At 56.3% G+C, this 81431-nt stretch carries 96 protein-coding genes, 2 tRNA genes and 1 pseudogene; 62 read left to right on the plus strand and 37 right to left on the minus strand.

The window, feature by feature from the left end; genetic code table 11:
* Positions 1 to 297: 297 nt before the first annotated feature.
* Positions 298 to 909, minus strand: coding sequence for a DJ-1/PfpI family protein (locus K5Q35_RS20590; RefSeq protein ID WP_220801187.1), 612 nt, complete (start codon positions 907 to 909; stop codon positions 298 to 300).
* A gap of 364 nt (positions 910 to 1273) precedes the next feature.
* Here K5Q35_RS20590 and rpsJ point away from each other — a divergent pair, with 364 nt between their 5' ends.
* The 11 genes from rpsJ to rplP all read left to right on the plus strand — a co-directional run bounded on the left by rpsJ (position 1274) and on the right by rplP (position 8725).
* Positions 1274 to 1591, plus strand: coding sequence for a 30S ribosomal protein S10 (rpsJ, locus tag K5Q35_RS20595; protein ID WP_220801188.1), 318 nt, complete (start codon positions 1274 to 1276; stop codon positions 1589 to 1591).
* Positions 1592 to 1611: 20 nt separating this feature from the next.
* A complete protein-coding gene (rplC, locus tag K5Q35_RS20600; protein ID WP_013963225.1) occupies positions 1612 to 2472 on the plus strand; it encodes a 50S ribosomal protein L3 in 861 nt (286 codons plus the stop codon).
* Entirely contained in the window at positions 2469 to 3086 is a 618-nt protein-coding gene (gene rplD / locus K5Q35_RS20605; protein WP_013963224.1) for a 50S ribosomal protein L4, read from the plus strand. The genes rplC and rplD overlap by 4 nt, the downstream gene beginning before the upstream one ends.
* On the plus strand, positions 3083 to 3379 hold the full coding sequence (locus K5Q35_RS20610) for a 50S ribosomal protein L23 (protein WP_011567661.1): 297 nt from the start codon (positions 3083 to 3085) through the stop codon (positions 3377 to 3379). Before rplD ends, K5Q35_RS20610 begins: the two co-directional genes overlap by 4 nt.
* Before the next feature lie 268 nt (positions 3380 to 3647).
* The gene (locus tag K5Q35_RS20615; RefSeq protein WP_013963223.1) at positions 3648 to 3854 is read left to right on the plus strand and encodes a cold-shock protein; all 207 of its coding nucleotides are present in this window, start codon (positions 3648 to 3650) and stop codon (positions 3852 to 3854) included.
* Positions 3855 to 4135: 281 nt separating this feature from the next.
* A complete protein-coding gene (locus tag K5Q35_RS20620) occupies positions 4136 to 5056 on the plus strand; it encodes a hypothetical protein (protein WP_259650616.1) in 921 nt (306 codons plus the stop codon).
* A 1033-nt stretch (positions 5057 to 6089) separates the two neighbouring features.
* Positions 6090 to 6932 (plus strand): 50S ribosomal protein L2, encoded by an 843-nt coding sequence (gene rplB / locus K5Q35_RS20625; RefSeq protein WP_011567665.1) that lies wholly within the window; start codon positions 6090 to 6092, stop codon positions 6930 to 6932.
* A gap of 3 nt (positions 6933 to 6935) precedes the next feature.
* Entirely contained in the window at positions 6936 to 7214 is a 279-nt protein-coding gene (rpsS, locus tag K5Q35_RS20630; RefSeq protein WP_011567666.1) for a 30S ribosomal protein S19, read from the plus strand.
* Positions 7211 to 7591 carry a 50S ribosomal protein L22 gene (gene rplV / locus K5Q35_RS20635; RefSeq protein ID WP_011567667.1) on the plus strand — a complete coding sequence of 127 codons (381 nt, stop codon included), beginning with the start codon at positions 7211 to 7213 and terminating at the stop codon, positions 7589 to 7591. Before rpsS ends, rplV begins: the two co-directional genes overlap by 4 nt.
* Positions 7591 to 8298 carry a 30S ribosomal protein S3 gene (gene rpsC, locus K5Q35_RS20640; protein ID WP_013963220.1) on the plus strand — a complete coding sequence of 236 codons (708 nt, stop codon included), beginning with the start codon at positions 7591 to 7593 and terminating at the stop codon, positions 8296 to 8298. The genes rplV and rpsC overlap by 1 nt, the downstream gene beginning before the upstream one ends.
* A 13-nt stretch (positions 8299 to 8311) precedes the next feature.
* Positions 8312 to 8725 carry a 50S ribosomal protein L16 gene (gene rplP / locus K5Q35_RS20645; protein WP_013963219.1) on the plus strand — a complete coding sequence of 138 codons (414 nt, stop codon included), beginning with the start codon at positions 8312 to 8314 and terminating at the stop codon, positions 8723 to 8725.
* 192 nt (positions 8726 to 8917) lie between these two features.
* Here rplP and K5Q35_RS20650 read toward each other — a convergent pair whose 3' ends face one another.
* The 8 genes from K5Q35_RS20650 to K5Q35_RS20685 form a co-directional block, all read right to left on the minus strand.
* Positions 8918 to 9367, minus strand: coding sequence for a hypothetical protein (locus K5Q35_RS20650; RefSeq protein WP_044025400.1), 450 nt, complete (start codon positions 9365 to 9367; stop codon positions 8918 to 8920).
* Between the two features lie 150 nt (positions 9368 to 9517).
* A complete protein-coding gene (locus K5Q35_RS20655; protein WP_013963217.1) occupies positions 9518 to 10135 on the minus strand; it encodes a 2OG-Fe(II) oxygenase family protein in 618 nt (205 codons plus the stop codon).
* A gap of 447 nt (positions 10136 to 10582) precedes the next feature.
* On the minus strand, positions 10583 to 11635 hold the full coding sequence (locus K5Q35_RS20660) for an ornithine cyclodeaminase (RefSeq protein WP_220801189.1): 1053 nt from the start codon (positions 11633 to 11635) through the stop codon (positions 10583 to 10585).
* Positions 11636 to 11643: 8 nt separating this feature from the next.
* Positions 11644 to 12570: an arginase gene (gene rocF, locus K5Q35_RS20665; RefSeq protein WP_220801190.1), complete on the minus strand. Its 927-nt coding sequence runs from the start codon at positions 12568 to 12570 to the stop codon at positions 11644 to 11646.
* Positions 12567 to 12713: a hypothetical protein gene (locus K5Q35_RS22775; protein WP_259650617.1), complete on the minus strand. Its 147-nt coding sequence runs from the start codon at positions 12711 to 12713 to the stop codon at positions 12567 to 12569. Before K5Q35_RS22775 ends, rocF begins: the two co-directional genes overlap by 4 nt.
* 385 nt (positions 12714 to 13098) lie before the next feature.
* A complete protein-coding gene (locus K5Q35_RS20675; protein ID WP_220801191.1) occupies positions 13099 to 14490 on the minus strand; it encodes an NAD(P)/FAD-dependent oxidoreductase in 1392 nt (463 codons plus the stop codon).
* Positions 14477 to 14800: a (2Fe-2S)-binding protein gene (locus tag K5Q35_RS20680; protein ID WP_220801192.1), complete on the minus strand. Its 324-nt coding sequence runs from the start codon at positions 14798 to 14800 to the stop codon at positions 14477 to 14479. Before K5Q35_RS20680 ends, K5Q35_RS20675 begins: the two co-directional genes overlap by 14 nt.
* Positions 14766 to 15890: an FAD-binding oxidoreductase gene (locus tag K5Q35_RS20685; protein WP_220801193.1), complete on the minus strand. Its 1125-nt coding sequence runs from the start codon at positions 15888 to 15890 to the stop codon at positions 14766 to 14768. The genes K5Q35_RS20680 and K5Q35_RS20685 overlap by 35 nt, the downstream gene beginning before the upstream one ends.
* Before the next feature lie 91 nt (positions 15891 to 15981).
* Between K5Q35_RS20685 and K5Q35_RS20690 the strand changes: the two genes are divergently transcribed.
* The 13 genes from K5Q35_RS20690 to K5Q35_RS20750 all read left to right on the plus strand — a co-directional run bounded on the left by K5Q35_RS20690 (position 15982) and on the right by K5Q35_RS20750 (position 21983).
* Complete coding sequence (locus K5Q35_RS20690) at positions 15982 to 16890, plus strand: LysR substrate-binding domain-containing protein (RefSeq protein WP_013963209.1); 909 nt, start codon at positions 15982 to 15984, stop codon at positions 16888 to 16890.
* A gap of 381 nt (positions 16891 to 17271) precedes the next feature.
* Entirely contained in the window at positions 17272 to 17478 is a 207-nt protein-coding gene (rpmC, locus tag K5Q35_RS20695; RefSeq protein WP_011567677.1) for a 50S ribosomal protein L29, read from the plus strand.
* 11 nt (positions 17479 to 17489) lie between these two features.
* Positions 17490 to 17729, plus strand: coding sequence for a 30S ribosomal protein S17 (gene rpsQ, locus K5Q35_RS20700; protein WP_013963208.1), 240 nt, complete (start codon positions 17490 to 17492; stop codon positions 17727 to 17729).
* Between the two features lie 73 nt (positions 17730 to 17802).
* Entirely contained in the window at positions 17803 to 18171 is a 369-nt protein-coding gene (gene rplN / locus K5Q35_RS20705) for a 50S ribosomal protein L14 (protein WP_013963207.1), read from the plus strand.
* A 2-nt stretch (positions 18172 to 18173) separates the two neighbouring features.
* Complete coding sequence (rplX, locus tag K5Q35_RS20710; protein WP_013963206.1) at positions 18174 to 18485, plus strand: 50S ribosomal protein L24; 312 nt, start codon at positions 18174 to 18176, stop codon at positions 18483 to 18485.
* Positions 18478 to 19041, plus strand: coding sequence for a 50S ribosomal protein L5 (gene rplE / locus K5Q35_RS20715; protein WP_013963205.1), 564 nt, complete (start codon positions 18478 to 18480; stop codon positions 19039 to 19041). The genes rplX and rplE overlap by 8 nt, the downstream gene beginning before the upstream one ends.
* 19 nt (positions 19042 to 19060) lie before the next feature.
* Positions 19061 to 19366: a 30S ribosomal protein S14 gene (gene rpsN / locus K5Q35_RS20720; protein ID WP_013963204.1), complete on the plus strand. Its 306-nt coding sequence runs from the start codon at positions 19061 to 19063 to the stop codon at positions 19364 to 19366.
* Positions 19367 to 19378: 12 nt separating this feature from the next.
* Positions 19379 to 19771, plus strand: a complete 393-nt coding sequence (rpsH, locus tag K5Q35_RS20725; RefSeq protein WP_013963203.1) for a 30S ribosomal protein S8 — start codon at positions 19379 to 19381, stop codon at positions 19769 to 19771.
* Between the two features lie 10 nt (positions 19772 to 19781).
* Positions 19782 to 20315, plus strand: coding sequence for a 50S ribosomal protein L6 (gene rplF / locus K5Q35_RS20730; RefSeq protein ID WP_013963202.1), 534 nt, complete (start codon positions 19782 to 19784; stop codon positions 20313 to 20315).
* An 11-nt stretch (positions 20316 to 20326) separates the two neighbouring features.
* Positions 20327 to 20686 (plus strand): 50S ribosomal protein L18, encoded by a 360-nt coding sequence (gene rplR, locus K5Q35_RS20735; protein WP_013963201.1) that lies wholly within the window; start codon positions 20327 to 20329, stop codon positions 20684 to 20686.
* 105 nt (positions 20687 to 20791) lie between these two features.
* On the plus strand, positions 20792 to 21367 hold the full coding sequence (gene rpsE, locus K5Q35_RS20740) for a 30S ribosomal protein S5 (RefSeq protein WP_013963200.1): 576 nt from the start codon (positions 20792 to 20794) through the stop codon (positions 21365 to 21367).
* 12 nt (positions 21368 to 21379) lie between these two features.
* On the plus strand, positions 21380 to 21568 hold the full coding sequence (rpmD, locus tag K5Q35_RS20745) for a 50S ribosomal protein L30 (protein ID WP_013963199.1): 189 nt from the start codon (positions 21380 to 21382) through the stop codon (positions 21566 to 21568).
* A gap of 133 nt (positions 21569 to 21701) precedes the next feature.
* Positions 21702 to 21983 carry a hypothetical protein gene (locus K5Q35_RS20750; protein WP_220801194.1) on the plus strand — a complete coding sequence of 94 codons (282 nt, stop codon included), beginning with the start codon at positions 21702 to 21704 and terminating at the stop codon, positions 21981 to 21983.
* A gap of 134 nt (positions 21984 to 22117) precedes the next feature.
* On the opposite strand, the gene K5Q35_RS20755 is transcribed toward K5Q35_RS20750, so the two are convergent.
* Positions 22118 to 22867 (minus strand): hypothetical protein, encoded by a 750-nt coding sequence (locus K5Q35_RS20755; RefSeq protein ID WP_220801195.1) that lies wholly within the window; start codon positions 22865 to 22867, stop codon positions 22118 to 22120.
* A gap of 133 nt (positions 22868 to 23000) precedes the next feature.
* Between K5Q35_RS20755 and rplO the strand changes: the two genes are divergently transcribed.
* The 3 genes from rplO to K5Q35_RS20770 all read left to right on the plus strand — a co-directional run bounded on the left by rplO (position 23001) and on the right by K5Q35_RS20770 (position 25611).
* Positions 23001 to 23483: a 50S ribosomal protein L15 gene (gene rplO, locus K5Q35_RS20760; RefSeq protein WP_013963196.1), complete on the plus strand. Its 483-nt coding sequence runs from the start codon at positions 23001 to 23003 to the stop codon at positions 23481 to 23483.
* 119 nt (positions 23484 to 23602) lie between these two features.
* Positions 23603 to 24967: a preprotein translocase subunit SecY gene (gene secY / locus K5Q35_RS20765; protein WP_013963195.1), complete on the plus strand. Its 1365-nt coding sequence runs from the start codon at positions 23603 to 23605 to the stop codon at positions 24965 to 24967.
* Positions 24964 to 25611 (plus strand): adenylate kinase, encoded by a 648-nt coding sequence (locus K5Q35_RS20770; RefSeq protein ID WP_013963194.1) that lies wholly within the window; start codon positions 24964 to 24966, stop codon positions 25609 to 25611. Before secY ends, K5Q35_RS20770 begins: the two co-directional genes overlap by 4 nt.
* Positions 25612 to 25641: 30 nt before the next feature.
* Here the strand turns inward: K5Q35_RS20770 and K5Q35_RS20775 are convergent, their stop codons facing one another.
* On the minus strand, positions 25642 to 26694 hold the full coding sequence (locus tag K5Q35_RS20775) for a hypothetical protein (RefSeq protein ID WP_220801196.1): 1053 nt from the start codon (positions 26692 to 26694) through the stop codon (positions 25642 to 25644).
* Positions 26695 to 26978: 284 nt separating this feature from the next.
* The gene (locus K5Q35_RS20780) at positions 26979 to 27692 is read right to left on the minus strand and encodes a regulator of G-protein signaling domain-containing protein (protein WP_220801197.1); all 714 of its coding nucleotides are present in this window, start codon (positions 27690 to 27692) and stop codon (positions 26979 to 26981) included.
* A 303-nt stretch (positions 27693 to 27995) separates the two neighbouring features.
* Here K5Q35_RS20780 and rpsM point away from each other — a divergent pair, with 303 nt between their 5' ends.
* The 13 genes from rpsM (at position 27996) to K5Q35_RS20845 (ending at position 39599) form a co-directional block, all read left to right on the plus strand.
* Complete coding sequence (gene rpsM / locus K5Q35_RS20785; RefSeq protein WP_013963190.1) at positions 27996 to 28364, plus strand: 30S ribosomal protein S13; 369 nt, start codon at positions 27996 to 27998, stop codon at positions 28362 to 28364.
* 15 nt (positions 28365 to 28379) lie between these two features.
* On the plus strand, positions 28380 to 28769 hold the full coding sequence (rpsK, locus tag K5Q35_RS20790; protein ID WP_013963189.1) for a 30S ribosomal protein S11: 390 nt from the start codon (positions 28380 to 28382) through the stop codon (positions 28767 to 28769).
* Between the two features lie 113 nt (positions 28770 to 28882).
* Positions 28883 to 29899 carry a DNA-directed RNA polymerase subunit alpha gene (locus K5Q35_RS20795; RefSeq protein ID WP_013963188.1) on the plus strand — a complete coding sequence of 339 codons (1017 nt, stop codon included), beginning with the start codon at positions 28883 to 28885 and terminating at the stop codon, positions 29897 to 29899.
* A 156-nt stretch (positions 29900 to 30055) separates the two neighbouring features.
* Entirely contained in the window at positions 30056 to 30478 is a 423-nt protein-coding gene (gene rplQ / locus K5Q35_RS20800) for a 50S ribosomal protein L17 (protein WP_013963187.1), read from the plus strand.
* Between the two features lie 267 nt (positions 30479 to 30745).
* Complete coding sequence (locus K5Q35_RS20805; RefSeq protein WP_220801198.1) at positions 30746 to 32071, plus strand: replication-associated recombination protein A; 1326 nt, start codon at positions 30746 to 30748, stop codon at positions 32069 to 32071.
* Positions 32072 to 32137: 66 nt separating this feature from the next.
* Positions 32138 to 32521 carry a fluoride efflux transporter CrcB gene (gene crcB, locus K5Q35_RS20810; RefSeq protein ID WP_220801199.1) on the plus strand — a complete coding sequence of 128 codons (384 nt, stop codon included), beginning with the start codon at positions 32138 to 32140 and terminating at the stop codon, positions 32519 to 32521.
* Positions 32518 to 33558 (plus strand): RluA family pseudouridine synthase, encoded by a 1041-nt coding sequence (locus K5Q35_RS20815; protein WP_220801200.1) that lies wholly within the window; start codon positions 32518 to 32520, stop codon positions 33556 to 33558. The genes crcB and K5Q35_RS20815 overlap by 4 nt, the downstream gene beginning before the upstream one ends.
* The gene (locus tag K5Q35_RS20820; RefSeq protein WP_220801201.1) at positions 33558 to 34235 is read left to right on the plus strand and encodes an HAD-IA family hydrolase; all 678 of its coding nucleotides are present in this window, start codon (positions 33558 to 33560) and stop codon (positions 34233 to 34235) included. Before K5Q35_RS20815 ends, K5Q35_RS20820 begins: the two co-directional genes overlap by 1 nt.
* A 3-nt stretch (positions 34236 to 34238) precedes the next feature.
* Positions 34239 to 34949 carry an ATP12 family chaperone protein gene (locus tag K5Q35_RS20825; RefSeq protein ID WP_220801202.1) on the plus strand — a complete coding sequence of 237 codons (711 nt, stop codon included), beginning with the start codon at positions 34239 to 34241 and terminating at the stop codon, positions 34947 to 34949.
* Positions 34950 to 35147: 198 nt separating this feature from the next.
* Complete coding sequence (locus K5Q35_RS20830; RefSeq protein ID WP_013963181.1) at positions 35148 to 36164, plus strand: amino acid ABC transporter substrate-binding protein; 1017 nt, start codon at positions 35148 to 35150, stop codon at positions 36162 to 36164.
* Between the two features lie 134 nt (positions 36165 to 36298).
* Positions 36299 to 37513, plus strand: a complete 1215-nt coding sequence (locus K5Q35_RS20835; RefSeq protein WP_220801203.1) for an amino acid ABC transporter permease — start codon at positions 36299 to 36301, stop codon at positions 37511 to 37513.
* Between the two features lie 3 nt (positions 37514 to 37516).
* Positions 37517 to 38815 (plus strand): amino acid ABC transporter permease, encoded by a 1299-nt coding sequence (locus K5Q35_RS20840; protein ID WP_220801204.1) that lies wholly within the window; start codon positions 37517 to 37519, stop codon positions 38813 to 38815.
* 13 nt (positions 38816 to 38828) lie between these two features.
* Positions 38829 to 39599, plus strand: coding sequence for an amino acid ABC transporter ATP-binding protein (locus K5Q35_RS20845; RefSeq protein ID WP_013963178.1), 771 nt, complete (start codon positions 38829 to 38831; stop codon positions 39597 to 39599).
* A 53-nt stretch (positions 39600 to 39652) separates the two neighbouring features.
* Here the strand turns inward: K5Q35_RS20845 and K5Q35_RS20850 are convergent, their stop codons facing one another.
* The 12 genes from K5Q35_RS20850 to rpmH form a co-directional block, all read right to left on the minus strand.
* Entirely contained in the window at positions 39653 to 40150 is a 498-nt protein-coding gene (locus K5Q35_RS20850; protein ID WP_220801205.1) for a histidine phosphatase family protein, read from the minus strand.
* Positions 40151 to 40153: 3 nt separating this feature from the next.
* Positions 40154 to 40804 carry a ferredoxin gene (locus K5Q35_RS20855; RefSeq protein WP_220801206.1) on the minus strand — a complete coding sequence of 217 codons (651 nt, stop codon included), beginning with the start codon at positions 40802 to 40804 and terminating at the stop codon, positions 40154 to 40156.
* The gene (locus K5Q35_RS20860) at positions 40801 to 41595 is read right to left on the minus strand and encodes a sterol desaturase family protein (RefSeq protein WP_220801207.1); all 795 of its coding nucleotides are present in this window, start codon (positions 41593 to 41595) and stop codon (positions 40801 to 40803) included. Before K5Q35_RS20860 ends, K5Q35_RS20855 begins: the two co-directional genes overlap by 4 nt.
* Positions 41596 to 41688: 93 nt before the next feature.
* Positions 41689 to 42552: an acetylglutamate kinase gene (gene argB, locus K5Q35_RS20865; RefSeq protein ID WP_220801208.1), complete on the minus strand. Its 864-nt coding sequence runs from the start codon at positions 42550 to 42552 to the stop codon at positions 41689 to 41691.
* 29 nt (positions 42553 to 42581) lie between these two features.
* Positions 42582 to 43232, minus strand: a complete 651-nt coding sequence (gene yihA / locus K5Q35_RS20870; RefSeq protein ID WP_220801209.1) for a ribosome biogenesis GTP-binding protein YihA/YsxC — start codon at positions 43230 to 43232, stop codon at positions 42582 to 42584.
* Positions 43232 to 43972 (minus strand): MOSC domain-containing protein, encoded by a 741-nt coding sequence (locus K5Q35_RS20875; protein WP_013963172.1) that lies wholly within the window; start codon positions 43970 to 43972, stop codon positions 43232 to 43234. Before K5Q35_RS20875 ends, yihA begins: the two co-directional genes overlap by 1 nt.
* Positions 43969 to 45789, minus strand: coding sequence for a membrane protein insertase YidC (gene yidC / locus K5Q35_RS20880; protein ID WP_013963171.1), 1821 nt, complete (start codon positions 45787 to 45789; stop codon positions 43969 to 43971). The genes K5Q35_RS20875 and yidC overlap by 4 nt, the downstream gene beginning before the upstream one ends.
* 172 nt (positions 45790 to 45961) lie before the next feature.
* Positions 45962 to 47509 (minus strand): bifunctional diguanylate cyclase/phosphodiesterase, encoded by a 1548-nt coding sequence (locus K5Q35_RS20885; protein WP_220801210.1) that lies wholly within the window; start codon positions 47507 to 47509, stop codon positions 45962 to 45964.
* A 119-nt stretch (positions 47510 to 47628) separates the two neighbouring features.
* Positions 47629 to 48453, minus strand: a complete 825-nt coding sequence (gene ttcA, locus K5Q35_RS20890; RefSeq protein ID WP_220801211.1) for a tRNA 2-thiocytidine(32) synthetase TtcA — start codon at positions 48451 to 48453, stop codon at positions 47629 to 47631.
* Between the two features lie 116 nt (positions 48454 to 48569).
* Positions 48570 to 48806, minus strand: coding sequence for a membrane protein insertion efficiency factor YidD (gene yidD / locus K5Q35_RS20895; protein WP_013963168.1), 237 nt, complete (start codon positions 48804 to 48806; stop codon positions 48570 to 48572).
* Entirely contained in the window at positions 48803 to 49216 is a 414-nt protein-coding gene (gene rnpA, locus K5Q35_RS20900; protein ID WP_220801212.1) for a ribonuclease P protein component, read from the minus strand. Before rnpA ends, yidD begins: the two co-directional genes overlap by 4 nt.
* Before the next feature lie 25 nt (positions 49217 to 49241).
* On the minus strand, positions 49242 to 49376 hold the full coding sequence (gene rpmH / locus K5Q35_RS20905) for a 50S ribosomal protein L34 (RefSeq protein WP_013963166.1): 135 nt from the start codon (positions 49374 to 49376) through the stop codon (positions 49242 to 49244).
* Positions 49377 to 49677: 301 nt separating this feature from the next.
* Here rpmH and K5Q35_RS20910 point away from each other — a divergent pair, with 301 nt between their 5' ends.
* The 8 genes from K5Q35_RS20910 (at position 49678) to K5Q35_RS20945 (ending at position 57717) form a co-directional block, all read left to right on the plus strand.
* Positions 49678 to 50409 carry a TVP38/TMEM64 family protein gene (locus tag K5Q35_RS20910; protein ID WP_220801213.1) on the plus strand — a complete coding sequence of 244 codons (732 nt, stop codon included), beginning with the start codon at positions 49678 to 49680 and terminating at the stop codon, positions 50407 to 50409.
* 1 nt (position 50410) lies between these two features.
* A complete protein-coding gene (locus K5Q35_RS20915) occupies positions 50411 to 51829 on the plus strand; it encodes an NAD(P)/FAD-dependent oxidoreductase (protein WP_220801214.1) in 1419 nt (472 codons plus the stop codon).
* Positions 51830 to 51840: 11 nt separating this feature from the next.
* The gene (locus tag K5Q35_RS20920; RefSeq protein WP_220801215.1) at positions 51841 to 53247 is read left to right on the plus strand and encodes a HAMP domain-containing sensor histidine kinase; all 1407 of its coding nucleotides are present in this window, start codon (positions 51841 to 51843) and stop codon (positions 53245 to 53247) included.
* Positions 53248 to 53367: 120 nt separating this feature from the next.
* Positions 53368 to 53444: transfer RNA gene (locus K5Q35_RS20925), tRNA-Arg, on the plus strand.
* 151 nt (positions 53445 to 53595) lie between these two features.
* On the plus strand, positions 53596 to 54789 hold the full coding sequence (locus tag K5Q35_RS20930; RefSeq protein WP_220801216.1) for a site-specific integrase: 1194 nt from the start codon (positions 53596 to 53598) through the stop codon (positions 54787 to 54789).
* Entirely contained in the window at positions 54789 to 55694 is a 906-nt protein-coding gene (locus K5Q35_RS20935) for a hypothetical protein (RefSeq protein ID WP_220801217.1), read from the plus strand. The genes K5Q35_RS20930 and K5Q35_RS20935 overlap by 1 nt, the downstream gene beginning before the upstream one ends.
* Before the next feature lie 168 nt (positions 55695 to 55862).
* A complete protein-coding gene (locus K5Q35_RS20940; protein ID WP_220801218.1) occupies positions 55863 to 56075 on the plus strand; it encodes an AlpA family transcriptional regulator in 213 nt (70 codons plus the stop codon).
* 79 nt (positions 56076 to 56154) lie between these two features.
* On the plus strand, positions 56155 to 57717 hold the full coding sequence (locus tag K5Q35_RS20945) for a site-specific integrase (RefSeq protein WP_220801219.1): 1563 nt from the start codon (positions 56155 to 56157) through the stop codon (positions 57715 to 57717).
* 213 nt (positions 57718 to 57930) lie between these two features.
* On the opposite strand, the gene K5Q35_RS20950 is transcribed toward K5Q35_RS20945, so the two are convergent.
* Both K5Q35_RS20950 and K5Q35_RS20955 read right to left on the minus strand, forming a co-directional pair.
* The gene (locus K5Q35_RS20950) at positions 57931 to 59067 is read right to left on the minus strand and encodes a Fic family protein (RefSeq protein ID WP_220801220.1); all 1137 of its coding nucleotides are present in this window, start codon (positions 59065 to 59067) and stop codon (positions 57931 to 57933) included.
* Between the two features lie 241 nt (positions 59068 to 59308).
* Entirely contained in the window at positions 59309 to 60403 is a 1095-nt protein-coding gene (locus K5Q35_RS20955) for a tyrosine-type recombinase/integrase (protein ID WP_220801221.1), read from the minus strand.
* 253 nt (positions 60404 to 60656) lie between these two features.
* On the opposite strand from K5Q35_RS20955, the gene K5Q35_RS20960 reads away from it, so the two are divergent.
* The 10 genes from K5Q35_RS20960 to K5Q35_RS21005 all read left to right on the plus strand — a co-directional run bounded on the left by K5Q35_RS20960 (position 60657) and on the right by K5Q35_RS21005 (position 67514).
* Positions 60657 to 61193 (plus strand): helix-turn-helix domain-containing protein, encoded by a 537-nt coding sequence (locus K5Q35_RS20960; protein ID WP_259650618.1) that lies wholly within the window; start codon positions 60657 to 60659, stop codon positions 61191 to 61193.
* Between the two features lie 4 nt (positions 61194 to 61197).
* Positions 61198 to 61494, plus strand: coding sequence for a hypothetical protein (locus K5Q35_RS20965; protein ID WP_220801222.1), 297 nt, complete (start codon positions 61198 to 61200; stop codon positions 61492 to 61494).
* Between the two features lie 79 nt (positions 61495 to 61573).
* On the plus strand, positions 61574 to 62473 hold the full coding sequence (locus tag K5Q35_RS20970; RefSeq protein WP_220801223.1) for an HNH endonuclease: 900 nt from the start codon (positions 61574 to 61576) through the stop codon (positions 62471 to 62473).
* Between the two features lie 149 nt (positions 62474 to 62622).
* Positions 62623 to 63750 carry a hypothetical protein gene (locus tag K5Q35_RS20975; protein WP_220801224.1) on the plus strand — a complete coding sequence of 376 codons (1128 nt, stop codon included), beginning with the start codon at positions 62623 to 62625 and terminating at the stop codon, positions 63748 to 63750.
* 307 nt (positions 63751 to 64057) lie between these two features.
* Positions 64058 to 64573, plus strand: coding sequence for a hypothetical protein (locus K5Q35_RS20980; RefSeq protein WP_220801225.1), 516 nt, complete (start codon positions 64058 to 64060; stop codon positions 64571 to 64573).
* 13 nt (positions 64574 to 64586) lie between these two features.
* The gene (locus K5Q35_RS20985; RefSeq protein ID WP_220801226.1) at positions 64587 to 65252 is read left to right on the plus strand and encodes a hypothetical protein; all 666 of its coding nucleotides are present in this window, start codon (positions 64587 to 64589) and stop codon (positions 65250 to 65252) included.
* 112 nt (positions 65253 to 65364) lie between these two features.
* On the plus strand, positions 65365 to 65646 hold the full coding sequence (locus K5Q35_RS20990) for a type II toxin-antitoxin system RelE/ParE family toxin (protein ID WP_220801227.1): 282 nt from the start codon (positions 65365 to 65367) through the stop codon (positions 65644 to 65646).
* A 12-nt stretch (positions 65647 to 65658) separates the two neighbouring features.
* A complete protein-coding gene (locus K5Q35_RS20995; protein WP_220801228.1) occupies positions 65659 to 65949 on the plus strand; it encodes a HigA family addiction module antitoxin in 291 nt (96 codons plus the stop codon).
* 59 nt (positions 65950 to 66008) lie between these two features.
* Entirely contained in the window at positions 66009 to 66740 is a 732-nt protein-coding gene (locus K5Q35_RS21000; protein WP_220801229.1) for a hypothetical protein, read from the plus strand.
* A 15-nt stretch (positions 66741 to 66755) separates the two neighbouring features.
* Complete coding sequence (locus K5Q35_RS21005; RefSeq protein ID WP_220801230.1) at positions 66756 to 67514, plus strand: hypothetical protein; 759 nt, start codon at positions 66756 to 66758, stop codon at positions 67512 to 67514.
* Positions 67515 to 67590: 76 nt separating this feature from the next.
* On the opposite strand, the gene K5Q35_RS21010 is transcribed toward K5Q35_RS21005, so the two are convergent.
* The 9 genes from K5Q35_RS21010 to K5Q35_RS21050 form a co-directional block, all read right to left on the minus strand.
* A complete protein-coding gene (locus K5Q35_RS21010; RefSeq protein WP_220801231.1) occupies positions 67591 to 69144 on the minus strand; it encodes a relaxase/mobilization nuclease domain-containing protein in 1554 nt (517 codons plus the stop codon).
* Positions 69138 to 69611, minus strand: a complete 474-nt coding sequence (locus K5Q35_RS22780) for a MobC family plasmid mobilization relaxosome protein (protein ID WP_259650619.1) — start codon at positions 69609 to 69611, stop codon at positions 69138 to 69140. The genes K5Q35_RS21010 and K5Q35_RS22780 overlap by 7 nt, the downstream gene beginning before the upstream one ends.
* Complete coding sequence (locus K5Q35_RS21020; protein WP_220801232.1) at positions 69608 to 70462, minus strand: hypothetical protein; 855 nt, start codon at positions 70460 to 70462, stop codon at positions 69608 to 69610. Before K5Q35_RS21020 ends, K5Q35_RS22780 begins: the two co-directional genes overlap by 4 nt.
* A 155-nt stretch (positions 70463 to 70617) precedes the next feature.
* Positions 70618 to 70694: transfer RNA gene (locus K5Q35_RS21025), tRNA-Arg, on the minus strand.
* A 200-nt stretch (positions 70695 to 70894) separates the two neighbouring features.
* Positions 70895 to 71623, minus strand: coding sequence for an MBL fold metallo-hydrolase (locus K5Q35_RS21030; protein WP_220801233.1), 729 nt, complete (start codon positions 71621 to 71623; stop codon positions 70895 to 70897).
* 2 nt (positions 71624 to 71625) lie between these two features.
* A complete protein-coding gene (locus K5Q35_RS22985) occupies positions 71626 to 72666 on the minus strand; it encodes an ABC transporter ATP-binding protein (RefSeq protein WP_044025478.1) in 1041 nt (346 codons plus the stop codon).
* A complete protein-coding gene (locus tag K5Q35_RS21040) occupies positions 72663 to 73436 on the minus strand; it encodes an ABC transporter permease (RefSeq protein ID WP_220801234.1) in 774 nt (257 codons plus the stop codon). Before K5Q35_RS21040 ends, K5Q35_RS22985 begins: the two co-directional genes overlap by 4 nt.
* Entirely contained in the window at positions 73433 to 74284 is an 852-nt protein-coding gene (locus tag K5Q35_RS21045; protein ID WP_220801235.1) for an ABC transporter permease, read from the minus strand. The genes K5Q35_RS21040 and K5Q35_RS21045 overlap by 4 nt, the downstream gene beginning before the upstream one ends.
* A gap of 10 nt (positions 74285 to 74294) precedes the next feature.
* Positions 74295 to 75350: an extracellular solute-binding protein gene (locus K5Q35_RS21050; RefSeq protein ID WP_220801236.1), complete on the minus strand. Its 1056-nt coding sequence runs from the start codon at positions 75348 to 75350 to the stop codon at positions 74295 to 74297.
* Between the two features lie 129 nt (positions 75351 to 75479).
* On the opposite strand from K5Q35_RS21050, the gene K5Q35_RS21055 reads away from it, so the two are divergent.
* A complete protein-coding gene (locus tag K5Q35_RS21055; RefSeq protein ID WP_013964163.1) occupies positions 75480 to 76118 on the plus strand; it encodes a TetR/AcrR family transcriptional regulator in 639 nt (212 codons plus the stop codon).
* Positions 76119 to 76567: 449 nt separating this feature from the next.
* The gene (locus K5Q35_RS22990; RefSeq protein ID WP_220801242.1) at positions 76568 to 76687 is read left to right on the plus strand and encodes a DDE-type integrase/transposase/recombinase; all 120 of its coding nucleotides are present in this window, start codon (positions 76568 to 76570) and stop codon (positions 76685 to 76687) included.
* Between the two features lie 9 nt (positions 76688 to 76696).
* Here the strand turns inward: K5Q35_RS22990 and K5Q35_RS22800 are convergent.
* Positions 76697 to 77008, minus strand: a pseudogene (locus tag K5Q35_RS22800) (transposase); the annotation flags it as partial.
* Between the two features lie 609 nt (positions 77009 to 77617).
* Here K5Q35_RS22800 and K5Q35_RS21070 point away from each other — a divergent pair.
* Complete coding sequence (locus K5Q35_RS21070; RefSeq protein ID WP_259650620.1) at positions 77618 to 80578, plus strand: DUF4157 domain-containing protein; 2961 nt, start codon at positions 77618 to 77620, stop codon at positions 80576 to 80578.
* Positions 80579 to 80583: 5 nt separating this feature from the next.
* On the plus strand, positions 80584 to 81072 hold the full coding sequence (locus K5Q35_RS21075) for a YbjN domain-containing protein (RefSeq protein WP_220801238.1): 489 nt from the start codon (positions 80584 to 80586) through the stop codon (positions 81070 to 81072).
* A gap of 143 nt (positions 81073 to 81215) precedes the next feature.
* Here K5Q35_RS21075 and K5Q35_RS21080 read toward each other — a convergent pair whose 3' ends face one another.
* Complete coding sequence (locus K5Q35_RS21080) at positions 81216 to 81353, minus strand: Tn3 family transposase (protein WP_308443358.1); 138 nt, start codon at positions 81351 to 81353, stop codon at positions 81216 to 81218.
* Between the last annotated feature and the right edge of the window lie 78 nt (positions 81354 to 81431).

Below are 81431 nucleotides of genomic sequence, written 5' to 3' on the forward strand. Positions count from 1 at the left end.
GCCGGCGTCGTGTCCAAAATCACCGAGTAATCCCGATACGCGCACAAAAAGGCGTGTCAAAGATTACGGAGTGAAATGGTAACTCAGCCGCCCTGCGCGCCCAAGCCCTTCCCCGCGAAAGGCCCCGCGCATGGCGGAAACCGATAACAACAAAAGCCGCAGTGAAATCACTGCGGCTTTGCGTTTTTTCAAGAGAGCCGCAAGACTGCGGAGCAAACTGGACGTTTGAACTGCGGTTACGTCATTATCGGCTACCAGAAAAATTATTTTATCTGAGTTTCGGCTGTGGCACTGGCCTTACTCCGCTGCTTGCGCGATGTCCTTGTGCACGATCTCCGTTCCCAGCAGCACCAGATACTCGCGGATAAACGCCGCCAGTGCTGTCCAGCCTTCTGCGGTCACAAGATTACCGTCACGCAAGGCGGCCTTGGGGCCGATCTTGACGTAGGTTGCATCCGTCAACGCGACTTCGGGCTCGACCGTGAAGAGACCGGAGACCTTTTTGCCCGCAATGACTTCCGGCACTGCGATCAAAACCTGCAGGCCATGACAGATGGAGGCGATCGGCTTGTCGTCGCGATGGAACTCCCGCACGATTTCGCGCACTCTGGGATAGGTGCGAATGTATTCTGGACCGCGCCCGCCTGCGATATAGACGGAATCGTAAGCAGATGTATCCACACGGTCAAAATCCACATCGACCTCGACAGCATGGCCTTTGTGTTCTGTCCAGGTTATGACGCCCGGCCCGAAGTCATGTACGCTGGTTGTGACGCGATCCCCTTTTTTGGTCTCGGGGCAGATGATGTGAACGGTATGTCCGACAGCTTCCATCGCCTGTTGGACGACAAAAATTTCATATTCTTCTGAGTACTCGCCGATGAGCATCAGGATTTTCTTGCCATTCATTTCGTATCCTCCCCAAGTGTATGAACGCATAGTGTGGTGCTTTCCAAGCTCAGCCTAGCAACCAAACAGACTGCGCACCAGAAGGCGCGTTTATGTTTTTGCGGGCTATGCCTTGGCGGACCGGCCCCCTATACTCTCGCTCTTTCAGTCCCGCTGATGACCGGCTGTATGACAGTGAGAAAACTAATGGCAGAGAATTACGTCATACCCCATTGCCTTTCTCGCCGACTCCGCCTAAACGGCGCTAACCTTTGGAGGGTGCGGCCTACCGTGCCCTGTTCTGGTTTTAAAAAGACGCGATGAGGGTATGCGATGAGCGTATGTCCTCCAATCCGTTAAGATCCCCAATTTAAGGGATATGCATATGGCTCAGAGCCAAAACATCCGTATTCGCCTGAAGGCGTTTGATTACCGGGTGCTGGATACTTCCACACAAGAGATCGTGAATACCGCAAAGCGGACCGGTGCTTCTGTGCGTGGACCCATTCCACTGCCCAACAAGATCGAAAAATTCACCGTTCTGCGTGGCCCCCGCGTTGACAAGAAATCCCGTGATCAGTTCGAAATCCGCACGCACAAGCGTTTGCTGGATATTGTTGATCCGACCCCCCAGACCGTGGACGCGCTGATGAAGCTCGACCTGGCCGCTGGTGTGGACGTCGAGATCAAGCTGCAGTCGTAAGCCTCAGGAGGGTAATTATTATGTTGCGCTCAGGCGTTATTGCAAAAAAGGTCGGGATGACCCGGCTGTTTATGGAAGACGGGAAGCAGATTCCTGTGACCGTTCTTCAACTCGACAAGCTTCAGGTTGTGGCTCAACGGACGTCTGACAAGGATGGCTATTCAGCCGTTCAACTCGGCGCTGGTACGGCCAAAGCCAAGCGGACATCTCAGGCCATGCGTGGGCACTTCGCAGCAGCGAAGGTAGAACCCAAGCGCAAGGTTGCTGAATTCCGCGTGGATGCTGAGAACTTGATCGGTGTCGGTGAAGAGATCACCGCCAACCATTACTTTGAAGGGCAGTTCGTTGACGTTGCGGGCACCTCGATTGGTAAGGGTTTTGCCGGTGCGATGAAGCGCCATAACTTTGGCGGTTTGCGCGCGACGCACGGTGTGTCGATTTCGCACCGTTCGCATGGCTCCACTGGTCAGTGTCAGGATCCGGGTAAGGTTTTCAAAGGCAAGAAAATGGCCGGCCATATGGGGGCTGCCCGTGTGACAACGCAAAACCTTCAGGTTGTGCGCACGGATGCCGATCGTGGACTTATCATGGTCAAAGGCGCTGTGCCTGGTTCCAAAGGTGGATGGGTGACTGTCAAGGATGCGGTGAAAAAGCCGTTTCCTGAAAATGCCATTCTGCCCGCCGCTCTGAAATCCGCAGCCGAAGAAGCTGAGAAAGCCGCAGAAGCTGCAGCCGCAGCCGCAGCCGCCGAAGCAGAAGCCGCTGCAGCCGCCGCAGCCGCAGAAGAGCAGGCCGCGATGGAAGCTGCAGAAGCCGCAGAAGCCAAGACCGACACGGTTGCCGAAGCTGAAGCCGCAGAAAAGAAAGAAGGTGACGCATGAAACTCGATGTCATCAAACTTGACGGCGCAAAAGCCGGGTCCGTAGACCTTGACGAAGCGCTTTTCGGTCTGGAACCACGTGCCGATATCCTGCACCGCGTCGTACGCTGGCAGCGTAACAATGCGCAAGCAGGGACGCACAAGGTCAAGACACGGTCCGAAGTCAACTATTCCACCAAGAAGATCTATCGTCAGAAAGGCACCGGCGGCGCACGCCACGGCGCGCGTTCTGCACCGATCTTTCGCGGTGGTGGTGTGTACAAAGGCCCCAAAGTACGTAGCCACGGTCACGAGCTGACCAAGAAGTTCCGCAAGTTGGGTCTGTGCCATGCTTTGTCTGCAAAGATGAAAGCGGGCGAGCTGGTTATCATTGATGACGTGTCTTCCGATGGGAAAACGTCCGCTCTGGCCAAGCAGGTTGCAAACCTCGGCTGGAAACGTGCGTTGATCATTGATGGCGCGACAGTCAACGAGACTTTTGCACAAGCCGCGCGCAACATTGACGGTCTGGATATCCTGCCGACAATGGGCGCAAACGTATATGACATCCTCAAGCGTGATACTCTGGTGATCACGAAGGCGGGAGTCGAAGCACTGGAGGCCCGTTTGAAATGAGCGCCAAAGCTGAACATTACGATGTGATCCGCAAGCCGATCATTACCGAGAAAGCAACCATGACGTCCGAGAACGGCGCGGTTGTGTTCGAAGTTGCGATCGACAGCAATAAACCCCAGATCAAGGAAGCCGTTGAGGCGCTCTTTGGTGTGAAGGTCAAAGCGGTCAACACCACGATCACCAAAGGCAAAGTAAAACGCTTCCGTGGCCAACTCGGCAAACGCAAAGACGTCAAGAAAGCCTATGTGACTCTGGAAGCTGGCAACACGATTGATGTGTCTACCGGTCTGTAATCAGAGCGACAGCTGAACAAAGAAGGGCCCCTGTTCGTTCAGGGGCCTTTTTTGTGGCTTGTGGGCTTTCCTGCAAGGATCGCGATCAAGGCTAAGTTGCGATCTGTGTTTAAACTTCTTGCTATTCGTTTAATTGCATTGTAAGCGACAGGGGCGACGTTGATCTATCTATCGGAATTTCTGCTCCTAACGGCCCAGTCATACGATCTTTCAGGGACTTAGCCGAGCTGCCGCATAATGTGGGCAGCCTTAATTTAGGAGTACGACGATGGCTACTGGCACCGTCAAATGGTTTAACTCAACTAAAGGTTTTGGTTTTATTGCGCCCGATGGCGGCAGCAAAGACGTGTTTGTACACATCTCTGCAGTCGAGCGGGCAGGCCTTACGGGTCTGAGCGATGACCAGAAAGTAACATTCGACATCGAAGCAGGCCGCGACGGTCGCGAAAGCGCGTCGAACCTCGCACTGGCTTAAGCCTGTGTCCCTTTCGGGGGATGATGTTTGAGAAAATTGAACGGGCGTATCCGAGAGGGTGCGCCCGTTTTGGTTCTGGCAATCTGGTGCTGCCTTTCCAACCCTATGTAGCGAAAGCTCTGACCCCTATGTCGAAGGTCAAGTGAGCCCTGTCCACCAATGTGTTTGCGGTGAACGGTGCGCGCAAGGGAGCGGTCCAATGCCGCAAAGACTGTGATGTTTGTCTGGCGCGATCATTGAATATGGACCACAGGGCGTTAGTTTGCTGAATTAGCCCAAGAATGACGGAGAAATACGTTGTGCGCACAGGTCTTCTTTTGAAATCGATCCTTTGCGCCGTCGTATTCTGCGCCGTTAGCTCCCTGGCCGCTGCGCAAGAGCGCACTGGGTGGAGCACTCAGGTTGACGCACTCACCGTTTTCCAGGGAGATACCGATCTCAGCAAGGGCGGCAGCTTTTCCTCATCCCGGACATTTGTGCGTGGGAGTGCCATTTACGGCTTGGACAACGATGCATCTGTTGGTTTTTCCGCCAGCTTCGGCGTGTTCGATTATGACTTTGGCGATGCCGTGCAACGGCCGTGGGATGATGTTCAGGACATCCGCATTTCAATCCCGACACGTTTTCGTGCGAGTGAAACGGCAACCGTGTTCTTGTCGCCGCAGGTTCGGTGGGATTACGAAAGCGGCGCCGATAAATCAGACAGCACGACCTATGGTATCTTTGGCGGTGTCGCATGGAAAATCAGTGATAGCCTGACAATTGGCCCTGCCTTTGGTGCATATAGCCAGCTGGAGGAAAGCGGTGCGGACTTCTTTCCGGCGCTCTTGGTGGACTGGGACATCAACGAACGCTGGAACCTGAACACGGGCGCGGGCCTTGGTGCAACGGGTGGTCCGGGTTTGACCTTGGGGTACAAACTGAGTGATACGTCCCAGCTTTCCCTGTCTGCGCGGTCCGAAAGCGTTCGTTTCCGGCTCGATGATACGGGCCTTGCCCCCAATGGTGTGGGCGAGGATGAAAGCATCCCTGTCGTGATTTCCTACCAGTACAACCCGAACCCCGGCATCTCGTTCAGTGCATTTGTCGGAGCAGAATTCGACGGGCGGCTCAGGTTGGACGACGCCTCTGGCAACCAAATCAGCAGCCAGTCTTACGACACAGCCCCGCTGGGCGGATTGGCCGTGCGGTTCAGGTTCTGATTGAAAAAAACCGCGATTGTAACTGTAATCTGGCAACACGCTGACACGCTGCGTCGCTTTGTATGCTTGATGACTACGGCGGTTTGCATCTCAAGCGCCGGATAAACAAATATCAAGCGATCCAGTGCGTTTTGACGCTTCTGGGGGAAGCGACCACGAGTGTCCCGCAAGAAGACATACCCGAGATACACGAACACCGCTTCTCTGGCGTTACTTGACCGTCACAGTGATGCAGCCCGATAATGTCTGGCCTTCGAACGCGCTACTTCTATTGACTGTGCAAAACCGGTCTTTCCCTGTGAACCCTGCGTTTGGAGTATAGATGATCCCCGAGGATGAAAGGGATATGGTCCCGGACTTGGGTGCTCGACGCAAGGTGACCTCCTTTGCGGGTGTCCGGCTGTTGCCATTGTTCGAGAAGAAGTTGACGAAAGGAATCTCGCACCGTTTCGCACCGGATGTCATTTCGTAACTGCCTTTGCCATTTCCGCTGGCCCAGCCGCGACCCGAAGCACCGTCACATGCTGCGATCGCAGTTGTCGCACCCAAGAACACGAAGGCGGTTGCGAAAGTGAGTAATTTGAATTTCACCATTAGAAGCACTTCCTTTAAGGACGTTTTTCAATATGTCGCGCGGCGAATTGTGCGCGCTTTAAAATCCGAAGCGCGGCAACGCCCTTGCGCGTCGAATCTGTGAACGATGGTACAAAACTGAAGCATTTTGACAAGCCAGCTTGGTATGGAGACCGCTTTGAACCATTGGCTGTTTGGATCGTGCAATAGGGGTTTGCACAGTAGGTTTTGTATCATCGCGGTGCGATCAAGCCCAATGGCGGAGCTTGCGTGTTGCGTTTTTGCTTAGCGCCTTGACGACGGGGGCGAGGCAACTTATCAGTCGCAACACCATCAGCCCCGGATTCGTCCGGGGTTCGTGTTTTTGGTCGTAAGCGACCTGACTAACTTGGGCACCTACGGGGGCCTTCATACCATCGTCGGGGAGACCCGGCGCATAGCAAAACGGAAGACAGACAACATGGCACTCAAGTCGTATAAACCGACGACGCCGGGCCAGCGTGGGCTGGTACTGATCGACCGTTCGGAGCTCTGGAAAGGCCGCCCGGTCAAAGCCCTCACTGAAGGCTTGTCCAAACATGGCGGACGGAACAACACCGGACGGATCACGATGCGTCGAAAAGGCGGTGGGGCAAAGCGCCTTTACCGTATCGTAGATTTCAAACGGAACAAGATGGATGTGGCGGCCACGGTCGAGCGCATCGAATATGACCCTAACCGCACAGCCTTCATCGCCCTCGTCAAATACGAAGATGGTGAGCAGGCCTACATCCTGGCCCCTCAGCGTCTGGCCGTGGGTGACACTGTGGTTGCGTCGCAAAAAGCGGACATCAAACCCGGTAACGCGATGCCTTTCTCTGGCATGCCGATCGGGACGATCATCCACAACATCGAGATGAAGCCCGGCAAAGGCGGTCAGATTGCCCGTGCTGCGGGGACTTACGCCCAGTTCGTGGGCCGTGATGGCGGCTATGCTCAGATCCGTCTGAGCAGCGGCGAATTGCGTCTCGTACGTCAGGAATGCATGGCCACCGTTGGCGCTGTGTCCAACCCCGACAACTCCAACCAGAACTACGGTAAAGCGGGCCGCATGCGTCACAAGGGCGTTCGCCCGTCTGTACGTGGTGTCGTGATGAACCCGATCGATCACCCACATGGTGGTGGTGAAGGCCGGACCTCTGGTGGTCGTCACCCGGTTACCCCTTGGGGCAAGCCGACAAAGGGTGCAAAAACCCGGAACAAGAAAAAAGCGTCTAGCCAGCTGATCATCCGCTCGCGTCACGCCAAGAAGAAGGGGCGTTAAACTATGTCTCGTTCAGTATGGAAAGGTCCTTTTGTCGACAGTTATGTGTTGAAAAAGGCCGAAGCGTCCCGCGAGAGCGGTCGCAACGAAGTGATCAAGATCTGGTCGCGCCGCTCGACAATCCTGCCCCAGTTCGTGGGCCTGACGTTTGGCGTATACAACGGCCGCAAACATATCCCGGTCAACATCACCGAGGACATGATTGGTCAGAAGTTTGGTGAGTATTCACCGACGCGGACCTACTACGGTCACGCGGCTGACAAGAAGGCGAAACGCAAATGAGCAAGGATAAAAATCCCCGCCGCGTGGCTGATAATGAAGCAATGGCAAAACTGCGCATGCTTCGCACAAGCCCGCAAAAGCTGAACCTTGTTGCTGGTTTGATCCGGGGCAAGAAAGTGGAACAGGCGTTGACGGATCTGACGTTCTCCAAAAAGCGGATCGCACATGACGTGAAGAAATGCCTTCAGTCCGCGATTGCGAATGGCGAAAACAACCACAACCTTGATGTGGACGAGCTGATCGTTGCAGAAGCCTATGTCGGGAAAAACCTGACGATGAAACGTGGCCGCCCGCGGGCACGTGGACGCTTTGGCAAGATCATCAAGCCGTTTTCGGAAATCACGATCGTCGTGCGCCAAGTTGAGGAGCAAGCCTAATGGGTAATAAAGTCAATCCGATTGGCATGCGCCTGCAGGTGAACCGCACGTGGGACAGCCGCTGGTATGCCGACACGAAAGATTACGGGGACCTTCTGCTGGAAGACCTCGCGATCCGTGATTTCATCAAGAAAGAGTGTCATCAGGCCGGTGTGGCCCGTGTGATCATCGAGCGTCCGCACAAAAAGTGCCGCGTCACGATCCACACAGCACGCCCCGGTGTCATCATCGGCAAGAAGGGTGCGGACATTGAAGGTCTGCGCCAGAAGATCGCCAAGATGACCGCAAGCGAGCTGCACCTCAACATCGTTGAAGTGCGCAAGCCTGAGCTGGATGCGGCCCTTGTGGGTGAGAGCATTGCGCAGCAGCTGGAACGCCGGGTGTCTTTCCGTCGTGCCATGAAACGCGCCGTGCAGAACGCCATGCGTATGGGTGCCCTCGGTATCCGTGTGAATGTCGCCGGTCGTCTGGGTGGCGCGGAAATCGCTCGGACCGAGTGGTATCGTGAGGGTCGTGTGCCCTTGCACACACTGCGCGCCGATATCGATTACGCACATGTGGAAGCGAAGACTGCCTATGGCATCATCGGGATCAAAACCTGGATCTTTAAAGGTGAGATCATGGAACATGATCCAGCCGCGCGTGACCGTAAAGCACAGGAACTCCAGGATGGCCCAGCACCTCGCGGTGCAGGCGGTCGTCGCTAGAGGGGAATGACAGATGCTACAACCAAAACGCACTAAATTCCGCAAACAGTTCAAAGGCTCGATCAAGGGTCTTGCAAAGGGCGGGTCTGACCTGAACTTTGGCACCTACGGTCTCAAGGCCACTGAACCTGAGCGGGTCACTGCACGTCAAATCGAAGCGGCACGCCGCGCGATGACACGTCACATGAAACGTCAGGGGCGTGTCTGGATCCGGATTTTCCCGGACGTTCCGGTCACAGCCAAGCCCATCGAGGTTCGGATGGGTAAAGGTAAGGGTTCGGTTGACCGTTGGGCAGCCAAGGTCAAGCCGGGTCGTGTGATGTTCGAGATCGACGGTGTGAACGATGACGTTGCGCGTGAGGCCCTGCGCCTTGCGGCGATGAAACTGCCGATCAAGACGCGTGTTGTCGTCCGCGAGGACTGGTAAACGCCGGATTGATCAGTATCGATCAAAAGCCTTGGTTTATTGACATATTCCGAGGTTAGAGACTCAGAAAGGCCCCGGTGCACAGCGTCGCCGGGGCCTTTTTTGTTGTTGCGCAAAGAGCGACTGCCTTTGGGGCAGCGCGGTCAAACCGTGTCTGGGCGGTCGTGCCCCGGACCAAGCGCTCTGGGACGGTCAGGGCGTTGTGGTTCCGGCGCTCATCAACGCCGCATTGTGATCATCCCGATCCTCGATTGCATAGCTCATGCTCGCGATGCGCCACGCTTTTCCGTCAAATTTCAGGACGGAAAACCCCGGATATGGATCTTGCGTCATGATATCCCCGCCAAGCAGGCGTGTTTCATGGGTGGCAGTAACAGTATGGGGGTCTTTGAACGCGGCTTCCACACAGTGGCGGACGATATCGGTCACGCCGGTTCTTCGGTGATAGGAGCGCACGGCGCGAAAAACCTGATATGTCTCTTCCGGCGACGTGATGAGGCGCTGCCCTGCGAATGTCTCTATTTTCAGAGGCAAAGAGATGCAGGACGAAAAGACATCAAAGTTGTCTCTCAATAATGCTGTGCCGGTACGCTCCAACAGAAATTCGGAGACTTCCCGCGCGGTGGCAAAGGGTTGCTGCATTCAGGTCTATGATCACTTAATTCAAAATTAACCAAGGCTAACCCATTCGCTGAAGCGGTGCTTTCTTTTGATGGTGAAATGGCGTAAGTCAGCGAAAACACGCGCAAAATCCCGCCATGGTAGAAGGGAATTGCCCGGCCTGACCGTGGATTACCAGCTATAATTGAAACTGATGCTGATCCGCTCATCTTCAGACATATTGACCGGAACTTCGTGGCGCAGCCAACTTTCCCACAGCAAGACATCGCCGGGCTGCGGTGCTTTGTAGATAAAGCTGCGCAGGGCGTCACGCGCGGATTTCTGGCGCGGGGGGGCCGCCATCATCATCTGCAGGCGCGGATCTTCGAATTTGATCGCGCTTGCCCCCGTGGGGACAGCCACATAGGTGGTGCCGCTGATGACGGAGTGTGGATGGATGTGAGACGTGTGGACGCCCCCTTGGGGCAGGACGTTGATCCAGATGTCTTCAAGCTTCAGCTTGCGCCCGTCCAGATCAAATTCGAGGTCCTTGGCAAAAGATTTGACGTGTTTGTCCAGCACTTTCACGAGGTCTTTGAAAATCGGAAAGCGATAGGGCAGGTCGGTGAGCGAGGCATAGCTGGTATAGCCCGGATAGCCGTTTTCCTCACACCATTCCTGACCGGCTTCATCGTCTTCGGCGATGGACCAGCAGGAGGCTTCAAGCTCTGATGTGTCAATTGGTTTGCCGTGCTCGGACAGGGCAGCGCGGTAGAGGCGGGTGACGAAGAGGGAATCTATGGTGCTCATGCGCTTTTCTTAGCGCAGCCTGTGCGGCGTGGCGAGAGGGGTTAACGGCGCGCACGCGCAACGGCTGCGAAAGCGTGGGGCAGGGGGGGATGCCTTTGGCTGTTCTGCCTGTGAAACAAGGCGATTTCTCTGTCGGTTTCATGTCGGTGTTGCGTCGGTATCACGTCGGTGCGTGCGCCGGTGTTCTGGCGGTTTCACAGGCCTAAAGCGGCGTGCGGTGCGCGGACCTTAACGCGGTGACTTCACAGCGCACAGTCACGGTGGGCACATAGCGCGTCGTTGCAGGTTTGCATCGCACTGTCTTTTTCAGGCCAGCCATTGGGTCACATCGGGTTGAGCCAATTGCAGGTCGGGTCAGCTGTTGTTTCGGCCAAACCTGCCTGTCATCCGGAACATCAGCCTTTCCTTTTGCGGCTGGCTTGCCTGTCGCAACCCAGCCGCGCGGTTTCACGGTTTGGCGCGCAGCACCATGCCGAAGAGGTCGCGCGGATCATCAGGGTCTGCAATCATGTCAAGTTCCTGATAGAGCCCGGTGCCCTTGAGCTGATCCCGCACGTAGCGCAGGGCGGAGAAGTCTTCGATGGCGAACCCAACCCCGTCAAAGAGCGTGATCTGACGCGCGTCCCGGCGGCCCGGTGCGGTGCCGTTGATCACCTGCCACATTTCGGTGACTGGGAAGTCTTCGGGCATTTGCTGGATCTCGCCCTCTACACGCGTCTGCGGCGGATATTCAACAAAGACGTCTGAGCGGGCCAGAATATCATGGTGCAACTCGGTTTTACCCGGGCAATCGCCGCCGATTGCATTGATATGCACCCCTGCGCCGACCATGTTGTCGGTCAGGATTGTCGCATATTGCTTGTCCGCCGTGCAGGTCGTGATGATCTGCGCGCCCTCGATTGCCGCTTCGGGCGTGGAGCAGGGTTCGAGCGTGAAGCCAAAGCCGTCGAGATTGCGCACAGCCTTTTCCGTCGCGGCGCGGTCAACGTCATACATCCGCAGGGTTTCAATACCGCAGATCACCCGCATCGCGAGGGCCTGAAATTCGGATTGCGCCCCATTGCCGATCATGGCCATCGTATGTGCGCCCTTGGGGGCAAGGTGCTTGGCGACCATCGCAGAGGTCGCTGCCGTGCGCAGGGCCGTCAGCACTGTCATTTCCGAAAACAACACCGGATAGCCTGTATCAACCTTGGCCAGCAGGCCAAAGGCGGTGACAGTCTGCAGCCCCTCCTTGGTGTTTTTCGGGTGGCCGTTCACATATTTGAACCCGTATACATCGCCATCCGATGTGGGCATGAGTTCGATCACGCCCTCTTCGGAATGGCTGGCCACGCGGGGCGTTTTGTCGAACAGATCCCAACGGCGGAAATCATCTTCGATGTAGTCGGCAATACCTTTCAGCATCGTTTCAATACCGATGTGATGGACCAGTTTCATCATGTTTTCGACACTGACGAAGGGCACGTAGGCAAGCTTGGAGGGGGAAGGGTTGGCCATGATATCTCTCAGGAATAGCTGCGGGTTGGGCGGTCAAACACACGGCGGCCCAAAAGCGACGCGGTGAGTTCGACCATGAGCGACGCAGTGCGACCGCGTTCGTCAAGGAATGGGTTGAGTTCGACGAGATCAAGTGAGGTGACAAGCCCGCTGTCGTGCAGCATCTCCATCGCCAGATGCGCCTCGCGCATGGTCGCGCCACCCGGAACGGTGGTGCCAACGGCGGGCGCGATGGCGGGGTCGAGGAAATCGACATCCAGCGAGACATGCAACATGCCGCCCGCCGCCTCCACCCGTTCCAGAAACTTGCGCAAAGGGGCCGCAATGCCGTTTTCGTCAATCGCGCGCATATCGGCGACCTGTATGTCAGTCGCCTGTATCGCCTCACGTTCGGGCGCATCAACAGAGCGCAGGCCGATCATGGCGACGTTTCCGGTGGGCACCTTGACCTCAACCTCGGGGAAGCCGTCAAAGGCGCCGCGCCCGGTCAGATAGCCAAGCGGCGTGCCGTGCAGGTTGCCGGAATCCGTGGTGTCGGGCGTGTGATAATCGGGATGGGCATCGAGCCACAAAACAAACTGCGGTCGGTCTTGCCGGGCGGCGTGGGCCGCGACCCCGGCAACCGTACCGAGCGAGAGCGCATGATCCCCGCCCATGAAAATCGGCAAACCCTCTGCCATGGCGACCTGCGCCGCCTCCTTGAGGTTCCTGGTCCAGGCGATTGTTTCATTCAACGCGTGCAGCTTGCCGTCATTCGTGTCCGGGGCGAATTCACCGGGGTCCACATTCCCGCGATCCTCCGCCGCGTAGCCCAGATCACGGATGGTCGAAGCAAGTCCCGCCGTGCGGTACGCATCCGGCCCCATCAGGCACCCCTGGCGGCGTTTGCCGCAGTCCATGGGCACGCCGATTAAAATGCACTTCTGTTTGGTCATGTCTTGCCCTCTTGAGTGGTCGGTTTATCGGTGGCCGTCGCGATGATCCGGGCCAGCAGATCGGGGTTGGCCAGTCTCGCCTGACCGCAGGTCCGCGCAGGTGCTTGCCGCTCGGGCGCCCATGCACCCCTTATCGCGTTCATGTCCGCAAAACCAGACAAACGCCCGAAGCATTTGATCCTGTTTCATCCAGCAATGGGTCGACAGGTGACAGACAATCGCGTGGGTGTTCAGCGACGTTTGCAGCGTCGCTCAAATGCCCGCACAATTGTGCCATGGTTGCATGACTGACGGCTTTGCCCGTGCGAGCTGCGGTATGGATATGGGTTATCACAATCTTGTCCTTCAGGGGCATTTGTCTTTGGTCTCGCGGGATACCTCTCGCCGCACGCGGGGCGCGCGAACCGGCAGAGCGTTTATGTAATGCACAGAACGATCAGGAAATACAGCAGCGTCGCAATCATGGGGGTCATGTCGTGCCCGCCGAGGCCGTTGTGCGGTGGTCGCGTGGAACTGTGGCGGGATCGCTTATGCGGTTTCCTTCTGATGCGGTGCAAGCGCGGCAAGTTCCCCTAGCGTGACGGGCTTGATCGGGGTGCGGGCCCTTGGGGCCGGGACCTGCGCGGCACCCTTTGCGGTGCTGGCGCAGAGGATGGCGCGCACAGTTGCATCGCACATGCGGCCTTGGCAGGGCCCCATGCCGATGCGCAGCGATGTTTTGATCTGGCGCTGGCCGGATGCGCCCTGGCTGATGCTTTGGCGTATGTCGCCTGCGGTTTTTTCTTCACATCTGCACAGGATGGTTTCATCGGGAGGGGACAGGCAGTCAGCGGGGGGCGCATATGCAGCGTCCAGAAACGGGCGGATGGCGCGGGAGCGGAACAGTTCGCCCCGCGCCTCGGCGGCGCGCTGGGTGCGTGTGTCAGCACTGATGCGCCCGGCCCGGTGCAAGATGTCCAGCGCCGCGATTTCGCCGGATGCCGCTGCCGTTTCGGCCCCGCCGATCCCGGCGCCATCCCCGGCCACATGCAGGCCGGCAACATCCGTATTGCCCCAGATATCCGTCACGGGCTGAAAAGCGGTCTGCGCCTTGTTCCAAGCGTGCGTGATCCCCGCGGACCGGCTCATATGCGTCGACGGGATGACCCCTTGATGGATCAGCAACAGTTGCGTGGCCAAGGTTTTGCGCTGACCTTTGTGGGTGAAGGAAAACGCGATTGCGCCGTTGTTTTCGGTTTGCGCTTCGAAGTGCGCAGCGTTCACGAACCGCCGCACTCCGGCGGCGCGGATTTTCGCGATCAGCCCCAAGCCCTTTGCCAAGGTGGGCAATGCGAAGAGGGCGCGCGGCAGGTGTGGCACTGCGTTCAGCATCATGCGCGGCGTTTGCGTTTCAACCAGCGCTTTGGGCGGGCAGCCCGCGTCGACCATTTGCGCCGCAATCAGATACAGCAGCGGGCCGGACCCCGCCAGCAGCGCATCCTTGGGCAGCATTCCTGCGGTTTTCATGAGGATTTGTGCCGCACCTGCACTCATCACGCCGGGCAGGGTCCAGCCCGGAAAAGGCATGGGCCGTTCTTGCGCGCCCCCTGCCAGCAGAACATGCGGCGCGGATGTGACGTGGCTGACCCCCTCCTGTGACCAGACCACGCGCGGCCCTTTTTCCAACCGCCAAACCGTTGCGCCGAATTGCGTGGTGATGTTGGGCCGATCCAGCGCATCCACGAAACGCATGCCCGAGGCATACTCCTTGCCCAGCCAACGGCGCCGCGCACGGTTTTCGCCCACGTTGCGGTAGATCTGGCCCCCCGCACGCGGTTGTTCATCCAGCAAGAGCACGCGCAACCCGTCCTGTGCAGCAGTGGCGGCAGCCGACATGCCCGCAGGTCCCGCGCCAATGATGATCAGATCAAACGCGGACATCATCACCTCCACCAAGGGGGCGCAGCCCGGTCTGGCGTTTCACCACCATGCCGTCGCGGACGGAAACCATGCAGGCTTGCGTGTTGGGGGTGCCATCAACCTCCACCAGACAGTCAAAACACACGCCCATCATGCAGAACGCGGTGCGCCCCGCGCCACTGGCGGTGTGACGGCTCGCCTCCCCGGAATGGGCGAGCAGGGCCGCGGCGAGGGGTGTTCCCGCGCGCGCTGTCACGGTCTCACCATCAAGGGTGAATTGCACGGAGGCACCTGCCTCAGGCAAGGTTTGAAAGCGAGAAGCGATGTTCATCGAAAGCCTCCAGATCAGGTGCTGCGGGTGTGTTTTCAATCCATTCGACAAGGCTGGATGCATGCATCGAGGCCAGCGTAACGCCGCTGTGGCAGGTCACGAGATAGGCACCGGGATGGTCCTGCGAGCGGGCATAAACCGGATAGCCATCCGGCGACATGACACGCAACGCCCCCCAGGCGCGGATCACACGCACATCGGCCAAGGCGGGAAAAACCTGCACCGCGTGTCGCGCCAGGCCCGCCATGACATCCAGCGTTTCGCTGTCGTCCATGCCCGCATCAGCCTTGGTGCCGCCAATCTGGATGCCGCCCTCATCCACCTGTCGGATCGTGCTAGAGAGGAATGGCAGGCGTTCCCCGAGTTTTTCGGTAATCAGCAGTTCACCGCGTTGCGGGCGGATTTTGGTTTGAAACCCAAGATCGGCTGCAAGTTTCATTGCCCCCAACCCTGCACAGAGCAGAACCCTGTCCGCGCCGGTCTTTTCGCCATGCGCCAGTGTCAGATCAAACCCACCGCTCGGGAGGGGCGCAATGCTGGCAACATGCGCATCAGGTATCACCTCACCACCCAGCGCGGTCACCGCCAAGCGCAGGGCGCGCAGGAAACGCAGGGGGTTCACATGTCCGTCGAGCCGGGAATAGGTCGCGCCGACGACATCCGCGCCGATGCCGGGCACCTCGCGGCGAACTTCATCTCCGCTGAGTACCTCATGGCTGAACCGATTGCCGAGATGCTTTTGTTGCTGGGCCAGCATCGCGGCGAAGTCATCCATTTCGCCAATCTCCGTGAAAAATTCAAAGCCACCGGATTGATCGAGCGCCACGTCAATGCCAGACAGATCGGCCAGTCTGGCGGCGAACTCTGGCCAGGCGGCCAAAGCCTCGCCCGTCCATCGCGCATAAGGCGCGAAATCCCAACCTTTGCCTTGCCCCCAAACCAGACCGAAATTGCCCTGAGAGGCCCGCGCATCACTGTCGGCGCCATCCAGCACGCGCACAGGGTGGCCTGCCTGTAGCAATCCCATCGCCACGCACAGGCCGACAACGCCCCCGCCGATGATTGTGATGTCCGACTGTGCCGCTGGCATATGATTCCCCCGCGGGAACTTTGGCAGATGTTTTCACATATCAATAATCGCCAAATTTGCGTTATGCATTCCCTGAGGGTATGTGATTGTCATGTTGCATCGATTGACCCACCGACAGATTGAGGCGTTTCGCGCCGTGATGGAGACCGGTCAGGTCACCGCAGCCGCCGACGTGTTGGGCACCACGCAACCCTCCGTGAGCAAGATGATCGCTGACCTTGAGCATGTCGCGGGGTTCAGCCTGTTTGAGCGGCGCGCAAGGCAGGTGATCCCGACGGCGGACGCGCATGCGCTTTATGAAGAGGTGGAACGATCCTTTGTCGGCATGTCTGAAATCTCGCGAGTGATTGAGGACATCCGGGATTTTCGCAAGGGCAGTCTGATGATTGCGGGCATGCCCGCGCTGGCGTTGAAATTTCTGCCCGATGTGATCGCCGAGTTCATCGCCGACGAGCCGGGGATCACGGTTTCGCTGCGCGCACGCAGTTCACAAGCCGTTCAGCGGCATCTGATTTCCCAGCAATTCGACCTTGGCTTTGCCACCTTGGATACAGACCACCCCGCCGTGATACGCCAGCCGATCTGCGAAACGCATATGTTGGCGGTCCTGCCGGTTGGTCACGCTTTGGGGCAGAAGGACGTCCTGGAGCCTATGGATTTTGACCAGTGCCCGTTTATCGCTTTGGGGGCTGAGATCGGAACACGGTCCGAAACTGACGCGTTTCTCGCGATAGGGTCAGCACGGCCGCACATCATTGCAGAAGCGCAGCTTTCCAGTTCAATCTGCGAATTGGTATCAGCGGGCACCGGCATTTCAATTGTGGAGCCCGTCACAGCGACATATTTTGCATCGGCGGGGCGTCTCGTGACGCGGCCTTTGCGACCGGTCCAACCGTTCCGCTATGACATCCTGACGCCCGCACTGCGCCAGCCGTCGCGCGCGGCAAGCCGCTTTCTAAAGCTTGTCGAGCACAAGTTCGCAACAGTTCTTGAAGGGTGATGCGGCACGCGCCACCGATTTAGCACGGCAAGCCAGCCTTCGTGCGTCGCGCAACGCCGGAGGTAACGCGCGCGGGATGAGCCACGTGGGTTCCGGGTGGGGTGTGCAGGCAGAGAGGCCCACCAACAGGCAGGTGGCTGCGGGACGTGCGTGTCGTTTCAACATTGGTTTCCGTCTTCTTTGACAACGGCTGGTCCTATTGCGGTGCGCGCCATGTTTGAATGTGGAATTGGTCGTATTTCGGGGGCCGGCGGGTCAGGTGCCAAAAGGGGTTGCGATATGGGGGCGTTGGGCCTATACGGCCCTTTCATCATGGACTCCACGGGAATCAGGGTGACGCATTTGATGCGGCCTTCCCGTGATGTTGAAAGGAATAGGGCGATGAACGCCAAGGAACTACACGACAAAACGCCGGACCAGCTGCGTGAAGAGCTGGCCAATCTGAAAAAGACCTCCTTTAACCTGCGCTTCCAGCAAGCGACAGGCCAGTTGGAGAACCCTGCGCAAATCCGCAAGGCACGCCGCGATGCGGCCCGTGTCAAAACGATTTTGAACCAAAAAGCGGCGTCAGCCGCTGCGTCTGAGTAAGGAGAGCCCTCATGCCAAAGCGTATTCTGTCCGGCGTCGTGACCTCCGATGCAAACGCACAAACAGTTACCGTATCCGTAGAGCGCCGCTTTACCCATCCGGTTCTGAAAAAGACGATCCGTAAGTCCAAGAAATACCGGGCGCACGATGAGAACAACACATTCAAGACGGGCGACGCCGTTCGTATTGTTGAATGTGCACCAAAATCAAAGACCAAACGTTGGGAAGTGCTGCAAGCCGCTGAGGCCTGAAGCACAACCTGCTTAATCGAAACCCTGGGGATATTGGCCACGCATCGGCCCCCCAAAGGTCGGGAGAAACCAAATGATCCAGATGCAGACCAACCTGGATGTTGCTGACAACAGCGGCGCACGCCGTGTTCAGTGCATCAAGGTACTGGGTGGTTCCAAGCGTAAATACGCATCCGTCGGCGACATTATTGTCGTGTCGGTCAAGGAAGCCATTCCGCGCGGTCGTGTGAAAAAAGGCGACGTCCGTAAGGCCGTCGTTGTTCGCACCGCCAAAGAAGTACGTCGCGACGATGGCACCGCCATTCGTTTTGACCGCAACGCAGCGGTCATCCTCAACAACAATAATGAGCCAATCGGTACACGTATCTTTGGCCCGGTCGTGCGTGAGCTGCGCGCGAAAAACTTCATGAAAATCATCTCACTCGCTCCGGAGGTGCTGTAATCATGGCTGCTAAACTGAAAAAAGGTGACAAGGTCATCGTTCTGGCAGGCAAGGACAAGGGCAAGACAGGCAGCATTTCGTCTGTGGACCCGAAATCCGGCAAGGCCATCGTGGACGGCGTGAACATTTCGATCCGCGCCACGCGTCAGTCCCAGACCGAGCAGGGCGGACGTATACCAAAGGCGATGCCAATCGACCTGAGCAACCTCGCCTATGTGGATGCCAACGGTAAAGCCACCCGTGTCGGGTTCAAGATTGAAGGCGACAAGAAAGTGCGTTTCGCCAAGTCAACAGGGGATGTGATCGATGCTTGATTCCGCAAATTATACCCCGCGCCTGAAGGCTGTCTACAAGGACACGATCCGTGCAGCGCTCAAAGAAGAGTTCGGCTATAAGAACGACATGCAGATCCCGCGTCTGGACAAGATCGTCCTGAACATCGGATGTGGTGCCGAAGCCGTACGCGACAGCAAGAAAGCCAAGTCCGCGCAAGCCGACCTGACGCTGATTGCAGGTCAGAAAGCGCTGACAACCATTGCCAAGAAGTCCATCGCGGGTTTCCGGGTGCGTGAAGAAATGCCCTTGGGTGCCAAAGTAACCCTGCGCGGCGATCGCATGTATGAATTCATGGATCGTCTGATCACGATTGCGATGCCTCGTATCCGCGACTTCCGCGGCGTATCGGGCAAGTCTTTCGATGGTCGTGGCAACTATGCCATGGGCCTCAAAGAGCACCTCGTGTTTCCCGAGATCGATTTTGATAAAATCGACGAAAACTGGGGAATGGACATTGTGATCGCCACCACGGCGCATACCGACGCTGAAGCGAAGAGCCTGTTGAAAGCGTTCAACATGCCTTTCAACTCATAAGCGCGGGAAGGAACTAGATATGGCTAAGAAATCCATGATCGCACGCGAAAAGAAGCGTGAAGCACTGGTCGCCAAATACGCGACGAAACGTGCCGAGTTGAAAGCGATTGTAAACGACCAGGAAAAGCCGATGGAAGAGCGTTTCCGCGCCTCCCTGAAGCTGGCGAAACTGCCCCGCAACTCTTCGGCTGTGCGTCTGCACAACCGCTGCCAGCTGACGGGCCGTCCGCACGCGTATTATCGTAAACTGAAAATTTCGCGGATCGCGCTGCGGGACCTTGGCTCAGCAGGCCAGATCCCCGGCATGGTCAAGTCGAGCTGGTAAGGAGCGCATCACATGAACGATCCTATCGCAGATATGCTGACACGCATCCGTAACTCTCAGATGCGCGGCAAATCCACCGTCATGACACCCGGCTCCAAGCTGCGTGCGTGGGTGCTGGATGTGTTGGCGGACGAAGGTTACATCCGTGGCTACGAGAAAACCACGGGCGAAGATGGTCATCCGGCCATCGAAATCAGCCTGAAGTATTACGAAGGCGAACCTGTCATTCGCGAATTGAAGCGGGTCTCCAAGCCCGGTCGTCGCGTTTACATGGGCGTCAATGACATCCCCGTTGTCCGTCAGGGCCTCGGTGTGTCGATTGTCTCCACCCCCAAGGGTGTGATGTCTGACCAAGCAGCACGTAGCGCCAATGTTGGCGGCGAAGTGCTCTGCACCGTCTTCTAAGGAGAGCAGAATGTCTCGTATTGGTAAAAAACCGGTCGATCTGCCTGCCGGTGTCAGCGCATCAGTCAGCGGTCAGACCATCGAAGTCAAAGGCCCCAAGGGCACACGCGCGTTCAAAGCAACGGACGACGTAACCCTGACGGTCGAGGACAATGTTGTCACCATCACGCCTCGCGGCAAATCCAAGCGCGCGCGGCAACAGTGGGGCATGTCCCGCACGATGGTTGAAAACCTTGTCACCGGCGTCACCGATGGTTTCAAGAAAGAGCTTGAAATTCAGGGTGTTGGCTATCGTGCTGCCATGAATGGCAACACACTTCGCCTGAACCTCGGCCTGTCGCATGATGTGGACTATACCCCACCAGAGGGTGTGACCGTCACAGCGCCGAAGCAAACCGAAATCATTGTGGAAGGCATTGACGAACAGCTCGTTGGTCAGGTCGCCGCGAACATCCGCCAGTGGCGTAAACCCGAGCCCTACAAGGGCAAAGGCATCCGCTACAAAGGTGAGTTCGTCTTCCGCAAAGAAGGCAAGAAGAAGTAAGGACGCAAACAATGGCAAACAGTAAAAGACAACTGTTCATCAAACGCCGCCTGCGCGTTCGGAACAAGCTTCGCAAGGTGAATGCAGGGCGCGTGCGCCTGAGTGTACACCGCTCCAACAAGAACATCAGCGTTCAGCTGATCGACGATGTGGCGGGCAAGACGCTTGCTTCGGCGTCGACGTTGGAAAAAGATCTGGGCTGCGTTGGTCAGAACAACATCGAAGCGGCGGCCAAGGTCGGCGCGGCGATTGCTGAACGGGCCAAGAAAGCCGGTGTCAGCGAAGCCTATTTTGACCGGGGCGGTTTCCTCTTTCACGGCAAGGTCAAGGCAGTTGCCGAAGCCGCGCGTGAAGGTGGTTTGAAAATCTAAATCTGCAAGCCGCTCCGCCGGGGCGGCTTCGATGATCCGGGGGCGGTGTGATGCCCACTTGGATTGAAACAACAGGGCGCTTGCCCGGAAAAAAGGATGTTCTCTATGGCAGAACGTGACAACAACCGTCGTGGCAACCGCCGCGATCGTGACGAAGCACCGGAATTCGCAGACCGTCTGGTCGCGATCAACCGCGTGTCCAAGACCGTAAAAGGTGGTAAGCGCTTTGGTTTCGCAGCCCTCGTGGTTGTGGGTGATCAAAAAGGCCGCGTCGGATTCGGCAAAGGGAAAGCGAAAGAGGTCCCCGAGGCCATCCGCAAAGCCACCGAGCAGGCCAAGCGCCAGATGATCCGTGTACAGCTGCGCGAAGGTCGCACGCTGCACCACGACATGGAAGGCCGTCATGGCGCCGGTAAAGTCGTTATGCGCTCGGCACCTGAGGGGACCGGGATCATCGCCGGTGGTCCGATGCGTGCTGTTTTCGAAATGCTGGGCATCAAGGACGTTGTGTCCAAGTCCATCGGTTCGCAGAACCCCTATAACATGATCCGCGCCACCATGGACGGATTGCGCAAAGAGTCCTCGCCCCGTTCGGTCGCACAACGTCGCGGCAAGAAAGTGGCTGACATTCTGCCCAAAGTGGACGCAGCACCCGCGCCTGCTGAAACAGCAGACGCATAAAGGAGCGGTATCATGGCTAAAACTATCGTCGTCAAACAGATCGGCTCCCCGATCCGCCGCCCCGCCAAACAGCGTGCCACGCTGATCGGTCTGGGCCTGAACAAGATGCACAAAACCCGCGAGCTGGAAGACACCCCTTCCGTGCGCGGCATGGTGAACTCGATCTCTCATATGGTCGAAATCATCGAGGAAAAGGGCTAACGCCTTTTCGCATCGTTGAGAATTTGAACCCCTCGCAGAACCCTGCGGGGGGTTTTTCGTTTTGTGGTGCTTTTGCAGTTTAGCTGACTGCGCTTTGGTATTATGGATGCACAAACGTTAAATGGAGAGTCCTATGCGTAAATTCAGCACCCCTGCCATTGCCCTTTTTGGCCTTGTGAGCGTCATGGCGTTTGCGGACCCTGCGGCGGCGAACAGCGATAAAACCTGCACCGAACGCATGCCAGAAGTCCGCGCGATGGTTGATGAGATGACGGATGCCACGGATAAGGCCTTTGCCGAGAAGCAGTTCAAGAAAATTCAACAACTGTTTGCAAGTGGACGTGAGCGCAATTGTATTCTCTATCTGGAAGCCTTGCGCGCGAACATCGAGTCTGGTGATTTCAGCGAAGGTTAGATCGGGTTAGTCGCAACTGCATTGAAAAAATCTGAGGAAGTTTCGAGGCAGGGCCAAGGTGTTTGCGTCGAAATGATAGGTGCGCTTGGCAGAAAAACGTGCAGCGTTTTTTGCAAGCTTCATCGACAAGGATGCTAGTTGAAATGGCACTCTAGGCGGTTATGCATTTCAAAGGCCTCTCTGGCCAAATCATCAATGTTCTTGATACGAGCCACGATGTGCACAGCCATAACGCCGCGAAAAAATTGGTTTTCAAAATCGCTTGCGTGATCGAGTAGTAGTGGTGAGTCTTTGAATCCAGTTAACCGAAAAACAGCTTTTTGGGGATCAAACAGTTCGAGAATCTGCGGTGCGGCTGCATGGACATAACCAGAATACAAACGACTTAAATACGCGGAAGTTGCGATTGCTGAATGATCTACGGCACCATCATTGTTGATGTTCGCAAGGTAGCTCCTTATCTTCCTTCTGGGAACTTGATGACGGTTTTTTTGCTTGCCAGAGAAGGTAGTAAATTCAGGCTCTTCTTCCCAAAATGCATTAAGGTAATTGTCATGATCAGCGCTTTTCTCAAAGCCGAAATGGGGAAGGCTGAGAAAAAAAATGTCCTCATGAATCTCGTCCAGAGTTCGTTGAAGAGAGCAGAGTTCCTGAAGAAACCCATTCGTAAGCAGTAGTTTTCCGGCGTTTAGACCACTTATGTACCTTGCCAATTTTAGAAGTATTGCATCAAAGCCCGATTGATTGGGAAGCCGATATCTGACCTCGTCCAAATGAGAAATAGGTTTTGGCAATTCATGCGTATCAGTAATTTTTTTGAATGACTGGTCAAACCATTCATGGGATGAGACCAAACGACCCTCTTGAGATTGCGATTTTGACATCTGTACGAGTGTTGCACTAAACGTTGATGCCGTCTATACGCCCACGATCACCCTTTTGGTGACATAGAATCGAAACGCCGCGTTTGGTCGCTCCCGTCGCTGGGGACCACATCCGGCAAAAGGAGAAGCGACAATGAAACTGCATGAACTTTCCGACAACGACGGTGCCACCAAGAAACGCAAGCGCGTTGGTCGTGGTCCGGGTTCTGGCACCGGTAAAATGGGTGGCCGGGGTATCAAGGGTCAGAAATCCCGTTCGGGTGTGGCCATCAAGGGCTATGAGGGCGGCCAGATGCCGCTCTATCAACGTCTGCCTAAGCGCGGCTTCAACAAGCCGAACCGCAAGGCCTATGCCGTTGTAAACCTTGGCCTCATCCAGAAATTCGTGGACGCGGGCAAGATCGACGCGAGCGCTGCCATCACCGAAGACGCGCTGATTGCCTCCGGCCTCGTGCGCCGCAAGAAGGACGGCATTCGTGTGCTGGCCAAGGGCGATGTGACGGGCAAACTGAACATCGAAGTCACCGGCGCATCCAAATCTGCGATTGAAGCGGTGTCCAAAGCGGGCGGTTCCCTGACCGTTACGGCGCCCGTCGCGGAAACGTCAGAGGCGTAAGCCCAAGATCAGACTTGTGGGCGGCGGCTGCGCCGCTTACATACGTCTTTAGTTTTCCATGACGCCGCCCAGCCGGAAAACGGCCCGGGCGGCGCATTTGTTACGAAAGAGAGCCCTTCATGGTTTCTGCTGTCGAGAGCATGGCTGCCAATACCAGCTGGTCCGCGCTGGGTAAGGCAACTGACCTGCGCAACCGTATCCTGTTTACGCTTGGACTGCTGATCGTTTACCGCCTCGGGACGTTTATCCCGGTGCCGGGGATTGATGGCGTCGCACTGCGCGAGTTCATGGAGCAGGCGGGGCAGGGCATCGGCGGGATGGTGTCGATGTTTACCGGCGGCGCCTTGGGGCGGATGGGTATTTTTGCCCTCGGCATCATGCCCTATATCTCGGCCTCGATCATCGTGCAGCTTATGACGGCCATGGTGCCGAAGCTGGAAGCCTTGAAGAAAGAGGGCGAGCAGGGCCGCAAGAAGATCAACCAATACACGCGCTATGGTACGGTTTTCCTTGCCACACTGCAGGCCTATGGCCTTGCTGTGAGCCTTGAAGCAGGCGATATCGTTACCGATCCGGGCATGTTTTTCCGGGCGTCCTGCGTGATTACGCTGGTCGGTGGCACCATGTTCCTGATGTGGCTGGGCGAGCAGATCACCGCGCGCGGCATCGGCAACGGTATTTCGCTGATCATCTTTGTAGGCATTATCGCCGAGGTTCCGGCGGCGATGGCACAGTTCTTTGCCTCTGGCCGTTCCGGCGCGATCAGCCCAGCCGTGATCATCGGTGTGATCCTGATGGTCATTCTAACGATCATGTTCGTGGTGTTCATGGAACGCGCCTTGCGCAAGATCCACATACAATACCCGCGCCGTCAGGTGGGTATGAAGGTTTACGACGGTGGCTCAAGCCACTTGCCGGTCAAGGTAAACCCAGCGGGCGTTATCCCTGCGATTTTTGCCTCCTCGCTTTTGCTGCTGCCGGTGACGATCAGCACGTTCTCGGGCAATTCTACCAACCCGATCATGTCGTGGCTTTTGGCGAACTTTGGCCCCGGTCAACCGCTCTATCTGGCGTTTTTCACGACCATGATCGTGTTCTTTACCTATTTCTACACGTTCAATGTCAGCTTTAAGCCCGACGATGTGGCGGACAACCTGAAAAACCAGAACGGCTTTATTCCCGGCATCCGTCCGGGCAAAAAGACCTCGGAGTACCTTGAGTATGTGGTGAACCGCGTGCTGGTTCTGGGGTCGGCCTATCTGGCTGCTGTCTGCCTGTTGCCCGAAATCCTGCGCGGTGAGTTCGCTATACCGTTCTATTTCGGCGGCACCTCCGTTCTCATTGTAGTCTCAGTAACGATGGATACCATTCAGCAAGTGCAAAGCCATTTGCTGGCCCACCAATACGAAGGCCTGCTGGAGAAGTCGCAACTGCGCGGCAAAAGCGGTAAAGGCCGCAAAAAACGGAGCCCTGTGCGTCGATGAATATAATACTGTTGGGGCCACCAGGGGCCGGTAAAGGCACTCAGGCCCGGATGCTCGAACAAGAGCGCGGCATGGTACAGCTCAGCACCGGTGATATGTTGCGCGAAGCCAAGGACAGCGGGACCGAGATGGGCAAGGTTGTCGCGGACGTGATGGCGCGCGGTGCCTTGGTGACCGATGAGATCGTGATCGGCCTGATCAAGGAAAAGCTGGAGACGGTCGAGGCGTCGGGTTTCATCTTTGACGGCTTTCCGCGCACATTGGCGCAGGCCGATGCGTTGGGCGAGTTGATGGACGAAACGGGCCAGACGCTCGACAAAGTGGTTGAGATGCGTGTCGATGACGCAGCCCTTGTGGCGCGGATCACGGCACGGTCGACCTGCGCGGGCTGCGGTGAGGTTTACAACGACCTGACGAAACCAATCCCGGCAGATGGGGTGTGCACCAATTGCGGGCAGGCCAAGGAATTCAAGCGGCGCGCGGACGACAATGAGGAAAGCCTTAAGACGCGCCTGATGGAATACTACAAACAGACATCGCCGCTGATCGGATACTATTACGCCAAGGAAATGCTGTCGCGCGTCGACGGTCTGGGCGCGATTGACGCGGTGCAAGCCGAGATCAAAGACGCGCTGGATACGTAAACACCTGACGAGGTCGTGTCGCGCGGGGCGTTATCCGTAGTCCACTTCGCCTGGTTTGCGGATCAAGGGTGCCAGATGCGGCAGCTTCATCGTTACATATCTGTAGAACGCACCGTTCTGGGCCTGCGGGTCCGGTATACCCTCCAGCGATTTTGCGACCGCCTTCAGCTTCATCAGATCGGCTCGGGTGATCTTAATCTGGGCAGCGGCGCCGCGAGAGGGGTGCGTGCTTTTTACATGCTGGCTGTCTCTCAACATGATCTCAAAGAGTTTGACGCCGGACGTGTCCGGATCTGTCCCCTCGGGCAATGCGTCATCGGGCGTCTTGATGAGGGTTGCCCAGGGCGGCAGTTGATCCGGTGCGGCGCCTGCCATTTTGACAATCTTGAAACGTTTGAACCGTCGGCGCACGGCTTTCGCGTGGATTTCGTTGTTGCGGTCCATATCGGCGACCCATGCGTTGGCCATCACAAAGGCCCGCCAACAGGCGATGGGATCGATGTTGAACTGCAGTGTGAGAGCATGGGGGTGTTCTTCCACAGTGGGGCCGCGTGCATGCGTGGTGCGCACCCGACCGCCGGGAAAATAGATGCTGCCGATTTTTCCGCCCGTCATGCTCGCGATCATCGTGGTCTCTTCCATCAGGAATTCGTGCACCGCCCAGAGTTTTACGCCCTCGGCAGGATCAATTGATTTGCCGTCCCGGTCCGTGCGGGGGGTGGGCCTGAGGTTTCCCGTGATGGAGCTTTTGTCCGGAGCACCGGTTTTGCCTTTGCCTGATCTATAGTCTTCCTGCGCCCAATCTGCGACGCCTGTCCTGTCTTTCTTCTCCCAACCCGCCTTTTCGCCAGCCGCATAGTCGGGCAGGAACGCACTGGTGGAGGTATCGACCTCGCGTTGGGCGACAGGGGTTTCACGACGCTGCAGAGCGCGAAGCTGTTGGACAGGCTGGCTCGCGTTTGCGAGCGCTTGCAGATTGTTCAGTCTCTCGGTCGAAGGGCGGCGTCCGGCCCCCGCGCTGCTGAGCGCGGGGTGCTGTTTGCTCGCTGCGCGTCTTTTTTGTTTGTAAGTACCCAGGGTCACTACCTCGCCGTTGACGATCGTTAACACATTGATACTAATATAGGTTGATATTTGCGTCTACGGCCCTTGAGCTGACGCGCAGCTTTGCACTACTGACTTCTCTGTAAACGCGCATCTTGACGCCTTCCTATCAACCCCATGCCAGCGCAATTTATGCCCGACGCTCCGGCCAGCAGTATAAGTCAGGAATTACGGCATCTGGCTTTCCGGCCTGCCGCCCCTGACCAGATGGAAACTCAGCCGAGACAGCTATTTCGTTGATGTAATAATGGAGGGTGCAGTGTTCACAAGCGCATTTCTCCACGTTTGCGTCGTGGCGCGCCGCATGCAACACGAAAGGCGCGTGTTTTTTTAAAACGGAGGAAAGCGTCAAACTGGAGTATGTTGCAAATCTCAGTGATGATGGGCGACATCGCTCTGTCCACGCGCGCAAACGCTTTTGTAAAATTGACTGCCTTTTTTGCATCTTCACCCTCTGTCATCAGCGGGGCGGCGGCATTGATCAGATTCGCTCGCATAGCGCCGCTGACGTTGACCTGCTGAGGACTGCCGGTGCGAATAAATTCGTCAATGATAATCTTTAAATTACTTTTGTAGTTGTTGCGTTTTGCAAGGTCAAGAAAGTGCAGATTTTCTTGGACGTACTCGCTTTCGCATTGAGCATAGAAGGCTTTGTAGAGGGCCTGATCCTGGAAAATAAGCTCAAAACTGACATCGCTGGGCGCAAGGCGCTTGGCCTGAATAGTTTGCGCCAATTGGACGGTAGGACTTTGGTTTGCATGTCTCTTGGACGAGCCGTGGCTGCTGTCAACTTCGCGCTGGATCACACCATTCGCACGGCGTTGCACGGCATGCAGCTGCTGCGTCGCGGGGCTTTGATCGGCGTCGTGTTGGAACTGCACCAGCCGCCCGCTGCTTGTTGTGCGCCCGGGTACATTTTGATTTTGCAAAGGGGGGTGATTGAGGGTGGCCCCGCGGCGCTGTCTGGTCTTTTCCAAGAGCTAACCTTCTCTGGCAGGCGGATACGGCGATACTATTATAGATTGTTTTTCCAATCCAGCTTTTGCATAAGCTACGGGCAGTTTCCCGCGCAATCTGTGAAGCAGGTCACACGGGTTGACGCGATGTTAAAAACCCCATACGACGCGCTATCTCTGACGAGAATCAATCTGCAGGACGTGTTACTCATGTCTGTGCAGGATCAACTGATCAGCTGATGCCCGGCGCTGTCTATGTTCCGGGTTTCGTTTGTGAAAAAAGGGTCTGGAACAACGGACCCGCAACGAAAAGGAAGATACCACGTGGCACGTATTGCCGGCGTCAATATCCCGACTGCAAAGCGGGTTCCAATCGCCCTCACCTATATCACTGGAATCGGTAACAATTCCGCAAAACAGATTTGCGAAGCTGTTGGCATCGATCCATCCCGCCGCGTTAATGAGCTCAGCGACGCCGAAGTTCTGGCCGTGCGCGAGCATATTGACGCCAACTTCACCGTCGAAGGTGACCTGCGCCGTGAAGTGCAGATGAACGTCAAGCGTCTGATGGACCTTGGGTGCTACCGTGGCCTGCGCCACCGTCGTAACCTGCCGGTTCGTGGTCAGCGTACCCACACCAACGCTCGCACGCGCAAAGGCCCTGCTAAGGCCATTGCCGGTAAGAAGAAATAAGGGAGGGTCTGACCAATGGCACGTGATAAAGTACGCGTTAAGAAAAAGGCCAGCAAGAACATCGCCGCAGGTGTGGCGCATGTGAACAGCTCCTTCAACAACACCAAGATCCTGATTTCGGACGTGCAGGGCAATGCAATCGCATGGTCCTCTGCCGGCACCATGGGCTTTAAAGGCTCGCGGAAATCCACACCCTATGCGGCCCAGATGGCTGCTGAGGATGCGGGCCGCAAGGCACAGGAACACGGCGTGAAGACGTTGGAAGTTGAAGTGCAGGGTCCGGGGTCGGGCCGTGAAAGCGCGCTGCGTGCGCTGGCTGCTGCCGGGTTCAATATCACTTCGATCCGCGATGTGACGCCAATGGCGCACAACGGCTGCCGCCCACCCAAGCGCCGCCGCGTCTAAGACATTTACCAGATTTGGGGCCGTGTGTTTGCGCACGGCCCCCATCCGCTTTTTTGAAACCTCGAGCGTCTGCACCTTACGGACATGGGGCGCAGACAAGAATGGAGGGACGCATGATCCACAAGAACTGGGCTGAATTGATTAAGCCACAACAACTTGACGTCAAACCGGGCAATGATCCGGCACGTCAGGCAACCGTCACGGCCGAACCGCTTGAGCGGGGCTTTGGCCTGACAATGGGCAACGCGCTGCGTCGTGTGCTGATGTCATCGCTGCAAGGTGCGGCGATTACCTCTGTGCAGATCGACAACGTATTGCACGAGTTTTCATCTGTTGCCGGTGTGCGTGAAGACGTCACCGACATCATCCTGAACCTCAAGGGTGTTTCCATCCGTATGGAAGTCGAAGGGCCAAAGCGCCTGTCGATCTCTGCCAAAGGGCCGGGTGTTGTGACTGCTGGTGACATTTCGGACTCCGCAGGCATCGAAATCCTGAATCGGGATCACGTAATCTGTCACCTCGATGATGGTGCGGATGTTTACATGGAACTGACGGTCAATCAGGGCAAAGGCTATGTTTCTGCAGAAAAGAACAAGCCCGAAGATGCGCCCATTGGCCTCATCCCGATTGATGCGATCTATTCGCCGGTCAAAAAGGTCAGCTATGACGTGCAACCGACCCGCGAAGGTCAGGTGCTGGATTATGACAAGCTGACCATGAAGGTTGAAACCGATGGGTCACTGACGCCTGACGATGCCGTAGCTTTCGCCGCGCGCATTCTGCAGGACCAGCTGGGCATCTTCGTCAACTTTGAAGAGCCAGAATCCGCGTCCCGCGCGGATGAGGACGATGGTCTGGAGTTCAACCCTCTGCTGCTTAAGAAAGTGGACGAGTTGGAACTGTCGGTACGCTCTGCCAACTGTCTCAAGAATGACAACATCGTCTACATCGGTGACCTCATTCAGAAGACCGAAGCGGAGATGCTGCGCACGCCGAACTTTGGCCGCAAATCGCTCAACGAGATCAAGGAAGTGCTCTCTGGCATGGGACTGCATCTCGGCATGGACGTCGAGGACTGGCCGCCGGACAACATCGAAGATCTGGCCAAGAAATTCGAAGACTCCTTTTAAGGGGTCTTCGATCAAGACGCTCGCTTCCAGCGAGACAATGCCCGCAGGTGCGGGGACGATCCGGGTTGCAAGGCCCCAAGGAGAACCGGGTGACACGCATCACCCGGTCAGACAAAGCAAAACGGCCCGTAGAGGGCACATTTAGGAGAAGAAACAATGCGTCACGCACGTGGATACCGCCGCCTGAACCGCACACATGAGCACCGCAAGGCGCTCTGGGCCAACATGGCAGGCTCGCTCATCGAACATGAGCAAATCAAGACAACTTTGCCCAAGGCAAAGGAACTGCGCCCGATTATCGAAAAAATGATCACGCTGGCCAAACGCGGTGATTTGCACGCGCGCCGTCAGGCGGCATCAAAGCTCAAGCAGGACGCATATGTTGCAAAACTCTTTGACGTGCTTGGACCGCGGTACAAGGACCGTCAGGGTGGCTATGTGCGCGTTCTGAAAGCCGGGTTTCGCTATGGCGACATGGCACCCATGGCCATCATCGAATTCGTAGACCGCGACCGCGATGCAAAAGGTGCTGCCGACAAAGCACGCCTTGCAGCAGAAGAAAGCGCCGAAGAGGCATAAGTCCTTTGGCAGCTCGTGCTGGAAAAGCCCTTGTCCCATGCGGGATGAGGGCTTTTTTCATGCGCATATCAGGGGCTGCGGGGTGATATCGTGCGGCCTTGCAAATGCGATGGGGAGTGTGCTGAGCAGTTTTGACGTTACCGCAGGGCGATCACAGGGGCATGAGAGAAATGGGAGGCTGCGGGTGCGGTTTGCCCGTTTATAGCCGTGCGAGGACTCGAACCGAGATTCATTTTCCGGTAGCAGGGTAAAAGAATGGAGTAGGGTATGGATCTGTTTGGCCAGTCGGGCGGAAATGATAAAACGCCACAGAACGCAAAGACGCGTCCGCTGGCGGATTTGCTCAGGCCGCAGTCTCTTGACGAGGTCATAGGTCAGGAAAAACTGCTGGCTGAGGACGGTCCTTTGGGGTCCATGCTGGGGGCGGGTCGCGTAACGTCTTTGATCCTTTGGGGGCCACCCGGCGTTGGGAAAACGACGATTGCCCGACTTCTGGCGCATCAGACCGATCTGCATTTCGAACAGATCAGCGCGATTTTCAGCGGCGTGTCCGATCTCAAGAAGGTCTTTCAGGCGGCACGGGACCGCGCGGTGATCGGGCAGGGGACATTCCTTTTCATTGATGAGATTCATCGGTTTAACAAGGCACAGTTGGATTCGCTGCTGCCGGTGATGGAGGACGGCACCGTTACTGTTTGCGGGGCGACCACGGAAAACCCCTCGTTCAGCGTGAATGGTTCTGTGCTCAGCCGCTGTCAGGTGATGGTGCTGGAACGCCTTGATGTCACAGCGCTGGCAGGGTTGCTGGCACGCGCAGAGGCGCAAACCGGACAGGCGCTGCCGCTGACGGATGATGCCAAATCGCTGTTATGCGCAATGGCCGATGGGGACGGTCGTGCCCTGCTTAATCTGGTCGAAAGCGTGCGTGCATGGCCGCTGGATCAGACCTATTCGGCAGAGGATATCGCCGGTCGGCTGACCCGGCGCGCCGCATTGCATGACCGCGCCGGGGACGGTCATTACGCGATCGCCAGTGCGCTCCAGAAATCAATTCGCGGATCTGATCCGGAGGCGGCGATTTACTGGGTGCACAGGGCGCTTGAGGGGGGCGAAGACCCGCGTTTCATTCTGCGGCGCCTGACCATGATCGCCTGGGAGGACGTAGGGCTGGCGGACCCCGAGGCCTCGCGCGTTTGCCTGAGCGCGTGGGACACCTATGAAAGGCTCGGCAGCCCGGAGGGGGATCTGGCCTTGTCGCAGGCGGCAATTTATCTGGCGCTCGCGCCGAAATCGAATGCCGGATATGTGGCGCATAAAGCGTCGCGTGCGGATGCGAAACAGTCCGGCTCGCTACCCCCGCCGATGCATATTCTGAACGGGCCGACAAAGATGATGCAGGACCTTGGTTTCAGGAAGGGCTATCAATATGACCATGATGCGCCGGAAGGCTTCTCGGGGCAGAATTACTTTCCCGACGGTCTGAAAAGGCCGCAGCACTACGCGCCCGTTGAACGCGGCTTCGAGCGGGAGCTTGCAAAGCGCGTGCGCTACTTTGACAAGTTGCGTCAGGAGCGGGACGACAATGCGACGTGATCTGCACGCCATTGCGGCGCGGGCGGGAAACTTGACAACGGGTGCTGGACGCGGGACAGACCGCGCATGATGAAGTCTTTGATCCTTGTGGCCGCCGGGGGCGCGTTTGGTGCGTCTTTGCGCTATTTGCTGGGTGTCGGTGTCTATCGTCTGACCGGGGGTCCTACGGGTTTTCCGGTGGCGATCATGATGGCCAACGTATTGGGGTCGATTGCCATGGGGTTTTTCGTGGTCTGGGCGGCGCATCGCGGCCTGACGCATCTGAGCCCCTTTGTCATGACCGGCGTTCTGGGCGGGTTCACGACGTTTTCCGCGTTTTCGCTGGAAACGGTGACGTTGTTTGAGCGGGGCGAGGTCTGGCAGGCGGGGCTTTATGTTGTGCTCTCGGTCGGGCTGTCGGTATTTGGATTGATGGCGGGCCTCTGGGTCGCGCGTGGAGTATTTTTATGAGCGCAGTGCAAACACTGACCGTCGGCGAAGATGAGGGGGACCAGCGGCTGGACCGGTGGTTCAAAAAGCAGTTTCCCCTGATCAGTCAGGGGCGCGTCGAAAAGATGTGCCGCAAAGGTGAAATTCGCGTGGACGGGGGCCGCGTCAAGGCGGCGACCCGTCTGGAAGTGGGCCAGCAGGTGCGTATTCCGCCCCTGCCGGACACGGCGGCACCGGCGCCTGTCGCGCGCTCTGCGGTGTCGGCGGCGGATGCCAAGCTGATCCAGTCCTGCGTGATTTACCGGGATGATCATATCATTGCGATCAACAAACCTGCGGGCCTGCCGACGCAGGGCGGGTCCGGTCAGACGCGCCATGTCGATGGGCTCTCTGAGGCGTTGAAATTCGGGTTTGAGGACAAACCGCGCCTTGTGCACCGCCTGGACAAAGACACGTCCGGGGTTTTGCTGCTTGCGCGCACGCGGATGGCGGCCAAGGCGTTGACGACCGCGATGCGGCACAAGGAAACGCGCAAGATCTACTGGGCATTGGTGGCCGGGGTGCCGACGCCTTACTTGGGTGAAATCCGCTATGCGCTGGTCAAGGCGCCGGGGCATGGGCGGCGGGGAGAGGGCGAAAAGATGATCGCCCTGCCGCCCCGCGAGGTCGATGAGACGCCGGGTGCGAAACGCGCGCATACGCTTTATGCGACGCTTTACCGGGTGGGGTCACGCGCGTCGTGGGTCGCGATGGAGCCGATCACCGGGCGGACCCATCAATTGCGCGTTCACATGGCCGAAATCGGGCATCCCATTGTCGGTGATGGCAAATATGGCGGTTCGGGTCAGGAAAACATGGGCGATGGATGGGGCGCGCAACTGGGCGGTGTGATTTCCAAGAAGCTGCACCTGCATGCCCGGATGATGCGGTTCGAACACCCCGAAACCCGCAAACCTGTCACGATCACGGCGGATATGCCGGACCATATGAAGCAAAGCTGGGATACCTTTGGCTGGACCGAGGATCTGGCCGTCGAAGACCCGTTCGAGGCGCTTTGATGAGCACGCCGCTGCGATTGGTGATATTCGATGTGGATGGCACTTTGGTGGACAGCCAGGGCGACATTCTGGGCGCGATGCGCCATGCCTTCGGCGCGGTGGACCTTGAAGTGCCCTCGCGAGATGCGGTGCTGGGTATTGTCGGGCTGTCGTTGCCGGTGGCCATGGCGCGTCTGGCGCCGGATGCGGGTCCGGCAGTGCAAGACGAATTGGTTGAGGGGTACAAATCCGCCTATGTCGACATGCGCGCCAAGGTTGGCGCGGCGCAGTCCAGCCCGCTTTATCCCGGTGCGCGTGACAGTCTGGAACAGTTGCATGCTGCGCCCGAGGTCTTGCTGGGCGTGGCGACGGGCAAGTCCAAGCGCGGGCTCGACAGCCTGATCAAGGCGCATGACCTGGGCTCGTTTTTCGTCACACAGCAGGTGGCTGATTTTCACCCCTCAAAACCGCATCCTTCCATGATCCTGCAGGCAATGGCGGACACCGGGGTTGATCCGGAAAACACGGTGATGATTGGTGATACCAGTTTTGATATGGAGATGGCGCAATCTGCGGGCGTGCGCAGCATTGGTGTCAGTTGGGGGTATCACCCGGTTTCCGCGCTCACGGGCGCGGCTGAAATACTGACGGATTTTGCCGCTTTGCCAACCGCCATCTCACGGCTTTGGGAACGATAAAAGATGAGTGAATGGAAGGCAAAGCGCTTCTGGAAAGAGGCGGCCGTTGACGAAACAGCGGAAGGCTTCGGTATCTCTCTGGATGGCCGGCCTGTCAAAACGCCCGCGAAAAGATCCCTAATTGCGCCAACGCGCCAATTCGCGGAAAGAATTGCCAATGAGTGGAATGCGCAGGGCGAGGTTATTGACCCCGGTGAAATGCCGTTCACCCGCAGCGCGAATGCTGCGTTGGACAAGGTTGCGGTGCAACACGATGAGGTTGCGGATATGCTGGCCGCTTACGGGGACAGTGACCTTTTGTGCTACCGTGCTGAATACCCCGAACGGCTCGTGGCACGGCAAAGCGCGCAATGGGACCCTATTTTGGACTGGGCTGCTGGCGTCTTTGGCACGCGGTTGCAGACGCGGGCGGGTGTCATGCACGTGCCTCAAGAGCCTGAAGCCCTTGCAAGGCTGACGGAAAAGACACGTAAGATGTCGGCATTCGAACTTGCGGGTTTTCATGATCTGGTGAGCCTCTCTGGCTCACTGATTCTCGGCTTCGCGGCGACCCATGATTTTCTGTCTCCCAAGGCGATTTGGGACATTTCACGTCTGGACGAAATCTGGCAGGCGGAAGAGTGGGGTTCAGATGAGGAGGCAGAAGCTGCTGCAGCCGTGAAAGAAGCCGCATTTGTTCATGCAAAGCAGGTGTTTGAGCTGTCACGTGACTAAAAGTTGCGCGGGTTGGTCAAGTTGACGTTAGGATAGGTTCTCTTGTGGCGAAATAGGTAATCCTACCCTTGACGTTCACACCCTAAACCGAACAGTATTGCGACCACTCGGAGCACACAAAGTGCTCAAGTGTCACTGCCGGTTTTACGACCGGTCGACCCGCTATTGAAGAAGCGGAAAATCAGGAAGAGGTTTAAAATGAAAAAATCAGTACTTTTAGGTGCGCTGACGATTGCTGGTCTTGCGGCCGGCGCCGCGGCGGCCGGTACTTTGGACGATGTAAAAGCGCGCGGCACGTTGAATTGCGGCGTGACAACCGGTCTTGTCGGCTTTGCCGCGCCTAACGCTGATGGCGAATGGAATGGGTTTGACGTTGCGATCTGCCGGGCCGTTGCAGCTGCCGTTCTGGGCGACGCGACAGCCGTTGAATTCGTGCCGACAACAGGTAAGACACGCTTTACAGCGCTTGCCTCCGGCGAAATCGACATGCTGGCCCGTAACACCACATGGACGTTTTCCCGCGATGTTGACCTGAAATTCACATTCGTCGGCGTCAACTACTATGATGGCCAAGGCTTCATGGTGCCAAAATCGCTGGGCGTGACATCCGCAAAAGAGCTGGATGGCGCAACCGTTTGCATCCAGACGGGCACAACCACAGAGCTGAACCTTGCGGATTTCTTCCGTGCCAACAACATCAGCTATGAGCCCGTTCCAATCGAGACAAACGCCGAAGGCCAGCAACAGTATCTTGCCGGTGCGTGCGACACCTACACGACAGATGCATCCGGTCTGGCCGCGACACGCGCAACGTTTGAAAATCCGACAGAGCACGTGCTGCTGCCCGAAATCATCTCCAAAGAGCCGCTGGGCCCGCTTGTCCGTCACGGCGACGACGAATGGGGTGATGTGGTGCGCTGGACGTTGAACGCGCTGATCACAGCCGAAGAGCTGGGCGTCACATCCGCCAACGTAAGCGAAATGGCGACCGGTTCGAACAACCCTGAAGTCAAGCGCTTGCTCGGCTCTGAGGGCACTCTGGGCGAAATGCTCGGCCTTGAAGCAGACTGGGCGATGAAGGCAATCGCGACACAAGGCAACTACGGTGAAATCTTTGCCAAGAACATTGGCGAAGAAACCCCAATTGCCCTGTCGCGTGGACTGAACGCACAGTGGACAAACGGTGGCCTGATCTACTCGCCGCCGTTCCGCTAAAACCTGAAAAAGCAAGGGCGCAGATTTAATTCTGCGCCCTTCGCAGTTTAGACGACCAAAAACCAATTCCCGGCAGGCCAGAGACGCACAAGCGTCCATAAAAGCGAATAGCCGGAACCACGGGGAAGACAATAATGACAATAGTGACGGACCCACCGAGGGGGTCGTTTCGGCTATCCATGCTGATCAACGACACACGCTACCGGTCGATGACATTTCAAGCGATTGCGCTGCTTGCGCTGATTGTGGCCATTGCCTATCTCGCGAACAATCTGCTGACGAACCTGGCCGCACAGGGTCTCAACATCTCTTATGGGTTCCTTGGCGATCCGGCAGGCTATGACATCAACCAGCGTCTGATTGAGTACGACAGCCAGTCGTCGAATGCGCGCGCGGCAGTTGTCGGTATCCTCAACACGCTGCTGGTGGCCTTTCTTGCCTGTATCATGGCGACCGTGTTTGGTGTGATCGCGGGGGTTTTACGTCTGTCCAACAACTGGCTTGTGGCCAAGTTGATGTCTTTTTACGTCGAGATTTTCCGCAACATTCCTGTTCTGATCTGGATCATCATCATCTTTACGATCATGACCGCCGTCATGCCCGCCCCGCGCGCCTTCAGAGGCGATGAGCCCGAAGCCACGATGCTCTTGGGCGCTTTTGCCTTTACCAACCGCGGTATCTACATTCCCGCCCCGATCTGGGGTGCGGGTTCAATGGTCGTGGTTGCGACCTTCATTGCGTCGATTGTGGGCGTCTTTGCCTACCGGCGCTATGCCACGAACCTGCTCTATGAAACAGGGCGTTTGCTGCCGATGGGATGGCCGAGCCTTGCCATCTTTTTCGTACCGACCATCGTAATGTTTTTCATCATGGAGCGTCCGGTCAGTTTGGACATGCCAGTTCTTGGGGGCTTCAATTTTCAGGGCGGCATCCAGATTGGTGCCCCGCTGATCGCGCTGTGGTTCGCCTTGTCGATCTACACCGGTGCGTTCATCGCTGAAAACGTGCGCGCCGGTATTCAGGCGGTGTCCAAAGGTCAGACTGAAGCGGCATCCGCCTTGGGGCTGCGTCCGGGACGTGTCATGAACCTTGTTGTGCTGCCACAGGCCCTGCGCGTGATCATTCCGCCGCTCATTTCGCAGTACCTCAACATCACCAAAAACTCATCGCTGGCAATTGCTGTGGGGTATGCGGACATCACCGCGACGCTGGGCGGTATCACCCTGAACCAGACCGGTCGCGCGATTGAATGTGTTCTGTTGCTGATGCTGTTCTATCTCGTCATATCGCTGTCGATTTCGGCGATCATGAACGTCTACAACAAAACCGTCACCCTGAAGGAGCGTTGAACAATGACTGATACAAGCCAACACTCCGCTTCGTTCGTTCGCACCGAAACCATCCCTGAGCGCGCGCCGCCGCTTGCGGCATCCGGCCCGGTCAAATGGATGCGTGAGAACCTGTTTGCGACCCCCGCCAACAGCGTTCTTACAATCGTTGCGGCCTATTTCCTCTACCTCATTCTGGCAGGGACGTTACCATGGCTCTTGAATGGTGTCTGGTCCACCGACAGCCTGTCTGAATGCCGTGACGTGCTTGATGGTGCCGTCGGTGCCTGTTTCTCGGTTTTGACCGAGCGCTGGAACCAGCTGCTCTTTGGGTTCCAATACCCGAGCGAGCTTTACTGGCGGCCGGGTCTGGCCCTGATACTGTTGTTTATTGCGGGCGCGCCGGTGCTGTTTTTCGATCTGCCACGCAAGCTGTTGATCTTCACGGCGCTTTATCCCTTCATCGCCTATTACCTCATCTGGGGTGGCGCGCTGGGCGTGCCTGTTCTGGCGCTGGTGGGCTGTGTCGTGGGCTATCTTGTCTACCGTCGCTTTGTGACGGGCAACTTTGCAATAGGCTTTTTCGGCGGGATTGTTGCAGCGGTGTTCGTCTGGATCCTTGGCGGTTTGCTGATCCCCGAGAACGCAAATGAAACCGCGATGATGACGGCGGTGCCAAGCCGTGACCTTGGTGGTTTCATGCTCAACATGATGCTGGGTGTGACCTGTGTGTCGCTATCGGTGCCACTGGGGATCGTGCTGGCGCTTGGGCGTCAGTCGAGCATGCCGCTGATCAAATGGATTTGTGTTATCTTCATCGAATTCATTCGTGGCGTGCCACTGATCACCTTGTTGTTCGTGGCATCGGTGATGCTGGCCTATTTCTTCCCACCGGAATCCACGGTCGATCTGTTCTTGCGTGTGGTGATCATGATCACGATGTTCTCCTCGGCCTACATCGCCGAGGTGATCCGGGGCGGCCTCGCGGCTCTTCCCAAGGGACAGTACGAGGGGGCGGATAGCCTTGGGTTGGATTATACGCAGGCGACCCGTCTGATTATCCTGCCGCAGGCGCTTAAAATCTCGATCCCCGGGATCGTGAATGTCGCCGTCGGTCTGTTCAAGGACACCACACTCGTGTCGGTCATTTCGATGTTTGACCTTGTTGGGATGATCCGTGGACCGATCCTCGCCTCAACGGATTGGGGCGGCGTGTATTGGGAGCTTTATGGCTTTGCTGCGCTGCTGTTTTTCGTCGTGTGTTACGGCATTTCGCAATATTCACAATGGCTCGAGCGTCGTCTCGCGACCGATCACAGATAAGGAGGCCTGACCAATGGCTGAACAAGCAACTCAAATGCAGGTCTCTGACGAGATCGCGATCACCATCAGCAATATGAACAAATGGTATGGCGCGTTTCATGTGCTGCGCGACATTGACCTGACGGTGAACCGGGGCGAACGTATCGTGATCTGCGGGCCGTCGGGGTCGGGCAAATCCACGCTGATCCGTTGCATCAACGCGCTGGAAGAACATCAGCAAGGCTCCATCACCGTGGATGGGACGCTGCTGTCGTCCGACCTCAAGAACATCGACAAGATCAGGTCTGAGGTTGGCATGTGCTTTCAGCACTTCAACCTCTTCCCGCATCTGACGATCCTTGAAAACTGTACGCTGGCGCCGATCTGGGTACGCAAGACACCCAAGAAAGAGGCCGAAGAAACGGCGATGCACTTCCTTGAAAAGGTGAAAATTCCGGATCAGGCGGGCAAATACCCAGGGCAGCTTTCGGGCGGGCAACAGCAGCGGGTGGCCATTGCGCGCTCGCTCTGCATGAAGCCGCGGATCATGCTGTTTGATGAGCCAACCTCTGCGCTGGATCCGGAGATGATCAAAGAGGTGCTCGACACGATGATCGAACTTGCCGAAGAAGGCATGACGATGCTGTGTGTGACCCACGAAATGGGATTTGCGCGTCAGGTTGCCAACCGGGTGATCTTCATGGATGCCGGGCAGATCGTGGAGCAGAACGAACCTGAGGCGTTCTTTAACAACCCGCAATCTCCACGCACGCAGCTGTTCCTGAGCCAGATCCTCGGGCACTAAATCGGTTCACGCTTGGACTGGATGCGCCGCCCTCTTGGGGCGGCGTTTTCCGTTTAGCCCGTCAATTCGCGTGGTACGATGAAATCGATCACCCGGCCTTGATGCCAGCCGACCTCCTGCCAGCTGCCCACATCAAAGTCGCAGACAAGCGTGGCCCCCGTTGGGTAATCCGCAAACCGCTCATGCACAGGGGGTGACTCCACCAACAGGCTGGCAAACTCGCAGATGCCGTGGTTGTGCCCGATCATCAGCACGCAATTGCCTTTGGCCTCGTGCAACGTTTCGATCATGACGCGCGGTTCCGCCAGATAAAGCGCCCTGATGAACCGTGTCTGCGGGGCGGGAGTAATCTGCAGCCCCATCAGCGTCTGGCCCGTCCGCTCGGCGGAGGAGCACATCACCTCATCCGGGACATGCCCTTGCGCGCGCAGCCAATCGCCCAAGGCACTCGCAGCCCTGCGCCCGCGCTTGTTGAGCGGGCGGTCATGATCGGCGGTGCCAATGTGGTTCCAGTCTGATTTCGCATGACGCATCAGGATCAGTCGAAGCATCTGTTACCCTTTGAATGTGGTCATATGATAGGCCGATTGCGCCGGGGTGCGCGGGTATTGCTGTGAGACCGGGCAGATCCGCCGCGCCGCGCAGCCTCGCGCCATGCAGTCCTGCCCCTCGGCTTGATCGAGGAATGTCTTGCAGGCCACCACATCATAGTTTTTCCCGTCCAATGCATCGACGGGGCAGGTGGTGGTGCAGGGCTGATCGACACAGCTCAGACAGGGGTTGGCAGGGGGGGCGGGCAGGTCAATCTTTTCGCGCAGCGCAAGCGCCCCCCGAAAGGACACGAACAGGCCAGCGGTATCATGCACAAGCAGCATGATCGGTGAGGCGTGCACCCGACCGGTTTTGAGCGCCCAAGAGAAAAACGGCTTAAAGGGCGGCCCGCCGAACGGGTAAAGTGCCCGCGCGTCCAGATCTGCGGCCCATGCGCCGATAACGCGCGTCGACCAGCGATTCATCGGGTCAGGCTGGCCGTCGTTCCATTCAGCGCTTTGTGTAAAGCTCGCCCAGAAACCGGGTTCATGCGGGCCGAGCAACAAAAGGGTCTGAAAACCCGGCGGAACATTATCATCAGCTGTGGGATGGAACCCGCCAAGGATGCTCAGGGAACGGGTCAGGGCCGCCGCCTGAAGGGTCTCATATGTCACTTGCGCGCGAAGGGAAGGGAGAGCGACCAACTCAGCTTGCTGGGCCGGTCGTCCTGCCATTCAAGCCCGACCTGCATCTCGTCATGCCCGGCGGCGGGTTGCGCGATGTAGGTGCCGAACAGGCGGTCCCAGATCGACAGCGCAAAACCGTAATTGCTGTCGTGTTCGTGGCGGTGCACGGAATGATGCACCCGGTGCATGTCAGGGGTAACCAGAACCTTGCGGACAAGGCGGTCCACTCCTTTTGGCAAGGCAAGGTTCGAATGATTGAACATCGCGGTGCCGTTCAGAATAATCTCAAAGAGGATCACGGCGATGGCTGCCGGCCCCAGAATATAGACCAGCCCGATCTTGAGGAGCATGGACAGGGCGATTTCCACGGGGTGAAAGCGGATTGCCGTTGTTACGTCCATATCCACATCGGCATGGTGCACGCGGTGCAGGCGCCACAAAAGCGGCACCTTATGCGTAATGAGATGCTGCAGCCAGATCGCGAAATCAAGGATCAGCACAGCACAGAGCACCTCGACCCAAAAGGGCAGCGCAATCAAGTTGAACAGCCCCCAGCCGTTCGCCTCAGCGTCCATGGCAGCACCCACCGCCAGCAGGGGCAGGGCAAAGGCCAAGGCGCGCAGCGTGAGCGTGTTCAGAACGGTCACGCTCCAATTCGTGACCCAGCGTGCACGCCGCGACTGGCTGCGCACGCGGCGTGGCGCGAGCGCCTCAAGTGTTGCCAGCAGCGCGAACAGGCCCACGAATATGCCAAGACGAATAAGTGCTTCGTTTTCCATCTGTCTAACCTAGTCGCCGCAGCGTTCATAACAAGCCATGTGCTGACACATCTGCGTTAGAAGAAAGCGCGTCTCGCCCGGTGTCGCAGATTGCTATTCTGCGCGGATGATCGAGCCTGCGCCATGTTCGGTAAACAGTTCCAGCAAACAGGCATTCGGCGCGCGTCCATCCAAGATCACAACCGCGCGCACGCCCTGCTGAATTGCGGCCAGCGCTGTTTCTGTTTTCGGGATCATGCCCCCGGCAATCGTGCCATCCATTGTCATCTCGCGGATCTGCTGCGCGCTCAGTTCTGTCAGCACATCGCCTGCGTCGTTCTTTACGCCGGGCACATCCGTCAGCAAGAGCAGCCGGTCCGCCTTGAGCGCTGCGGCAACCGCACCGGCAGCCGTGTCCCCATTGATGTTGAACGTTTGACCAGAGCGATCCGCCCCCAAGGGCGCGATGACGGGGATGTATTCCTTTTCGGCCAGATCACGCAACAGACGCGGGTCAACCTCTTGTGGTGTGCCGACAAAGCCCAAAGCGGGGTCGGTTTGAGTGCAGGTGATGAGACGCGCATCTTTGCCGGAAATACCCACCGCGCAGCCGCCCTGACCGTTAATCGCCTGAACGATCCGTTTGTTGACGAGGCCACTCAGCACCATTTCGACCACATCCATCGTAGCGCTGTCAGTGACACGTTTACCGTTCACGAACTCGGATTTGATGTCCAGTTTGTCGAGCATCGCGTTGATCATCGGGCCACCGCCGTGCACTATGACCGGGTTCACGCCGACCTGCCGCATGAGCACCACATCACGGGCAAATTCGTCCATCGCCTCATCGCTGCCCATCGAATGACCGCCAAGCTTTATCACCACCGTGGCCCCGGCGTAGCGTTGCAGATAGGGCAGCGCCTTGTTCAGCGTGCTTGCGGTAGAAATCCAGTCGCGGTTCATATCTTGGGTCTTCATCTTGGGGCCATGGGTTCGGTTGGGGCGTGTCAGGTCAGGTCGGTGATAATCGAACGCAGTGTGGGAATGCCCCATCCCTTTTCACTCGAGGTGACAACAAGTTCCGGGAAGGCGGCGGGGTGTTTTGACAGGGCGTTGCGTACCTGATCCAGCACCTTTTCGCGTTCTTTTTCCTTGACCTTATCGGCCTTGGTCAGAACGACCTGAAAGGTGACGGCGGCACTGTCGAGCAGGCTGAGGATTTCCTCGTCCACTTTTTTCGCGCCATGCCGGGCGTCAATCAACACAAAGGCGCGTCGCAAGGTCTGGCGACCAGACAGATATTGCTTCAGCAGCCGTTGCCATTTTTCGACCACCGGCACCGGCGCGTTTGCATAGCCATAGCCAGGCAGATCGACGAGGTAATGGCTCTCACCCGCGGTAAAGAAATTGATTTCCTGCGTACGCCCAGGGGTGTTGGAGGCGCGCGCAAGACCTTTGCGACCGGTCAGTGCGTTGATCAAAGAGGATTTGCCAACATTTGAACGCCCGGCAAAACACACCTCCATCCGGTCAGGATCAGGCAGGCCGGACATGGCGACCACACCCTTTACGAATTCCGTTTCGCCCGCAAAGAGCAAGCGGCCCTTTTCGAGCGATTGATGGTCAGGGTCCTGCGTGACCGGGAAGGGCAATTGCATCACAGCACCTCAATCTGATCGCCGACACGAATGGTGCCACCTTGTTTGACCTCAGCGCGGACAGAAAAGTCCTGATGCCCCCAAGTGTCCAGCGCGGCCAGCGTATCTGCATCGCGCATGCCGGTGTCCGGATTGGCTGTGGTGGCAAGGCAACGATCAGTCCGTTCGCGCACCGTAAGAACGCAGTCGCCGATGCGGACGTCCTTGCCGAGCCAGTCAAATTCAACCCATGGCGCGTCGGTTTCAAACCAGATGTTGCCCCGCCAGCGGTGGATTGACAAAGGCTGGTTCATTTGGGTTTCGACGGCTTTATGGGACGCGTGGTTGCACAGGGTGACCGAAGGAAAATCGCTGTCGGTAAATCCACGCCCCTCCAGCCTGATAATCCGTTTAGGCAACGCCCGGTCCTGAGGAACAAGGGGGCTGACCCAAGCGATAAACGCATCCGTGCCGGTATCCGGGTTAAACGTCAGGTCCGGTCTGTCGGGGTGTGACAGGGTGAGGTCACCCGTCGCTTCGTTCAGGCTGGACGTAATCGCCATGAGGTTTGGCGCCTTGGACACGCGGCTGAAGTTGGCGCAAGGGACCCACATGCTGCCGTCTGCTTTTGATGCCTCATGCGCGACAGCCCAAAGCCGGTCAAACGGCATGGACTGTCCTGCTGTCAGGGTCGTTTGCCGCAACGCCTCGCGCCCGTGGCTTTTGAGCGGATGGCGCAGCAACGTTGTGATCGTGGTCATTTCGAGTCGGGTTTTGTTTTCTTCTGAAACCCGCCTTTTATGTTGCCAAACACATCCGGTTTATACCCCTGGCTGCGCATGATCATATACTGTTGCGCGAAGGTTATCGTGTTGTTCGCGATCCAGTAGACGACCAAGCCACTGGCAAAACCGCCGAGCATGAACATGAAAACCCACGGCATCCATGCAAAGATCATCTGTTGTGTCGGGTCTGTGGGGGCGGGGTTGAGTTTTTGCTGCATCCACATCGAAATACCCAGCAAAAGGGGCAGGATACCGATAAAGATCAGCGCCATGATTGACCCCGGCTCTGGCCCGTCAAACGGCAACAGACCATAGAAATTCATGATCGACGTGGGGTCCGGCGCGCTGAGGTCCTGAAACGGCCCGAAGAAAGGCGCGTGGCGCAGTTCGATCGTGACGAAAATCACCTTATAGAGCGAAAAGAAGATCGGGATCTGGAGCAGGATGGGCAGGCAGCCCGCAGCCGGGTTTACCTTTTCCTTCTTATAGAGCTCCATCATGCCTTGCTGCATCTTCTGACGGTCGTCGCCAGCTTCTTCTTTCAGCTTTTCCATCTGCGGCTGAAGCTCTTTCATCTTCGCCATGGAGACATAGGATTTATAGGCCAGCGGCAGCAGGATCGCCTTGATGATCAGGGTCAGACCGATAATCGCCCAGCCCATATTGCCGATGAATGCGTTGAGGTAATGCAGCAAAAAGAAGATCGGCTTGGTCAGGAAAAAGAACCAACCCCAGTCGATGCTGTCGATGAAACGATCGACGCCATCGGTTTGATAATTGCGGATGGTTTCCCATTCCTTTGCCCCTGCAAAAAGCTGGGTTGTGGCGCTCACGGATGTGCCGGGGGCCACTGTTTGCGCCGGAAGGACGGTTTCGGCCTGATAGATATCGGCACGGGGGCGATATTTGGTCGTCAGTCTTGCCGAGGCGCTTGGATCAGGGATCAGAACCGACATCCAGAAGTGATCGGTGAAGCCGATCCAGCCGTTCAGTACGTTTTCAATACGTTCTGCGGGCACACCTTCTCTTTGATCTACCGGGAATTCCGGGATGTCGTCCCAGTTGGTTTCGGTCAACTCGCCATCTGCCATCGCGACGACGCCTTCATGCAGGATGAAGAAGTTTTTCAGATCAGCCGGCTCACCATGACGTGCAAGGATACCGTAGGGGGCCACCGTCACCGGGGCATCCGACGTATTCGCCACCGATTGCGTGATCTCGAACATGTAGTTGTCGTCAATCTCAATGATGCGGGTAAAGGAGAGGCCCGCGCCATTGTTCCATTGTAGCGTGATGGGTGCGTCAACCGAGAGGATGTCGCCGTCGATGACCTGCCATTCGGTATCCGGGCCGGGTACTTGGGATGGGTCAACGCCCGCGCCAGCAGCCCAGCCATAGAGGGCGTAATAGGCCCCGGGGCTGCCCACGGGGGAGAGCATCGTAACGATATCCGCATCGTCCTCTTGGGTTTCGCGGTAGTCTTTCAAGGACAGATCGTCGATCCGCCCGCCAAGCAGTGAAATGGAGCCCTTCAGGCGATCCGTGGCGATTTCGACGCGTGGCGCTTCTTCAAGCGCTGCGGAGCGGGTTTCGCCCTCGATCACCACGGATGGCGCGGTGTCGGATGTCACGGATGGCAGGCTGCCTGTGGCAGCATCGGGTGTCAGCTCCGTGGAGGTCTCACTGGTGAGCGGTATCTCAGGTTCGGGTGGGGGGAATAGAACAAACCACACCAGAATCACAACGAAACTGAGTGCTGTTGCAAGAATTAGGTTCTTGTTTTGGTCGTCCATCGGGGCAGCCACCTGCTCTGTTGAGTATCAGCGTGGTTCAACAGAGTGTCGGCACAAAGGTCAAGCAGATTCGAGGTTTTCCCCATGATCTGCTACCGATCGTCGCTTGCAGCAGCGCTTGCTTGGGTTTGGACGGCTTGCAGAGCGTTTCGGTTTGCCGAAATGAGCCGTTTTAACGGGACTTGTTGGTCAGGATCTGTGGCGTCGCTTGCAGTTTGGCGTTGTGATTGGCGATCCAATCCAGCGTTTGGTCAAACGGCATTGGTTTCCCGATCCCGAAGCCTTGCACATGATCGCAGCCCAGTTGAGCAAGCAAAGCGTGTTCGCCAGCAGATTCGACGCCTTCGGCCAGCGTTTCCACCTCAAGCCGCTCTGCCATAGTCAGGATAGCGCTGATCATGCGTTGTTGTTCAGGGTCGCGGTCCGCTTTTATGACGAAAGAGCGATCTATTTTGATTCTGCTTACGGAAAACCGGCGAATGGATGAAATGGATGCGTGCCCCGTGCCGAAATCATCAAGGTCAATCCGGCAGCCAAGTCTGCTCAGGCCATTGATGTTGCGCGTGATTGTGTCGTCTGGCGAATTGGCGACAACGGTTTCCAGAACCTCGACGGCCAGGCGTTCCGGGGCAAGATCAAACCTGTCCAGCTCCCAGGTTATTTTGTCGACAAGTTTGGGATTGCTCAATTCCGGGCCCGCAAAGTTCACACCAACCTGCGGCACGTGCACGCCAGCGCTGTCCCATGCTTTCAGGGCGGTGAACGCATGGAACATCATGACTTCCGCGAGCTTTTCCAGCATCCCGGCCTGTTCAATGGCGGTCAGAAAAGCAGCCGGTGAAACCATGCCACGATTAGGGTGGTTCCATCTTGCGAGGGCTTCAAATCCGGTGACAAGTCCCGTGTCAGTCGATATCTGAGGCTGGAACCAAGGTCGAATTTGCCCTTTTTCCAGCGCCTGAACGACTTCTTCGCGCTGTTCTGCGCGAATTTCTGACTTACGTTGCATTTTGTCTGAGTAGGCGCGTACCGCTCCGGGGCCGTTCAGATGAGCCTCCCTGAGCGCGTGGCCTGCCGCTGCCAACCACGCGTCGCCAGAGCGCGAAATCACCTTTGTTTGCTGGCAAAATCCCACTGAACTGGTAACATGAACCGAGATGCCATCGACGGGTATGGGTTCTTCCAGAGCGGCCTGAATCCTGCCCGCAAGCTGGATGCACAGTTCAAGATCCATCTGACGCACCGGCTCAAGACATACCGCGTATTTGAACGTATCCAAATGCGTGACGGCATCCCTGTCACGCGTTACAGCAACAATCCGGTCGCCGGATATTTTGGAGATGAGATCCGCCGCGGTCTGTCCATATCGTTCGACCAGCGCCGTGTGATCGTCGATTTCAATCTGGAAAGCGGCAGAGATCAATCCGTCCGCACGCGCATCCTTGAACCTTTGCAACACGATGTCCTGAAAGTCATCGCGCTGCATCATGCCCATCACCGAAGTTTGGGTAACCGGGGTGGAAGCTTCTGGGGGTTTTGCGCGGGTCAGGATGACGAGTACGGGAAAAAACAAGGCTGTGACAATCAACGCCACTTCGCCAGCATACCAATACAGCCCGAGACATACTGCAGGAATGAAAGCGAGGCTTTTCGGGCTAAATACACATGCGCCAAGTCGGACTCGTGCTGAGGCGACGGCCTCTGCCAGCACTTTGAACATGTCATCCCTCTCGTAAAAGCGCTTTGCGCAGCAGTAAACGACAGAAAACTAGCCCAAACAGAATGACGTCTCGGTTAACAACCGGGTGATTATTACGGCGCTATTGCAGAAAACTTGAATTATTTTCGCATGAGACCGAGAAAGTCGAACAACTCCGTGTCCAAAAGGTGCGACGGGCGTGCATGCGTCAGTGCCTTGAACATGACCTGCCGGCGTCCGGGGCTGTTTTTCTCCCAACCCTCAAGGATGGCCTTGACCTGTTGGCGCTGCAAGCCATCCTGACTGCCGCATAAATCGCAAGGGATGATCGGATAGTCCATTGCCGTCGAAAACCGATCGCAATCGACTTCACTGACATGCGCAAGCGGGCGATAAACGAATAAATCACCTTCTTCGTTCACCAGTTTTGGCGGCATTGTTGCCAGCCGCCCACCATGAAAGAGGTTCATGAGAAATGTCTCGAGTATGTCGTCGCGGTGGTGCCCAAGAACGACAGCGGAACACCCCTCTTCGCGCGCGATACGATACAAGTGACCGCGCCTCAGGCGAGAACAAAGCGCGCAAAGCGTCCGCCCTTCAGGCACTTTATCCATCACGATGGAATAGGTGTCCTGATATTCAACACGGTGCGGCACGCCCATCTTTTCCAGAAAAGCGGGCAAAACGGTCGCCGGGAAACCCGGCTGTCCCTGATCCAGATTGCACGCGAGCAGTTCAACCGGCAGCAATCCGCGCCATTTCAATTCGTAAAGGACCGCGAGTAGGGTGTAGCTGTCTTTCCCGCCGGACAGACAGACCAGCCATTTTGCGCCTTTTTCGATCATCCCATAGCGATCAATCGCTTCGCGCGCCTGCCTCACAAGACGCTTGCGCAGCTTGCGAAATTCAGTTGTTTTGGGTGCCCCGTGAAAAAGCGGGTGAATTTCATCTGAATGATCGAGCATCAGCGGCGTCCTGTGGTTGGCTTGACGTTCTATACTGCGAGAACAGATGAACCAAAAGAGCCTCGATATCCGTGAATTTTGCCCAATCGCGAGGGTTGGCGCCTCGGATTGCAGGGTCAGGGTTTGCGCGAACGTTCGGGCACGGGGTCATAGCCGCATTTCCCCCACGGGTGGCAACGCAAAATGCGCCGCAGCGTCAGCCAAGCACCGACCAAGCCCCCGTGCTTTTGCAAAGCTTCCAAGGCATATGCGCTGCAGGTTGGTTGGTAACGACAGTTGTATCCGACCCATGGGCTGAAAATCAGTCGATACGCGCGCACAGGCAGCGCAAAGAGATGGGCCAGCGGGCTCACCTTGGCGCTTTGTGCAGTTTGTCCAACGCGACGCCAAGATCATCCATCAACTGGGAAAACGACCGCTGCGCCGTCTCTTTAGCGCGTCCGATGAAAACATAATCGACACCCTGCTGACCATGATCGGTCAGCGTGAGCCGCGCGATCTCGCGCAGGCGGCGTTTGGCGCGGTTCCGCGCGACTGCATTGCCGACCTTTTTGGAACAGGTGAACCCGACGCGGATGCCCTCCGCTTCGCTTGGCGTGCGCTTACGCATCTGAAGGATGAAGCCGGGGGTGACAACACGCGGCGCACGGGCCGCGCGCAAAAAATCGGATCGCTTTGTAATCCGCGTCAGACCTGAAGAAACCGCCGAAAGAGGAGCCCCTTTGGCGGTTGATTTCAAAGGTTTGACATGCAGCGGCATCATCTATCGTGACCCCGTTGGGATCAGATCAGGCGCTTAGCGACTTGCGGCCATGTGCACGGCGTGCGTTCAAGATCTTGCGGCCTGCTTTGGTGGCCATACGTGCACGAAAACCGTGGCGCCGCTTGCGCACGAGGTTTGAAGGTTGAAAGGTGCGTTTCATCGCTCCGTCTCCATTTTAAACTTCGGAGCGTGGCGGAATCGCCCCGCATCCGGTCATATTCGAAGCCCGTCGTCTAAAGCGCATCTGACGGCAAGTCAAACCCTCACGCCGGGATATTTGCACCGTTTTGCAATAATTCGACCACGCGGGCAATGAAGATGTTTCAAGAACCGGCGTGACGCAGGGTAAAACCGCCCATGCCTGTCACGCCACATCAAGCGCGCGTGAGGGGGCTATCGCCACGTCGGCCCAAGCGTCATGTAAAGTGTCAATTGCAACCGGGCTGCAAAAGGTGACAGTAATGCTTGAGATGACACAAACCCAAAAATCCGGCTGGACGCGCCGCTTGCCACTGCTCCTTATACTGTTGGTGGCGGCTGTCGGTGCGTTCACGCTCAAGGACTACCTCTCGTTCGAGGCATTGCGCGACAATCGTGAGGCGCTGATTGCGGTGCGCGACAGTAACTTCGCGGTAACCGTGCTGGGCTTTCTGCTGACCTATGTTGTGATCGTTGCATTCTCACTGCCCGGCGCATTGATCGCAACGCTGACGGGCGGCTTTCTGTTCGGCACGTTTGGCGGGTCCGTGCTAAGCGTCACGGCCGCAACGCTGGGGGCGACGGTCATTTTTCTGGCCGCGCGGAACGGTTTGGGTGAAAAGCTCAAGGCGCGAATGGATGCAGCCGATGGCACCGTGGGCAAGATTGCCAAGGGGCTGGACGAAAATCAGTGGTCGATGTTGTTTTTCATGCGGCTGGTGCCTGTGGTGCCGTTCTTCGTGGCCAACCTCGTTCCCGCTTTTCTGGCGGTGCCGCTGCATCGCTATGTCATCTCGACCTTTCTGGGGATTATCCCCGGCTCGCTTGTTTATTCATCGGTGGGTGCGGGGCTGGGTGAGGTGTTCGCCCGAGGCGAGACGCCCAACCTCGGCATCATCTTTGAACCGCATATATTATTGCCGATCCTGGGGCTGAGTGCGCTATCGGTGCTTCCCGTCCTCATCAAGGCCATCACTGGCAAGAAAGACCTCTGACATGAAACGTATCAAAACCGATGTCCTGATCATCGGCGCCGGGTCGGGTGGTTTATCTGTCGCCGCGGGTGCCGCCCAGATGGGGGCTGATGTTGTGCTGCTCGAAGGGCATAAGATGGGTGGCGATTGTCTGAATTTCGGTTGCGTTCCGTCCAAGGCACTGATTGCCAGTGGCAAGGCGGCGCATAGCCAGCGCCACGCGTCGCAATACGGCGTCGCCAATGGCTCGGGTGCGGCTGATTATGCCGCCACCAAGGACCACGTGCACGACGTCATTGCGCAAATTGCGCCGGTCGACAGTCAGGAGCGGTTCGAAGGTTTTGGCATCAACGTCATCCGTGAGTACGGGTGTTTTATCTCGCCCACTGAGGTGCAGGCGGGCGAGACGGTGATCACCGCCCGCCGTATCGTGATCGCCACAGGCTCATCACCGCTGGTGCCGCCGATCCCGGGGCTGAGCGATGTGCCTTTTGAGACAAACGAAACAATTTTCGATCTACGCGACAAGCCAGAACATCTGCTGATCATTGGCGGCGGCCCGATTGGCATGGAAATGGCACAGGCGCACATCCGTCTTGGCTGCAGCGTGACCGTGATCGAAGGGGCACAGGCCTTGGGCAAAGATGATCCCGAACTGGCGGCGGTCGTTCTGGACAGTCTGCGCGCGGAAGGCGTCATGATCAGGGAACAGACCAAGGCAGCACAGATCAAAGGGGCGGCAGGTGCGATCGAAGTTATCAGTGAAACTGGCGAAACGATTGCAGGCACGCATCTTTTGATGGCCGTGGGGCGCAAGGCGAATATTGACAACCTCGGGCTCGAGGCAGGCAAGATCAAAGCCAAGGGAAACGGAATTGAGGTAGATGCAGGTATGCGCACCAGCAACCGCAAGGTCTATGCCATTGGCGATGTGGCAGGCGGGCTGCAGTTTACGCATGTGGCGGGGTATCATGCGGGTGTGATCATCCGATCCATGCTCTTTGGACTGCCGTCAAAGGCCAAGGTGTCCCACATCCCATGGGCGACCTATACGGAGCCTGAACTGGCGCAGGTCGGATTGACCGAAGCACAGGCGCGCAAGGAACATGGGACCGCTCTGGAGGTCGTGCGCTTTGACTATGCCCATAATGATCGCGCCATTGCAGAGCGCAAGACCACAGGGTTCATCAAGCTGATGGTGCACAAGGGCAGACCGGTGGGCGCGTCCATCGTCGGGTATCAGGCGGGCGAGTTGATCAACCTCTGGGCGCTGGCGCTGGCCAACCGTATGAAGATGAGCCAGATCGCCGCCATGGTCGCCCCCTATCCCACCATCGGAGAGATCAACAAACGCGCCGCAGGGGCCTATTACAGTCCGCGACTTTTCGACAATCCCAAGGTCAAAAAGATCGTGGGGCTTGTTCAACGCTACATCCCGTGAAAATCTGACATATGTTCAATTCGCTTTCAGGTCGTCTCATCATTCTGACAACCATCTTTGTGATGATTGCAGAAGTCCTGATTTTTGTGCCCTCGATCGCGCGGTTCCGCGAGGATTATCTTAACAACAAGCTGGAGCGGGCGCAGATCGCGTCGCTGGCCCTGCTGGCGGATGATATGCTTGACGGCGAGCTGGAAAAGGAACTGCTGGAGAACGCGGGCGTTTTCAATGTGGTGCTGCGTCGCGATCAGGTGCGCCAACTCGTGCTGTCCTCCGATATGCCGCAAGCCATCGCGGCCACATATGACATGCGAGACAACTCCGCTGTGGTCTTGATCCGCGATGCGCTGGCGCGTTTTGTCTCACCGCAAAACGAGGTGATCCGCGTGATCGGGGCGCCTGTGCGCGATGCGGGCCTGCTGATCGAAATCACGATGGAGACTGATCCATTGCGGATGACGATGATAGATTATGGCATCCGTATTCTGATCCTCTCGGCTGTGATTTCGGTTATCACCGCCTCTTTGCTGTTCGTGGCGATGCGGGCCCTGTTGCTCAAGCCGATCAAACGGGTGGTGGGGGACATGCAGAATTACGCCGCGGCCCCCGAGGATGCGCGCCGCATTATTGTGCCCTCTGCCAGTGTGACCGAGTTGCGCGAAGCCGAAGAAGCGTTGCAAAAGCTGGAAACCGACCTGACGCAGGCCTTGCGCCAAAAGGAGCGGCTGGCGCAGCTGGGTAGTGCTGTGAGCAAGATCAGCCACGATCTGCGCAATATCCTGACCTCGGCTCAGCTATTCACGGACCGGATCGAGATGAGCGAGGATCCGACCGTCAAGCGGATGGCTCCCAAGCTGGTGGGCTCGATCACGCGGGCAGTTCATCTGTGTGAAAGTACGCTGGCGTTTGGCAAGGCCGAAGAACCAAGCCCGACGCTCACGCGGCTTGCGCTGCGCGATCTTGTTGATGAAGTGATCGATGGGGAGGTGCTGGCGATCGGTGATCATGATGTAGAGATCGTCTGTAAAGTCCCCGCAATGATGATGGTGCGTGCAGACCCGGAGCAGCTTTACCGTGTCATTGCAAACCTGATGCGAAACGCACGTCAGGCCATCACTGCGACCAGTCAGCCGGGACAGATCAACATCGAGGGCAGGGAGGACGCAGGTGCGTGGTATGTCGATGTCGCAGACACAGGCCCGGGTTTGCCCCCAAAAGCGCAGGAGTTCCTGTTTGCCCCTTTCCAAGGCGGCGCGCGCAAAGGAGGATCAGGCCTTGGGCTCGCGATTTCCGCCGAGCTCGTCAAAGGTCACGGCGGTATCCTTGATTTGGCGTGGACCGGACCGGACGGCACGTGTTTCACCATTACGCTGCCCAAAGGGGACGGCACATTGCCCGATCGGCAGCTGGATACATAAACTGCGCGGAGTCCGCCGAGGCCGCACATACAGGCCGAAAACGGGGGTGAAAAAATGACAGCAATTTTGATGCCTTTGGGCTTGCATAAATCATAAGGCATCACTAAACCACGCGCTAGTGGACCGATAGCTCAGCTGGATAGAGTACTTGACTACGAATCAAGGGGTCGGGGGTTCGAATCCTCCTCGGTCCGCCACTACCCCATTTTTCCGAATTTGACTTGGCCGCTTTGAGCGGCTTTTTCTTTGTGGTATGCTGAGCTTAGCTCACTTTGCCGATTAGCTTGAGTTTTCTTCGTTGATGTCTATACTCGTTTCTTGAGTGGTATTAAATGTGGTATTTTTGAAATGGCCCTATCTGGCAAGCTGACGAAGAAACTGGTCGAGAACCTTGGCGCTGGGCGGCATGGGGATGGCAATGGCCTTTACCTAGTCGTTGATCCTTCTGGGGCACGGCGTTGGATCGTCCGGGTGGTAGTCAAAGGGCAAAAAAATCGCAAGGGTGCGCCACTGCGGACGGATTTTGGCTTAGGTGGGGCCGATATCGTCACGATCAACCAAGCCCGCGAACGCGCACTGGAATATCGGCGCATGGCCAAGACCGGCCTGAACCCACGTTTCAATGCCAAACGCGACATCCCGACTTTTGAAGAATTTGCCAAACAGGTCCATATTGACCGCATGCCGACGTGGAAGAACGCCAAGCATGGCCAGCAATGGATCAACACGCTGCGCGATTATGCCTTTCCCAAGATTGGCCGGATGCCGATTGATTCTGTTCACCAGCCCGAAGTCATGATGTGTCTTGCCCCGATCTGGACCGCAAAGCACGAAACGGCCAAGCGCTTGGCGCAGCGGATCAAGACGGTGCTGGACGTGGCACGCTCGAAAGGGTTCCGCGACGGTGAAAACCCTGTGACGGCTATCAAGGAAGCGGGCGCGCTGCCCAAGGTCAAGGCCAAGGTCAAACACCACAAAGCGATGCACTGGCGCGACGTGCCTGCCTTCTACGCTGATCTGAGAATGCGTAACGCGATGGCGGCAAAGGCGCTGATGTTTACCTGCCTGACCGGGTCACGCACGGGTGAAGTGCTGGGCATGCAGTGGGGCGAGGTCGATCTGGACGCGCGCGTGTGGACCTGTCCGGCCATACGCATGAAGACGGGCGAGGATCACCGCGTGCCGCTCACGGATGAAATGTTGTCGGTCATTGAACCGCTGCGCGCGATGCAGTCGGAGTATGTCTTCGAAGGGCAAAAACGCCACAAGCCGCTGTCGAATATGTCAATGCTGATGCTCTTGCGGCGGATGCAGGTCGAAGGCGTGACGGTCCATGGCTTCCGCTCGACCTTCCGCGATTGGGCGTCCGAGGTCGCAAACGTGCCGCGTGAAGTGGCCGAAATGAGTTTGGCGCACCAAGTTGGGTCAGATGTAGAGCGGGCCTATGCAAGGTCGGACCTGCTGGACAACCGGCGGGTGCTGATGGAACGGTGGTCAGAGTTTGTTGCAGATGCATCAAAGCCCAACCGGAGCGCCACTTGATGTTTGCGCCAAAAGGATACACCCCACTCGCCACTCTTTGGAGCGATTTCGAGCGGCAGTATATTGGATGGTCGCACCATCGGGCTTGTGCACATTTTCAAGCGCATGGTTTTGACACATACACATTCTTTGGCTCTCCGCTGGATCTATGCGAGGATCTGTTCCTGACTGCACTCTCGGATGTTGCGCTGACGCTGTTTACCCCATCCAGCGATATCATTACGACCCCGTCGACACTGCCCAACTCAAACGCCAGCATTTTTACAAAAACGACAGTGTACGAGAGCATGGCAATTGTCGCCGACCCAGATGAAGCCGGTTTGGAAAATGAGTGGTTGGTTCAGATGGGATCGACGCGTTTTGGATTTTGGCCACACATGGAGGCGAACTACGCGACGTGGGATTTGGAATATTGCTCTGGCGCGCGCGCAAAAGCCGAAGGCGATGGCACGGATGAACTGCAATTTTACACGCTGCCTTACTGTTTTGAACGGGGGACTTACACAGTTCCAAGAGAATTGCCGCCTTGGACAGTAGATATGATCGATGGATCCTTTGCACGGAATCTGTCGGGCTCGCTCCTTGGCAGCTCGATTTGTCTGGGTGACAAAGTTGCCAACAACTGGCGGCGCCGAGTGACAGAAGACCAGCTGGAGCTACTCTTTATGCGATTTATGGGGAAGCGCGACGCAAATACCGCAGCCGAGCTTACGCCGAAAGTAGGGCGGCCCAACAAGCGGATCGCAGCTGCTCAAGCTTACGTCGATCTGGGCCTGATCGACAGTCAAGCGCCTTGGAAAGAGAAGCGCATTCTCGTCGAGGATCATCTCAAAAGTAGTATTGGTCTGACCACTCTAAAGAATGCGGCTCGGCTCGCTAAACAGATGCTGACGTCCAAAAAATAGCATTTGATCTTCTATACTGTCTTTCGGAGGGTCTAAAACTATGTCCAATAGTCGTCAAAAACCCGGTCAAAAAATCACCGAGGTATTTTTGACTTTTTTGACCGCTCCCGCTCCAACCAAATCAATGCTTGTTCAATGCCATCTTGAAACGCTGAAAGGCATCAAAGAATGGCAAACCTGTTTGAGCAAAACCGAACTTATGTCCTCGGGGATCCTGAACTGGATCTGTTGGGGGACCGCGACAAGCTGGCCCAGTGGCGGCACAAGGGCATGGGCCCGGCATACTACAAGCTTGGCCGCAAAATCGTTTATCTGGGCGCAGACCTAAACGCTTGGGCCGAAGGTCAGAAAACAGATCCGAGCAAGTTTGAGCAAAACTGATGCGGTCAGGGTCACATAGACCTTTGGCGCGCGCTTTACCCTTTGCCGCATCCGTGTCGCGTTTAGTGAGGTTCAAAAAGTGAGCCGCTTGTACAAAGGCATCCGCGCCAAAAAGAACCGTGTGTACATGGTCCAGGACCTTACAAGTCTATACAGAGTTTCCGCAAATACGTTATCAAACTGGGTGAAGGCAGGCTTGCGGCCGTCGGACAAAACCACGCCTTACGTGTTCCGGGGTGCTGTCGTTAATGCGTTCCACGAAGATCGTCGTACACGGTCGAAAAAGAACCTCAGAGCGGGTGAGTTCAAATGTGGAGGATGCAAGCTTGCGGTCATTCCGGACCTAAATTCAGTGGAAAAAATGACGGCAAAGAACGGCACGAGCATGCTCATCGCAAAATGCCCCGAGTGCCCAAGCCGCCTAGTTAAGATCGCTTCACAGGCAGATTATGATCTTTTGGAGCGACACCGCAATCCAAATACCACCGTGGGCTGCACACACGAAGAAAACAGACCAAGCCCCGGTGGTATTTGGATCAAAGCGGAAAAGACTGTTGCAGAGACAGGCTCTTTGAACGACCGGACGATTTACAAGTGGCAGATCTACGCGGGCCGTTTTGAAGAGGCGACGATTGTCCAGCATCTCGCAGCAATTCGCTACTGCGACGACATCACTGGCGGTAAACCGTTTGAGCAGTTCACAGTTAAAGACGCCTCTCTGGTGCGGGAAGCGCTGAAACAGTCGTTGCAGGCGCAGGATGGGTCCGGAAAATCAAAGTCGACAGTGAAGCACACCGCCTCACAATTGGTGGCGTTTTTTGAATGGCTCCGGAAACAGGATGGCTTCAAGCGCCTGCCGCAAGATATCCCTGAATACTTCAAGCTTCCGCGCGCGGCCTATTCCAAATCGCTGCCCCGTATGCAAAGAAAATACGTGTCCGTAGAAGAGGCTGAAACGGTCTTGATGGGTATGTCGGCACGATCACATATGGACCAGCGTGCGCGTGCTATTTTTGCCATGGCATTTCTGGGGGCACTCCGAGCGGACACCTTGGTGTCACTGCGGATCCGACATGTGGACACTGTTAGACGGATTATCGTGCAGGATGCCACCGAGGTACGTGCAAAGAACGGGAAAAGCCTTGTTATTCATTGGTTTCCGATGCCGGATATCTTTGCAGGCGTCATCAAGGAGTGGCTTTTGCTGCTAGAGCATGCGGGCTTCACTGAGCGGGACGCATTGTTCCCGGACAGCGCATGGCTGACAGGCGCAAAAAACCCGAAATGGGCAAACCGTGAAGCGATTCTGCCGATGTCGACAGCACATGCCGTTACTGAAGCCTTTGCAATCGCCTGTCGCAACATTGCCACAAAAATCACACCGCACTCCGCAAAACACACGATCGCTGCCGAACGCGACAGACGCCATCTAACGTCAGTTCAGCGCAAAGCGTGGTCGGAAAATATGGGCCATGAAACAGAGCAAACCACACAGAGTCATTACGGCAAACTGACGGAAAATGAACGCTTGTCGGCCTTTGAAGAAATTGTAGAAAATAAAACGATCAACCCAAGCGTGCTGTCAACGGAGCAAAAAGCAGAGATGTTTGACGCCATGCTGGCCAAGCTAAAAGGCTACTGAAAACCCCGTCACGCAACCTGTGGGCTGTGAAACGGCCTTGCCTGACAGCTTCCCAGAAAAGACCCAGCCACACTCTCGCGGCTCCTCCACCGCACGCCTGCCTGCGGCCAGCCAGGAAAACTCAGCGGAAAAATCCAACTTCAAACGATCCAATTTTCATGGAGCAGAGCACTGTGTGAACATCTGCTGCACGATCCTTAATAGCGCCGGATTTTAGTGCCTGAATAAGGCCACATAGTCCTGGAACATGAATAACCTGTTCCGCCGCTGCTGGGTAATCTCCACCAGAACACCATGTTGCACCAAGTCGTTGATAAGCGTTGAGGCAGTATTGGTAGTTCCTTCAATCCAATCGGTCGCCTGACGCACATCTACGATTGGACGCGCATACAGATTGCGCATGACCTTCTGTGCGTTGTCTTGGCGGCGTGAACTGAAACGGGGAAGGACCTCAGCATCAATTCGCGCTTTCAGCGTTAGGATATCCCTAAACGCATTCGCAGAAGCCCGTGCAGTTTCAGCGACGCCATGTACGAAGAATATCAACCATTGGTTTAGGTGATTGCCTTGACGGACGGCCATTAAGTGATCAACATATGCGGTCTTGTTACGCTCAAAGTAGTCAGAGAGGTACAGTGCGGGCTTTGCTAATAATTTTTCTGACGACAGGAATAACGAGATCATCAAACGCCCCAGCCTCCCGTTACCGTCCAAAAACGGGTGTATCGTTTCAAACTGATAATGTGCGATTGCAATCCGTAACAACGGGTGGACGTGGATGTCGGTGCTATGCAGGAATTGTTCCATATCGCTCATAAGGTCCAGCACATGGTCATGATGCGGCGGCACAAAGGCCGCATCACGTAAGCTCACACCGATCCAGTTCTGGCTGACCCTAAACTCACCAGGCATCTTAGTTTCACCCCTAACACCTTCCATCAGGGTAGCGTGTGTTTGGCGCAAGAGCCTGTTAGACAAAGGAAGTTGATCCAATGCAGTAATGGCTGTGTTTATAGCGCGAATGTAGTTCTGGACCTCAACCCAATCGTCAACCTCTTCTGGGGATATGTCATCAGCATCCTTGAACACATCCTCGATGTTTGTTTGTGTTCCTTCTATTTTGCTAGACTGTGAAGCCTCTTTTGCCACGTACATCGAAATGAAAAAATCTATGTTGGGGATTAGCTGGGAAAATGCGTTAAGTTCGCCAAGCGCACGATCTGCTTCTCCAAGCAATGTAGTTAGTTGTGGGTCCGTTATGTTCCACTCGTGACATATCTTTGTGGGTAAGAACGCACGATATTCATAGTGGTTCTCATAGGCACCAGCAATGTAGTCTCTTATGTCCATAATTCAGATACCACCCTACTTTCTGACTTAACTATATTCTTATGTCAGGTTTAGGGTGCATCACAAGTCATGTGTCAGGTTTTAGGTGATTTTCCGATATAAGAGTGTGGCTATGTCAACTTGAGGGTCAACTTGCACGCCCTGAGTATATAGCCGTTTTATCTAATGACATTAGATGAGTGGCGACCCCGATTGGACTCGAACCAATAACTTGCCCCTTAGGAGGGAACCGTTCATAGCGTTATTCCTTCTTTGATTTCTGTGGTTTGGGTGTTTGTACGGGGTGTTCCTGTACATGGTTTGTACGAAAACGGGCCCTGACATCGGCCTCATCCGCCTCTGCGTGGGCATAGATACGCATCGGCAGATTGGGGTCCGACCAGCGCCCAGCCTTGGCCGCTGTGACCGGATCGACGCCTTGACGGACGACCAATTCGGTGAAGAACCCATGCCGTCCTGCTGGGTGCGCTGAGAGGTACGGGATGCCTGCGCTCTTGCAGATCGTTTTCCATCGCGTGTTGTAGCCAGTGGAGCTACCATAGCCGAGCACACGCGGCTTCATGAACTTGCCGGTCTTGCGGTTCTTGGGGCGCTTGGGAGGCAATGCCAGAAGCTCGTCCATCATCTGCGGCGAGACAGTGATCCAGCTTTCCGGGTGGCCCTTCTGCGCCTTGATCCTGACCTTGTTCTCGGTGGGACGCAGATCGTCAGGCTCTATCGAGACAGCCTGATCGATCCGCGCCGCCGTCTCGAACATAAACCGAACCAAAGCGGCGTTGTAAGGATCAGCGGCAAAGCAAAAGGCCTCAATCCATTCCTTGTCTGCTGGTTTGCGCTCCACGCGGCTCAACTTGCCGCGGCGCTTGTCCTGAGCGATCCGCTCGAACTTGTCATAGGGCTTCACCCGGATCAGCGGCGTCCCTTCCAGCTCGTGCGCGTTGTTGATCACCGCACTCGCTGGCGTGACGATCTCGCGCCACCAAGTATCTGTCGAAGCCTTGGGTTTCAGTTTTGGGCCAAGTCCCTTCAGAAGCGCGCCCGAAATGGCACCTAATGGCATGTCGCCAATCTCTTCGACAATCGGGATCAACTGCTTCGCGGTCTTGGGCGAGGCATTGTAGAGCATGATTGCATCCGAGAACGTCTTGCTTGGCTCATCGCCAACGACATGGCGACGTATCTGCAGCTCGGTTTCGCGGTTTATCCAGTCCCGTGCGCCCGATTCTGTAGATGCCTTAGTGCTTCGCCGGTATGGGCCTGCGATTGGCCTGCCGTTGTACTCGACCCAGCCCTTAGCCCAGAAGAAGCGACCCCTCTTGTAGATTTGGAGCGGCATGCCTGGCCTCCTTCAAATATCTTGTCGATCTGCGCCGGTGTGATCAGCATGGTCCGCCCAAGGCGATAGAAAGCACCTGTCTCATTTGCCCTCTCGCGCAAAGTCCGTTCTGAAATGTCGATGCCCATGCCGGACATGACATCAACCCACTGGGCGGGTGTCTTCCCAAGCCCTAGGATTTGAGAGCTGTCTGATTTGTCGGTCTCTGCCATTTCAGTCGTCCTTGTCCGCTTGAGTTGAAACTGCACGCCGCATGGAATCGCTTGTTAAGCACCATTTGACGTGGTCAGATGGGAATAACCGGAATAGTTCGTCATTTTTTGCAATGTTCGCGAAAAAATACGATCTCGTCAAATGGAAACTGCGAATGGCGCGGAAAGACGCTGAATTGTTTGCTTCGATGGGTGCGCGACTAACTATTGCGCGCAATGAAGCGGGACTATCTCAGGCTGCGATGGCTGAAGCGCTTGGTGTCTCACCGAGGGCATATCATAGCTATGAGAAGGGCCAGCGCGGCATTCCAGTTGAAGCTTTGGTGGCGTTCGGTGAACAATTCGATGTCGATGTGCCCTGGCTGTTATTGGGCACTAAGGCGATACGCGCGGGACACGATTTCAACGCTTTGAAAGAGATCGAGACCTCGCTCGATCAGCACCTGAATGAAGAAGACATCAAAATCAAAAGTGAAAAGCGCGGGGCCATCGTCGCGCGTTGGTACCAGTCGCATGTCGAGGGGCGGGAAGTAACGGATGATGACGTACACACATGGATCGAACTCGTAAGGGAGTAAGCAAATGCAAAAACCAAGCGACCAATGGAAGAAACTTCGCCGCGCAGCACTGGAACGCGCGCGCCGCAATATGATCGAACCTTTGGAGGTCGTACACCTCGCACTTCTCGGAGCCAGCGCACTGTACTTGGCTGGATTTCTGCGCCTGAACCTATTCGGTCAAACCGGCGAATTCTCGCTGGCTTCCGGAGCCTTCATTCTGCTGGCAGCCGCTGCCGGACTACTTGTGCCTGTTCTGACAGGATCAGCATTGACCCTGCACTTCACCGACCGACGCCTGGGAAAACTCCTGCATGAATGATACCACTGCAATGATGGGCTCTCGGGCGGCACAGCGTCTGGCGCACGATACTCGCGCGCAGCGAATGGGCCCATCCTGAATGGCCTTCGGAGTGTTCATTCACCGCAGTGACTCGATCTACGATGACGTTCCCTCTGAACGCTATCAGTTCCCGCCCCAATATTTGTCCCGCGCGCAGCAATGCGAAGGCGATTGGATCGTTTATCTTGAACCAAGCAAGGTGAAAGACACGAAGGGTTACTTCGCAGTCGCAAAGGTGCAAGAGATCATCTCCGACCCCCGAAAATCTGATATGTACTTGGCCGTGATCGAGCCTGGGACGTATCTCGATTTCGGCGACCCTGTGCCTTTTCGCGATACTGATAACATCGTTGAGAGAGGCCTGCTGAACGACGAAGGCCGCATCTCAGGGCGAGCGCAAGCAGCAGTCAGAACGCTATCGCCCGAAGACTTCGCCCGAATTATTGAGCGCGGGCTAGAAGCTGAAGACGACATGCTGCCCCGTGTAGGAGACCATGCGGTTACACTCGGTTTCCAAGATACCCAAGCTCCTTTTCGCCACATGCCTGCGCGCCAACGCGTAGCCCAACTAACCAGCCGTACCGTTCGAGATCGCAACTTTCGGAAGAATGTGCTGCGTGCATACGGTGAGCGTTGCGCCATTACCGGCCTGCGTTTGATCAATGGTGGTGGGCGGGCGGAGGTAGAAGCTGCGCACATAAGGCCGGTTGAGAATGATGGACCTGATATCGTGAGCAACGGCCTCGCCCTATCCGGGACCGCTCATTGGATGTTCGATCGAGGTTTAGTAGGTCTAGACGAGGATTTTCGGATACTGGTTTCGAGACAAAGTAACGATGCACAAGCCATTCTCACCATGATAAATCCTTCTGGGAAACTGTTGGCACCTGAACGCCCGGGAAACCGACCCAGACTAGAGTTTGTTAACTGGCATTTTCAGAACTGCTTTAAGCAATAGCTCGGCAAAGCGCCCCAATTCGCGGACATTCAACTGCCATAGCAACTGGCAACCTCATCCAAGGAAGTTCAGCTGACCGCGAATCCGATTTGATAATGACTCCCAGAAAACAAACCCTTAGGTTGCATTCTGGGTGTAAACAAATTCATTTGGCCGAGATCGATATGGCAAAACAGTCGCTTGAAATATTTGAAGTTGCGCTCATCAAAACGATGATTGAGCGCGGCTATGCCAACAAAACAATACAGTTCTACTTCAACAAGCCCGACCGAGCGGTGAACTCTGGACGGATTAGCGAGATCAAGGGTGGCGACCGTTGGCCAGATGTCGAACCTGCGTCGCAATTTGAGCTGTATGAATTTATCGATCATCACCCGTTGCGAGAGCAACTGGGCATTAAGGAAGAGCCGGAACCACCTCGGCAGGTTGATGCAGCATCTATCTTTACGGTCAAAGACGACGATCAAATAGAGCTATTGCCCGACCCTATTGAGGCAGTGGGTGAGATTGCTGAATCCCTTGATGAACTCTACCAAGAGCTTCAAGCAAAAAGCTCCGATGTTCTCGCTCTTGGGCACAATCTTCTGGGCGAAGCCGCTCGGCCCGTTGAACAATTTGACGCTCTGATCCAACGCGAACGGGCCGAGGTATCAGCAGTGCTGCTTTGGTCCAAAGGCAACCGACTTAGAGCAACACTTAATGCGCACGACGCGGTTGCTAACCAGGAAGACATGCATCCCTCAAAACTAGATGGTGGATGCGTCGAACAACTTCGAGATCTGATCCACGCTTTCAACGTGCTAGTGGCCAGCGATCCAAGGACGGCTGAACTCGATAGAATTAGCTTGGGGCCAGAGGACAGGAAGCAGGCCCTGCAGGCATTAGATGAGTTTCGAGAAGTCTTGGCCAATGCTGGTGAGATTTCTACACCGAATGCGCTCGAAGCGATTAACGATCAAATTGAGGCAAGTGATACAGCACCGGAGACGGCGGACGGAGACCGAGATGTTGCGCTTGCGCAAGGCACGGCTCAGAACTACGCGCAAACCGTTATTTTGGGTGCATATAGAAGGTTGCGTTCTTTCATTGGCGAAGAGATTTCTTCTGCCTGGAAGGACTTCAAAACAGGAGTCGTGCGGACCGTATCCGGTGCGGCCGGTTTAACGCTTGTAGCGTTTGTCGCACAGCATGCCCCTGCTTTGCAGGCGTTTATCGCGGCCGTAAAAGCCAACCCAGCTGTACAAACCATCCTCGAGTTCATTCTCAACATCATTTGACATACGCCGCTTCTCAGGATAGAACAAAGCACGAACTTCCAGAAAAAATTCCCAGTGGATAACTCAGATTTTAGACTTCACCACACCATCAGTTGTGGTAGGTTGGTGGCATAATAACAATATAGGGGCGAGGTGGATGCAGAATACGTCACATGCGGTTATGGCTCAAAGGGTAGAGGCGAAAGACAGTCTTGATGACTTTCCAACTCCGCCTTGGGCCACACGCGCTCTGCTTGAGCATATAATCGAAAGAGGCGGGTATACGGATACGCTCACTTGTCTTGAGCCAGCGTGTGGCGCTGGCCACATGGCAAAGGTTCTCAAGGAGTACTTCGGAGAGGTAGGGGCTTCTGACATCCATGACTATGGCTATGGCGACGTGGCAGATTTTACTAACGGCGTTTACGAGACCGGATCATGGGACTGGGTAATCACGAACCCTCCGTTTCGTTTGGCCGAAGACTTCGTCTTGCGGAGTTTGAACGTGGCGCGGCGTGGCGTCGCTGTGCTTGTTAGAACGGTGTTCATTGAAAGTATTGGTCGTTACGAGCGTATTTTCGTGCCGCATCCGCCGACTCGAGTGGCTCAGTTCACGGAACGCGTGCCCATGGTAAAAGGTCGCTTAGACCAAAAAGCTTCCACTGCGACGGGATATGCCTGGGTAATTTGGGAGAAGAGCTGTTCACAAGGTACATCCATGGTTTGGGTGCCCCCGTGCCGCAAGGCACTTGAAAGGCCCGACGACTACGAAATTCCTGCCGGCAGAGCACGCCAATTGAAAGAATCTCCGCAACCCATTAAACAAAGAGAACTTTTGCTTTAACGGGTTTCCAATAATGTCGCTTCTAAAGATACTTGAACCTGAAGTTGAAGCGACAGTTCAAAGGCTCCGAGCTAAGAAATTCAAACCTGATCCCATTGCAGGAGAACACTTCTCACGAATTGTGAGCGTTATGAGCTCTGCGTACAAACGGCACGGCTTCATTATTGAACGCGCTATCCTTGAGCAGCTTAAATTCTGTCCCGATTTTGAGGTCTGGGAGGATAGTACGTTTCAAGTTCCAGCAACTGCTGACCACATCGTCGATAGCGCTATCAAAGACCCAGAACACATCTATGGAACGGAAACATCTTACCGGGAAGGGCATCGAACCCTCCAGGTTGATGCGATTGTCTTCAACAAGCTGAATGGAGAGATCAGCGCGTATGAAATAAAGCGCGGCTCCGGGCTGCACGACGCTGGCAAACGCAGGTCAATACTTCGAGACTTGCTGTGTCTTCAAATTCTCCTGAAATCCTACGCTGAGCTGCGTGGCTACGAAGTCACGAAGGCCCGGGCACATATCATCTTTTATTATGGAATGTGCTCGATCAAGAAGCCGTTCAGCCTTACGAAAGATGAGCTAGACGAACACTTTGGGTGGCCGGTTTCCGATGCTGTTGAAGAAGTGAATGGCGTCTTTAGAGAAAGACTATTCTCCATTTTAGCCAGCCCGACTTGACCGGAATATCTTGTGTTCAAAGGTTTTTCGTAATCTGCGCAGTGGAACTACTCGCAGCCTCCGGGATGTATCACGTATTGACACATGCATCACATTGTGATACGTCCTCGGAATGATCCAAAATACCAAGGGCAAATTCGCTGCCAACGCCGTCAAAGGCAAGTACGGCAAAGGCTTCCCGGGTGACTTGGTGAAGCGCACGCGGGCGATGCTTTCGGCGTTGGATGCTGCGGTTGTTGTCGAGGATTTGCGGTTCCCGCCCGGCAACCAACTGGAAGAACTGAAAGGGGATCGGGCCGGGCAACACTCCGTGCGGATCAACGGGCAATGGCGCATCTGCTTTGTCTGGACGCCGAACGGCCCCGCTAATGTCGAGATTGTGGACTACCATTGAGAGGATATGCTGATGAGCTTGCTTGAAGACCCGATGCACCCCGGTGAAGTCCTGAAGGAGCTTTACCTTGATCCTCTGGAGATGGGGGCCATCGCATTTGCACGGCGTCTCGGTGTGCCTCGGACGCGGATCGAGCGGTTGATCAAGGGCACGACCGGGATCACCCCGGACACGGCACTGCGCCTCGCCCGCGTATTCAACACGACCCCGGCCTACTGGGTGAACTTGCAGACGAACTATGACATGGCGCAGGCGGCCAAGGAGATCGACGTGTCTGGTATTGAACCCTTAGTTGCTGCTTAAGCTGAAATGGAAGTCAACAGTGGCCTTGGATGGCGCTCTCGGCAGCTGGGTTCAAATTTATGTTTGAGAAACCCGAAAGTTGTGTTTTGCTTCCCATATATTCAGAGATGTTTTGTAGTCGGCGAGGTCGTGGGGTGAGATTTTTTGCAGTATTTGTCCTAGTTCTTTCGGTATTTTCGGCAAATGAGGCCGATGCAGGCCTCAAAAAGTGGCTAAAGAAAGAAGTTGTCCCCACTATAACGGGGAAGAGACCTCTTAAAATTGACCCCAACAGAATATCGATCAAGCACAATGGAAAAAGGGTGTTTGAATACAAGGATGATAGCTTGTTTATTCAAGCCGGTGATGTGAAATTTCAAACATCTCAACTTCGCAAGCGGATCGCGCAAGCTGGAGCAATTTACTCAGGAAACACGGCAGTTCTGTCCGATGTTCTTAACGAACAACTGCAGAAAGAAATTGCAAAGGCTGAAGCCGAAGGCATTATCACAGTTTCATCTGAGCCTCCAGCTTCCGATCCCGTGGCAGCCAACCCAAGCCCAAATCCTGAGACCGTGGATTTGTTCAATCGTAGCCATCATTCGATCAGATATGTCATGAACTCCGAAACATTCGAGTTACCATCGGGACAAGGCTATCGGCATACCAGCCAATCGGGCGAATTCTTTCTACAATTGGATGAGGATCTTGGGCCAGATTTCCGCGTGGGACGCTTCTATCTGACGGGCGAGGGTTACGCATTCACGCCAAACAAATCATTGAACAAACTAGAAATTGAGAAGTTTAAGTGACTGGAGGAACGCCCCATGAAACGTAGAAAATTCTTGTCCAGTGTCTTATGCTATTCTGTAGCAGCTGTTGCTGCTCCCGCGGTTTTTTCTAGCCTTTCAAAGCGCAAGATAGTTTCTCTTCCTTCGTTCTCGGGCATTCTTGAAGTTGAACTTGAAGCAACGCATGGAGCAACCGCTGGGGCAGCATTCGCACAGCAATATCAATACTATAATAACGTGTATGGATACCAGCGCATCCTTCAACACCAACAATACTATGCTCAGCAGCAGGCATTCGCTCGATGGCAAGCCTACCTTCAACATCAAGCTATGCAGCAATACATTTGGATGCAGCAACAGCACATCGCTGCGATTCAACAGATGATGATGCAGCGGCCAAATTACCGGATAAGTAATCCAAACGTCTGGAATTCCGTACGCAGCATCTACGGTTTTGGCCAGCGAGGGCCGCAAGACGTTATGGTCGGACTGAACAGAAATTTACGTCAAGTCGAAGTCTCAGACTCCTTACCGGCTGCTGGTGCTCTCTTCGAAACATTAAAATCTGTAAATGTACCCAGAAATGATGTTGAACGGTCGGTTGGACCGCAGACCAACGAGCAGCCCGTGAAGATATCACTCCCTGACGGAAGCCTTATGGATGGCAAAGCATTTCGAAGTGAAGCAGGCGCAATCGGGCAGTCAGATAATATCGTTCAAGCATCTAATGGCCAAGTTGGGAAGTTGGCGAAGTATGTTTTGGATGGGCAAGGTGAAAAGTATCTTGTGATCTAGCCTGACCGTTATCAGGAAGGCCCACAGTATCTTGACGCTTCTACGAACTTCAGCACTTTCATCTCTTTGAAGATGGTTAATGCCGCAACCCCCGCTCCGCATGCGCCTCCTGGCTGTCTAGCTGTCCCTCAATCTCTCGGCGGCGGCCTTGGCTAAGGTCAAGCTCTGCTGCAAGCTCTCGTCCAGCGTCTTGTAACTCGCCTCGTCGTTCAGCAATCCGCTCAAGGCCTTCATGGATGCGGCCTGCGAACGAATGAGCAAGGTCACGCAGTCTTTCAAGCCAGCCATCTCGTTCTCGATCCTGCCGGTCGAGCGTGTCTCCAAGGCGGTCAAGTCCTTCGCGGAGGCCTCTGAGGCCGTCACCAACCGCTCGACGCAGGCGAGCAAGTCGCGTTCCAAGGCTGTCAGTTGGGTCATCTAGTCCTCCTCGATCCGTATGCAGGTCACTTGCCTGCCGCCTATCGTGCAGGTGCGCAGGCGTGTCTTTGACGGGTCCAGGATCAGCCATGTCCCTTCCGGTCTCTCGATCCGCGTCAGGCCCAGTTCCGTCAGCTCCGAGCGCGTCAGATGCACCGTCCAGAAAAAGCTCGCGGCCATCATCGAGGCGACCCCCGTCAGCACCATCGCCGCGATCAGCCAGGGTGAGATCGTCAGCCAAAGGCGGATCGACCTCAGCCGCGTCTCGAACATACTCGCTGTCTCGGTCTGAAAGCGGCGTGTATCGCCCGCGATGGTATGCTGCGCGGCGCCCACAATGTTCTTCAAATCGATCCTGAAGCTCTTGAGCTGGGACGAGATCGAGGCGACGTGTTCGGCCCTGATCGTGTCGAGCTCCGCGTTCAGTTTCTCGCTCAGCCGGGTCGGCTTGCCAGTCTTCATGGAAAATCTCTCCTTTCAGACGCCAGCGCTCGCCGGTGTCTGGGTCGCGGGCGGTGATGTAGGCCTTGCCGGTGCGCGGCAGGTCGAAGCCTGCGTCGGTAAGCGCGTCGATCATCGTAGCGCGGTCGGTGATGAGGCCCATATCGATCTGGTCCTGTATCCAGGCGTGCAGCTCGTCCCGGCCCTGGGCACGGGTCGGGGCCTCGACAGCGTCGCGGACCTCTTGCGCGCGTTCCACATCCATCGGATCAGCCCAGCCGTGGCGCTGGTTCATCACATCCCGCAGGCTGTCATAGGTGTCTTGATAGCCCGGCGGCGCGATGTTCAGGCTCTTACCCGTCGTCAGCTCCAGGCGCGGCGTGCAGAAGTGAAGCTCAACCCGGCCTTCGTGGCGATGGCGGACCCAGAGCACCTCATATTGCTCGGGGTCCAGCCCCGCGAAGGCCAGCCGCTCGAACCCGTCCATGGTCTCCGCCTGTTGGTCCTCGGTCGGGTCGTCGCTGTCGGCAAAACTGATCACCCCCGCGCGGTAGGTCCACTGGTGACGGCTGGCGTCGATCAGGGCTTCGGTGCGCTCAGGATTGCCGCGCAGCACCTCAGGCAGCGGATCGCGGGTGACGGTCACGGGCTGGCCGTCAGCATCGCGGATCAGGTCGCGATTGCTGTCATAGGCCAGCACGCGCTCGGCCACGAGATAGCCGACCGGCCCTGCGCCCGCACCCTTGCCGTTGGGGAAGAACTTGATCAGCACCGTCGCGCCTCCTCAAGGAGCGCGGCGAGTTGGCGTTCGATCACCACAAGGCGACGCGCGACGGTCAGCGTATCGAGGTCGGTGCGTCCGACCTTCATGGCGTGGTTCAGCCAGCGCGCGATCTGGTTGAGGTTGCCGCCGATACGCCCGACGGCCAGCACAAGCGCCGGATCGACGCGCGGCACGGGCTTGCGACGACGCGCCTCGGTGAGACCAAGCGCCTCGCGCAGAAGGGTAGAGGCGGACAGGCCAGCGGCCTCAGCCTTCGCGCGCAGTTGGGCCTTCTCAGACGCTGTACAGCGGAAGACGAAGGTCACAGTCAGCGGCTCTTTGGCGTGGGCTTTGCCTGCGCCGTTGGGGTTCGAAGGGGAGGCGTGCCGCCCCTCGCAAGGTCCCGTGTCATCGGCGCAGCCGTATGACATGGGTCGCCTTGCTGATTGCGCTTCGGTGGGATCGGTGGTGCTCATGATCTGAGGCCCGCTGCCTGGAGCTGGGCCTGCGTCACCAACTTTGCGGCCAAGAGCGCGTCGATCTGGCCGGGCGTGATGTGTCGGCAAAGAGGGTGTTTGTCCGCCACCCAGCTCGCCAAGCCCGCCAGCATCTCGGCTTCCTTGGCCTTCGTCTCTTCTCGGCCCTTGGTGATGTCCTCGACATACGCCCGCCAGCGCCCAGACTTGAACCAGTTGTCTGAGAAACAGACCTTGGAGCGGGTAAAGCCTGCGCTCTCCGTCGCGTAGGCTTTCACAGCCTGCATCAGGTCTTCGGCATCAACGCCTTCGTCCAACGTCGCCCTGATCCGTACGAGACACTCAGCCTTCCCGCGCAGACGGTCAGACGGATAGCAGGCCAATATCTTCTCGGCTTCTTCATCCTCCACCGCCACGCGCTCGCGCGTAGGAGGTTTATGGATGGTTTTAGGATGGTTTGGGGGCCGTGGTGGCCCCGGTACCCCGGCCACTGTGGCCCCCGTTCCGGGTCCAGTCTGGACGGGGTCCACTGTGGCCCCCGTCTCTATATCGGGTTCGGCAGTCAGTTCCAGGGCCTCGATCCGGGTGAGATCGATCCGGTAAACGACGGTGAACCCGTTCTTGCATCCTCGTGCGCCGGTCTCGACCAGGATGCCCTCCTTAAGAAAGTCCCGGATCGTGCGCTTTACGGTGGTTTCGCCAAGCTCCGTATGCCTCTGGATCGTCCCCTTGGAACACCAAATGCCTGACCCATCGTCCGACGCCTTATCTGCCAGAAACATGATGATCTGCTTGCGCGTCGCACTCCCAAACTTCCGCTCCGCACATGCATTCGCCACACGCCAGCTCATGAGAACGCCCCAAATGCCGCACGGACGTGCGAATTTTGTACAGATTTTGTACGAGATTTCGGCCATTTTCGGAGAAATCGGCGGAAATCCAAACGGGACTTTCTGCACGCTCCAGCAGAACCCCTTACAATTAAGCCATATTTTTCAGGCAGTTTTGGCGACCCCGGCAGGATTCGAACCTGCAACCTGCCCCTTAGGAGGGGGCTACTGTTTCCAGTGGAGCCACAGAACCTACAATGCTATTTGCGTTAGCTCGTACCCGAGGATCAGACATGTGAGCCACAATTTCGGTTAGATCAATTTCTGACAACCGCGCGAATGTGATTTTATCTTTCAAGCTAGCCTCCTTCGACATCTACTCTCGGGCTTTCGAGTCCTTGGGGTCACTGGGGAGTGCAAAGCTCTGTGGACTTGGCAACTTCTCTCAAGCCTCTATACATCGTGCGCAGCAAGCCAAGCGCTAATGATAACTTTGTGCCGCGCGCCGTCATAACTGGGAAAATGCCCTCCATGCACCACACGCACCGGCAAATCGTAAAGCCTCGCCATTGAGCGGTGATAGTCTATGAGATCGGCGTGATAGGTGTCTTCGATCAGAGGGCCGTCATAAACGATGTCTCCTGAAAACAGAGTCTCCGTTGCAGCTTCCCATAGTGCTATTCCACCCGGCGAATGCCCGGGCGTGTGGATCACTTCGAATTGCCGGTCGCCCAGATCGATCACATCGCCATCGTCCACCAGGCGCGTAGCTGGGGCAGACTTCACCTTATAGGTCGCAGATTGATAGGGTGCAGGCGGTAAGCGGTCAAAAATATCGTCAGTAACATAGGGGTCAGCCAAGGTTGCTGCACGTGTAGGATTTGCCAGCAAATTCGCCTCTGTCCGGTGGACGCACCGATTGTCAAATTCATGGTGGCATCCGATATGATCGAAATGGGTATGGCTGGCGACGGCCGTTAGCGCACGTTCGGTGACCAGCGGCACCCAATCACGCAAGGACACCACCCCCATGCCGCTATCCACGAGTAAATCCTGGTCACGCCCGCGGATGTGCCACATGTTGCAGCGATAAAATGGTTGGATGAAAGGCTCGTCTATCAAGGTAACGCCGTCGGCCTTGGTTTGGAGGCGATACCAGTCCTCAGGGCGTGCATGGTCCATCTTTATAGCTCCTTTGGGAAGACACTGATTGTGTCGGCGCTTACCGACAAGGTTAGCATCGCACCGGCTGCCGGCATCTCACCGGGTGGCAGATGCGCGATCAATACTAAATTTGGCGCGACATCCGGTACCAGATGCGCGCGAATATGCGTTCCGAAGAAAGCGGCATCGCGCACACGGGCGCTCCCCAGCGTGATTTCAGCTTTGTGTGTGCTTATCGCCTCTGGACGCAGGCATAATGTCGCAGAGCCCAGGAATGGCGCGTTTACGGGTAAGGGGCCAAGGGGCGTCTCAACCCGCTGCCCTGTGACCTGTGCCGGAACATGGTTCATCTCACCCATGAAGTCGGCGGCAAACAAGCTGGCGGGCTGGCGGTAGACGCGCGCGGGCGGGCCCTGATCCTCGATCTTTCCGGCATTCATCACGACGATGCGGTCTGCAATCGCCATCGCTTCTTCCTGATCATGCGTTACATGGACAAAGGTGGTGCCGACTTGCCTTTGGATAACCTTCAATTCGTCCTGCATTGCGCGGCGGAGCTTTAGGTCAAGCGCGCCAAGCGGTTCATCCAGCAACAATACGTCCGGGCCCACTGCCAGAGCGCGGGCAAGTGCCACCCTTTGACGCTGGCCACCGGATAATTCATGTGGGCGCTTTGATGCGGCATCAGCAAGCCCGACCAGCGCAAGCTGCGCCTCCGCCTTTCGGTGGCGTTCTGCACGGCCCATACCGCCCATGCGCAACCCAAATCCGACGTTGTCGCGCAAGCTCATATGCGGGAACAACGCGTAGTCCTGAAACATCGTGGTTGTCGGGCGCTTGGCCGGAGCGACCCGTGTCATATCACGCTCCCCGATCATAACGCTGCCTTGGCTGGGCGCGATGAAACCGCCCAACACTGAAAGAAGCGTGGTTTTCCCGCAGCCAGACGGCCCCAGAAGAGCAACATATTCGCCGGCCTCAATCATCAGGTCGATGTCCTTGAGCGCTTGGAATGTGCCGAACCAATGGTTCAATTCCTTGAGTGTGACAGGTGCGGTCATGACTGGCGCTTTCGAAAAACAAGAAGTTCAAGGATGAGAACAACGGCAATAGAAACAAGAAACACAATGCTGCCGATCGCATTCAACCGCGGTGACAGGCCGGACCGGAGCATCGACCAGATTTCCACTGGCAAAGTCACGTCAAAACGCGTCAGCAGGAACGCGATGATGAACTCGTCCCAACTGAACGTCATCGACAGGAAAAACGCCGCACCAATGGCAGGCGCCAGCATTGGAACAGTCACCAGCAGGATAACCTGCGCTTCGTTTGCGCCCAAATCACGGGCGGCACGTTCAGCATTTTGTTGCTGCGCGCCCATCGCCGCGTAGATAATTGCAAACGCGAGCGGCAAGTTGATGACGACGTGGCCGATTCCGGCAGTCATCAGAGACAGGCCCAAACCTGCCTGCGTCAGGACAATCAGCAGCCCCAAACCTACAATCAGGTAGCTGACCGTCAGCGGCGCGATCAATAGTCCCCTGACAAGGGCAGATCCCGGTACGACATGTCTTGCCAGCCCGTAGGCCGCCAAGAACCCGAGGCTGACCGCAATCAAAGACGAGATGAACGCCACCAGCACTGAATTGCCCAAAGCAGCCGTGAGCCGGGTGTCACCCAGAACATCAGCATACCAGCGCAAAGATGGACCGTTGAACGGCGGTACAGGCAATTGTCCGTCCTGAAAGGAGAACAAGACCAGCGTACCAACGGGCAGGTAGATAAAAACAAAAGCGGCCGCCAGATATATCCATGGCAATATGCGCGTCATAGCCGGTCCAATCGCAACCAGCGCACAGCTGCAATATACACCAGCGTCACGATGCCCATCAGAACGATCGCCAATGCAGCGGCCAGCGGGAAATCAGCGCGTCGGCCCAGTTGCACCATAATGACTTGCGGCACTGTTAATTCTGTATTGCCACCCAAGATCTGCGGGGTGACGTAGTCACCAATGCAAAGCACGAAGGTTAGGAAAGCCCCCGTCACGATCCCGGGCAGGGTCAACGGCAGGATCACATGTCGAAAGGTTTGAATTGCGCTTGCGCCCAGATCTTGCGCAGCACGCCGGTAATTGGGCGAGAGTTGTACCAGATTGGCATAGATCGTGAGCGTCAGGAGCATCACAAAGAAATGTACAAAACCTGTAACCGTCGCAAAGCGGGTATTGGCCAGCGTCAAAGGTTCTGCGATCAGGCCAATATTCATCATGGTTTGATTGACCACCCCATCACGCGCCAGCACCAACAGCCACGCATATGATCGCACAACATAAGATGTCCAGAACGGCAAGATCGCCAACAATAGCACCAGTCGCTGCCAGCGCTTGGGGACATTAAACGCAATGATCCATGCCAGCGGATAGGCCAGCAAGACCGAAACCACGGTCACGGTGATCGTAATTTCGAGCGACACAACAATCGCACGCCACAAGAACCGCTTTTCGGCAAGTTCTGCATAGTTCTGTAAAGACAGCCCCCAGATCAGCGTGCGTCCATCGAGCGTTGCAAGGCTCATTGCGCCCATGACGATGAAGGGCACGATGAAAAATGCAAGCGTCCACATCAAAGCCGGGGCTACAAAACCCCGGCCCTGCCCGCGCCGACCGGTAGCGCTCATTCGCCATGCCCTACTGTGATAATGTATTCAGCCACAGGTCCTGCATATCAGAATCCAGCGCATCGTCGGGTGCTGGGTAAAGCTGAGTGCGGGCCAGATAATCGGGTTGCTGGTCCCACCGCAGCACAGCTTTCTGATCGTCAGTCAGAACATCACCAGCGCTCGCATTTGCTGGCATTCCCCAAAAACACGACGACGTCGCCAACCGTGCCTGCCCTTCGGGGCTGACAATATATTTAATGAACTCAAGCGCCAGATCGGGCTGTTGTGTGCCTTCAACGACACCGATCGACTGGGTCCACCGCACCGCACCTTCGGACGGGATCGTCCACGTCAGTTCAGGTTGTTCTTCGGCCAGCACAGCAGTCAGCCATTCACCCCCGCCGACGACAATATCGACTTCACCTGTTGCCAGCGCTGTTTGCGCGGCGACTACGCCGGCAACAGATGCAGCACGCGACCGCATCGTTGTCATGACGCTACCAATTGCATCTAGATTATCACCACCAATGTCCGCTGTAGCGATCCCTTGCGACATCGCAGCAAGTCCCATCACAGGGAGGTAGTAGTCATAGATCGAAATCCGGTCCTGATACTTTTCGGACCAGACAGTTGCTAGCGATTCCATGTCCGCTGGGTCAACCTTACTCGTATTATACGAAATGGTGTTGTAGCCGAACTTTTCGGTCACGGCATAGGTCACGCCATCAACTGTGTTGACGTCTTCCATGACGACCTCAGGGAAAAAATCATCGATAGGAAGTTGATCCGCATCCAGAGGTGCCAAGATGCCCGCCTCCACCGCGCGGAAAACGTCGATGCCGTCGATGACGAGGACATCCCAATCTCCGGGGCGCGATTGGTCCAGCAGTGCGAGTGCCGCGCCAGTCCCTTCGTATTCGCGCAAATTGACGGTGACGTTATGCATCGCCTCAAACGGGGCAATCAATTCGGGATCCATATGATCGCACCAAACCAGAGCATTCATCTGCTCTTGTGCGGCCACAGCACCTGCCGCGCAGGTCAAAACAGTTGTGGCCAACAATGCAGAAGTCAGATTTTTCATGTCCAAGATTCCTTTTCGATGTGGAGTTTGACCGCTTATCGCGGAACTCTTGATAAAAAAGTTGAAGTCATTCATCTTTATAGTCAACACTAAATATTTTTGACGCGACAAGAGGACGAGTAAAAACAGATGGCCGGATTGCGTGAGAAACAGAAAGCAGACCGCGAAAGGCGCATTTTGCAGGCAGCGGTGACTAAGTTTCGGGCAGATGGTTATCGCGCCGTAAGAATCGAGGACTTAGCCGAGATGGCGGAAGTCTCTGTCGGCACCGTTTACAATTATTACCAGACCAAGGGCGATATACTGATGGCCACCGTCACAATGGAGGTCGAAGAGGTCCTTGAAGCTGGCCTCGCGATATTAGCCGATCCACCCGAGGCTGTTGGTGACGCATTGCTCGCTTTGATATTTTCATACTACGATCACTCCCTAAAATATCTGTCTAAAGAAATGTGGCGCAGCGCGATGGCACTGGCGATAGAGGCCCCCGGCACACCCAACGGGCGACGCTACTTTGAGATGGACCAGCGCCTTGCCGCGCAAATGAGCGACCTTGTTGCTGAGTTGCAAAACCGCGGCTCAGTACGGCGCGATATTGATCCCGGACTGGTTGGCATTTTACTTTTCAACAACCTTAACCAAATGTTTTTGGAATTTGTCACACAGGACGATATGCAATTGGACGTCCTACGGACGCGGGTCGCAGCACAAACACTGGCGTTCGGTCAACTGATTGCTTCTGATTTGTGTAACCGGGTCGATCCATGAACGAACGTTTTAGGCTGTGCATGATCTCCAAAAGCTGCCGAAGGAGCAGCCACGATGAAACAGCGCTTTACCCGCAGCGCTGACTGCGATTCAGACTATAACGAAAGTCCGGTTTCCGCCAAAAACTTCCAAAAATACTATGCCGATTTGGCCTCCAACTTGAGCCAATAGCGTAAGTAGCGCCGCTGACCCTTACGCGTAACCGCTCCGGATTCAACCAGATCATGTAGGTCCCTTATCGCAGTTGCCCGCGACGTGCCTATGATTGAAAGAGCGTTCTCAGCGCTCAGACCAACCGTCAGAGTACCCTACCGTTGGGTGCAGAAATTCGGGCCGGAAGTCCGCAAGCGCGCATACGGCCAGCACCGCGCATGGCGGGGGCTTCAAGGGCATGTGTCCTCTCGGCAGATCACTTCGTGATTGCCTGCCGGGTAATAGATTAGACCTACATCCGTTTAGATGGGCGTCGGTATTTTCTTTGGCGAGCCGTCGATCAGCGTGGCCAGCTTATCGATTTTCGATTGAACGTTCGGCGAAACGCCAGCGCTGCAAGGACTTTCATGCGCTAGTCCAGTGCTGTCCACGGTCAAATGGATAGGCTTGTCACTTCGGGAGATGGGTTGTCTCGGCATTGGCAACTCACCGCCGCGACGAGAGAGAGTGGAGAAATCCGGCACCGTGATTTCAATTCCGAGAAGCTTGGCAGTGCTCCGCATAAGGCCTTATGTCTGACGCAGCGGTTGATTGAAGACGACGCCCAGTGTGAGATAAAGTTCGATCGCCAGATCGCAATGGCGACTCTGTCCGCCACGCGTCCTTAGGCGCGGCGCTGACCACAGATCAAGCACGTCTTCGCTGACCCAAGCCGTCAGGTCACCGCGCTGTCGCAGGCCTGCGTTGTATTCAGACTAGTTGGTCACTCGATACTTCTGCTTCGGGATCTTATCACGACGATCAGCGTTGAACTTATGCGGCATTTACGGCATCCTGAAAGGAAAGGACTGCAGCGATATCAGCCCAGAGTTGATCCCTGCAACAACGCCTAAGTGATATGCCTGTTTCACGCAGCCAATAGAGCAAGGTCTTCTTCGCATTGCGCCCACGTGGCGATTGCGGTGCTTCAATCTGAAAACCCAGGCCCGTGACTTTCCCAGATTGATCCTTCACAAGGAACAATTCCGCCAGAAATGGAACGGCTCTTTCACCGCGTTTTTTACGACAATCCACCTGCGGGATGTGCATCAAATGCGTCGGGGTGACCATACATTGCTGGGGCGTGCCATATTATTTTGACAAATCTGACCTCTTCCCTACACTCGTCTCAAGACTATCGTTTCTTTTGGGATGCAAGGCGAGCTATCGAGATGCGCACCCAAAGACCGTTCCCAACCCAAATTCCGACCAATCACGCCGAAAAGATGCCCGGCTCACGCACAAAAGGTCCGTTGGGCGAACTGCAAACTGCCGCACAAAATAGCCCGGCGACCCAGTCTCTGCGTATGTTGCAACGCAGGGCGGACCAATCCGCGAAAAGCGCAGCCCGCGAGACTTCTGATAACAGTGGTGTTCCGGCACGGCTTCGCGCAGGGATTGAGACGATGTCGGGGGTTTCGCTAAAAGGGGTCAGGGTTCACCGCAATTCTCCCAAGCCAGCACAACTGAGGGCTCATGCCTACGCGCAGGGTCGCGACATCCACCTCGCACCCGGACAGGATCAGCATCTGCCCCATGAGGCCTGGCATGTGGTGCAACAGGCCACGGGGCGGGTGCGAGCCACGGGCGCTGAAGGGGATCAGCCGATCAATGATGATCCGGGGCTTGAGCGTGAGGCGGACCAGATGGGAGCGCGCGCGCTTTCTCTCAGCCCAACTGCTCCACAAGCGCTGCCTTTGCAGCGCGTGCCAGATAACAAGCCGCCGGTACAACGTGTCTATGCCAACCAAAGCGCAATGGATCAGGCGCGCATCGATCAGGAAGCCGATACGAAATATGCTGAGAAGGCACTCGTTTTCGAACTTGGAATGGCCCAGAGGATCATGCGCAATCCCAGAGTCAACGCCTCCATCGACATTATGCTGGCACGGCTAAAGACCATCGTAGATCAATGGGCGCAGCATACAGGTCAAACACAGGCTGCCGTCTATGAGCATGAGTTCGGCTGGCCGCCTGGCGATGAATATTACGGCGCTTTCGATATGACGGCTGAGAATATCGCGGCCGTCTTCACGAACCCCAATCAGCCCCTGCGCAGCAAACTCAAACTTATCTACAACGCCGTGCGCAATAATGCGCTGGCTAAATGGCTGAAGGTCGCCGGGCTGGAGCTTGATCGTGCAGCGCGGCGCAAAAAACCCAAATCGGTCAAGGTCCGCAGTGAAGCTGTCTCGACTGATCGCAGCGGTCCCACGGAAAAACGCGTCGCCCGCAGCAAAAAAGAAACCGTCAAACCCGGTTTTGCCGAGGCATCTGGCATCGCGGGTTTTCACGACGATGAGGAAACGCAAGAACTGATAAAACATGCAAAGGATGAGAAACTCCTCTCAGGGGGGAAATTTTCGCTGGGGCGGCGGAACCTTTTTGACCATGCGCACGAAAGCAAGGCTCTGGGGTGGAAGCCCGCAACCGTCAAGACACATGGTGAGCGCTTTGGTGATACCAGCAGGGGCATCCCGGAAAACCAAAAGCGACACTTGAACGCTGACATGGTGCCTGACCTGACAGATGAAGAGATCGATTTAATGATGACCCGCCGTGGCATGACGGACGTGACCCCAGCGAGCCGCGCCATGTTCCGTCAGACGGATCAGAACAACCGGGGGGCGCCGCTGACCTGGACCCAGGGTCGCAACTATTATGAGGTGGATCTTGGTTCGGACAGCGCCAAGGAAGCAGCCAAGATCAAGGCGCGCATGGAATCCGGCATCTCTGGCTCTACTGATTTGATGATGCATGCGGGTGAGCATCTCGGGATCAGAGTGCTTGAGCAGAAAATGCCGCTGCGGATGGCCCTGGCAGGTTGGATGATTGCCGCCCGTGATCACAGCTTTTATGAGGTTTTCAAAGCGGCCGAAGCCTACGGGGCTCCCTTCAACGTGGACGAAAATAATATCGGGTCTGAGTATGAGGACGGGCTCAACCTGTTCCCGATGCGGCGCGCGGATTTTGCAGACATCCTGCCTGCTGAAGGAAACGTCGCGCAAGTCTTTCCGTCGCTTTATCAGACGCAGGCCTGGAAAGATTATCGCGCGGCCCAGATCGCAGCACCTGGCTCAGGCGAGGCAGCTGTTAAAATCGATCTGGTCAATGCGGGGGTTCAGGCACTTTCGTTGAACGTGATGAATGAACGTGATCTGGCCGCAATGGAGCAATTGAAGGATGCCGTGCAAGGTGCCAATCTTCCGAATAATCCACCCAGAGCGGTCCGGCTGCAAACGATGCAGCAGATGAGGGATGAGCCTGCGTTCATCTATTTGGGCAATCTGTTTGGGCGAGACAAAGCCAACCGGATACTGATCGAACTGATGGCGCAGACCTATCAGATCGCCGGCCTGACGGAAGTAGACCCGGCGGAGTACAAACCCGGGGATCAAGCCCACGTTGCACAAGAGCAATTGTGGAAGGCGAACCTCAGGAAAGTGGGGATCCCGGATGTGATTGTGGATCATGTCGGGTATCACGATCTGTCCGGACTCGACAGCCTGCGACATGTGATCAGCATCAGGCCGACGCCTGCACAGGGTGAGATTAATCCTGACGCATACATCGACTATCTCGCCGCACCGCCACCAACCGGGCTACAAAATCTGGACCTGGAACGCTGCAAAATGGTGGTGGGTGCTCTGATCCGCTATTATCATCCGGGCACACCGGAACCGGCGGATCTTCAAGGGCAGACAAGTCGCATAAACCGGATACGAGAGATCGAACAGGTCATCAACATGGAGCGCACGAGCGGCACCTGGTACTCTTGGGGGCCAGGCACGCGGCATGTTAACTACATAGATGCACCCTCCTTGCGAGAATTCACACAGTTTGTGACCAGCCCGCAGGGTCCTGGTCTTTACGTGTCGAACAATGCGACATCGACCAGTGGTTACGGCGCAAACGTCGGCGATCGGGTTCTGGTCGTGAAGATGTCGAACGTGCCAACCGTTAATCAAAGGAACCCAGAGCAGATGAACAGGTTGAATCGGTTGTTGGGCTTTGGGGTGGCACCGCTTCAAAAATCAGGGCTCTTTGATGCCAATATTCGGGCCGAGTTTTTAATGCGCTATGGCGATGGTTCCGTTGGGCGTTTAACCACCAATAAAGGTGTTACCATGACGTTGGATTTGAAGGAGGCACCGGTGGACCATCTGAAGGGGCGGTTTCCTGACCTCACCCGTTGGCAGGGGCAGTCACGTAACAACTTTATCGCGCAGGCAGCGGAGTCCAATCTGTCGCTTGACGACTGGGGGTAGCAAAGATGGGTCCACTCGAACGCATGATCCTAGACTACTTTGCCGGCCAAAACTGGCAGGTGGAGCGGCATGATACCGAGCCCTACGTCCGGTTTGAATATGCTAATGAGACGGGCAGCTGGGTGTGCCTGATCTGGTTGATTGAAGAGCTGTCGCAAGTGCTGATCTACTCATTACATCCAGAAAAGGTCGCAACAGACCGGCGCAGCGCTGTCAGCACCTTCTTTACTTACGTGAACTATGGTCAGGTCACGAGTTGTTTTGAGATCAATCTTGAGGATGGTGAAACCCGCTGCCGGACAGGTGTTGATTTCGGAGCGGGAGAGGTTGAGACTGCTCCTTTTGCATCGGCGCTGCAAACGAACTTGCTTCTCTTTGGCGACCATTTGGCCGCACTTCAGCACGTCATCGCGGGTCGCTCCGATCCAAAAGACGCAGCGCTCTCACTTCTCGACGACAGACCCGATCTTGATATGCGAGGTGGCGACACCTAAGCCGAGTTGTCTCTGCGAGATTTGGATGTAAACGTGTTTGAATACTGATGGGGTCAGTTGCGGATAGGGGCGGAATCCTGCGCTCAGGAATTTTAAGGGTATTTTTAGGCCGCCTGTACTCGCGGGTGATTAAAATACGGCCGCTATCCAAGCGGAGAGACGTGACAGAACAGGTCTTCTGGATCGTAAGTTCCAGCCTGCCTGCGTTTGGCGATGACTTTCCCGAGATGTTTTGTGTTCCAGTAAATGAGGATGGCAGCCAGTAGGTTGAGACCTGCGATCCTATATTCTTGAGCTTGGCTCGACTGACCTGCTCCCCTTTGAGTCCGCTAATTTACGTTAGCTCTGTTCGGGTTTTG

It is taken from the genome of Roseobacter sp. OBYS 0001 (genome assembly GCF_019654895.1).
Lineage (GTDB): Bacteria > Pseudomonadota > Alphaproteobacteria > Rhodobacterales > Rhodobacteraceae > Roseobacter > Roseobacter litoralis.

What these genes read in the sequence shown, in the direction of transcription:
- K5Q35_RS20590 (WP_220801187.1), bottom strand. Translation starts at nt 909, where the DNA reads ATGAATGGCAAGAAAATCCTGATGCTCATCGGCGAGTACTCAGAAGAA.
- rpsJ (WP_220801188.1), top strand. Translation starts at nt 1,274, where the DNA reads ATGGCTCAGAGCCAAAACATCCGTATTCGCCTGAAGGCGTTTGATTAC.
- rplC (WP_013963225.1), top strand. Translation starts at nt 1,612, where the DNA reads ATGTTGCGCTCAGGCGTTATTGCAAAAAAGGTCGGGATGACCCGGCTG.
- rplD (WP_013963224.1), top strand. Translation starts at nt 2,469, where the DNA reads ATGAAACTCGATGTCATCAAACTTGACGGCGCAAAAGCCGGGTCCGTA.
- K5Q35_RS20610 (WP_011567661.1), top strand. Translation starts at nt 3,083, where the DNA reads ATGAGCGCCAAAGCTGAACATTACGATGTGATCCGCAAGCCGATCATT.
- K5Q35_RS20615 (WP_013963223.1), top strand. Translation starts at nt 3,648, where the DNA reads ATGGCTACTGGCACCGTCAAATGGTTTAACTCAACTAAAGGTTTTGGT.
- K5Q35_RS20620 (WP_259650616.1), top strand. Translation starts at nt 4,136, where the DNA reads ATGACGGAGAAATACGTTGTGCGCACAGGTCTTCTTTTGAAATCGATC.
- rplB (WP_011567665.1), top strand. Translation starts at nt 6,090, where the DNA reads ATGGCACTCAAGTCGTATAAACCGACGACGCCGGGCCAGCGTGGGCTG.
- rpsS (WP_011567666.1), top strand. Translation starts at nt 6,936, where the DNA reads ATGTCTCGTTCAGTATGGAAAGGTCCTTTTGTCGACAGTTATGTGTTG.
- rplV (WP_011567667.1), top strand. Translation starts at nt 7,211, where the DNA reads ATGAGCAAGGATAAAAATCCCCGCCGCGTGGCTGATAATGAAGCAATG.
- rpsC (WP_013963220.1), top strand. Translation starts at nt 7,591, where the DNA reads ATGGGTAATAAAGTCAATCCGATTGGCATGCGCCTGCAGGTGAACCGC.
- rplP (WP_013963219.1), top strand. Translation starts at nt 8,312, where the DNA reads ATGCTACAACCAAAACGCACTAAATTCCGCAAACAGTTCAAAGGCTCG.
- K5Q35_RS20650 (WP_044025400.1), bottom strand. Translation starts at nt 9,367, where the DNA reads ATGCAGCAACCCTTTGCCACCGCGCGGGAAGTCTCCGAATTTCTGTTG.
- K5Q35_RS20655 (WP_013963217.1), bottom strand. Translation starts at nt 10,135, where the DNA reads ATGAGCACCATAGATTCCCTCTTCGTCACCCGCCTCTACCGCGCTGCC.
- K5Q35_RS20660 (WP_220801189.1), bottom strand. Translation starts at nt 11,635, where the DNA reads ATGGCCAACCCTTCCCCCTCCAAGCTTGCCTACGTGCCCTTCGTCAGT.
- rocF (WP_220801190.1), bottom strand. Translation starts at nt 12,570, where the DNA reads ATGACCAAACAGAAGTGCATTTTAATCGGCGTGCCCATGGACTGCGGC.
- K5Q35_RS22775 (WP_259650617.1), bottom strand. Translation starts at nt 12,713, where the DNA reads ATGAACGCGATAAGGGGTGCATGGGCGCCCGAGCGGCAAGCACCTGCG.
- K5Q35_RS20675 (WP_220801191.1), bottom strand. Translation starts at nt 14,490, where the DNA reads ATGTCCGCGTTTGATCTGATCATCATTGGCGCGGGACCTGCGGGCATG.
- K5Q35_RS20680 (WP_220801192.1), bottom strand. Translation starts at nt 14,800, where the DNA reads ATGAACATCGCTTCTCGCTTTCAAACCTTGCCTGAGGCAGGTGCCTCC.
- K5Q35_RS20685 (WP_220801193.1), bottom strand. Translation starts at nt 15,890, where the DNA reads ATGCCAGCGGCACAGTCGGACATCACAATCATCGGCGGGGGCGTTGTC.
- K5Q35_RS20690 (WP_013963209.1), top strand. Translation starts at nt 15,982, where the DNA reads ATGTTGCATCGATTGACCCACCGACAGATTGAGGCGTTTCGCGCCGTG.
- rpmC (WP_011567677.1), top strand. Translation starts at nt 17,272, where the DNA reads ATGAACGCCAAGGAACTACACGACAAAACGCCGGACCAGCTGCGTGAA.
- rpsQ (WP_013963208.1), top strand. Translation starts at nt 17,490, where the DNA reads ATGCCAAAGCGTATTCTGTCCGGCGTCGTGACCTCCGATGCAAACGCA.
- rplN (WP_013963207.1), top strand. Translation starts at nt 17,803, where the DNA reads ATGATCCAGATGCAGACCAACCTGGATGTTGCTGACAACAGCGGCGCA.
- rplX (WP_013963206.1), top strand. Translation starts at nt 18,174, where the DNA reads ATGGCTGCTAAACTGAAAAAAGGTGACAAGGTCATCGTTCTGGCAGGC.
- rplE (WP_013963205.1), top strand. Translation starts at nt 18,478, where the DNA reads ATGCTTGATTCCGCAAATTATACCCCGCGCCTGAAGGCTGTCTACAAG.
- rpsN (WP_013963204.1), top strand. Translation starts at nt 19,061, where the DNA reads ATGGCTAAGAAATCCATGATCGCACGCGAAAAGAAGCGTGAAGCACTG.
- rpsH (WP_013963203.1), top strand. Translation starts at nt 19,379, where the DNA reads ATGAACGATCCTATCGCAGATATGCTGACACGCATCCGTAACTCTCAG.
- rplF (WP_013963202.1), top strand. Translation starts at nt 19,782, where the DNA reads ATGTCTCGTATTGGTAAAAAACCGGTCGATCTGCCTGCCGGTGTCAGC.
- rplR (WP_013963201.1), top strand. Translation starts at nt 20,327, where the DNA reads ATGGCAAACAGTAAAAGACAACTGTTCATCAAACGCCGCCTGCGCGTT.
- rpsE (WP_013963200.1), top strand. Translation starts at nt 20,792, where the DNA reads ATGGCAGAACGTGACAACAACCGTCGTGGCAACCGCCGCGATCGTGAC.
- rpmD (WP_013963199.1), top strand. Translation starts at nt 21,380, where the DNA reads ATGGCTAAAACTATCGTCGTCAAACAGATCGGCTCCCCGATCCGCCGC.
- K5Q35_RS20750 (WP_220801194.1), top strand. Translation starts at nt 21,702, where the DNA reads ATGCGTAAATTCAGCACCCCTGCCATTGCCCTTTTTGGCCTTGTGAGC.
- K5Q35_RS20755 (WP_220801195.1), bottom strand. Translation starts at nt 22,867, where the DNA reads ATGTCAAAATCGCAATCTCAAGAGGGTCGTTTGGTCTCATCCCATGAA.
- rplO (WP_013963196.1), top strand. Translation starts at nt 23,001, where the DNA reads ATGAAACTGCATGAACTTTCCGACAACGACGGTGCCACCAAGAAACGC.
- secY (WP_013963195.1), top strand. Translation starts at nt 23,603, where the DNA reads ATGGTTTCTGCTGTCGAGAGCATGGCTGCCAATACCAGCTGGTCCGCG.
- K5Q35_RS20770 (WP_013963194.1), top strand. Translation starts at nt 24,964, where the DNA reads ATGAATATAATACTGTTGGGGCCACCAGGGGCCGGTAAAGGCACTCAG.
- rpsK (WP_013963189.1), top strand. Translation starts at nt 28,380, where the DNA reads ATGGCACGTGATAAAGTACGCGTTAAGAAAAAGGCCAGCAAGAACATC.
- K5Q35_RS20795 (WP_013963188.1), top strand. Translation starts at nt 28,883, where the DNA reads ATGATCCACAAGAACTGGGCTGAATTGATTAAGCCACAACAACTTGAC.
- rplQ (WP_013963187.1), top strand. Translation starts at nt 30,056, where the DNA reads ATGCGTCACGCACGTGGATACCGCCGCCTGAACCGCACACATGAGCAC.
- K5Q35_RS20805 (WP_220801198.1), top strand. Translation starts at nt 30,746, where the DNA reads ATGGATCTGTTTGGCCAGTCGGGCGGAAATGATAAAACGCCACAGAAC.
- crcB (WP_220801199.1), top strand. Translation starts at nt 32,138, where the DNA reads ATGATGAAGTCTTTGATCCTTGTGGCCGCCGGGGGCGCGTTTGGTGCG.
- K5Q35_RS20815 (WP_220801200.1), top strand. Translation starts at nt 32,518, where the DNA reads ATGAGCGCAGTGCAAACACTGACCGTCGGCGAAGATGAGGGGGACCAG.
- K5Q35_RS20820 (WP_220801201.1), top strand. Translation starts at nt 33,558, where the DNA reads ATGAGCACGCCGCTGCGATTGGTGATATTCGATGTGGATGGCACTTTG.
- K5Q35_RS20825 (WP_220801202.1), top strand. Translation starts at nt 34,239, where the DNA reads ATGAGTGAATGGAAGGCAAAGCGCTTCTGGAAAGAGGCGGCCGTTGAC.
- K5Q35_RS20830 (WP_013963181.1), top strand. Translation starts at nt 35,148, where the DNA reads ATGAAAAAATCAGTACTTTTAGGTGCGCTGACGATTGCTGGTCTTGCG.
- K5Q35_RS20835 (WP_220801203.1), top strand. Translation starts at nt 36,299, where the DNA reads ATGACAATAGTGACGGACCCACCGAGGGGGTCGTTTCGGCTATCCATG.
- K5Q35_RS20840 (WP_220801204.1), top strand. Translation starts at nt 37,517, where the DNA reads ATGACTGATACAAGCCAACACTCCGCTTCGTTCGTTCGCACCGAAACC.
- K5Q35_RS20845 (WP_013963178.1), top strand. Translation starts at nt 38,829, where the DNA reads ATGGCTGAACAAGCAACTCAAATGCAGGTCTCTGACGAGATCGCGATC.
- K5Q35_RS20850 (WP_220801205.1), bottom strand. Translation starts at nt 40,150, where the DNA reads ATGCTTCGACTGATCCTGATGCGTCATGCGAAATCAGACTGGAACCAC.
- K5Q35_RS20860 (WP_220801207.1), bottom strand. Translation starts at nt 41,595, where the DNA reads ATGGAAAACGAAGCACTTATTCGTCTTGGCATATTCGTGGGCCTGTTC.
- argB (WP_220801208.1), bottom strand. Translation starts at nt 42,552, where the DNA reads ATGAAGACCCAAGATATGAACCGCGACTGGATTTCTACCGCAAGCACG.
- yihA (WP_220801209.1), bottom strand. Translation starts at nt 43,232, where the DNA reads ATGCAATTGCCCTTCCCGGTCACGCAGGACCCTGACCATCAATCGCTC.
- K5Q35_RS20875 (WP_013963172.1), bottom strand. Translation starts at nt 43,972, where the DNA reads ATGACCACGATCACAACGTTGCTGCGCCATCCGCTCAAAAGCCACGGG.
- yidC (WP_013963171.1), bottom strand. Translation starts at nt 45,789, where the DNA reads ATGGACGACCAAAACAAGAACCTAATTCTTGCAACAGCACTCAGTTTC.
- K5Q35_RS20885 (WP_220801210.1), bottom strand. Translation starts at nt 47,509, where the DNA reads ATGTTCAAAGTGCTGGCAGAGGCCGTCGCCTCAGCACGAGTCCGACTT.
- ttcA (WP_220801211.1), bottom strand. Translation starts at nt 48,453, where the DNA reads ATGCTCGATCATTCAGATGAAATTCACCCGCTTTTTCACGGGGCACCC.
- rnpA (WP_220801212.1), bottom strand. Translation starts at nt 49,216, where the DNA reads ATGATGCCGCTGCATGTCAAACCTTTGAAATCAACCGCCAAAGGGGCT.
- rpmH (WP_013963166.1), bottom strand. Translation starts at nt 49,376, where the DNA reads ATGAAACGCACCTTTCAACCTTCAAACCTCGTGCGCAAGCGGCGCCAC.
- K5Q35_RS20910 (WP_220801213.1), top strand. Translation starts at nt 49,678, where the DNA reads ATGCTTGAGATGACACAAACCCAAAAATCCGGCTGGACGCGCCGCTTG.
- K5Q35_RS20915 (WP_220801214.1), top strand. Translation starts at nt 50,411, where the DNA reads ATGAAACGTATCAAAACCGATGTCCTGATCATCGGCGCCGGGTCGGGT.
- K5Q35_RS20920 (WP_220801215.1), top strand. Translation starts at nt 51,841, where the DNA reads ATGTTCAATTCGCTTTCAGGTCGTCTCATCATTCTGACAACCATCTTT.
- K5Q35_RS20930 (WP_220801216.1), top strand. Translation starts at nt 53,596, where the DNA reads ATGGCCCTATCTGGCAAGCTGACGAAGAAACTGGTCGAGAACCTTGGC.
- K5Q35_RS20935 (WP_220801217.1), top strand. Translation starts at nt 54,789, where the DNA reads ATGTTTGCGCCAAAAGGATACACCCCACTCGCCACTCTTTGGAGCGAT.
- K5Q35_RS20940 (WP_220801218.1), top strand. Translation starts at nt 55,863, where the DNA reads ATGGCAAACCTGTTTGAGCAAAACCGAACTTATGTCCTCGGGGATCCT.
- K5Q35_RS20950 (WP_220801220.1), bottom strand. Translation starts at nt 59,067, where the DNA reads ATGGACATAAGAGACTACATTGCTGGTGCCTATGAGAACCACTATGAA.
- K5Q35_RS20955 (WP_220801221.1), bottom strand. Translation starts at nt 60,403, where the DNA reads ATGCCGCTCCAAATCTACAAGAGGGGTCGCTTCTTCTGGGCTAAGGGC.
- K5Q35_RS20960 (WP_259650618.1), top strand. Translation starts at nt 60,657, where the DNA reads ATGGAATCGCTTGTTAAGCACCATTTGACGTGGTCAGATGGGAATAAC.
- K5Q35_RS20965 (WP_220801222.1), top strand. Translation starts at nt 61,198, where the DNA reads ATGCAAAAACCAAGCGACCAATGGAAGAAACTTCGCCGCGCAGCACTG.
- K5Q35_RS20970 (WP_220801223.1), top strand. Translation starts at nt 61,574, where the DNA reads ATGGCCTTCGGAGTGTTCATTCACCGCAGTGACTCGATCTACGATGAC.
- K5Q35_RS20980 (WP_220801225.1), top strand. Translation starts at nt 64,058, where the DNA reads ATGGCAAAGGTTCTCAAGGAGTACTTCGGAGAGGTAGGGGCTTCTGAC.
- K5Q35_RS20985 (WP_220801226.1), top strand. Translation starts at nt 64,587, where the DNA reads ATGTCGCTTCTAAAGATACTTGAACCTGAAGTTGAAGCGACAGTTCAA.
- K5Q35_RS20990 (WP_220801227.1), top strand. Translation starts at nt 65,365, where the DNA reads ATGATCCAAAATACCAAGGGCAAATTCGCTGCCAACGCCGTCAAAGGC.
- K5Q35_RS20995 (WP_220801228.1), top strand. Translation starts at nt 65,659, where the DNA reads ATGAGCTTGCTTGAAGACCCGATGCACCCCGGTGAAGTCCTGAAGGAG.
- K5Q35_RS21000 (WP_220801229.1), top strand. Translation starts at nt 66,009, where the DNA reads ATGTTTGAGAAACCCGAAAGTTGTGTTTTGCTTCCCATATATTCAGAG.
- K5Q35_RS21005 (WP_220801230.1), top strand. Translation starts at nt 66,756, where the DNA reads ATGAAACGTAGAAAATTCTTGTCCAGTGTCTTATGCTATTCTGTAGCA.
- K5Q35_RS22780 (WP_259650619.1), bottom strand. Translation starts at nt 69,611, where the DNA reads ATGAGCACCACCGATCCCACCGAAGCGCAATCAGCAAGGCGACCCATG.
- K5Q35_RS21020 (WP_220801232.1), bottom strand. Translation starts at nt 70,462, where the DNA reads ATGAGCTGGCGTGTGGCGAATGCATGTGCGGAGCGGAAGTTTGGGAGT.
- K5Q35_RS21030 (WP_220801233.1), bottom strand. Translation starts at nt 71,623, where the DNA reads ATGGACCATGCACGCCCTGAGGACTGGTATCGCCTCCAAACCAAGGCC.
- K5Q35_RS22985 (WP_044025478.1), bottom strand. Translation starts at nt 72,666, where the DNA reads ATGACCGCACCTGTCACACTCAAGGAATTGAACCATTGGTTCGGCACA.
- K5Q35_RS21040 (WP_220801234.1), bottom strand. Translation starts at nt 73,436, where the DNA reads ATGACGCGCATATTGCCATGGATATATCTGGCGGCCGCTTTTGTTTTT.
- K5Q35_RS21045 (WP_220801235.1), bottom strand. Translation starts at nt 74,284, where the DNA reads ATGAGCGCTACCGGTCGGCGCGGGCAGGGCCGGGGTTTTGTAGCCCCG.
- K5Q35_RS21050 (WP_220801236.1), bottom strand. Translation starts at nt 75,350, where the DNA reads ATGAAAAATCTGACTTCTGCATTGTTGGCCACAACTGTTTTGACCTGC.
- K5Q35_RS21055 (WP_013964163.1), top strand. Translation starts at nt 75,480, where the DNA reads ATGGCCGGATTGCGTGAGAAACAGAAAGCAGACCGCGAAAGGCGCATT.
- K5Q35_RS21070 (WP_259650620.1), top strand. Translation starts at nt 77,618, where the DNA reads ATGTTGCAACGCAGGGCGGACCAATCCGCGAAAAGCGCAGCCCGCGAG.
- K5Q35_RS21075 (WP_220801238.1), top strand. Translation starts at nt 80,584, where the DNA reads ATGGGTCCACTCGAACGCATGATCCTAGACTACTTTGCCGGCCAAAAC.